The sequence below is a fragment of the Citrobacter sp. wls711 genome (assembly GCF_005281055.1).
Taxonomy (GTDB): domain Bacteria; phylum Pseudomonadota; class Gammaproteobacteria; order Enterobacterales; family Enterobacteriaceae; genus Citrobacter; species Citrobacter gillenii.
This window is the reverse complement of the sequence record NZ_SZXC01000023.1, coordinates 56716-169618: the sequence shown is the minus strand read 5'-3', so window position 1 is coordinate 169618 and position 112903 is coordinate 56716. Positions and strand designations below refer to the sequence as shown.

The 112903-nt window shown below is 53.8% G+C and carries 102 protein-coding genes and 3 pseudogenes (1 of these 105 cut by a window edge); 37 read left to right on the top strand and 68 right to left on the bottom strand.

Annotated elements, in window-relative coordinates:
* From FDW98_RS09335 to fkpA, 9 genes are all read right to left on the bottom strand, one after another.
* The coding region (locus FDW98_RS09335) for a GTP-binding protein (RefSeq protein ID WP_137398836.1) at nucleotides 1-599 on the bottom strand (599 nt) is incomplete at its 3' end.
* Nucleotides 600-669: 70 nt separating this feature from the next.
* On the bottom strand, nucleotides 670-2784 hold the full coding sequence (gene fusA / locus FDW98_RS09330) for an elongation factor G (RefSeq protein WP_096759315.1): 2115 nt from the start codon (nucleotides 2782-2784) through the stop codon (nucleotides 670-672).
* A gap of 96 nt (nucleotides 2785-2880) precedes the next feature.
* Complete coding sequence (rpsG, locus tag FDW98_RS09325) at nucleotides 2881-3351, bottom strand: 30S ribosomal protein S7 (protein WP_016154763.1); 471 nt, start codon at nucleotides 3349-3351, stop codon at nucleotides 2881-2883.
* Nucleotides 3352-3446: 95 nt separating this feature from the next.
* Nucleotides 3447-3821, bottom strand: a complete 375-nt coding sequence (rpsL, locus tag FDW98_RS09320) for a 30S ribosomal protein S12 (protein WP_003023654.1) — start codon at nucleotides 3819-3821, stop codon at nucleotides 3447-3449.
* A gap of 125 nt (nucleotides 3822-3946) precedes the next feature.
* The gene (gene tusB / locus FDW98_RS09315; RefSeq protein ID WP_096759314.1) at nucleotides 3947-4234 is read right to left on the bottom strand and encodes a sulfurtransferase complex subunit TusB; all 288 of its coding nucleotides are present in this window, start codon (nucleotides 4232-4234) and stop codon (nucleotides 3947-3949) included.
* Between the two features lie 6 nt (nucleotides 4235-4240).
* A complete protein-coding gene (gene tusC / locus FDW98_RS09310; RefSeq protein ID WP_096759313.1) occupies nucleotides 4241-4600 on the bottom strand; it encodes a sulfurtransferase complex subunit TusC in 360 nt (119 codons plus the stop codon).
* Entirely contained in the window at nucleotides 4600-4986 is a 387-nt protein-coding gene (gene tusD / locus FDW98_RS09305; protein WP_096759312.1) for a sulfurtransferase complex subunit TusD, read from the bottom strand. Before tusD ends, tusC begins: the two co-directional genes overlap by 1 nt.
* Nucleotides 4986-5708, bottom strand: coding sequence for a transcriptional regulator (locus FDW98_RS09300; protein ID WP_003023643.1), 723 nt, complete (start codon nucleotides 5706-5708; stop codon nucleotides 4986-4988). Before FDW98_RS09300 ends, tusD begins: the two co-directional genes overlap by 1 nt.
* Nucleotides 5709-5837: 129 nt before the next feature.
* Entirely contained in the window at nucleotides 5838-6656 is an 819-nt protein-coding gene (gene fkpA / locus FDW98_RS09295; RefSeq protein ID WP_096759311.1) for an FKBP-type peptidyl-prolyl cis-trans isomerase, read from the bottom strand.
* Between the two features lie 231 nt (nucleotides 6657-6887).
* On the opposite strand from fkpA, the gene FDW98_RS09290 reads away from it, so the two are divergent.
* Nucleotides 6888-7106, top strand: coding sequence for a protein SlyX (locus FDW98_RS09290; RefSeq protein ID WP_003023639.1), 219 nt, complete (start codon nucleotides 6888-6890; stop codon nucleotides 7104-7106).
* 113 nt (nucleotides 7107-7219) lie between these two features.
* Here the strand turns inward: FDW98_RS09290 and slyD are convergent, their stop codons facing one another.
* The 4 genes from slyD to kefG form a co-directional block, all read right to left on the bottom strand.
* Nucleotides 7220-7849 carry a peptidylprolyl isomerase gene (gene slyD / locus FDW98_RS09285; RefSeq protein WP_137398835.1) on the bottom strand — a complete coding sequence of 210 codons (630 nt, stop codon included), beginning with the start codon at nucleotides 7847-7849 and terminating at the stop codon, nucleotides 7220-7222.
* A 94-nt stretch (nucleotides 7850-7943) separates the two neighbouring features.
* Nucleotides 7944-8144 carry a YheV family putative zinc ribbon protein gene (locus FDW98_RS09280; RefSeq protein ID WP_005121675.1) on the bottom strand — a complete coding sequence of 67 codons (201 nt, stop codon included), beginning with the start codon at nucleotides 8142-8144 and terminating at the stop codon, nucleotides 7944-7946.
* A gap of 9 nt (nucleotides 8145-8153) precedes the next feature.
* Complete coding sequence (gene kefB / locus FDW98_RS09275) at nucleotides 8154-9959, bottom strand: glutathione-regulated potassium-efflux system protein KefB (RefSeq protein ID WP_096759309.1); 1806 nt, start codon at nucleotides 9957-9959, stop codon at nucleotides 8154-8156.
* Nucleotides 9959-10510 (bottom strand): glutathione-regulated potassium-efflux system ancillary protein KefG, encoded by a 552-nt coding sequence (gene kefG, locus FDW98_RS09270; RefSeq protein ID WP_137398838.1) that lies wholly within the window; start codon nucleotides 10508-10510, stop codon nucleotides 9959-9961. The genes kefB and kefG overlap by 1 nt, the downstream gene beginning before the upstream one ends.
* Before the next feature lie 131 nt (nucleotides 10511-10641).
* Between kefG and FDW98_RS09265 the strand changes: the two genes are divergently transcribed.
* A complete protein-coding gene (locus tag FDW98_RS09265; RefSeq protein ID WP_096759307.1) occupies nucleotides 10642-12543 on the top strand; it encodes an ABC transporter ATP-binding protein in 1902 nt (633 codons plus the stop codon).
* A 47-nt stretch (nucleotides 12544-12590) separates the two neighbouring features.
* Here FDW98_RS09265 and FDW98_RS09260 read toward each other — a convergent pair whose 3' ends face one another.
* Nucleotides 12591-14081 (bottom strand): nicotinate phosphoribosyltransferase, encoded by a 1491-nt coding sequence (locus tag FDW98_RS09260; RefSeq protein WP_096759306.1) that lies wholly within the window; start codon nucleotides 14079-14081, stop codon nucleotides 12591-12593.
* Nucleotides 14082-14095: 14 nt separating this feature from the next.
* On the bottom strand, nucleotides 14096-14956 hold the full coding sequence (gene prs, locus FDW98_RS09255) for a ribose-phosphate diphosphokinase (RefSeq protein WP_096759305.1): 861 nt from the start codon (nucleotides 14954-14956) through the stop codon (nucleotides 14096-14098).
* Nucleotides 14957-15148: 192 nt separating this feature from the next.
* Between prs and FDW98_RS09250 the strand changes: the two genes are divergently transcribed.
* The 4 genes and pseudogenes from FDW98_RS09250 (at nucleotide 15149) to FDW98_RS09235 (ending at nucleotide 18109) form a co-directional block, all read left to right on the top strand.
* Entirely contained in the window at nucleotides 15149-15868 is a 720-nt protein-coding gene (locus FDW98_RS09250) for an NUDIX domain-containing protein (protein WP_096759304.1), read from the top strand.
* 35 nt (nucleotides 15869-15903) lie between these two features.
* Nucleotides 15904-16966, top strand: a pseudogene (locus tag FDW98_RS09245) (hydrolase).
* A gap of 2 nt (nucleotides 16967-16968) precedes the next feature.
* On the top strand, nucleotides 16969-17187 hold the full coding sequence (locus tag FDW98_RS09240) for a YheU family protein (protein WP_096759303.1): 219 nt from the start codon (nucleotides 16969-16971) through the stop codon (nucleotides 17185-17187).
* 52 nt (nucleotides 17188-17239) lie between these two features.
* On the top strand, nucleotides 17240-18109 hold the full coding sequence (locus FDW98_RS09235; protein WP_096759302.1) for a phosphoribulokinase: 870 nt from the start codon (nucleotides 17240-17242) through the stop codon (nucleotides 18107-18109).
* Nucleotides 18110-18181: 72 nt separating this feature from the next.
* Here FDW98_RS09235 and FDW98_RS09230 read toward each other — a convergent pair whose 3' ends face one another.
* Nucleotides 18182-18586, bottom strand: coding sequence for an OsmC family protein (locus FDW98_RS09230; protein WP_096759301.1), 405 nt, complete (start codon nucleotides 18584-18586; stop codon nucleotides 18182-18184).
* 309 nt (nucleotides 18587-18895) lie between these two features.
* Here FDW98_RS09230 and crp point away from each other — a divergent pair, with 309 nt between their 5' ends.
* Complete coding sequence (crp, locus tag FDW98_RS09225) at nucleotides 18896-19528, top strand: cAMP-activated global transcriptional regulator CRP (protein ID WP_000242758.1); 633 nt, start codon at nucleotides 18896-18898, stop codon at nucleotides 19526-19528.
* 51 nt (nucleotides 19529-19579) lie between these two features.
* The gene (locus tag FDW98_RS09220) at nucleotides 19580-21667 is read left to right on the top strand and encodes a YccS/YhfK family putative transporter (RefSeq protein WP_096759300.1); all 2088 of its coding nucleotides are present in this window, start codon (nucleotides 19580-19582) and stop codon (nucleotides 21665-21667) included.
* Here FDW98_RS09220 and FDW98_RS23810 read toward each other — a convergent pair.
* The 6 genes and pseudogenes from FDW98_RS23810 to ppiA form a co-directional block, all read right to left on the bottom strand.
* A pseudogene (locus FDW98_RS23810) lies at nucleotides 21660-21758 on the bottom strand (hypothetical protein); the annotation flags it as partial. The gene FDW98_RS09220 and the pseudogene FDW98_RS23810 sit on opposite strands and share 8 nt — an antisense overlap.
* 4 nt (nucleotides 21759-21762) lie before the next feature.
* Nucleotides 21763-22980 (bottom strand): aspartate aminotransferase family protein, encoded by a 1218-nt coding sequence (locus tag FDW98_RS09215; RefSeq protein ID WP_096759299.1) that lies wholly within the window; start codon nucleotides 22978-22980, stop codon nucleotides 21763-21765.
* An 85-nt stretch (nucleotides 22981-23065) separates the two neighbouring features.
* Nucleotides 23066-23629, bottom strand: coding sequence for an aminodeoxychorismate synthase component 2 (gene pabA, locus FDW98_RS09210; RefSeq protein ID WP_096759298.1), 564 nt, complete (start codon nucleotides 23627-23629; stop codon nucleotides 23066-23068).
* Between the two features lie 31 nt (nucleotides 23630-23660).
* Nucleotides 23661-24263 (bottom strand): putative adenosine monophosphate-protein transferase Fic, encoded by a 603-nt coding sequence (locus FDW98_RS09205; protein ID WP_096759297.1) that lies wholly within the window; start codon nucleotides 24261-24263, stop codon nucleotides 23661-23663.
* Nucleotides 24253-24420: a YhfG family protein gene (locus FDW98_RS09200; RefSeq protein ID WP_096759296.1), complete on the bottom strand. Its 168-nt coding sequence runs from the start codon at nucleotides 24418-24420 to the stop codon at nucleotides 24253-24255. Before FDW98_RS09200 ends, FDW98_RS09205 begins: the two co-directional genes overlap by 11 nt.
* 107 nt (nucleotides 24421-24527) lie before the next feature.
* On the bottom strand, nucleotides 24528-25100 hold the full coding sequence (gene ppiA, locus FDW98_RS09195; RefSeq protein WP_096759295.1) for a peptidylprolyl isomerase A: 573 nt from the start codon (nucleotides 25098-25100) through the stop codon (nucleotides 24528-24530).
* Between the two features lie 264 nt (nucleotides 25101-25364).
* Between ppiA and tsgA the strand changes: the two genes are divergently transcribed.
* The 6 genes from tsgA (at nucleotide 25365) to FDW98_RS09165 (ending at nucleotide 32460) form a co-directional block, all read left to right on the top strand.
* Nucleotides 25365-26546: an MFS transporter TsgA gene (tsgA, locus tag FDW98_RS09190; protein WP_096759294.1), complete on the top strand. Its 1182-nt coding sequence runs from the start codon at nucleotides 25365-25367 to the stop codon at nucleotides 26544-26546.
* A gap of 271 nt (nucleotides 26547-26817) precedes the next feature.
* The gene (gene nirB, locus FDW98_RS09185; protein WP_096759293.1) at nucleotides 26818-29361 is read left to right on the top strand and encodes an NADPH-nitrite reductase large subunit; all 2544 of its coding nucleotides are present in this window, start codon (nucleotides 26818-26820) and stop codon (nucleotides 29359-29361) included.
* On the top strand, nucleotides 29358-29684 hold the full coding sequence (gene nirD, locus FDW98_RS09180) for a nitrite reductase small subunit NirD (RefSeq protein ID WP_096759292.1): 327 nt from the start codon (nucleotides 29358-29360) through the stop codon (nucleotides 29682-29684). The genes nirB and nirD overlap by 4 nt, the downstream gene beginning before the upstream one ends.
* A gap of 173 nt (nucleotides 29685-29857) precedes the next feature.
* A complete protein-coding gene (nirC, locus tag FDW98_RS09175; RefSeq protein ID WP_096759291.1) occupies nucleotides 29858-30667 on the top strand; it encodes a nitrite transporter NirC in 810 nt (269 codons plus the stop codon).
* A gap of 11 nt (nucleotides 30668-30678) precedes the next feature.
* On the top strand, nucleotides 30679-32052 hold the full coding sequence (gene cysG / locus FDW98_RS09170) for a siroheme synthase CysG (RefSeq protein ID WP_096759290.1): 1374 nt from the start codon (nucleotides 30679-30681) through the stop codon (nucleotides 32050-32052).
* A 240-nt stretch (nucleotides 32053-32292) separates the two neighbouring features.
* A complete protein-coding gene (locus tag FDW98_RS09165) occupies nucleotides 32293-32460 on the top strand; it encodes a DUF4223 family protein (protein ID WP_096759289.1) in 168 nt (55 codons plus the stop codon).
* A 106-nt stretch (nucleotides 32461-32566) separates the two neighbouring features.
* On the opposite strand, the gene trpS is transcribed toward FDW98_RS09165, so the two are convergent.
* The 12 genes from trpS to FDW98_RS09105 all read right to left on the bottom strand — a co-directional run bounded on the left by trpS (nucleotide 32567) and on the right by FDW98_RS09105 (nucleotide 42756).
* The gene (gene trpS, locus FDW98_RS09160) at nucleotides 32567-33571 is read right to left on the bottom strand and encodes a tryptophan--tRNA ligase (protein ID WP_096759288.1); all 1005 of its coding nucleotides are present in this window, start codon (nucleotides 33569-33571) and stop codon (nucleotides 32567-32569) included.
* Nucleotides 33564-34322: a phosphoglycolate phosphatase gene (gene gph / locus FDW98_RS09155; RefSeq protein ID WP_096759287.1), complete on the bottom strand. Its 759-nt coding sequence runs from the start codon at nucleotides 34320-34322 to the stop codon at nucleotides 33564-33566. The genes trpS and gph overlap by 8 nt, the downstream gene beginning before the upstream one ends.
* Nucleotides 34315-34992, bottom strand: a complete 678-nt coding sequence (rpe, locus tag FDW98_RS09150) for a ribulose-phosphate 3-epimerase (RefSeq protein WP_096759286.1) — start codon at nucleotides 34990-34992, stop codon at nucleotides 34315-34317. Before rpe ends, gph begins: the two co-directional genes overlap by 8 nt.
* A gap of 17 nt (nucleotides 34993-35009) precedes the next feature.
* Nucleotides 35010-35846: an adenine-specific DNA-methyltransferase gene (gene dam / locus FDW98_RS09145; RefSeq protein WP_137398834.1), complete on the bottom strand. Its 837-nt coding sequence runs from the start codon at nucleotides 35844-35846 to the stop codon at nucleotides 35010-35012.
* A 117-nt stretch (nucleotides 35847-35963) separates the two neighbouring features.
* On the bottom strand, nucleotides 35964-37274 hold the full coding sequence (damX, locus tag FDW98_RS09140) for a cell division protein DamX (protein WP_096759284.1): 1311 nt from the start codon (nucleotides 37272-37274) through the stop codon (nucleotides 35964-35966).
* Nucleotides 37275-37370: 96 nt separating this feature from the next.
* Nucleotides 37371-38459 (bottom strand): 3-dehydroquinate synthase, encoded by a 1089-nt coding sequence (gene aroB, locus FDW98_RS09135; RefSeq protein WP_096759283.1) that lies wholly within the window; start codon nucleotides 38457-38459, stop codon nucleotides 37371-37373.
* Nucleotides 38460-38514: 55 nt separating this feature from the next.
* A complete protein-coding gene (gene aroK, locus FDW98_RS09130) occupies nucleotides 38515-39036 on the bottom strand; it encodes a shikimate kinase AroK (protein ID WP_003023552.1) in 522 nt (173 codons plus the stop codon).
* 403 nt (nucleotides 39037-39439) lie between these two features.
* Entirely contained in the window at nucleotides 39440-40678 is a 1239-nt protein-coding gene (gene hofQ / locus FDW98_RS09125) for a DNA uptake porin HofQ (RefSeq protein ID WP_096759282.1), read from the bottom strand.
* Nucleotides 40590-40994: a HofP DNA utilization family protein gene (locus FDW98_RS09120; protein ID WP_096759281.1), complete on the bottom strand. Its 405-nt coding sequence runs from the start codon at nucleotides 40992-40994 to the stop codon at nucleotides 40590-40592. Before FDW98_RS09120 ends, hofQ begins: the two co-directional genes overlap by 89 nt.
* The gene (locus FDW98_RS09115) at nucleotides 40984-41454 is read right to left on the bottom strand and encodes a hypothetical protein (protein WP_096759280.1); all 471 of its coding nucleotides are present in this window, start codon (nucleotides 41452-41454) and stop codon (nucleotides 40984-40986) included. The genes FDW98_RS09120 and FDW98_RS09115 overlap by 11 nt, the downstream gene beginning before the upstream one ends.
* Nucleotides 41438-41977: a PilN domain-containing protein gene (locus FDW98_RS09110; protein ID WP_096759279.1), complete on the bottom strand. Its 540-nt coding sequence runs from the start codon at nucleotides 41975-41977 to the stop codon at nucleotides 41438-41440. The genes FDW98_RS09115 and FDW98_RS09110 overlap by 17 nt, the downstream gene beginning before the upstream one ends.
* The gene (locus FDW98_RS09105; RefSeq protein WP_096759278.1) at nucleotides 41977-42756 is read right to left on the bottom strand and encodes a DNA utilization protein HofM; all 780 of its coding nucleotides are present in this window, start codon (nucleotides 42754-42756) and stop codon (nucleotides 41977-41979) included. The genes FDW98_RS09110 and FDW98_RS09105 overlap by 1 nt, the downstream gene beginning before the upstream one ends.
* A 120-nt stretch (nucleotides 42757-42876) precedes the next feature.
* Here FDW98_RS09105 and mrcA point away from each other — a divergent pair, with 120 nt between their 5' ends.
* Nucleotides 42877-45429: a peptidoglycan glycosyltransferase/peptidoglycan DD-transpeptidase MrcA gene (mrcA, locus tag FDW98_RS09100; RefSeq protein ID WP_170975202.1), complete on the top strand. Its 2553-nt coding sequence runs from the start codon at nucleotides 42877-42879 to the stop codon at nucleotides 45427-45429.
* A gap of 95 nt (nucleotides 45430-45524) precedes the next feature.
* Here mrcA and nudE read toward each other — a convergent pair whose 3' ends face one another.
* Complete coding sequence (gene nudE / locus FDW98_RS09095; protein ID WP_161959015.1) at nucleotides 45525-46085, bottom strand: ADP compounds hydrolase NudE; 561 nt, start codon at nucleotides 46083-46085, stop codon at nucleotides 45525-45527.
* Between the two features lie 323 nt (nucleotides 46086-46408).
* Here nudE and igaA point away from each other — a divergent pair, with 323 nt between their 5' ends.
* From igaA to hslO, 4 genes are read left to right on the top strand one after another with little or no spacing between them, the layout of a single operon-like run.
* Complete coding sequence (gene igaA / locus FDW98_RS09090) at nucleotides 46409-48544, top strand: intracellular growth attenuator protein IgaA (RefSeq protein ID WP_096759275.1); 2136 nt, start codon at nucleotides 46409-46411, stop codon at nucleotides 48542-48544.
* A gap of 60 nt (nucleotides 48545-48604) precedes the next feature.
* Entirely contained in the window at nucleotides 48605-49273 is a 669-nt protein-coding gene (gene yrfG / locus FDW98_RS09085) for a GMP/IMP nucleotidase (protein ID WP_096759274.1), read from the top strand.
* Nucleotides 49274-49283: 10 nt separating this feature from the next.
* Nucleotides 49284-49685, top strand: a complete 402-nt coding sequence (hslR, locus tag FDW98_RS09080) for a ribosome-associated heat shock protein Hsp15 (RefSeq protein WP_115257302.1) — start codon at nucleotides 49284-49286, stop codon at nucleotides 49683-49685.
* Nucleotides 49686-49709: 24 nt separating this feature from the next.
* Complete coding sequence (hslO, locus tag FDW98_RS09075; protein ID WP_096759272.1) at nucleotides 49710-50588, top strand: Hsp33 family molecular chaperone HslO; 879 nt, start codon at nucleotides 49710-49712, stop codon at nucleotides 50586-50588.
* Between the two features lie 50 nt (nucleotides 50589-50638).
* On the opposite strand, the gene FDW98_RS09070 is transcribed toward hslO, so the two are convergent.
* Complete coding sequence (locus tag FDW98_RS09070; RefSeq protein WP_096759271.1) at nucleotides 50639-52357, bottom strand: DUF4153 domain-containing protein; 1719 nt, start codon at nucleotides 52355-52357, stop codon at nucleotides 50639-50641.
* Between the two features lie 378 nt (nucleotides 52358-52735).
* Between FDW98_RS09070 and pckA the strand changes: the two genes are divergently transcribed.
* From pckA to nadS, 3 genes are all read left to right on the top strand, one after another.
* Nucleotides 52736-54358 carry a phosphoenolpyruvate carboxykinase (ATP) gene (gene pckA, locus FDW98_RS09065; RefSeq protein WP_096759270.1) on the top strand — a complete coding sequence of 541 codons (1623 nt, stop codon included), beginning with the start codon at nucleotides 52736-52738 and terminating at the stop codon, nucleotides 54356-54358.
* Between the two features lie 123 nt (nucleotides 54359-54481).
* The gene (locus FDW98_RS09060) at nucleotides 54482-54799 is read left to right on the top strand and encodes a toxin HigB-2 (RefSeq protein WP_096759269.1); all 318 of its coding nucleotides are present in this window, start codon (nucleotides 54482-54484) and stop codon (nucleotides 54797-54799) included.
* A 52-nt stretch (nucleotides 54800-54851) separates the two neighbouring features.
* Entirely contained in the window at nucleotides 54852-55148 is a 297-nt protein-coding gene (nadS, locus tag FDW98_RS09055) for a NadS family protein (RefSeq protein WP_003837894.1), read from the top strand.
* 55 nt (nucleotides 55149-55203) lie between these two features.
* On the opposite strand, the gene envZ is transcribed toward nadS, so the two are convergent.
* Together envZ and ompR are read right to left on the bottom strand one after the other, a co-directional pair.
* Entirely contained in the window at nucleotides 55204-56556 is a 1353-nt protein-coding gene (gene envZ, locus FDW98_RS09050; RefSeq protein WP_096759268.1) for a two-component system sensor histidine kinase EnvZ, read from the bottom strand.
* Nucleotides 56553-57272 (bottom strand): two-component system response regulator OmpR, encoded by a 720-nt coding sequence (gene ompR, locus FDW98_RS09045; protein WP_001157751.1) that lies wholly within the window; start codon nucleotides 57270-57272, stop codon nucleotides 56553-56555. The genes envZ and ompR overlap by 4 nt, the downstream gene beginning before the upstream one ends.
* A 226-nt stretch (nucleotides 57273-57498) precedes the next feature.
* Between ompR and greB the strand changes: the two genes are divergently transcribed.
* From greB to feoC, 5 genes are all read left to right on the top strand, one after another.
* Nucleotides 57499-57972: a transcription elongation factor GreB gene (gene greB, locus FDW98_RS09040; RefSeq protein WP_003023524.1), complete on the top strand. Its 474-nt coding sequence runs from the start codon at nucleotides 57499-57501 to the stop codon at nucleotides 57970-57972.
* Between the two features lie 98 nt (nucleotides 57973-58070).
* On the top strand, nucleotides 58071-60404 hold the full coding sequence (locus FDW98_RS09035) for a Tex family protein (protein WP_096759267.1): 2334 nt from the start codon (nucleotides 58071-58073) through the stop codon (nucleotides 60402-60404).
* Nucleotides 60405-60834: 430 nt separating this feature from the next.
* Entirely contained in the window at nucleotides 60835-61062 is a 228-nt protein-coding gene (gene feoA, locus FDW98_RS09030; RefSeq protein WP_096759266.1) for a ferrous iron transporter A, read from the top strand.
* Nucleotides 61063-61080: 18 nt separating this feature from the next.
* The gene (feoB, locus tag FDW98_RS09025; protein ID WP_096759265.1) at nucleotides 61081-63399 is read left to right on the top strand and encodes a Fe(2+) transporter permease subunit FeoB; all 2319 of its coding nucleotides are present in this window, start codon (nucleotides 61081-61083) and stop codon (nucleotides 63397-63399) included.
* A 10-nt stretch (nucleotides 63400-63409) separates the two neighbouring features.
* The gene (gene feoC / locus FDW98_RS09020) at nucleotides 63410-63646 is read left to right on the top strand and encodes a [Fe-S]-dependent transcriptional repressor FeoC (RefSeq protein ID WP_096759504.1); all 237 of its coding nucleotides are present in this window, start codon (nucleotides 63410-63412) and stop codon (nucleotides 63644-63646) included.
* 76 nt (nucleotides 63647-63722) lie between these two features.
* On the opposite strand, the gene bioH is transcribed toward feoC, so the two are convergent.
* Complete coding sequence (gene bioH, locus FDW98_RS09015; RefSeq protein WP_096759264.1) at nucleotides 63723-64493, bottom strand: pimeloyl-ACP methyl ester esterase BioH; 771 nt, start codon at nucleotides 64491-64493, stop codon at nucleotides 63723-63725.
* Nucleotides 64494-64530: 37 nt separating this feature from the next.
* Here bioH and gntX point away from each other — a divergent pair, with 37 nt between their 5' ends.
* The 3 genes from gntX to gntT all read left to right on the top strand — a co-directional run bounded on the left by gntX (nucleotide 64531) and on the right by gntT (nucleotide 67543).
* Nucleotides 64531-65214 (top strand): DNA utilization protein GntX, encoded by a 684-nt coding sequence (gntX, locus tag FDW98_RS09010; protein ID WP_096759263.1) that lies wholly within the window; start codon nucleotides 64531-64533, stop codon nucleotides 65212-65214.
* A gap of 58 nt (nucleotides 65215-65272) precedes the next feature.
* Complete coding sequence (gene nfuA / locus FDW98_RS09005; RefSeq protein WP_096759262.1) at nucleotides 65273-65848, top strand: Fe-S biogenesis protein NfuA; 576 nt, start codon at nucleotides 65273-65275, stop codon at nucleotides 65846-65848.
* Nucleotides 65849-66226: 378 nt separating this feature from the next.
* The gene (gntT, locus tag FDW98_RS09000; protein WP_096759261.1) at nucleotides 66227-67543 is read left to right on the top strand and encodes a gluconate transporter; all 1317 of its coding nucleotides are present in this window, start codon (nucleotides 66227-66229) and stop codon (nucleotides 67541-67543) included.
* A 138-nt stretch (nucleotides 67544-67681) separates the two neighbouring features.
* On the opposite strand, the gene malQ is transcribed toward gntT, so the two are convergent.
* Nucleotides 67682-69769 (bottom strand): 4-alpha-glucanotransferase, encoded by a 2088-nt coding sequence (gene malQ, locus FDW98_RS08995; protein ID WP_096759260.1) that lies wholly within the window; start codon nucleotides 69767-69769, stop codon nucleotides 67682-67684.
* A 12-nt stretch (nucleotides 69770-69781) separates the two neighbouring features.
* Complete coding sequence (malP, locus tag FDW98_RS08990; protein ID WP_096759259.1) at nucleotides 69782-72175, bottom strand: maltodextrin phosphorylase; 2394 nt, start codon at nucleotides 72173-72175, stop codon at nucleotides 69782-69784.
* Nucleotides 72176-72804: 629 nt separating this feature from the next.
* Between malP and malT the strand changes: the two genes are divergently transcribed.
* Entirely contained in the window at nucleotides 72805-75510 is a 2706-nt protein-coding gene (gene malT, locus FDW98_RS08985) for an HTH-type transcriptional regulator MalT (protein ID WP_096759258.1), read from the top strand.
* Nucleotides 75511-75551: 41 nt separating this feature from the next.
* On the opposite strand, the gene FDW98_RS08980 is transcribed toward malT, so the two are convergent.
* The 3 genes from FDW98_RS08980 to glpE form a co-directional block, all read right to left on the bottom strand.
* Complete coding sequence (locus FDW98_RS08980; protein ID WP_096759257.1) at nucleotides 75552-76310, bottom strand: DeoR/GlpR family transcriptional regulator; 759 nt, start codon at nucleotides 76308-76310, stop codon at nucleotides 75552-75554.
* 74 nt (nucleotides 76311-76384) lie between these two features.
* Nucleotides 76385-77215, bottom strand: coding sequence for a rhomboid family intramembrane serine protease GlpG (glpG, locus tag FDW98_RS08975; protein WP_096759256.1), 831 nt, complete (start codon nucleotides 77213-77215; stop codon nucleotides 76385-76387).
* A gap of 103 nt (nucleotides 77216-77318) precedes the next feature.
* Nucleotides 77319-77645 (bottom strand): thiosulfate sulfurtransferase GlpE, encoded by a 327-nt coding sequence (gene glpE / locus FDW98_RS08970; RefSeq protein WP_096759255.1) that lies wholly within the window; start codon nucleotides 77643-77645, stop codon nucleotides 77319-77321.
* Nucleotides 77646-77836: 191 nt separating this feature from the next.
* On the opposite strand from glpE, the gene glpD reads away from it, so the two are divergent.
* Entirely contained in the window at nucleotides 77837-79345 is a 1509-nt protein-coding gene (glpD, locus tag FDW98_RS08965) for a glycerol-3-phosphate dehydrogenase (protein ID WP_096759254.1), read from the top strand.
* A 182-nt stretch (nucleotides 79346-79527) separates the two neighbouring features.
* Here the strand turns inward: glpD and glgP are convergent, their stop codons facing one another.
* From glgP to asd, 6 genes are all read right to left on the bottom strand, one after another.
* Nucleotides 79528-81975 (bottom strand): glycogen phosphorylase, encoded by a 2448-nt coding sequence (glgP, locus tag FDW98_RS08960; RefSeq protein WP_096759253.1) that lies wholly within the window; start codon nucleotides 81973-81975, stop codon nucleotides 79528-79530.
* A 19-nt stretch (nucleotides 81976-81994) separates the two neighbouring features.
* The gene (gene glgA, locus FDW98_RS08955; protein ID WP_096759252.1) at nucleotides 81995-83428 is read right to left on the bottom strand and encodes a glycogen synthase GlgA; all 1434 of its coding nucleotides are present in this window, start codon (nucleotides 83426-83428) and stop codon (nucleotides 81995-81997) included.
* The gene (glgC, locus tag FDW98_RS08950) at nucleotides 83428-84723 is read right to left on the bottom strand and encodes a glucose-1-phosphate adenylyltransferase (protein ID WP_096759251.1); all 1296 of its coding nucleotides are present in this window, start codon (nucleotides 84721-84723) and stop codon (nucleotides 83428-83430) included. The genes glgA and glgC overlap by 1 nt, the downstream gene beginning before the upstream one ends.
* 17 nt (nucleotides 84724-84740) lie before the next feature.
* The gene (glgX, locus tag FDW98_RS08945; protein ID WP_096759250.1) at nucleotides 84741-86714 is read right to left on the bottom strand and encodes a glycogen debranching protein GlgX; all 1974 of its coding nucleotides are present in this window, start codon (nucleotides 86712-86714) and stop codon (nucleotides 84741-84743) included.
* Complete coding sequence (gene glgB, locus FDW98_RS08940) at nucleotides 86714-88897, bottom strand: 1,4-alpha-glucan branching enzyme (RefSeq protein ID WP_096759249.1); 2184 nt, start codon at nucleotides 88895-88897, stop codon at nucleotides 86714-86716. The genes glgX and glgB overlap by 1 nt, the downstream gene beginning before the upstream one ends.
* A 313-nt stretch (nucleotides 88898-89210) precedes the next feature.
* On the bottom strand, nucleotides 89211-90317 hold the full coding sequence (asd, locus tag FDW98_RS08930) for an aspartate-semialdehyde dehydrogenase (RefSeq protein ID WP_096759248.1): 1107 nt from the start codon (nucleotides 90315-90317) through the stop codon (nucleotides 89211-89213).
* A gap of 190 nt (nucleotides 90318-90507) precedes the next feature.
* Between asd and yhgN the strand changes: the two genes are divergently transcribed.
* Complete coding sequence (gene yhgN, locus FDW98_RS08925) at nucleotides 90508-91101, top strand: NAAT family transporter YhgN (protein ID WP_003023480.1); 594 nt, start codon at nucleotides 90508-90510, stop codon at nucleotides 91099-91101.
* Nucleotides 91102-91206: 105 nt separating this feature from the next.
* Here the strand turns inward: yhgN and gntU are convergent, their stop codons facing one another.
* The 5 genes from gntU to FDW98_RS08900 all read right to left on the bottom strand — a co-directional run bounded on the left by gntU (nucleotide 91207) and on the right by FDW98_RS08900 (nucleotide 96374).
* On the bottom strand, nucleotides 91207-92547 hold the full coding sequence (gene gntU / locus FDW98_RS08920) for a gluconate transporter (RefSeq protein WP_096759247.1): 1341 nt from the start codon (nucleotides 92545-92547) through the stop codon (nucleotides 91207-91209).
* Nucleotides 92547-93077 carry a gluconokinase gene (gntK, locus tag FDW98_RS08915; RefSeq protein WP_096759246.1) on the bottom strand — a complete coding sequence of 177 codons (531 nt, stop codon included), beginning with the start codon at nucleotides 93075-93077 and terminating at the stop codon, nucleotides 92547-92549. The genes gntU and gntK overlap by 1 nt, the downstream gene beginning before the upstream one ends.
* 140 nt (nucleotides 93078-93217) lie before the next feature.
* Nucleotides 93218-94213: a gluconate operon transcriptional repressor GntR gene (gene gntR, locus FDW98_RS08910; RefSeq protein ID WP_096759245.1), complete on the bottom strand. Its 996-nt coding sequence runs from the start codon at nucleotides 94211-94213 to the stop codon at nucleotides 93218-93220.
* A gap of 298 nt (nucleotides 94214-94511) precedes the next feature.
* Nucleotides 94512-95213 carry a quercetin 2,3-dioxygenase gene (gene yhhW / locus FDW98_RS08905; protein ID WP_096759244.1) on the bottom strand — a complete coding sequence of 234 codons (702 nt, stop codon included), beginning with the start codon at nucleotides 95211-95213 and terminating at the stop codon, nucleotides 94512-94514.
* Between the two features lie 123 nt (nucleotides 95214-95336).
* Complete coding sequence (locus FDW98_RS08900; RefSeq protein ID WP_096759243.1) at nucleotides 95337-96374, bottom strand: oxidoreductase; 1038 nt, start codon at nucleotides 96372-96374, stop codon at nucleotides 95337-95339.
* Nucleotides 96375-96845: 471 nt separating this feature from the next.
* Between FDW98_RS08900 and yhhY the strand changes: the two genes are divergently transcribed.
* The 3 genes from yhhY (at nucleotide 96846) to tssD (ending at nucleotide 99675) form a co-directional block, all read left to right on the top strand.
* Complete coding sequence (yhhY, locus tag FDW98_RS08895; protein WP_096759242.1) at nucleotides 96846-97334, top strand: N-acetyltransferase; 489 nt, start codon at nucleotides 96846-96848, stop codon at nucleotides 97332-97334.
* Between the two features lie 44 nt (nucleotides 97335-97378).
* The gene (locus FDW98_RS08890; RefSeq protein ID WP_096759503.1) at nucleotides 97379-98263 is read left to right on the top strand and encodes a hypothetical protein; all 885 of its coding nucleotides are present in this window, start codon (nucleotides 97379-97381) and stop codon (nucleotides 98261-98263) included.
* 272 nt (nucleotides 98264-98535) lie between these two features.
* On the top strand, nucleotides 98536-99675 hold the full coding sequence (tssD, locus tag FDW98_RS08885; RefSeq protein WP_096759241.1) for an Hcp family type VI secretion system effector: 1140 nt from the start codon (nucleotides 98536-98538) through the stop codon (nucleotides 99673-99675).
* 289 nt (nucleotides 99676-99964) lie between these two features.
* On the opposite strand, the gene ggt is transcribed toward tssD, so the two are convergent.
* Nucleotides 99965-101707, bottom strand: coding sequence for a gamma-glutamyltransferase (gene ggt / locus FDW98_RS08875; RefSeq protein ID WP_096759239.1), 1743 nt, complete (start codon nucleotides 101705-101707; stop codon nucleotides 99965-99967).
* 118 nt (nucleotides 101708-101825) lie between these two features.
* Between ggt and FDW98_RS08870 the strand changes: the two genes are divergently transcribed.
* Complete coding sequence (locus FDW98_RS08870) at nucleotides 101826-102269, top strand: DUF2756 family protein (RefSeq protein WP_096759238.1); 444 nt, start codon at nucleotides 101826-101828, stop codon at nucleotides 102267-102269.
* On the opposite strand, the gene ugpQ is transcribed toward FDW98_RS08870, so the two are convergent.
* The 12 genes and pseudogenes from ugpQ to livK all read right to left on the bottom strand — a co-directional run.
* Complete coding sequence (gene ugpQ, locus FDW98_RS08865) at nucleotides 102266-103009, bottom strand: glycerophosphodiester phosphodiesterase (RefSeq protein ID WP_096759237.1); 744 nt, start codon at nucleotides 103007-103009, stop codon at nucleotides 102266-102268. The genes FDW98_RS08870 and ugpQ overlap by 4 nt on opposite strands.
* Nucleotides 103006-104076, bottom strand: coding sequence for a sn-glycerol-3-phosphate import ATP-binding protein UgpC (locus tag FDW98_RS08860; RefSeq protein WP_137398832.1), 1071 nt, complete (start codon nucleotides 104074-104076; stop codon nucleotides 103006-103008). Before FDW98_RS08860 ends, ugpQ begins: the two co-directional genes overlap by 4 nt.
* 1 nt (nucleotide 104077) lies before the next feature.
* On the bottom strand, nucleotides 104078-104923 hold the full coding sequence (ugpE, locus tag FDW98_RS08855) for a sn-glycerol-3-phosphate ABC transporter permease UgpE (RefSeq protein WP_096759235.1): 846 nt from the start codon (nucleotides 104921-104923) through the stop codon (nucleotides 104078-104080).
* Nucleotides 104920-105807: a sn-glycerol-3-phosphate ABC transporter permease UgpA gene (ugpA, locus tag FDW98_RS08850; RefSeq protein WP_096759234.1), complete on the bottom strand. Its 888-nt coding sequence runs from the start codon at nucleotides 105805-105807 to the stop codon at nucleotides 104920-104922. The genes ugpE and ugpA overlap by 4 nt, the downstream gene beginning before the upstream one ends.
* 104 nt (nucleotides 105808-105911) lie before the next feature.
* Nucleotides 105912-107228: a sn-glycerol-3-phosphate ABC transporter substrate-binding protein UgpB gene (gene ugpB, locus FDW98_RS08845; protein WP_096759233.1), complete on the bottom strand. Its 1317-nt coding sequence runs from the start codon at nucleotides 107226-107228 to the stop codon at nucleotides 105912-105914.
* A gap of 252 nt (nucleotides 107229-107480) precedes the next feature.
* A pseudogene (locus tag FDW98_RS08840) lies at nucleotides 107481-107850 on the bottom strand (type II toxin-antitoxin system death-on-curing family toxin).
* Nucleotides 107847-108068: a type II toxin-antitoxin system Phd/YefM family antitoxin gene (locus FDW98_RS08835; protein ID WP_096759232.1), complete on the bottom strand. Its 222-nt coding sequence runs from the start codon at nucleotides 108066-108068 to the stop codon at nucleotides 107847-107849. The pseudogene FDW98_RS08840 and the gene FDW98_RS08835 overlap by 4 nt, the downstream one beginning before the upstream one ends.
* Nucleotides 108069-108155: 87 nt before the next feature.
* Complete coding sequence (gene livF, locus FDW98_RS08830; protein WP_096759502.1) at nucleotides 108156-108869, bottom strand: high-affinity branched-chain amino acid ABC transporter ATP-binding protein LivF; 714 nt, start codon at nucleotides 108867-108869, stop codon at nucleotides 108156-108158.
* Nucleotides 108870-108886: 17 nt separating this feature from the next.
* On the bottom strand, nucleotides 108887-109654 hold the full coding sequence (gene livG / locus FDW98_RS08825) for a high-affinity branched-chain amino acid ABC transporter ATP-binding protein LivG (protein ID WP_096759231.1): 768 nt from the start codon (nucleotides 109652-109654) through the stop codon (nucleotides 108887-108889).
* The gene (gene livM, locus FDW98_RS08820) at nucleotides 109651-110931 is read right to left on the bottom strand and encodes a branched chain amino acid ABC transporter permease LivM (RefSeq protein WP_096759230.1); all 1281 of its coding nucleotides are present in this window, start codon (nucleotides 110929-110931) and stop codon (nucleotides 109651-109653) included. The genes livG and livM overlap by 4 nt, the downstream gene beginning before the upstream one ends.
* Nucleotides 110928-111854 carry a high-affinity branched-chain amino acid ABC transporter permease LivH gene (livH, locus tag FDW98_RS08815; RefSeq protein ID WP_096759229.1) on the bottom strand — a complete coding sequence of 309 codons (927 nt, stop codon included), beginning with the start codon at nucleotides 111852-111854 and terminating at the stop codon, nucleotides 110928-110930. Before livH ends, livM begins: the two co-directional genes overlap by 4 nt.
* Before the next feature lie 47 nt (nucleotides 111855-111901).
* A protein-coding gene (livK, locus tag FDW98_RS08810) for a high-affinity branched-chain amino acid ABC transporter substrate-binding protein LivK (RefSeq protein ID WP_096759228.1) crosses the window boundary here: on the bottom strand, nucleotides 111902-112903 show its 3' portion. Its footprint extends 108 nt past the window's final position; only the last 1002 of its 1110 coding nucleotides appear in the window; its start codon lies off the right edge, out of view; it ends in the stop codon at nucleotides 111902-111904.

The window sequence follows — 112903 nt, the reverse complement described above, 5'->3', positions numbered from 1 at the left end:
ATGTAAGAATCCAGGTAGCCAGCCAGTTCAACGATTTTAGCTTCCCACTCTGCTTCGCCTTCCAGCGCTTTCAGAGCAGAACCACGAACGATCGGAGTATCGTCGCCCGGGAAATCGTACTGAGACAGAAGCTCACGAACTTCCATTTCTACCAGTTCCAGCAGCTCTTCGTCATCAACCATGTCGCATTTGTTCAGGAACACGATGATGTACGGAACGCCAACCTGACGACCCAGCAGGATGTGCTCACGAGTCTGCGGCATCGGGCCGTCAGTCGCAGCAACAACCAGGATCGCGCCGTCCATCTGCGCAGCACCGGTGATCATGTTTTTAACATAGTCGGCGTGGCCCGGGCAGTCTACGTGTGCGTAGTGGCGAGACGGGGTGTCATATTCAACGTGAGAAGTGTTGATGGTGATACCACGTGCTTTTTCTTCCGGTGCGTTATCGATCTGATCGAATGCACGAGCAGAACCGCCGTAGGTTTTAGCCAGTACGGTGGTGATTGCAGCGGTCAGAGTAGTTTTACCGTGGTCAACGTGGCCGATGGTGCCGACGTTAACGTGCGGTTTTGTACGTTCAAATTTTTCTTTAGACACGGCTATATTCCTTACTATAGTGCTCTCCCCTTATAGAGAGAGCACGGGATTTTGGTTTTTAACCTGCGGCTTATTTACCGCGGGCTTCGATTACGGCCTGAGCAACGTTGTTCGGCGCATCATCATACTTCAGGAATTCCATAGAGTAAGATGCACGACCTTTGGTCAGAGAACGCAGCTGAGTTGCATATCCGAACATTTCAGACAGCGGAACTTCAGCATGAATCTGAACACCAGTAGCGTTAGATTCCTGACCTTTCAACTGACCACGACGACGGCTAAGGTCACCGATGACGTCACCAGTGTTCTCTTCCGGCGTTTCTACTTCAACCTTCATGATCGGCTCAAGCAGAACAGGTTTCGCTTTCTTAAAGCCATCTTTGAAGGCGATAGAAGCAGCCAGTTTAAACGCCAGCTCAGAGGAGTCAACGTCATGGTAAGAACCGAAGTGCAGACGCACGCCCAGATCAACAACCGGATAGCCAGCCAGCGGGCCAGATTTCAGCTGTTCCTGGATGCCTTTATCAACGGCCGGGATGTATTCGCCAGGAATTACACCACCTTTGATGTCGTTGATGAACTCGTAGCCTTTCGGGTTTGAACCCGGCTCCAGCGGGTACATGTCGATAACAACATGACCGTACTGACCGCGACCACCAGACTGCTTAGCGTGTTTACCTTCGATATCGGTAACTTTCGCGCGAATCGCTTCACGGTAAGCAACCTGAGGTTTACCGACGTTCGCTTCAACGTTGAATTCACGCTTCATGCGGTCAACGATGATGTCGAGGTGCAGCTCACCCATACCAGCGATAATGGTCTGGTTAGATTCTTCGTCAGTCCATACGCGGAAAGACGGGTCTTCTTTAGCCAGACGGCCCAGAGCCAGACCCATTTTTTCTTGGTCAGCTTTGGTTTTCGGTTCTACCGCGATGGAGATTACCGGCTCAGGGAATTCCATACGCTCCAGAATGATCACGTGGTCTGGATCACAAATGGTGTCACCAGTTGTCACATCTTTCAGACCGATCGCAGCCGCGATATCGCCCGCGCGAACTTCTTTGATCTCTTCACGCTTGTTGGCGTGCATCTGTACGATACGACCAAAACGTTCACGAGCCGATTTCACTGGGTTGTAAACAGTATCACCGGAGTTAACCACGCCAGAGTACACGCGGAAGAAGGTCAGGTTACCCACGAACGGGTCGGTAGCGATTTTGAATGCCAGAGCAGCAAACGGCTCTTCATCGCTAGCGTGACGCTCAGCCGGAGTATCTTTACCGTCGTCCAGAATACCGTTGATCGCAGGTACGTCGATTGGGGATGGCAGGTAATCAATTACCGCATCCAGCATCGCCTGAACACCTTTGTTCTTGAACGCAGAACCACAGGTTACCAGGATGATTTCGTTGTTCAGAACGCGCTGACGCAGAGCAGTCTTGATCTCTTCTTCAGTCAGTTCTTCACCACCGAGGTATTTCTCCATCAGCTCTTCTGAAGCTTCTGCAGCGGACTCGATCAGGTTCTGGTGCCATTCTTCAGCCAGTTCCTGCATGTCTGCCGGAATATCTTCATAAGTGAAGGTTACGCCTGCGTCTTCTTCGTTCCAGTTGATGGCTTTCATTTTCACCAGGTCAACAACACCGGTGAAATGTTCTTCAGCACCAATAGCCAACTGCAGCGGAACAGGGTTCGCGCCCAGACGGGTTTTGATCTGACCAACAACTTTCAGGAAGTTCGCACCCATACGGTCCATTTTGTTAACGAACGCAATGCGTGGAACTTTATATTTGTTAGCCTGACGCCATACGGTTTCAGACTGCGGCTGAACACCACCAACTGCGCAGTAAACCATTACTGCACCATCAAGCACACGCATGGAACGTTCTACTTCGATTGTGAAGTCAACGTGCCCCGGGGTGTCGATGATGTTTACGCGATGCGGTTCATACTGCTTGGCCATACCAGACCAGAATGCAGTAGTCGCTGCGGAGGTGATAGTAATACCACGCTCCTGCTCCTGTTCCATCCAGTCCATGGTGGCTGCGCCGTCATGAACTTCACCGATTTTATGGTTTACACCGGTGTAGAACAGAATACGTTCGGTAGTAGTGGTTTTACCGGCGTCGATGTGCGCACTGATACCGATGTTACGGTAGCGCGCGATGGGTGTTGTACGAGCCATTTGATTCCTCGTTTATCTTTTAGGCGTTCAATTTAAGTAGCCCAAAGCGGGCTGCTTACAGGAAGCGCCCGCCTGGTGACTATTACTCCGAAGGGATTACCAACGGTAGTGTGCGAACGCCTTGTTGGCTTCTGCCATACGGTGAACGTCTTCACGTTTCTTAACTGCAGTACCTTTGTTTTCTGCAGCATCAGAAAGTTCGTTCGCCAGGCGCAGAGCCATGGATTTATCACCGCGTTTACGAGCAGCTTCAACGATCCAACGCATTGCCAGAGCATTACGACGAACCGGACGGACTTCAACTGGTACCTGATAAGTAGAACCACCAACGCGGCGAGACTTAACTTCGACAGTCGGGCGCACGTTTTCGAGGGCTACTTCAAAGGCTTCCAGGCCATCTTTACCAGAGCGCTGAGCCAGGGTCTCCAGGGCGCTGTATACGATGGTTTCTGCAGTAGATTTTTTACCATCTACCATCAGGATGTTTACAAATTTAGCCAGCAGCTCTGATCCGAACTTAGGATCCGGCAGAATTTTACGCTGACCAATGACGCGACGACGTGGCATGGGAATACTCCGTTGTTAATTCAGGATTGTCCAAAACTCTAAGAGTTTAGTTTGACATTAATATAAAACGTTTGGCCTTACTTAACGGAGAACCATTAAGCCTTAGGACGTTTCACGCCATACTTGGAACGTGATTGCTTACGGTCTTTAACGCCGGAGCAGTCAAGCGCACCACGAACGGTGTGGTAACGAACACCCGGAAGGTCTTTTACACGACCGCCACGGATCAGGATCACGGAGTGTTCCTGCAGGTTGTGACCTTCACCACCGATGTAGGAAGTCACTTCAAAACCGTTAGTCAAACGCACACGGCATACTTTACGCAGTGCGGAGTTTGGTTTTTTAGGAGTGGTGGTATATACACGGGTACATACACCACGTTTCTGCGGGCAGGCTTCCAGCGCAGGCACGTTGCTCTTTGCAACTTTGCGTGCGCGTGGTTTGCGTACCAGCTGGTTAACTGTTGCCATTAAATAGCTCCTGGTTTTAGCTTTTGCTTCGTAAACACGTAATAAAACGACCTCATACAATATGAGGACGCAGAATTTTAGGTCGGTGTCGAAAAGGTGTCAAGAAATATACAACGATCCCGCAATTACCAGGCAATCTGGTTGGGATGCTTCACCGTAAGTCTGACGAAGTCAATATAGCTAACCCTGACGACACTGTCTGAAATTTGACCACCCAACCCGCGAGCCTTAATGTCTTCTTCCAGTACATAAACCTTAATGGAGGCATTTTGCAGCGTTTCAAGGAAACGGCTGCCTTCTATGGCGGCAGTCACGCCGTCCTGAAGCAATAAAAGCTCATCGTCTGCGCCAACAAGACGCAGCAGGGAGGAGAAGTCAGTCAGCCACGCTGAGCGATGTAGAGTATGCAGCATGCGCGTTTAGAACCTCATAATGACGTCATAGTTGCCCAGTTCACGGCGCAGTTCTTCAGGTTCAAGTACCGTCGCATCGACAACGAATTTCATGTCCGTATCAAGGCCACGTTCGCGCAATGAGGCAGCGCACAGCCAACATTGTTCTATATCGTACAGCCCCAACAATTTGAAGGTCGCAATATAGTCCCGTGCCAGAATGAGATCAGGTTTTTGCTCTGGCAGGATTTGGAAGACGCCGTCCCCGATAAAAAAGACGCCGAGATCTTCTGTTAGTGCTGATGTCGCCAGTAGTGCATCCAGACCTTCACGGCCCGATGCGCTCCCGTGAGGCACGGTGGAAAATACAAAAGCGATTCGATTCATTAGAACTGCACCACGCGATCGCACGTCAGGGATGCCTCAGCGAGCGAACCCAGCCCACTAAGGTTAAAACCCGCTTGTAAATTAGCCCCAGCCAACGCCAACCTCTCTGCTTCAGTTTCATCAACAACGCCGCGGCGTAGCGCCGCTGCCACGCAGATATTTAGCTCTACGCCATACTGTTGATTAAGCTGTTGCCAGGCGCGAACCAGATCAAATTCATCACTGGCGGGCGACGTCAGCAGATTGGCGTTATACACGCCTTCACGATAGAAAAAGACACGGCTTAACTCATGACCTTCTTCAATCAATGCGTGAGCAAATTGCAATGCGCTGCTCGCCTGCTGCGTACCATAAGCAGGTCCAGTCACGACGATAGCAAAGCGCATTACTTGTCTTGCCCCTGGAAATCACCGCTCTTGAACTGGCGAATATAAAGATAAACCGTGTGCTTGGAGATGTTCAGGCGGTCAGCAACCTGGTTAATAGCATCTTTGATATCGAAGATACCTTTCTCATACAAGTTCAGGACAATCTGACGATTCTTCGCATTGTTGGAGACGTTACGATCGGCATTCACTTCTTCAATCGTGAACTCCAGCGTCTGGGTAACCAGATCTTCCACTGATGAGGCGAAGTTCACGGCAGAACCCACTTCTGGGGTTTCCGGTGGAATAAAGGTATTCATTATCTGCGAGAAAGGAACATCAAGGTTCATATTGATACACAGCAGACCAATTACGCGATGCTCACGGTTGCGAATGGCAATCGTCACCGACTTCATCAAGACACCGCTTTTCGCACGTGTGAAGTAACACTTCGACACGCTGCTATCCGCACCCGTCATATCATGCAGCATGCGCAACGCCAGATCGGTAATCGGTGAGCCAATTTTACGACCCGTATGTTCACCGTTAGCAATGCGAATAGCTGAGCATTTCAAATCCTGCAAAGAGTGCAATACGATTTCACAATGGGAACCAATGAGCATCGCCAACCCGTCCACTACCGCTTCGTAGGATTTAAGGATATCGAAGTCGGTTTGATCGAAAGGACGTTGATCCAGCAAATCTAGCTCACTGGTTTCGTTGGTTAAAAGCGACCTGGACATGAAAAAAAGCACTCCTTTTCAGGAGCCTGTCGTTATGTTGTCAGGGCAGGCTCATCACTATTAGGGGCATCTAAAGTAATACAGCGCACGAGGCGCTTTCCAGTATTGTGGGCGGCGGTTTTAGGTAACTTATTTTTTGCTGCTGTCTGCAGCTTTTTCAGCCGGGGCAGCATCTGGTTTAGCGTCGGCTTTCGGGGCCGGTTTGATGTCCAGCAGTTCAACATCAAACACCAACGTGGAGTTTGCCGGGATACCCGGAACGCCGGTTTTGCCATATGCCAGATCCGGTGGAATAACCAGCTGGATTTTACCGCCTTTCTTGATGTTTTTCAGACCTTCGGTCCAGCCTGGGATAACACCGTCAAGACGGAAAGAGAGCGGCTCACCACGCGTATAAGAGTTATCAAACTCTTTACCATCGATCAGTGTGCCTTTGTAGTTCACTACAACGGTATCGCTGTCTTTCGGTGCTTCACCAGTACCTGCTTTCTCTACTTTGTAGACCAGGCCAGTAGAAGAGGTTTTAACGCCTTTCTCTTTAGCAAACTTCTCGCGGTACACTTTACCTTTGGCTTCGTTATCAGCCGCGTCTTTTTCCATTTTCGCCTGAGCGGAAGACTTCACGCGCGCTTCGAACGCCTGCAGGGTTTGCTCGATTTCCTGGTCGGACAGCTTGCTCTTATCAGCAAACGCGTCCTGAACACCAGCGATCAGCTGGTCTTTATCCAGTTTGATGCCCAGTTTTTCCTGTTCTTTCAGGGAATTTTCCATGTAACGACCCAGAGACGCGCCCAGCGCGTAAGCAGATTTTTGGTCGTCATTTTTGAATACGGCTTTGCTGTCAGCAGTAGCGGCTGGTTTCGCAGCATCGGCGGCGAAGGTGATCGGGGCATGTAGAGCTACGGCCATCGTGGTCGCCAGCAGCGTTACTTTAAACAGTGATTTCATCCATCTCTCCAGGGCCGGGGCATCTCACCCCAGGGTTAACTAACACAAAAATGTACTATAAAGCGTTGCAGAACAAATCAACATACGGGCACGCCCTATTATCACCACTTTTCAGACTCTTTTTGTTTAAATTAGTTTCGTTGCGAAGGAATGAGTGCTGTGCAAACAGACAAAGTTGAGTAAAATTCGCCGCAGTCCGCGATCTGCCGGAAATAACAGAAGAGGTGAATCATGCAGGATACAACGATGGAAACCCGCCTGGCTGAGCTGGAAAGTCGCCTGGCATTTCAGGAAATCACCATTGAAGAACTCAACGTGACGGTCACCGCTCACGAACTGGAAATGGCTAAACTGCGCGATCATCTGCGTCTATTGACGGAGAAGCTTAAAGCAACGCAGCCATCCCATATTGCGTCGCAGTCTGAAGAGACGCCACCACCGCATTATTAAGACGTAAAAAAAGCGGGGTTTCCCCGCTTTTTTTGTGCCGGATGACGACGTAAACGTCTTATCCGTCCTACGGTAGGCCTGATAAGCGTAGCGCCATCAGGCAATCATACCGATTAGTGGCAACCGCAGCCGCCGCCGTTACCTTTGCCTTTACCGCCGCCACCGCAGCAGCCTTCGCCGCCGTGTTCATGACCATGACCATGATCGTGGTCGTGGTCGTGGCCGTGACCGCCGCAGCAACCATCGTGACCATGTTCGTGATCGTGGTCATGGCCGTTTGCACCGTGAACGTGGCCGTGAGCCAGTTCTTCTTCGGTTGCTTCACGGATAGCGATAACTTCTACGTTGAATTTCAGATTCTGGCCAGCCAGCATGTGGTTACCGTCAACCACGACGTGGTCATCTTCCACTTCGGTAATTTCTACCGGTACTGGACCCTGGTCGGTTTCCGCCAGGAAACGCATGCCAACCTGCAGTTCGTCAACGCCCATGAAGACGTCTTTCGGCACGCGCTGCACCAGGTTTTCATCATACTGACCGTAAGCGTCGTTTGCGCCAACAGCAACATCGAATTTATCGCCAACTTCGTGACCGTCCAGCGCTGTTTCCAGGCCAGAAATCAGGGAACCGTGACCATGCAGGTAGTCCAGCGGTGCACTCACCGGAGACTCATCAACCAACACACCGTCTTCTGTACGTACCTGATAGGCCAGGCTGACCACCAGGTCCTTTGCTACTTTCATGATATCTCCTGAGCATGGAAAGAATAGTGGCGCAGATTGTAGCGGAATTCTGCACCTGTGTACCCTCTAGCTTAAAAAAAGCTGCGGCATATCGCTAGTCCGGATGAAAAATCCCTATCACTTGCTCTTCTTTGCGAACGTGCTCGCGGGCTTCTTTATCCGCTTCACGCATCTGGTGACCACACTTAACACACTCAACAATATCGATATTATTTTCGCGCCACATCGCCAGTGAATCCTGCGCCTGGCAGGATGGGCATTTTGCACCTGCAATAAAACGTTTACGAATTGCCATGGTTATCCTCTACTCAAATTCATCCCAGCCGTCCGGCTGACGTCGCTCTCGCTGCATTTCACGCTGGAAAATCTCTTCCAGTTCGCGCCTGGCTTCTCGGGCTCGAGAGATTTGTACCGTATCTGTGTGGATAGGGATCAGCTCCCGCAACATGCTCATGTCCAGCCGACGAAAATGTAGCTGGGCACGCTGCGCCTGATGCGGGTGCATCCCCAATGACACCAGCGTTTTTCGCCCCAATTCCAGCGCACTGGAGAAGGTTTCGCGGGAAAACTGTGTCACTCCAGCCTGTATTAACTCATGCGCCTCTACTCGTCCGCGCGCGCGCGCAAGAATATGCAAATGCGGAAAATGCTGTTGGCACAATTCCACTAACTTCATCGTATCTTCGGGTTCGTTACAGGTAATGACGATCGATTGTGCCGCTTCTGCACCGGCAGAACGTAACAGTTCCACCTGCGTGGCATCGCCGTAATACACCTTATAACCGTATTTACGCATCAGGTTCACCGCGCTGATATCCCGCTCCAGCACAGTAATACGCATTTTGTTCGCCATCAGCAAACGCCCAATTACCTGACCAAAGCGGCCAAATCCCACCACAATCACCTGCGGCTTGTCGTCTTCCACCCAGGGTTTTTCATCTTCTTCATCCGGGCCGTTAATCTGGCGGGAGAGCCATTTATCAATCAGCTTCATCAATAGCGGCGTGGTCATCATCGATAGCGTGACAGCCACCAGCAGCAGCGCCATTTGATCGCCCTGAAACAGTCGCTGCGAGGACGCGATTGAAAACAGTACGAACGCGAACTCGCCCCCCTGGCTTAATACTCCGGCAAACTGCATCCGTTCCGAACTTCTCATGCCATTCAGGCGCGCCAGCACATACAGTACCAGCGCTTTAACCACCACCAGCACAATAACGCTTACCGCCACCCACAGGATATGGGTATACAGCACGCCAAGATTGAGCGACATCCCCACAGAAATAAAGAACAGCCCCAACAGCAGCCCCTTGAAGGGATCGATAGCCGTTTCCAGCTCGTGTCGGTATTCGCTTTCCGCCAGCAACACGCCGGCGATAAACGTCCCCAGCGCCATCGACAGCCCCAGCGCGTCCATGAATAAAGCAGAACCGAGCACCAACAACAGCGTGGCGGCAGTAAACACTTCCCGCACGCCGGAATCCGCAATAAAGCGGAAAACGGGGCGCAGCAAATAGCGTCCACCAATCAACATGCCAGCAAAAGCCAGCACCTTCATGCCCACTTTGATCCAGTCAAAATGCTCATCGGCAGAGCCAGCCAATAACGGCACCAGCGCCAATGCCGGGATCACCGCCAGATCCTGAAACAGCAGTACCGAAAAGCCCAGCTGTCCGGATTCGCTGCGGTTCATCCCCTTTTCCCGCATCAACTGGAGCGCCATCGCAGTGGACGACATCGCCAGACCAATCCCCCCCACCACGGCTGCTTGCCAGGAGAAGTGGGTCAGCATCAGCAGCCCGGCCAAAATCACCGCGCTGAGCATCACCTGCGCGGCTCCGACGCCAAAGATAGAGCGCCGTAGTTGCCACAGTTTGGCCGGGTTAAGCTCCAGCCCAATAATGAACATCAGAAAGACCACACCCAGCTCGGAGAAATGGAGAATTTCATCCACATCGCTGATGAATCCTAATCCCCACGGCCCAATCACCATCCCTGCCAGCAAATACCCTAACACCGGGCCGATACCCAGTTTTGACGCCAGCGGCACCGCCGCTACCGCCGCGAAGAGGAACAGCACTCCCGCAGTCAATAAATCAGAACCTTCCATCAGCGGCCTCCCACAGGGATTGGATTTGCCAGCCATTCACCATACGCTTTGGCATGGCTGTCCAGTTCCTGCTTCGTTTGCCGTCTGGCCCAGTAAACGATGATGGGGCTCATCCAATGCATTCGACACATACCGGCCGTCAGCTCAAAGGGGCGTAGCACATCGCTCATTGGATAGCGGTTCAGCGCGTCATAACGGTACGCGCTTTCGGGTTCACCGGTGGTGATGACGCTCCGCCAGTACTTTCCCGCCAGCTGATTTCCTCCCAGCCCACTGGCAAACCCACGGCTCAGCACACGGTCAAACCACTCTTTGAGCAGCGCTGGACAGCTATAGGTATACAGCGGATGCTGAAAAACAATCACATCATGGTCACGCAGAAGCGCCTGCTCATGCGGGATGTCGATAAAAAAATCAGGATAGTGCGCATAAAGATCGTGCACGGTAACATTACTGAGCTGCATGGCCGGTTTAAGCAGCACCCGGTTCGCGACCGAGTCCTGAGATTCCGGATGGGCATACAGCAGCAAAACTTTCGCTGGCTGGAACATCATCCCCCTCCCGGTTATGTCTTTGTCTATTTTCGGCGTTTTGGGCTACCATTGCGCCTCGGTGCGGCAAACCGCCCACACATTACATTATCATAATGATAAATTAACATAGTCTGAACATACGGCGCCTTATGATTGTTTTCTCCTCGTTACAAATTCGTCGCGGCGTGCGCGTCCTGCTGGAAAATGCCACGGCCACCATTAATCCAGGTCAGAAAGTGGGCCTGGTGGGTAAGAATGGCTGCGGTAAATCTACCCTGCTGGCATTGCTGAAAAATGAAATCAGCGCCGACGCTGGCGGGTTTACATACCCAGGTAACTGGCAGCTCGCCTGGGTAAATCAGGAAACGCCCGCACTTGCTCAGCCGGCGCTGGAATACGTCATTGACGGCGACCGCGAGTATCGTCAACTGGAAGCACAGTTGAACGAGGCCAACGAACGTAACGACGGGCATGCGATTGCCACCGTGCACGGCAAACTGGACGCCATCGACGCCTGGACCGTGCGCTCGCGTGCCGCCAGCCTGCTGCACGGCCTCGGTTTTTCTAACGAACAGCTTGAACGCCCGGTCAGCGATTTCTCCGGTGGCTGGCGTATGCGTCTCAACCTGGCTCAGGCGCTGATTTGCCGTTCTGACTTGCTGCTGCTTGATGAACCGACCAACCACCTCGATCTCGACGCCGTAATCTGGCTGGAAAGATGGCTGAAAAGCTATCAGGGTACGCTGATCCTGATCTCCCACGACCGTGACTTCCTCGATCCGGTGGTGGATAAGATTATTCATATCGAACAGCAAACCCTGTTCGAGTACACCGGGAACTACAGCGCGTTTGAAGTACAGCGTTCCACTCGCCTCGCGCAGCAACAGGCGATGTACGAAAGCCAGCAGGAGCGCGTGGCGCATCTGCAAAGCTATATCGACCGCTTCCGGGCGCAGGCCACCAAAGCCAAGCAGGCGCAGAGCCGTATCAAGATGCTGGAACGTATGGAGCTGATTGCCCCGGCCCATGTTGATAACCCGTTCCACTTCAGCTTCCGCATACCCGAAAACCTGCCTAACCCACTGCTGAAAATGGAGAAAGTCAGCGCAGGTTATGGCGAGAACATTATTCTCGACTCCATCAAGCTGAACCTGGTGCCAGGGTCACGCATCGGCCTGTTAGGCCGTAACGGCGCGGGTAAATCCACACTGATTAAACTGCTGGCAGGAGAACTGGCGCCGATTAGCGGTGAAATCGGTCTGGCGAAAGGCATTAAGCTCGGTTACTTCGCCCAGCATCAGCTGGAGTTTTTACGCGCGGATGAATCACCCATTCAGCATCTGGCCCGCATGGCGCCACAGGAGTTAGAACAGAAGCTGCGTGATTACCTCGGCGGCTTCGGCTTCCAGGGCGATAAAGTCACCGAACAGACCGCTCGCTTCTCGGGTGGTGAAAAAGCGCGACTGGTACTGGCGCTGATCGTCTGGCAGCGTCCGAACCTGCTGCTGCTCGATGAACCGACTAACCACCTCGATCTCGACATGCGCCAGGCACTGACCGAAGCGTTGATCGATTTTGAAGGCGCACTGGTGGTGGTGTCGCACGACCGTCACCTGATTCGCTCCACCACCGACGATCTCTATCTGGTGCACGACAAGAAGGTTGAACCGTTCGACGGTGATCTGGAAGATTATCAACAGTGGCTGAGCGACGTACAAAAGCAGGAAAGTCAGAGCGATGAACCTGCAAAAGAGAGCGTCAACAGCGCCCAGGCGCGTAAAGACCAGAAGCGCCGTGAAGCCGAACTGCGCACCCTGACCCAGCCGCTGCGTAAAGAGATTACCCGTCTCGAAAAAGAGATGGAGAAGCTGCAGGCACAGCTGGCACAAGCGGAAGAAAAACTCGGTGACAGCGAGCTGTACGACCAAAGCCGCAAGGCCGAACTGACCGCATGTTTACAACAGCAAGCCAGCGCTAAATCGGGGCTGGAAGAGTGTGAAATGGCCTGGCTGGATGCGCAGGAACAGCTTGAGCAGATGCTGGCCGAGTAGTTGTGTAGGCCGGATGAGGCGAAGCCGCCATCCGGCTTTTTTTTGAATCAACGCTGCGCCGCCAGACGCTGGCGGATGTCTTCAAAGTGCTCGCGATTAAACAGCTTACCGTCGAGGAAGCGGGTTTTCAGCTCGCCTTCCTGCTCCTGTTGCCAACGTTGTTCATCATGCAGTCGTAACTCGCCCTGCTCATCACGTGCAACGCGCAGCAGCCCGCGGGCAGAGCGTTTCAGACCATTGTCGGTTTTCGGCTCCTTAAAGATGGTCCGGCCTTTACCGTTCACTTCTCCCCAGGTCGCTTTCATCGCAAAGCCAAAGGTATCTCGCGTGTTGTACTGATAGGTAAACGATCCCACCCCGAACACTACGTTTGAGCTGGCAAAGCCTTTAGCCTCGAGGCGACGCAAGATTTCATTCGCCCGCTCCAGCGTAATGGAGTCGCCATAAATCAGCCCTACATGCGGGTCGAGCACCTTATACCCTTTGGCGTTTACCGTACCGCCAAAAATCTCCCACAGCATCTCCACGGAACCTTTTTCCTCTGGCGTACGTTCGGCACGGTTATCGTCATCTAACCCAGTGCCACACAGAATATCGACCGGGTTACCGCTGTCCGGGCGGAACACCACCCGCCCCTCACGCGCCAGAATGATGTGCTTCAGTTCCCGGGTATACTCCGTCAGCACCTGCCAGTAGTCCCAGGTATCGGAGACTATCGACACAAATCCCTGCGGGTACAGATCGGCAATCAGACGACGGAAGGTTTCGATCTCGTGTTCACGCTCGCCCATGCACATCACGCTGTGCTCGGTGGCTGGAATGCTGGCGCCGATGAAATACGCCTCGCCGTTGGTGTAGTAATCACGGGCGTACAGCAGTGACGGAATACTGTCAGTGCCTTTAAAACTCAGCAGATGCCCGCCGCCCGCCTGCATGGTGTCCTGCAATCCTGACATACCGCGAAACGAAAAGTCATGGCACTGGAAGTCAAGGTGCGTCATATCGCTACAGGTTTTTTCTGCCCAATGCGCACAGATTTTGCGGTAGTGATGCGCGATGGTGGCATTGGTTGACGCTTTCCACAGCTCAGCCGACAGCACCGTCTCGAGGTAATTCACCAGCCAGAAAAACTCAGGTTGAGTATTGATGATGGTTAATACCGGCACCGCCATCGGGACTTTGCTGCCTTCATCCAGTGCTTTAATGTGCAACGGCAGATAGCCCAGCTGATGCAGCGCACGAATGTGATCAACCGGCACGGCATCTTTTCCCAGATACCCGTCCATCACCTGCTTGTATTCACTGACCACCTCTTCCTGCGGTCGGGCAAAGAACGCCTCGTTAAACAAATCAACCAAAAACCACTGCAAAAAACCCTGCAGACCGAAGAACACCAGCTTGCCATCCGGCAACGGCGACGAGAAAAAGCGATCGCTGCGCGGGGTAAAGTTGGAATAGACCCGGCTGGTGCCCTGCGGATACTGCACGCGGTGAGACACTTTGTAGCCATCAATAGCCAAGATTGGATTCATTTTCATAACAGGTGTCTCCCTCAGGCGCGGTAAATCGCGTCAATGTCGATAAGCTCAAGCTGCGGATGGGCCAGCGTAGAGGACGCTAACGATGTGGTGATGTAAACGGCGTCAATGCCGTTGGCAAACAGGTGCTCAACGCCCTTAGAAAAGATCCCGTGGGTGACGTACAGGCTGACGCTGCGCGCGCCGGCATCGCGTAAAACCTGGGCAGAGCCAATGAAGGTGCCGCCAGCGTCGCACAGGTCGTCGACAATCAGCACATCCCGGTCTTTAACATCCCCGGCAACCAACGCGAAACCCGTCAGGTTGCCGCTGGCGACATCGCGTTTTTTGCTCAAAATGGCGTATTCAGCAACCCCTGCGGCTCTGGCGACAGCATCAATTTTCTTTAATGCTCCGGCATCAGGAGCCACCAGCATCAGCGCATTTTGCTGGAACTGGCGCTGCAAGGTCGCGCTTTGCAGCAGACAGACTTCCTGGGGAAGAGTGATGAAATTATCGATAGCCGCTGCCGCCGCGTCGCTGTGTGGGTCAAGTACCTTCACCTTGTCGAACTGCAACGTATTGAGCTGACGGGCAAAAACCTTCAGCGCAAAGCTGTCGCCCGCAACCATATGTCGGTCCTGGCGCGCCCACGGCAGCCAGGGAAGTTCAAGATGGCTGACCCTTACATCGGTCTGATGGCGCACCGCGTCGACCAACTGCGCCAATAGCATAAAGTCGTTCATATCGCGCATCGCCGTGGCACGAATGCGCATCTGGTGAGCGAAGGATGGCAACGCGTCGGTGACTTTCAACCAGACGGCCCCATCAGGAAAAATACCGCTGACAATAGCGTAAGCCTGGTCATCCAGCGTTAAGGTTAATTTTACGCTCATCTCGCTTCCCCTTTAAATTGTGTCCCTTCGACACAATTAATAATGTCCCTAAGACAGTTATTAAGCAAGCATAAAATAAAGTATTTTTGAACATACGCTAATCAACTGATAATAAATGGAAAAAAAACGCACCTTGCCCACCGATACCGGGCTGGTACACTTGGCAGCGTTGCACATCACCGTGAGTACCTTATGACCACCGAAGCCGACTATCTGAATCAGTACGATGCCCGCCGCTTTCCCTCCCCGCTGGTAACGGTGGATAGCGTGTTGTTTACCGTGCATCAACAGGCGCTGTGCGTGCTGCTGGTCGAACGGGCAAACCAGCCGCAGAAAGGACGTTGGGGATTACCCGGCGGCTTTATTGATATGGCACACGATGATTCCACTCGCGCCACAGCGCTGCGTAAACTCACTGAAAAAACTGGCGTTTCGCCTTCGTGGCTGGAACAGCTGGACACATTTTCCGGGCCAGATCGTGACCCGCGTGGCTGGAGCCTGACGGTCACCTGGTTTGCGCTGATCGCCTGGGTGGACTGCGAACCGCATATTGCCAGCGTCAGCGATGCCCGCTGGGTCCCGGTTGATAAGCTTGCCGACTTTCCGCTGGCCTTCGACCACCAGGCGATCATTGATGCCGCCCTGAACCGGCTGCAGCAAAAAACAAAGTATTCTTTACTGCCCGTTTATTGTTTGCCGGATACCTTTACCCATGGTCAGCTACAGGAAGCCACAGAGGTTATCCTCGGCCAGCCGATTCAGCGCAAAAGCCTGATCCGCCGCTTTGAGGCCTCAGATATGTTTGAAGATACCGGTGAAAGCATGGCCACCGGCACGCGGAAAGCCCGCCTGTGGCGACGTAAACCGGGTGTGGATTTTCATCTTTTCTCACGTAACCTGCTGGCTGAATAAGTACAAAATCACATATTGGCTAACCCGCAGGCTCTGTGCGCGGTATAGTTGCTGTTTTCGATGATTAATTGCTCTGGTGTTATGGTTGAAATCACTCCAACAGAAATGAATCTCCCTGCCGATGATTCGCGAGAATTCCGCCCGATGCGCGGGATCAGTAATCGCCATCTGCAAACCATGTTGCCGCGTTTAATTCGCCGTAAGGTGAAGTTCGACGCCCACTGGCAGCGTCTGGAATTACCCGACGGCGACTTTGTCGATCTGGCATGGAGTGAAGATCCGCATCAGGCGAAGCACAAACCGCGTCTGGTGGTTTTTCACGGTCTGGAAGGTAGCCTGAACAGCCCGTACGCCCACGGTCTGATTGAGGCGGCGCAAAAGCGCGGCTGGTTAGGCGTGGTGATGCATTTTCGCGGCTGCAGCGGCGAGCCGAATCGCCTGAACCGCATTTATCACTCCGGCGAGACCGAGGACGGTACCTGGTTTTTACGCTGGCTGGAGCGCGAGTTCGACCGCGTGCCAACCGCAGCGGTCGGCTACTCGCTCGGTGGCAACATGCTGGCCTGCCTGTTGGCCAAAGAAGGGAACGCTATCCCGATTGATGCCGCGGTTATTGTCTCCGCCCCCTTCGTGCTGGAAGCCTGTAGCTATCATATGGAAAAAGGGTTCTCCCGCGTTTACCAGCGCTATCTGCTTAATCTGTTAAAAGCCAATGCCTCACGTAAGCTCGAAGCTTATCCTGGCTCGCTGCCGGTAAGCCTGGCACAGCTGAAGTCCCTGCGCCGCATTCGTGACTTTGACGATCTGATCACCGCCAAAATCCACGGTTTTGCCGATGCGATAGACTATTATCGTCAGTGTAGCGCCATGCCACTACTCAACCTGATCGCTAAACCGACGCTGATTATTCACGCTAAGGACGATCCTTTTATGGATCACCACGTGATCCCCAAACCGGAAAATCTGCCCTCACAGGTGGAATATCAGTTAACCGAGCACGGTGGACACGTCGGGTTTATTAGCGGCACGCTGCGCCATCCTGAGATGTGGCTGGAATCCCGTATCCCCGACTGGCTGACAACGTATCTGGAGGCATAATCATGCAGATCCCCTGGCAGGACTTATCCCCTGAAGCGCTGGACAATCTGATTGAAAGCTTTGTCTTGCGCGAAGGCACCGATTATGGTGAACATGAACGTTCGCTCGAACAAAAAGTCGCCGACGTCCGACGCCAGTTACAATCTGGCGAAGCTGTACTGGTATGGTCAGAACTGCATGAAACGGTCAACATTATGCCGCGAAAACAGTTTCGCGAATAACCCGCAGCCGGCGGCTGACTATAATAAAAACTAACCTATCCATGGAGTTATTATGTCTGCCAAACATCCGGTGATTGCGGTAACAGGATCCAGCGGCGCGGGGACCACCACCACCAGCCTCGCGTTTCGTAAAATTTTCGCCCAGTTAAATCTGCGCGCCGCCGAGGTGGAAGGCGACAGTTTTCACCGCTATACCCGTCCGGAGATGGACATGGCGATCCGCAAAGCGCGCGACGCCGGGCGACACATCAGTTACTTCGGCCCCGAAGCCAACGACTTCGGCCTGCTGGAACAAACCTTCAGCGAATACGGCCAGACCGGCAAAGGCCAGTCACGAAAATATCTGCACACCTACGATGAAGCCGTACCGTGGAATCAGGTTCCGGGAACGTTTACCCCGTGGCAGCCGCTGCCTGAACCCACAGACGTCTTATTCTATGAAGGCCTGCACGGTGGCGTGGTGACGCCGCAACAAAACGTGGCGCGGCATGTTGATCTGCTGGTCGGCGTGGTACCGATCGTCAATCTGGAGTGGATCCAGAAGCTGACCCGCGACACCAGCGAGCGCGGTCACTCCCGCGAGGCGGTAATGGATTCGGTGGTACGTTCAATGGACGACTACATTAATTACATCACCCCGCAGTTTTCCCGTACGCATATTAACTTCCAGCGTGTACCGACCGTCGACACCTCCAATCCTTTTGCCGCCAAAAGCATTCCGTCACTGGATGAAAGCTTTGTAGTGATTCATTTTCGTAATCTGGAAGGCATCGACTTCCCGTGGCTGCTGGCGATGCTACAGGGCTCATTCATTTCCCATATCAATACATTAGTGGTGCCGGGCGGCAAGATGGGTCTGGCGATGGAATTGATTATGCTGCCGCTGGTCCAGCGACTGATGGAAGGCAAAAAAATCGAGTGAAGCGTGGGAAGTACCCGATGGCGTTACGCTTATCGGGCCTACAAATCAACATCATCCATCCGGCATCAGGGATTACGCTGCAATCACTTCATAGGAATGGGTAATATTCACCGCTTTTTCCAGCATCAGCGCCACGGAGCAGTATTTTTCCGCGGAGAGATCGACGGCGCGAGACACCGAAGCGTCTTTCAGATCGTTGCCAGTAACGATGAAATGCAGATTAATATGGGTAAACAGACGCGGCGCTTCTTCACGACGCTCGGAAGTGAGCTTCACTTCGCAGTTGGTCACATCCTGACGACCCTTTTGCAGGATCGACACCACATCAATGGCGCTACAGCCACCCGCAGCCATGAGTACCATTTCCATCGGGCTCGGCGCTTTATCACCGGAGTTACCGTCCATCAAGATTTGGTGGCCTGAGGCGGACTCACCGAGGAAGGTTAACCCCTCAACCCACTTTACACGCGCTTGCATATTTCGTAACTCCAATGTTTCAATTTTCCTGACAGATTACGCGTACATAACAATTCTCGCAACGGAAGGCGACCTGAGTCATGCTGAAGCGAGACACCAGGAGACACACGGCGAAAGCTATGCTAAAACAGTCAGGATGCTACAGTAATACATTGGCGTACTGCATGTATGCAGAGGACATCACATTACAGGCTGCAGTTCACTTTTTAGCAGCCCCTTTCCCAGGTAGCGGGAAGCATATTTTTGCAACCCCAGAGGCAGCGTCGTGTTCTGACTCTGGAGACAGCTTATAACAGAGGATAACCGCGCATGGTGCTTGGCAAACCGCAAACAGACCCGACTCTCGAATGGTTCTTGTCTCATTGCCATATTCATAAGTACCCATCGAAGAGCACGCTGATTCACCAGGGTGAAAAAGCGGAAACGTTGTATTACATCGTTAAAGGCTCAGTGGCAGTGCTGATCAAAGATGAAGAAGGGAAAGAAATGATCCTCTCTTATCTGAATCAGGGCGATTTCATTGGTGAATTAGGCCTGTTTGAAGAAGGCCAGGAACGTAGCGCCTGGGTACGTGCCAAAACCGCATGTGAAGTTGCTGAAATTTCATACAAAAAATTTCGTCAATTAATCCAGGTTAACCCGGATATTCTGATGCGCCTGTCTTCTCAGATGGCTCGTCGCCTGCAGGTAACGTCCGAAAAAGTGGGCAACCTGGCCTTCCTGGATGTCACCGGTCGTATCGCCCAGACCCTGTTGAACCTGGCGAAACAACCTGATGCGATGACCCACCCGGACGGCATGCAGATCAAAATCACCCGTCAGGAAATTGGCCAGATCGTTGGCTGCTCCCGTGAAACCGTTGGTCGTATCCTGAAAATGCTGGAAGATCAGAACCTGATCTCCGCGCACGGTAAGACCATCGTCGTCTACGGCACGCGTTAACCTCGTCGAAATGGCGCGTTACCTGGTAATGCGCCATTTTTGTTTGCACCGATGTGGCGAAGACTGATTTATCACCCCGAGATCAACTACGCACTACGACAAACGCTGGTGCTGTGTTTACCCGTGGCTGTCGGTCTTATCATCGGTCAGCTTCATCTGGGACTGCTGTTCTCCCTCGTCCCCGCCTGCTGCAACATTGCCGGTCTTGATACCCCGCATAAGCGATTTTTTAAACGCTTAGTTATTGGCGCGTCACTGTTTGCCGGATGTAGCCTGATCATGCAGCTATTGCTGGCAGAAAGCATTGCACTCCCGCTTATCCTTACCGGCCTGACGCTGGTTCTCGGCGTGACCGCCGAGTTAAGCCCCCTGCATGCACGACTGCTGCCCGCCTCGCTGATTGCGGCAATTTTCACGCTAAGCCTGGCTGGCAACATGCCGGTCTGGGAACCGCTGCTGATCTATGCGCTGGGAACATTGTGGTACGGCGCGTTCAACTGGTTCTGGTTCTGGCTGTGGCGTGAGCAGCCGCTGCGCGAATCGCTCAGCCTGTTATATCGCGAACTGGCCGATTACTGTGAAGCGAAATACAGCCTGCTAACCCAGCACGTCGATCCCGAAAAAGCGTTGCCCCCGCTGCTGGTTCGCCAGCAAAAAGCGGTGGATCTGATCACCCAGTGCTATCAGCAAATGCATATGCTGTCGGCGCATCACAACAACGAGTACAAACGCCTGCTGCGGGCCTTTCAGGAGGCGCTGGATTTGCAGGAGCATATTTCCGTCAGCCTGCATCAACCAGAAGAGGTGCAGAAGCTGGTCGAACGCAGTCATGCAGAACAGGTGATTCGCTGGAATGCGCGCACCGTCGCCGACCGGTTACGCGTGCTGGCAGATGACATTCTGTATCACCGCTTGCCGACACGCTTTTCAATGGAAAAACAGATTGGCACGCTGGAGAAAATTGCCAACCAGCACCCGGAAAATCCGGTCGGGCAGTTTTGCTACTGGCACTTTAGCCGCATTGCCCGCGTGCTGCGCACCCAGCGTCCGCTGTATGCCCGAGATTTAATGGCCGACAAACAGCGCCGCCTGCCGTTACTCCCGGCCCTGAAAAACTATCTGTCGCTGAAATCTCCCGCGTTGCGTAATGCCGGGCGTATCAGCGTCATGCTGAGCATCGCCAGCCTGATGGGCAGCGCCTTACACCTGCCCAAACCTTATTGGATCCTGATGACGGTCCTGTTCGTCACGCAAAATGGCTACGGTGCCACGCGGGTACGCATTTTGCATCGTTCGCTGGGTACGCTTGTCGGGCTGGTGATTGCCGGCGTCACGCTGCACTTTCATATTCCGGAAGGGTTTACGCTGGCGGCCATGCTGGTCATCACCCTCGTCAGCTATCTGATCATGCGCAAAAACTACGGCTGGGCCACCGTCGGGTTTACGGTTACGGCGGTGTATACCCTGCAGTTACTGACGCTGAACGGAGAACAGTTTATTGTGCCGCGCTTTGTCGATACGGTGCTGGGCTGTTTGATTGCCTTTGGCGGCACGCTCTGGCTGTGGCCACAGTGGCAAAGCGGCCTGCTGCGCAAAAACGCCCACGATGCGCTGGAAGCTGACCAGGAAGCCATTCGCCTGATCCTCAGCAACGATCCACAGGCCACACCGCTGGCGTATCAGCGTATGCGGGTCAACCAGGCGCATAACACGCTGTTTAACTCACTGAACCAGGCGATGCAGGAGCCAGGATTTAACTCACATTACCTGGCCGATATGAAACTGTGGGTCACGCACAGCCAGTTCATCGTCGAACATATTAATGCGATGACCACGCTGGCCCGGGAACACACCATGTTGACGCCTGATTTGGCGCAGCGGTATCTGCAGTCCTGTGAAATTGCGATTCAGCGTTGTCAGCAGCGGCTGGAATATGACGGGCCGGGGAGCTCCGGTGATGTGAATATTCTCGAGTCGTCGGAGATGCTGTCCCACGGTCCATTAAGTACCCTGGAGCAGCATCTGCAACGTATACTGGGGCATCTGAATACCATGCACACCATTTCGTCGGTGGCATGGCGTCAACGCCCGCACCACGGTATCTGGCTGAGCCGCCGGTTGCGGGATATGAAAGGTTAAGAGATTTGCCGGATGGCGGCGTAAACGCCTTATCCGGCCTACGGAGTAAGGTGTGATTCGTAGGCCGGATAAGCGTAGCGCTATCCGGTAATCCATCAACCAATAACTTTCGCTACCGCCTGTGCAAAGCGCTGCATCCCTTCATCGATATCCGCCTCTTCCACCACCAGCGATGGCGCAAAACGCATCACGTCCGGCCCCGCGTTCAGCACCATAACGCCTTCATGAGCAGCGGCGTAGAGGAAATCACGCGCCCGACCTTTGAACTGCGGCTTCAGCTCCGCGCCAATCAGCAGCCCCATACCGCGAATATCGCTAAAAATGTCATACTGAGCATCTATTTTCTGTAAATGCGCAACAAATGCCTGACGTTTGACCTGAACACCGTCCAGCACGTCCGGCGTGTTGATAATATCGAACGCCGTCTCTGCAACCGCACAGGCCAGCGGGTTACCGCCGTAGGTTGAACCGTGCGAACCGACATGGAACGCAGAAGCGATTTCCTGAGTGGTCAACATCGCGCTCACCGGGAAACCGCCGCCGAGGGCTTTGGCGCTGGTCAGGATATCCGGCGTCACACCGTAGTGCATATAGGAAAACAGGTCGCCGGTACGCCCCATCCCGCACTGCACTTCATCAAACACCAGCAATGCCTGATGCTGATCGCACAGTTCGCGCAGGCCCTGCAGGAATTCCGGCGTAGCGGCCATAACGCCCCCTTCGCCCTGAATCGGCTCGACCACCACCGCGCAGGTGTGATCGTCCATCACCGCTTTTACCGCATGCAGGTCGTTAAACGGGACATGGATAATGTCCGCCGGTTTTGGCCCAAAGCCGTCAGAATATTTTGGCTGCCCACCGACGGAAACGGTAAACAGCGAGCGGCCATGAAACGCATTATGGAAGGCGATAATTTTGGTTTTGAACGGACTATGGCGGACGCAGGCATAATGGCGTGCCAGCTTAAAGGCGGTTTCGTTGGCTTCAGTGCCAGAGTTCATGAACAGCACGCGTTCAGCAAAGGTCGCATCAATGATTTTGCGGCCTAAGCGCAGTGCAGGCTCATTGGTGAAAACGTTACTGGTGTGCCACAGGGTTTCGCCCTGCGTTTTTAACGTTTCGACCAGGGCCGGATGGCAATGCCCTAACGCGGTAACTGCAATACCACCCGCGAAATCAACATACTCTTTACCCTGTTGATCCCAGACTCGACTTCCTTGCCCTTTGACCGGAATAAACTCTGCCGGTGCATAAATCGGCAGAATCACTTCATCGAATGTCGCGCGCGTAATTGCAGTTTGTTCAGTTGCCATGTCATTACCACCCAGTTAAGCAGAAATGCTAGTGAAATTATAATCACAAAATATGAATAAAAAATCACTGAATAGCAACTACAAATCACCGATTGAGGAAATTAGCCAGCAGCTGATGCCCCTGCTCACTGAGGATACTCTCCGGGTGGAACTGCACGCCTTCCAAATCCCACTCGCGGTGGCGAATGCCCATAATCTCCTGCGTTTCACTCCAGGCCGTTACCTCAAAGCAGGCCGGCAGCGTCTCAGGTGCAACCACCAGAGAGTGGTAGCGCGTCACCGTTAGCGGGTTCGCCAGCCCCTGAAAAACGCCCTGCCCGGTATGCGTAATCGGGGAGGTCTTACCGTGCATGACTTTCGCCGCCCGCACGACGCTGGCACCAAACGCCTGCGCCATCGCCTGGTGGCCCAGACAGACGCCCAGTATCGGGGTTTTTCCCGCATAGTGACGGATGACATCCAGCGAAATCCCGGCATCATCCGGCGTGCAGGGACCGGGGGAAATAACGATTTTTTGCGGACTTAACGCATCAATTTGCGCCAGCGTCAGCTCGTCGTTGCGCCTGACAAGGACCTCTGCGCCCAGTTCGCAGAAATATTGATACAGGTTCCAGGTAAAAGAATCGTAGTTATCGATAAGCAGGATCATGGCGGCTCCGGTACAGAAAAACCGCGCTATTCTACCCAGTTTCTCGGGCTTCGCTTACCACTTTACGAAATATCGCCCGCAGCGCCGACAGGCCGCCCATCGCACCACTCTGGTTGGCCTGATTCCACTCTTCGACCGGGATACCCTCCCAACTGAGCATATACCCGGCATGAACCGCTAACTGTTCGAAGAAAATACGTTGGGCCAGACCGCTGCCAATACGAAATGGGTGCAGCACATTAATTTCGCAATAATAATGCGCAAGTCGATCGATGAACTTATCCGCTGACAGCCCCACCAGCCAGGACTCGTCTTCCAGGTCCTGCATCAGCGCGTTGCCCTCTTTCTCGATGTAGGCAAAGTGGCAAAAGCGGGTATCGCCCTGGTAAATATCGACCTCGCGCAGATGGCCCGCCCAGTCAAAAATATCCTGATAGAGTTCACGATGAATAGCACACAGATGCGGCAGACCGCGTTTTAGCGGGCCCAGCCCAATCGTCGCCGCCCGTAGCGCCGTCAATTCATAGGCCGCCTGCGCCAGACGTTGGGCCTGATGAACCCCCAGACGATTACGCATCACATTCAGGCCAGGATACAAATAGGGATCGCGCCCATCACCGAATTTATCGCTCATAGTGCCTCCTCAATTCTTCAAGGCGCGCGAGGGCATCTTCAGCACTCAGCGTAACCCGTGGAATATCCACGCCTTCAAGTCGTCTGCTAGCCTGGAAATTGCCGTTTCGCAGTTGCTCCCAGAGACTGGACTTTTGTTTATCGGTGAGTTTTTTCACGTGACCTCCCTGAATGTGCCGGCACTTGCCACAAGTATAAGCAGCAATTTCGGGTTACGCAGAGAAGGGAGAGAACGCGGGCAGGAACCGCCCGCGCAAAAATACGATTACGGCAGGACTTTCGCAGACAGGATAACAATCGGTTTGGACGGAACGTTCTGGTAAGGGCCGACGTCGTGGGTCGGCACCTGAGCTATCTTATCCGCGACATCCATCCCCTTCACCACTTTACCAAAGACGGCATATCCGAAGTCACGCTGGCCGTGATCGAGGAAAGCGTTGTCCGCAATGTTGATAAAGAACTGGCTGGTTGCGCTGTCTTTGTCTGCGGTCCGCGCCATGGCAATGGTGCCACGGGTATTGCGCAGCCCGTTATCGGCTTCATTTTTGATAGGCGGGTTAGGTTTCTTCTGCTGCATCTGCTCGGTAAAACCGCCGCCCTGTACCATAAACCCAGGGATCACACGGTGAAACGTGGTGTTGTTATAGAAACCACTGTTTACATAATCGACAAAGTTTTGCACTGAAACCGGGGCCTTTTGGCTGTTCAGTTCCAGCTCAATGTTACCGGCAGAGGTCGTCAGCAGAACACGAGGGTCACCTTTCGCTGCCAGTGCTGCGGGAGAGAGGGCAGAAAGAGCGAGAACAGCTGCAACAGCCGCCAGAGTCGATTTGAGCATGAGAATTCCTTTACAAGAGCAGAAATGAAGCAAGTGAATTGATTCTAAAGAGCCTTCCATGACAAGGCCATCCCTTTACTTAATTTTACGCACCTGAAACAAATGTAAATGCTTTGCAACGCGCATCAATGTGATCATGATCACATTGAAATATGTAATAGAAACAGCAGTTGCTAAAAAATATTTAAATACATCAACAAAACGCCTAAAATCCGCCCGCTCACGGCGCCTTCAATGCGCCTTACACTTCTATACAGGCCAGTCATGACTAACAGCAATCGTATCAAGCTCACATGGATCAGCTTTCTCTCCTACGCCCTGACAGGCGCGTTGGTTATTGTCACCGGGATGGTGATGGGAAACATCGCAGACTATTTCCATTTGCCCGTTTCCAGTATGAGTAACACCTTCACCTTTCTGAATGCCGGTATTCTGATCTCTATTTTTCTGAATGCGTGGTTGATGGAAATTGTCCCGTTGAAAACGCAACTACGTTTTGGCTTTATTCTGATGCTGCTGGCTGTCGCCGGACTGATGCTCACGCATAGCCTGGCGCTGTTCTCCGCCGCCATGTTTGTGCTGGGGGTCGTCAGCGGGATCACCATGTCGATTGGTACTTTCCTGGTCACCCAGATGTATGAAGGTCGCCAGCGTGGATCTCGCCTGCTGTTTACAGATTCCTTCTTCAGCATGGCAGGCATGATTTTCCCGATGGTTGCCGCGTACCTGCTGGCGCGTAGCATCGAATGGTACTGGGTCTACGCCTGTATCGGCCTGGTGTACGTCGCCATTTTCCTGCTGACCTTTGGCTGTGAGTTCCCGGCGCTGGGTAAACACGCGCAACAACCGGAAACAACGGTGGCGAAAGAGAAGTGGGGCATTGGTGTGCTGTTTTTGTCCATCGCCGCGCTGTGCTACATCCTCGGTCAGTTGGGTTTTATCTCCTGGGTACCGGAATACGCCAAAAGCCTCGGCATGAGCCTGAACGATGCAGGTAAGCTGGTCAGCGATTTCTGGATGTCCTACATGGTGGGTATGTGGGCGTTTAGCTTTATCCTGCGCTTCTTTGATTTGCAGCGTATCCTGACCGTGCTGGCAGGACTGGCAACCGTATTGATGTATCTCTTCATCACCGGTACGCCAGAGCACATGCCGTGGTTCATCCTGACGCTGGGCTTCTTCTCCAGCGCCATCTATACCACCATTATCACCCTCGGCTCCCAGCAGACTAAAGTGGCCTCACCGAAGCTGGTTAACTTCGTCCTGACCTGCGGCACCATTGGGACCATGTTAACCTTCGTGGTGACGGGTCCGATCGTTGCCCACAGCGGTCCTCTGGCCGCACTACAAACCGCGAATGGCCTGTATGCCGTGGTATTCGTGATGTGCTTTATCCTTGGGTTTGTCACGCGTCATCGCCAGCATAACGCACCGGCTGTGCAGTAAACCTGAATGCCGGATAGCGGCTTTGATTATCCGGTATTTATCACTCTCCTTTCTAACCCTTAGGATCCTGACCTATTCACACTAAAACCCCTTAATTTGTACGCTAATCATACAAACATGAAAAGCCTGTCAATTCCGTGACTTATAAAAACGCTGACAAATCAGTTATATACCTCTTAAGGAGTATATAAGGGCGAAATTGATTTGTATCAATAAGCGGGGTTGCTGAATCGTTAAGGTAGGCAGTAATAGAAAAGAAATCGAGGCAAAAATGAGCAAAGTCAGACTCGCTATTATCGGTAATGGTATGGTCGGCCATCGCTTTATTGAGGATCTTCTTGATAAATCCGATGCGGACAAGTTTGATATTACCGTCTTCTGTGAAGAACCCCGCAAAGCATACGACCGCGTACACCTGTCTTCTTACTTCTCTCACCACACTGCTGAAGAGCTGTCTCTGGTGCGTGAAGGCTTCTACGAGAAGCACGGCGTTAAGGTATTAGTCGGCGAACGCGCGATTACCATCAACCGCCAGGAAAAGGTGATCCACTCCAGCGCCGGTCGTACGGTTTATTACGATAAACTGATCATGGCAACCGGCTCCTACCCGTGGATCCCGCCGATTAAAGGTTCGGAAACGCAGGACTGTTTCGTTTACCGTACCATTGAAGATCTCAACGCCATTGAGTCTTGCGCTCGTCGCAGTAAACGCGGCGCCGTTGTCGGTGGTGGCCTGCTGGGTCTGGAAGCCGCAGGTGCCCTGAAAAGCTTAGGTGTTGAAACCCACGTGATTGAATTCGCCCCGATGCTGATGGCTGAACAGCTGGATCAGATGGGTGGCGAGCAGTTACGTCGCAAAATTGAAAGCATGGGCGTGCGTGTGCACACCAGCAAAAATACCAAAGAGATCGTCCAGCAAGGCACTGAAGCGCGTAAAACCATGCGCTTTGCCGACGGCAGCGAACTGGAAGTCGACTTCATTGTCTTCTCCACCGGTATTCGCCCGCGCGACAAACTGGCAACCCAGTGCGGCCTTGATGTCGCACAGCGTGGCGGTATCGTGATCAACGACGCCTGCCAGACCTCTGACCCGGATATCTACGCTATCGGCGAATGCGCCAGCTGGAACGACCGCGTTTATGGCCTGGTCGCACCGGGGTACAAAATGGCGCAGGTCGCCGTTGACCATATTCTCGGTAGCAAAAACGCGTTCGAAGGCGCAGACCTGAGCGCCAAGCTGAAACTGCTGGGCGTAGATGTCGGCGGTATCGGCGACGCACATGCGCGTACACCGGGCGCCCGTAGCTACGTTTACCTCGACGAAAGCAAAGAAGTCTACAAACGCCTGATCGTCAGCGAAGATAACAAAACGCTGCTGGGCGCGGTTCTGGTGGGTGACACCAGCGATTACGGCAACCTGCTGCAGCTGGTGCTGAACGCCATCGAACTGCCGGAAAACCCGGACTCACTGATCCTGCCAGCACACTCAGGCAGCGGTAAGCCGTCCATCGGCGTGGATAAACTGCCGGACAGCGCGCAGATTTGTTCCTGCTTCGACGTCACCAAAGGCATGCTGGTTGCCGCCATTAACAAAGGCTGCCACACCGTTGCAGCGCTGAAAGCCGAAACCAAAGCCGGTACTGGCTGCGGTGGTTGTATTCCGCTGGTTACCCAGGTGCTGAATGCCGAACTGGCGAAACAGGGCATCGAAGTCAACAACAACCTGTGCGATCACTTCCCGTACTCACGTCAGGAACTGTTCCATCTCATCCGCGTGGAAGGCATTAAAACCTTCGAGGAATTGCTGGCGAAACACGGTAAAGGTTACGGCTGCGAAGTATGTAAACCAACCGTCGGTTCCCTGCTGGCCTCCTGCTGGAATGAATACATCCTCAAGCCGCAGCACACGCCGCTGCAGGATACCAACGACAACTTCCTGGCCAACATCCAGAAAGACGGTACCTACTCCGTTATCCCACGCTCTGCCGGTGGCGAAATTACCCCGGAAGGTCTGGTTGCCGTGGGCCGTATCGCTCGTGAGTTCAATCTGTACACCAAGATCACCGGTTCTCAGCGTATTGGTCTGTTCGGCGCGCAAAAAGATGACCTGCCGGAAATCTGGCGTCAGTTGATTGAAGCGGGCTTCGAAACCGGTCATGCGTATGCTAAAGCGCTGCGTATGGCGAAAACCTGCGTGGGTAGCACCTGGTGCCGTTATGGTGTCGGCGATAGCGTAGGCTTCGGCGTTGAGCTGGAAAACCGCTACAAGGGCATTCGTACCCCGCACAAAATGAAGTTTGGCGTCTCTGGCTGTACCCGTGAGTGCGCAGAAGCCCAGGGTAAAGACGTGGGTATCATCGCCACTGAAAAAGGCTGGAACCTGTACGTCTGTGGTAACGGCGGGATGAAACCACGCCATGCGGATCTACTGGCAGCGGATCTCGACCGTGAAACGCTGATGAAATACCTTGACCGCTTCATGATGTTCTACATCCGTACTGCGGACAAACTGACCCGTACCGCACCGTGGTTAGATAACCTGGAAGGCGGCATCGAGTATCTGAAGTCTGTCATCATCGACGACAAACTGGGCCTGAACGAGCATCTGGAAGAAGAGATGGCGCGTCTGCGTGAAGCCGTCGTATGCGAGTGGACAGAAACCGTCAACACGCCGTCCGCGCAGGTTCGCTTCAAGCACTTTATCAACAGCGATAAACGCGATCCGAATGTCCAGGTTGTGCCTGAACGTGAACAACATCGCCCGGCCACGCCGTATGAGCGTATCCCGGTCACTCTGGTGGAGGAAAACGCATGAGCCAGTGGAAAAACATCTGCAAAATCGATGACATTCTGCCTGCAACAGGCGTCTGCGCCCTGTTAGGTAAAGAGCAAATCGCGATTTTCCGTCCTTATCACAGCGACCAGGTGTTTGCGATCAGCAACATCGACCCGTTCTTCCAGTCCAGCGTACTTTCACGCGGGATTATTGCTGAGCACCAGGGCGAGCTATGGGTTGCCAGCCCGCTGAAAAAACAGCGCTTCCGCCTCAGCGACGGTCTGTGCATGGAGGACGAAAGTCATTCCGTGGCGCACTACGAAGCCCGGGTGAAAGACGGCATGGTGCAGTTGCGCGGTTAGTAAATTATTGGGAGGCGCAATGCCTCCCTTTTTAGACGTATTGGTAGGCCTTTTTAGTAGGCCTGATAAGCGCAGCGCCATCAGGCACATTGCCGGATGGCGGCATAACTGCCTTATCCGGCCTACAGTTACGATTTTATTTTACTTTTTGTTCTTCAAGGATAATCAAACACATGTTTACAGACACTATCAATAAGTGTGCGGCTAACGCTGCGCGCATTGCACGCCTGTCGGCCAACAACCCAATCGGGTTCTGGGTCAGTTCCGCCATGGCGGGCGCTTATGTCGGTCTCGGCATCATTCTTATTTTCACTCTCGGCAATCTGCTTGATCCATCCGTGCGTCCGCTGGTGATGGGTGCAACCTTTGGTATTGCCTTAACGCTGGTGATTATTGCCGGTTCAGAGCTGTTTACCGGGCACACCATGTTCCTGACGCTTGGCGTCAAAGCGGGCACTATCAGCCACGGTCAGATGTGGGCCATTCTGCCGCAAACCTGGCTGGGAAATCTGCTCGGTTCCGTGTTCGTCGCCCTGCTGTACAGCTGGGGTGGTGGTAGCCTGCTGCCGGTCGATACCAGCATCGTACATAGCGTTGCCCTGGCGAAAACTACAGCCCCTGCCAGCGTACTGTTCTTTAAAGGCGCGTTGTGTAACTGGTTGGTTTGCCTGGCAATCTGGATGGCGATCCGTACTGAAGGTGCGGCGAAGTTCCTCGCCATTTGGTGGTGCCTGCTGGCATTTATCGCTTCTGGCTATGAACACTCCGTTGCCAACATGACGCTATTTGCGCTCTCCTGGTTCGGTCATCACAGCGAGGCTTATACCTTATCCGGAATTGGCCATAACCTGCTGTGGGTAACACTCGGTAATACTTTGTCCGGTGTCGTATTCATGGGGTTAGGTTATTGGTATGCTACGCCAAAATCGGAGCGTCCCGTTCCGGCAAAAATCAACCAAACTGAGGCTGCTGCCAATAATTAAGGGGTAATGTCGTGGATCATTTGCCTATATTTTGTCAACTACGTGACCGCGACTGCTTGATCGTCGGCGGTGGTGATGTCGCAGAACGCAAAGCGCGGTTACTGCTGGAAGCAGGCGCCCGTTTAACGGTTAATGCGCTAGCGTTTATTCCACAGTTCACCGTATGGGCAAATGAAGGCATGCTGACGCTGGTTGAGGGGCCGTTTGACGAAGCCCTGCTCGACTCCTGCTGGCTGGCGATCGCCGCCACCGATGACGATGCCGTCAACCTTCGCGTCAGCAACGCCGCTGAATCACGCCGCATCTTCTGTAACGTGGTCGACGCCCCAAAAGCGGCCAGTTTCATCATGCCCTCCATTATTGACCGTTCACCACTGATGGTGGCGGTCTCCTCTGGCGGTACCTCTCCTGTTCTGGCGCGACTGCTGCGTGAAAGGCTCGAATCCGTGTTGCCACAGCATCTGGGCCAGGTCGCGCAATATGCAGGACAGCTGCGTTCCCGGGTGAAAAAGCAGTTCGCCAGTATGGGTGAACGTCGCCGCTTCTGGGAAAAGCTGTTTGTTAACGACAGGCTGGCGCAGTCTCTGGCAAACGACGATCGGCAGGCAATAGAAGAAACGACCGAGCAGATGCTCAGCGAACCGCTGGACCATCGTGGCGAAGTAGTGCTGGTTGGTGCCGGTCCAGGCGATGCCGGGCTGCTGACGCTGAAAGGGCTACAACAGATCCAGCAGGCCGATGTCGTGGTGTATGACCGCCTGGTTTCCGATGACATCATGAACCTTGTTCGTCGCGATGCCGATCGTATTTTCGTCGGCAAGCGTGCGGGTTATCACTGCGTACCGCAGGAAGAGATCAACCAGATCCTGCTGAACCAGGCGAAACAGGGCAAACGCGTAGTGCGCCTGAAAGGCGGCGACCCGTTCATCTTTGGTCGCGGTGGCGAAGAGCTGGAAACCCTGTGCCACGAAGGTATCCCGTTCTCTGTTGTTCCCGGTATTACCGCGGCCTCCGGCTGTTCTGCCTATTCCGGCATTCCGCTGACGCATCGTGATTACGCCCAGAGCGTACGCCTGGTCACCGGACACCTGAAGACCGGCGGCGAGCTGGACTGGGAAAACCTGGCAGCAGAAAAACAGACGCTGGTGTTCTATATGGGGCTGAATCAGGCGGCCACTATCCAGGAAAAATTGATCGCGTTTGGGATGCCAGCAGACATGCCGGTTGCGCTGGTCGAAAACGGGACCTCCGTGAAACAGCGCGTTGTCAATGGTGTACTGACGCAACTCGGTGAACTGGCGCAACAGGTGGAAAGCCCGGCGCTGATCATTGTTGGTCGCGTGGTTGGCCTGCGCGATAAGCTGAACTGGTTCTCAAATCATTAATATTCAGGCGCTATGTTTTCTGCATAGCGCCGTTTTTTGATTACCCTTCCAGTCATTATCCTTCATCTTTAATCATCATCAATTATTATTTTTTAAAAATTCTTAAATCTACTATTAAGTTAATATAACAAGTAATAACTTCCTGGTCACGTTATATATAGCAAGCTTAATTCACTACGTGTTTTTCGAAGCATATGGAATTGGCATACTAATATTTTATTGATTGATAGGGATTATTAAATGAAAAACATGCTTAAAGCTGCTGCAGTACTGCTGGCTCTCTCCACATTGACTGCCTGCACCGGTAGCGTTCAGAACAAAAACAAGACCTGTGATTACGATTATTTCCTGCACCCAGCCATTTCTATTTCTAAAATCATTGGCGGCTGCGGTGACACTGCGCTGTAATTATTTATATTCCGTATAGATATATAAAGCCGGGTTATCTCCCATGCCGTTATAATATTAAACAGTATGGGAGATAACCCGGCTTTTATTTTAGCCGCACGTTATATTACGGCTTGGCAACAAATCCAATTGCTTCATACACCGCTTTCAGTGTTTCTGCTGCGCGCGCACTGGCTTTTTCTGCACCATCTTTCATCACTTGCTGCAAGAAGGCTTCATCGTTACGGAAACGGTGGTAACGTTCCTGAAGCTCAGTCAACATACCGGAGACGGCATCGGCAACTTCACCCTTCAGGTGGCCATACATCTTGCCTTCAAAGTGCTGCTCCAGTTCCGGGATGCTCTTACCCGTTACGGCAGAGAGAATATCCAGCAAGTTGGCAACACCCGCTTTATTCTGCACATCGTAACGAACAACTGGCGGCTCATCGGAATCCGTCATGGCGCGTTTGATTTTCTTCACCACAGATTTCGGATCTTCCAACAGGCCGATCACGTTGTTGCGGTTGTCATCCGACTTAGACATTTTCTTCGTCGGCTCCAGCAGGGACATCACGCGCGCACCGGATTTCGGAATAAACGGCTCAGGCACTTTGAAGATGTCACCATACAGTGCGTTAAAACGCTGGGCGACGTCACGGCTCAGTTCCAGGTGCTGTTTCTGATCTTCCCCTACCGGTACCAGATTGGTCTGGTACAGCAGAATATCGGCTGCCATCAGTACCGGGTAGTCGAACAGACCGGCATTGATGTTTTCAGCGTAACGGGAAGATTTATCTTTGAACTGGGTCATGCGGCTCAGTTCACCAAAATAGGTGTAGCAGTTCAGCGCCCAGCCTAACTGTGCATGTTCCGGCACGTGGGACTGAACGAAAATGGTGCTTTTCTCAGGATCGATACCACACGCCAGATACAGCGCCAGCGTATTCAGCGTAGCATTACGCAGCTTCTGCGCGTCCTGGCGGACGGTGATAGCATGCTGGTCCACGATACAGTAGATGCAGTGGTAATCATCCTGCATATTTACCCATTGACGCAGCGCACCCATATAGTTGCCAATGGTCAATTCACCTGAGGGCTGTGCGCCACTAAAAACGATGGGCTTAGTCATTTTTCAATTCCTGATTTTCGCTATGCGGAAGCCCGAGTGCGGGCAGAAGGTCATTAATGCTGTCATATATAACATCCGGCTGGCTGAGGTCGATCCCTTCACCGTAGTTATACCCATACGTAAGACCAACCGAAGGACAGCCAGCGGCTTTTGCCGCCTGAATATCATTGCGCGAATCACCCACAAAGAGCAATTTTTCAGGCGCAATCCCCATACGTGAGGCCACTAGCAGCAGCGGATCGGGATGCGGTTTTTTATTTTTCACGTCGTCACCGCCGATGACCACACTAAAATACTTGGCGATATCCAGTGCGTTAAGCAGCGGTGCCACAAACGGTGTCGGCTTGTTGGTTACCAGACCTAACGGCAGGCCTTTCGCATGCAGCGCGCCCAGCGTATCGGCAACGTGGGGAAATAAGAACGTCCCTTCTTCGGCAACATCACCGTAATAGCGGTCAAACAGCTTACGTAAAATACGCACCTGCTCAACGGCAGGAATGTCGTCATCGATAGGCGGTTTGCCCGTCGTTTTACGCAGCGTAGCGCGCTCAAGGCGAGCCCAGGTGAGCGCACGCTCCATCAATACATCCGCGCCATTACCAATCCAGGTAATCACACGTTCTTCGCCTGCAGTGGGTAACTCCAGCGCGTACAGCGCCATATCCACCGCGGCGGCTAATCCCGGCGCGCTATCAACCAGTGTACCGTCGAGGTCAAAAGCTACGCCCCGAATATCCTGAAATTTATCCATGACTTACCTTCGCCAGTTCATGGCGCATTTCATCAATGACTTTTTTGTAGTCAGGTTGGTCGAAAATCGCGGAACCTGCGACAAACATATCCGCACCCGCTGCGGCGATTTCGCCGATATTGTTCACCTTAACGCCGCCATCAACTTCCAGGCGAATGTCATAGCCAGACTCATCAATACGACGGCGGACTTCACGCAGTTTTTCCAGCGTTTGCGGAATGAAAGATTGCCCGCCAAAACCGGGGTTAACGGACATCAGCAGGATCACATCCAGCTTATCCATAACGTAGTCCAGGTAGCTCAGCGGCGTGGCCGGGTTGAACACCAGGCCCGCTTTACAGCCATTCTCTTTGATCAGCTGTAAGGTGCGATCGACGTGTTCGGAGGCTTCCGGGTGAAAAGTAATGATGCTGGCGCCAGCGGCAGCAAAGTCCGGGATAATACGGTCAACCGGCTTCACCATCAGATGCACATCAATAGGGGCGGTAATCCCATATTTGCGTAGCGATTTCAGTACCATCGGCCCGATAGTCAGGTTAGGTACATAATGGTTGTCCATGACGTCGAAGTGCACGACATCGGCACCGGCGGCCAGAACGCTCGCGGTGTCCTCACCCAGGCGGGCAAAATCAGCCGACAGAATTGAGGGGGCAATCAAATACTGTTTCATCCGCTTCTCCTTGAGAATTATTTTTTCGCAGGCGTTACGACTCCTGGTTTGTACAGAGCCAGCAGTTCATTCACCTTTTTACGTGTGCCGCCGTTGCTGCTTATACTGCGCCGCACTTTTACCTGAAAATGCTTCGCCGCTCGGTACCACTCGCGCGTATCGGGCGTGTCATGGTTCGAAATTAACACCGGGATCTGCTTACTGACCAGCTTTTCTGCCATTTCGGCCAGATGCGCCTGCTCTTTCGGGCTAAAGCTATTGGTGTGATACGCGGTGAAATTCGCCGTCGCCGACAGCGGTGCATAAGGCGGGTCGCAATAAACCACAGAGTTGATATCAGCACGCTCCATGCACTCTTCATAGGAGAGGCAATGAAACTCTGCATTCTGCGCTTTTTCGGCAAAATGATACAACTCAGCTTCCGGGAAGTAGGGTTTTTTATAACGGCCAAACGGCACGTTAAATTCGCCACGCAGGTTGTACCGACACAGGCCGTTGTAACCAAAACGGTTGAGGTATAAGAACAGTACCGCACGTCGGAACGGATCCTGGCTGGCGTTAAATTCTGTCCGGAACTGATAGTACACCTCAGACTGATTGGTCTCAGAGACAAACAGCTCGCGCGAAGCCTGCACATACTCATCGGTACGCGACTTCACGATGTTATAGAGACTGATGAGGTCGCTGTTGATATCGGCAAGAATATAACGAGAAAAGTCGGTGTTGAGGAACACCGACCCTGCACCCACGAAGGGTTCGACAAGACATTCGCCCTGAGGCAAATGCCGTTTGATATCATCAAGCAGGGGGTATTTTCCCCCTGCCCACTTCAGAAAAGCGCGATTTTTTTTCATGCTGACTAACTAATTACACCTTCTCCGGCTGTGGAGAAAGCTCCGACAGCATCCTGCGCTTTAGTCTTTGTCCCGCAATTGGGCGAAACATCAAACCATTGCAGAACATATCCTATCTTACTTCAGATCGGCCTGAACCTGATGCAGCGGTTTCGCCCACGGGTTTTTCGCCTGAATGTCGGCTGGCAACGTAGACACCGCACGTTTTGCATCGTCTTTAGATGCATATACACCCGTCACCAGAACATACCACGGTTGACCGTTACGCGTCGTCTGATACACCACGTAGTTCTTTAGGTTCTCTTTCTTCGCCCAACCGTTCAGGTTGTCGTAGTTAGAAGAACTGCTGAGCTGCAGAGTGTAATGACTGGACGGCGCTGATTTTAACGCCCCAACATTACCTGCCGTTTTTGCTCCGCCCGCTACAGGCGTTGCCGTAGTTGGCGCAGGAGTAGCAGTCTGCGCAGGTGTGGTGGTACTGACGGTTGCTTTAGGCTCAGCTGTCGCTTTTGGCGCAGTCGTTGCCGCAGGGGCTTTGGTCGTAGTAACCGGTGCAGTCACTGGCGCAGTCGGTTCAGTGCGCTTCGCCTGGGCAACAGGTTTTGGCTCTGTCGGCGTTGCTTTCACGGTCGTCTGCGGTTTGCTCTTCGGCTCAATAACGGCCTGTTTGCGTTCCGGACGCGCAGTCGCGTGACGCTCAGCAGGCTCCGTTGTTGCAGGACGCGCCGTAGTGCCATTACGAACAGGTGCAACGGTAGCAGGTTCGGTTGGCAGCGTGGAGTTCACAGCCACGTTGTTCACCTGTTCCTGACCTTGCGGTTGCGTCAGGGCATTATTCAGATCGCCCTGAACTTCAACACGCTGTTGACCTTCAGCGGCAACAGGTGCTTGCCCCTGAGTTGGCGTAGAAGAAATTGGCGGCAGAGAAACATCCTGCTGCGCATTGCCAGCCGGTTGCTCAGCAGTCGTTGCAGGCTGAGTGGTGCTCGCCTGATCGGTCGCGCTATTGCCAGAAAGATCGATACTCTTCTCGCCAGACGCCGTCTGATCGCTGGAAGAGGGAGATGAGGGGGCTTTCAACGCTGAACCGATGCCGACTATCAACAGCAGCAGCACCAGAACCCCCACACCCATCATCATATATTGACGAGAGGCAGGTTTGCTGGCGGCCTTCTTACGCTTACGCGGACGGCGTTCTACACGCTCTTCATCCACGGTATCGTCATCAGATTCATAGTCTTCTTCAATGTCTTGCTCTTCGTCACGTTCTTTACGCGCGCGCGCTGGACGACGATCGTCAGTATCCAGATCAACATCATCAAAATTGATTTGCGGCTCATTATCGCGTTCAGACGATTGACGAGAACGACCAGTACGACGATCGCTGGGATCGGGTTTCAGCTCGTCTTCTGGTTTGAATTCATCCATTTAACACCCCACTCAAAGGTTAATGCTTACGACGTTGCACATAACCTGAAGCTAAAAGACTTACGCCTTACAACGCAAGCCGGACCTTTCTTGTTGTTACGCCTGCTGGCAATCAGCAATAGCGTTAAGAACCACCTCGTGCGACACTCCGCCGCGCACTTCACTCTTCCCTATTGCCAACGGAAGCACTAAACGCATCTCCCCCGCCAACACTTTTTTATCACGCAGCATGTGCGGTAAATAGGCCTGAGTGGACATCTCACGTGGTCCATTAACCGGTAAGCCTGCCCGCTTCAGCAGCGTAATGATGCGCTGCGTGTCCGCGGAGCAAAACTGACCCAGACGTTCTGACGTACGAGCAGCCATTACCATACCTGCGGCCACCGCTTCACCATGTAACCAATTGCCATAACCCATTTCAGCCTCGATTGCATGGCCAAACGTATGCCCCAGATTCAGTAAAGCACGTAAGCCCATTTCGCGCTCGTCTGCTGCGACAACTTCTGCCTTCAGCTCACAACAACGGCGGATACAGTACGCCATTGCCGGACCGTCCAGATGCAGTAATGCGTCCAGATTGTCTTCCAGCCAGCTGAAAAATTCACCGTCAAGGATGATGCCGTATTTGATCACTTCCGCCAGACCCGACGCCAGTTCACGCGCAGGAAGCGTTTTCAGACAGTCGAGGTCCACCACCACGGAAGCGGGTTGGTAAAAAGCACCAATCATGTTCTTGCCGAGGGGATGGTTTACGGCGGTTTTGCCGCCAACGGAGGAATCAACCTGCGACAACAGCGTTGTCGGAACTTGAATAAAACGTACGCCGCGCTGATAGCTGGCGGCTGCAAAACCGGTAAGATCGCCAATCACGCCGCCGCCAAGAGCAACCAGCGTGGTATCGCGACCGTGCGGTTTTTGCAGTAATGCTGTGAATACCGTATCCAGCACCGTCAGGCTTTTATACTGCTCGCCGTCGGGAAGGATGACGCTATCAACATTAACACCCGCCTGTTCAAGTACGCCGCGAATCTTATCGAGATAAAGGGGAGCCAGGGTTTCGTTGGTCACCAACATAACCTGATCGCCCGATTTCAGCGGTAAGAATGAAGCCGGCTCATTAAACAAACCAGCCGCGATGGTGATAGGGTAACTACGTTCCCCGAGAGTGACTGTAATCCTCTCCATGACGCGACATCCACCTTAGTTACTTGTACCCGCAGACGAGTGTATTAAGCCAGAATCAGTTGCTTTCCAACATATGAATAATCTGGTTTGCCACGACTTTAGCGCTCTGATCATCGGTGCGAATGGTCACGTCAGCAATCTCTTCATACAGAGGATTGCGTTCGTCAGCCAACGCTTCCAGAACTTCGCGAGGCGGTGATTCTACCTGCAGCAGTGGGCGTTTCTTGTCGCGTTGAGTTCGCGCAAGTTGTTTTTCAATTGTCGTTTCAAGATAGACCACGACGCCACGCGCGGAAAGACGGTTACGTGTTTCACGTGATTTAACAGAGCCACCGCCAGTTGCCAGCACAATACCCTGTTTTTCCGTCAACTCGTTGATGACTTTTTCTTCGCGATCGCGGAAGCCGTCTTCACCTTCTACATCGAAGACCCAGCCCACATCAGCTCCGGTTCGTTTCTCAATCTCTTGATCAGAATCGTAAAATTCCATATTGAGTTGTTGAGCTAACTGGCGCCCAATAGTGCTTTTTCCGGCACCCATAGGCCCAACCAGAAAGATATTGCGTTTCTCTGCCATTTTTTCGGTACTACTAAGACTATTCGTTAATGATAAACCCGCTTCGCAGACACTCAGCGCAGCAGGACATGAACTGAAACCTCATAAGATATTGCGAGAGTCAGACTGAAAATTATCTCAATACTCAAGCGGGTTTGGCAACTGAATAAATCACCAAACCTTTCGCATTTCTGGTCGTGGCAGGCGTATTGCCCTGCAAACATCAGGCCTGGCAACGAATCGCACGGCCAAATGACGCCAAATCAACCCATGACACACCACCAGAAAGGCAAAGCGTATTACCGGTGCACAAGTAAAGAAAACGACCGACGCTCAAATCGGTACTCCTTGTATGCTAAATACACCCGCACGTCAAATTTCTGAAACATGTCCAGTGCAAAAACAACGGCTTTTCATGCATAAATTATTCGCTCGAGACCAGTCTGGGCGTGATAAAAACCACTAACTCGCGCCGCTCATCCTCTTTACCGTCATGGCGAAATAAATATCCAAGCCAGGGGATATCGCCTAACAACGGCACGCTGTCCGCCGCAGATTTATTTTTATGCGAAAAAATCCCACCCAGCGCGATTGTCTCTCCGCTTTTTACCTCGACCTGCGTTTCAATTTCCTGCTTATCGATAGCCAGTACTTCGCCATCCGCCTGCTGTAACACCTGCCCGGGGACATTCTGGCTGATATGCAACTTTAGTCTAATTCGCCCTTTTTGCAGCACGGTTGGCGTCACCTCCATTCCCAGTACGGCTTCTTTGAACTCAACGGACGTGGCTCCGCTTTCCCCGCTGGATACCTGATAAGGGATCTCGCTGCCCTGCTTAATACTGGCAGGTTGCAGGTGAGAAGCCAGTAATCGTGGGCTGGCGATGATATCAAGCTGCTGTTTTTGCTCCAGTGCAGACAGCTCCAGTTCCAGTAGACGACCATTGATACGACCAATGTTAAACCCCACACGCGACGTCGCTGCGGACACAGAGAGATCGCTGGTCATTGTAGTGACGTTGCCCACCGTCCCCGCTTGCGTGGCGTCGGCCAGCGACCATTTCACGCCCAACTCGTGTAGGCTTTTTTCGTTAATCGTCACAATGTGTGCCGCCAGTTCGACCTGTTCAACCGGCAAGTCCATCTGCGACACCCACGTTTCCAGCGCCATCAGCGCAGGTTTGTTATCGCGAAGCAGCAGTCGATTCGTGCGTTTATCTACCGTCATACTGCCTTTGGCGCTCAGCAGTTTCTCACCCGCTTTTGCCAGATCGGCGGCGTCAGCGTACTGCAAAACAATGCTGCGATGTTCCAGCGGGAGACTGGCCTGCCGCCGCGCCTGCTCGCTCTCCAGGCGTGCCACATTTTCATTCTGCCAGCCTACCGAATGCACATGCAGGATGTTCCCCTCCTGGCGCAACACCAGTCCGGCGCTTTTCACCACCGTCTGGAATGCCTGCTTCCACGGGACATCCGTCAAATGCAACGACATCACGCCGCTGACATCGGGCGAAATCACCAGATTTTTGCCTTCCTGCTCAGCCATCGCCTGCAATACCTGAACCACGGGAACATCATCCACCACCAGCGTCACGTTTGGCGCTTTTCCCGCCAGCACGCTGGGGATGACGACCATCAGCACCACGGCTATCCATCGCTTCATGCCCTTCTCCTTGTCGTTGCCACTGCCAGCGTGACGGCTCACAGTCTTTACCCATCTCAATAGTTATGCTTTGTGCCGAGATATGAGAAACCGTCCATCCCCCCTTCAGCGCCTCATGCAGTTCGATCCGCCGCCATGTATTTTTACCATCCTGAACCAGGCCAATCAGGCGCGCTCCCCGGCTTACCGCGCCTTGATAACGCCACGTCGACAGCTCAGTGGTATGGCAACGATCCTCCGGCGGCTGGAAAGGATCGCGCATCCCGGTCAGTATCAGCAGGCTAATCCCCACCAACAGTCCACGCTTAACCGTCATTCAGGCGCTCCAACTGCAGTGTTAGCATCAGCTCGGCATCCTCCAGGCGAAGAGAAAAACTGTTGACCTGCATCCCCCGTTCCGCCAGCCGGACAAACAATGCTGGAACAGCATCCCAGGCGGGCTTCAGCGTCATCTCCCCGCCCTGTGCAGAAGGCTGCCAGTGAGTCAGGCGTGAAAGCGGAGTCTGAAAATCCAGAGCGGAAAAAGGCATCGTATTCTCGTCATTAGCCCAAAGTGTGGGGTCAGCCGGTGTAACCAGTTGGTACAGATTCCGCCATTGCGCCTGGTTCGCCGCATGTTGCTGCCGCAGTTCCTCCCGTTGTACGTTCCATTCTTGCCGTAGCGGATAAAGCAGGCACAACATGACCATCAGCGCCATGACGACATTCCAGCCGCCCCAGCAGACGATTCGACAACGCGGCGACAAGGCCAGCCAACGATCACAGAGTACGTTCATGCATCACACTCCGCGTCAGACGATAGTGAAATTGCCAACGTCCCAACGCATCCTTCTGAGTTTCGCCGGGGTCGCCTAAGCGAAAAAAGGACTGTTTGCGTAATTGCGTTTCCAGCGCATTGAGGGCGCTAAAGTTCTGCGCCATTCCGCTCAGTTCCAGCACTTCATGTTGCCAGGTCAGGGTTGTCAGCCACACCTGTTCGGGCAGTAAATTTGCCAGTCCTTCGAGCATCGGTTGCCAGCTTCGCGTCTGATCTCGCTGCGTTTTACGCAGCTGTCGCTGTTGCCATTGTTGCTGGCGCAGGAGTAAATGCGGTTTTTGGGCCACAAGCGCCTCGCCCCGCATTTTCTCAGCAGCTATCTTCACCGTTTTTGCCCGGTTGTCTTCGATGACGACAGCGTAATAGCTCAGTGCACAGCCAACGATCAACAGCAGCGATCCGCTAAATAAAACAGCCCAAAACCGCAGGCAGGCGCGCCGCTGTGACTGACGCCAGGGGAGAAGGTTGATGGTCGCTATCATCAGTCTGTTCCCCCCATTGCCAGCCCAAGCGCAATAGTAAAGATATGACTTTCAGGCGGAATGGGCGGCTGACGAACAGACACCACGCTTAAGGGGTCAAAACGGCCTGGCCCGCACAACGCAATCTCTTCCGGGGAAAGCGATAATGTTGCGGCAAGATCGTCGATAGCGTGACTGTCGCCCACCGGTTTACGCCCCCATGCATAACGAGTCGCCCACAACCACTGCGCGTCATCGCGCCAGGCCAGACACTGCTGAGGCGCCGATAAGTACGGTATAAAGCGCTGTAACGCGCTGGCATCCGGCGTAATGGCGGTTATCTGTACTTTCAGCGTTTGCATCAGCGTCAGGAGGGTCGACACCTCTTTGCTTTGCGCGGCGGTCACGTTAAAGGCCGGACTTAAGGTGTCTTCGCTATAATCGAATTGCAGCGCATCTGGGTCCATATCCAGCTCACGCGCCATCGACCCAGACAACCATGCCGTTTGTTCTGGCTCACGCAGCGTCATGACTGGGCGGGGGATCTTTTTTTGTAACGTCCTGTGGGCGGGAAAGGACAGATGAATGTGGTGTCTGCGAGGAAGTTCACGACTCCACGGCAATAACACCTTGCTGAGCTGTTCAGGTGCGCGAATGTGCCCGTCGGCAATCGTCTGGTTCGCCAGCGGCAACCGCCACCAGCGCTGTAGAAACCAACCGGAGGCGTCGCGAACGACGGCCACAGCCAGCACTTCATGTTGCTGAATATGCAGACCAATTTGCCAGATATTGAAAGCCATTGCTGATGATCTCCTTATCACCCGTTGCTCTAACGGGTATATCAATGCGTCTGGCTTGCCTTTATACTACCGCGCGTTTGTTTATAAACTGCCCAAATGCCACTAAATGGGAAATCTCCAGTGAAGTTCGTAAAGTATTTATTAATCCTTGCAGTATGTTGCATCCTGCTGGGAGCAGGCTCGATTTATGGCCTCTATCGCTATATTGAGCCGCAATTACCTGACGTCGCGACGTTAAAAGATGTGCGTTTGCAGATCCCGATGCAGGTTTACAGCGCTGACGGCGAACTGATCGCGCAATATGGCGAGAAACGTCGTATTCCGGTCACGCTGGATCAGATGCCACCGGAAATGGTCAAAGCCTTTATCGCCACCGAAGACAGCCGCTTTTATGAGCACCACGGCGTTGACCCGGTGGGGATCTTCCGTGCGGCCAGCGTTGCGCTGTTCTCCGGGCACGCGTCGCAAGGGGCGAGTACCATCACCCAACAGTTGGCGAGAAACTTCTTCCTCAGCCCGGAACGCACGCTGATGCGTAAGGTCAAAGAGGTCTTCCTCGCGATCCGCATCGAGCAACTGCTGAGTAAAGATGAGATCCTCGAGCTTTATCTGAATAAGATCTACCTGGGGTATCGCGCCTATGGCGTTGGTGCCGCAGCACAAGTCTATTTCGGTAAGACGGTCGACCAGCTCAGCTTAAGCGAGATGGCAGTCATCGCCGGTCTGCCAAAAGCACCGTCAACCTTCAACCCGCTCTATTCAATGGACCGGGCTACCGCGCGACGTAACGTTGTGCTGTCGCGTATGTTGAGCGAAAACTACATCACGCAGGCCCAGTATGATCAGGCACGCAGCGAAGCTATTGACGCCAACTATCACGCGCCGGAAATTGCCTTCTCTGCGCCGTATCTATCTGAAATGGTGCGCCAGGAAATGTATAGCCGTTATGGTGAAAAAGCCTATGAAGACGGGTATCGCATCACTACCACCATTACGCGTAAAGTCCAACAGGCGGCCCAGCAGGCGGTCCGTAATAACGTCATGGATTACGACATGCGCCACGGCTACCGTGGCCCGTCAAACGTGCTATGGAAAGTGGGCGAAAGCGCCTGGGACACCAAGAAAATCACCGACTCACTAAAAGCGCTGCCGACCTACGGACCGCTGCTGCCGGCGGTGGTCACCAACGCAAATCCACAGGAAGCGACCGCCACGCTGGCGGACGGCACATCGGTGGCGCTGCGTATGGAAGGCATGCGCTGGGCGCGTCCTTACCGCTCCGATACCCAACAGGGCCCGACGCCGCGAAAAGTGACCGATGTTGTCCAGACGGGTCAGCAAATCTGGGTCCGCCAGGTCGGTGACGCCTGGTGGCTGGCGCAGGTTCCTGACGTCAACTCCGCGCTGGTCTCCATCAATCCGCAAAACGGCGCGGTAATGGCGCTGGTTGGTGGCTTTGATTTCAACCAGAGCAAGTTTAACCGTGCTACCCAGGCGTTACGTCAGGTCGGTTCGAACATCAAACCGTTCCTCTACACCGCGGCAATGGATAAAGGCCTGACGCTGGCCAGTATGCTGAATGACGTCCCGATTTCCCGCTGGGATGCGGGCGCAGGTTCTGACTGGCAGCCGAAAAACTCACCGCCGCAATATGCCGGCCCTATCCGCTTACGTCAGGGGCTGGGTCAGTCGAAGAACGTGGTGATGGTCCGCGCCATGCGCGCGATGGGTGTAGATTACGCAGCAGAGTATCTGCAACGTTTTGGCTTCCCGGCGCAAAATATTGTTCATACCGAGTCGCTGGCGCTGGGTTCCGCCTCGTTCACCCCGCTGCAGGTTGCCCGCGGCTACGCGGTGATGGCCAACGGTGGTTTCCTGGTTGATCCGTACTTCATCAGTAAGATTGAAACCGATCAGGGCGGTGTTATCTTCGAAGCGAAGCCCAAAATTGCCTGTCCGGAGTGTGATATTCCGGTGATTTATGGCGACACCCAGAAATCTAACGTGCTGGAAAACAGTAACGTTGAAGACGTTGCCATTTCTCAGGAACAGCAGAATGCCGCGGTGCCAATGCCGCAACTTGAGCAGGCGAATCAGGCGCTGGTCGCGCAAAGCGGGACCCAGGAATACGCCCCGCATGTGATCAACACGCCGCTGGCGTTCCTGATTAAAAGCGCGCTGAACACCAATATCTTTGGTGAGCCCGGCTGGATGGGTACCGGCTGGCGTGCAGGTCGTGATTTACAGCGTCGAGATATCGGCGGTAAAACCGGGACCACCAACAGCTCGAAAGATGCCTGGTTCTCCGGCTACGGCCCAGGGGTCGTGACCTCGGTATGGATTGGTTTTGATGACCATCGCCGTAACCTTGGACACTCTACGGCCTCGGGTGCGATCAAAGATCAGATCTCCGGCTATGAAGGGGGGGCGAAGAGTGCCCAGCCAGCGTGGGATGCCTATATGAAGAGTGTGTTAGAGGGCGTACCAGAGCAGCCGCTGACGCCACCGCCAGGTATCGTAACGGTCAATATCGATCGCAGCACCGGTCAACTGGCGAGCGGCGGCAACAGTCGCGAAGAGTATTTTATTGAAGGGACTCAGCCCACACAGCAGGCGGTACATGAAGTGGGGACCACCATTATTGATAATGGTGAGGCTCACGAACTGTTCTGATCTATTGCCGGATGGCGCTTCGCTTATCCGGCCTACTTAACGCAACATTGTAGGCCGGATAAGACGCCTCTGGCGTCACCTTCCGGCGCTATACGCTACAGTCGTCCCTGCCCTTTCAGCCATTCACGCACCAGAAACAGCGCGCTCACATTACGCGCTTCGTGAAAGTCCGGGTCTTCTAACAAATCCATCAAATGTGCCAGCGGCCAGCGCACCTGCGGCAACGGCTCGGGTTCATCACCTTCCAGCGATTCAGGATACAGGTCCTCGGCCACGACGATGTTCATCTTGCTGGAGAAATAGGACGGTGCCATGCTGAGTTTTTTCAAAAACGTCAGGTCATTTGCCCCAAACCCGACCTCTTCTTTCAGCTCCCGATTCGCCGCTTCAAACACGCTTTCACCGGGATCGATTAACCCTTTGGAAAAACCAAGCTCATAAGATTCGGTCCCGACCGCGTATTCGCGGATGAGAATCAGATGGTCATCAACAATCGGCACAATCATTACCGCTTCGCGCGTGGACGGACGCATACGTTCGTAGACGCGGCGTACGCCGTTGCTGAACTCAAGGTCAACACTTTCGACTTTAAACAGCCGGGATTGTGCGACGGTTTCCACTTTCAGAATCGTGGGTTTTTGTAATGATTTGCTCATCGTGAGAGTCTTTGCCGTGAAATCTGGGGTCATTGTGCGATATACCGCACGGTTTCGGCAATGTGAATTGCCGTTTATTTACATTTATGTAACGTACTAAAAGTTAATTCCCATTTCAAATTAAAAGTCAATAGGTTGAAATAACTCCAGGAATTTGCTGATATGCCGTTTTTGGTGATTTTGCTATGATTCGCATTTACTGGGCTGTACTTTAAAGATGCTCAAGTTCAACTCCACGCTTGCCGATAGCCAACGACAGAATCACGATTATTTTCCAGGGTGCGACTGACCACGCCTGACAGACTAAGTAAGATGGGGAAAGCATGAGCACCATTCTGATTTTTTTAGCTGCTTTGCTGGCCTGCTCGTTACTTGCAGGGTGGCGACTCAGATCAAAATCCAGGCGGCAAAAACTGCCCTGGAGTAACGTTTTCTCAGACGCCAATAAGCGTAAACTGACGCCCGAAGAGCGCAGCGCAGTCGAAAACTACCTGGAAAACCTGAGTCAAAATCAGCAGATACCGGGCCCAACAGGCGCCAGCGCCGCCCCTGTATCGCTCACACTGAATGCCCAAAGTAATAGCGTCATCGTGCTTACCCATTCGATTACGCGCTACGGTATCACCACGGACGATCCCAATAAGTGGCGTTATTATCTGGATTCCGTCGAAGTGCATTTGCCTCCCTTCTGGGAACAATACATCAATGACGAAAATAGCGTTGAGCTGATCCACACCAATACGCTACCGCTGGTGATCTCGTTAAACGGTCATACGCTGCAAGAGTACATGCAGGAAGCGCGTGGCTATGCGCTACAGCATACTGCATCGACGCAGGCCTCTATTCGTGGTGAAGAAAGCGAGCAAATTGAGCTGCTAAATATTCGCCAGGAAACCCATGAAGAGTATGCGCTGAGCCGCCCGGCAGGACTCCGCGAGGCGTTGCTGATTGCCGCATCTTTCCTGTTGTTCTTCTTTTGCCTAATCGTGCCGGATGGCTTTGTACCGTGGCTGGCCGGTGGTGCCGTATTGCTGCTGGCTGCGGGCCTGTGGGGACTGTTCGCCCCGCCGTCTAAAACTGCCCTGCGGGAGATCCATTGCCTGCGCGGAACCCCGCGTCGTTGGGGGCTGTTTGGCGAAAACGACCAGGAACACATTAATAATATCTCACTGGGTATTATCGATCTGATTTATCCGCCTCACTGGCAGCCCTACATTGTGCAAGATCTCGGGCAACAAACGGATATCGATATTTATCTCGATCGCCATGTTGTCCGCCAGGGGCGTTTTTTATCCTTGCATGACGAAGTGAAAAACTTCCCCTTGCAGCACTGGCTACGCAGCGCTGTTATCGCAGGGGGATCGTTGCTGGTCCTGCTGATGCTGCTGTTCTGGATCCCGCTGGATATGCCGATAAAATTCACGCTGTCCTGGATGAAAGGTGCGCAAACTATCGAGGCCACCAGCGTTAAGCAGCTCGAAAACGCCGGGGTTCGCGTCGGCGATACCCTGCATCTGAGCGGTACGGGAATGTGCAACATTCACACATCCGGAAGCTGGAACGCACAGCCCACCACGCCTTTTCTACCTTTCGATTGCTCACAGATTATCTGGAATGATGCACGCGCGCTGCCGCTGCCCGAGTCCGATTTGGTGAATAAAGCGACGGCACTCACGCAGGCCGTCAGCCGCCAACTACACCCCAAACCCGATGATGATTCCCGTGTCAGCGCATCGTTACGATCGGCCATTCAGAAATCCGGCATGGTATTACTGGATGACTTTGGTGAGATTGTGCTGAAGACCGCCGACCTGTGCGCCGCCGAAGATGAATGTGTGCGCCTGAAAAATGCGCTGGTCAATCTGGGTAACAGTAAAGACTGGACCGCGCTGGTGAAGCGGGCCAACGCAGGTAAGCTGGATGGTGTAAACGTGTTGCTGCGCCCGGTCAGCGCCGAGTCGCTGGATAACCTGGTCAATACCTCCACTGCGCCGTTTATTGCTCGTGAGACCGCCCGCGCCGCTCAGGCACTGAACAGCCCTGCACCTGGCGGCTTCCTGATTATCAGTGACGAAGGCAGCGATCTGGTCGATCAGCCCTGGCCTGCCACATCGTTGTATGACTATCCGCCTCAGGAGCAGTGGAACGCCTTCCAGCGTCTGGCGCAGATGCTCATGCAGACACCCTTCCGCGCGGAAGGGATCGTCACCAATGTCACGACCGATGCCAATGGAACCCAGCACATCGGGCTGCACCGTATCCCGGATCGTTCAGGCCTGTGGCGTTATCTCGGCACCACCTTGCTGATGTTTTCCATGCTGGGTTGTGCGCTCTATAACGGCATTCAGGCGTTCAGACGCTACCAGCGCCACCGCTCACGCATCGCAGAAATTCAGGGATACTACGAAAGTTGCCTGAATCCCACGCTGATTGACGATCCGGAAAGCCTCATTCGATAACACGCCCGCGCGACAGGATATGCTACCCTGTCGCGCATCTGTTTTCCTTTGGGAGTTCCTATGCATATTGATATCGCCTGGCAGGACGTCGACACCGTGTTGCTGGATATGGACGGCACACTGCTCGATCTGGCGTTCGATAACTATTTCTGGCAAAAACTGGTGCCGGAAACGTATGGCGCGCAACAGGGGATCTCTCCCGAGGAAGCCCAGAACTATATTCGCCAGCAATATCACGCCGTGCAACATACGCTAAACTGGTACTGCCTGGATTACTGGAGCGAACGCCTGGGTCTGGATATTTGTGCCATGACGACAGCCCAAGGGCCACGCGCCGTGCTGCGCGAAGATACTGTCCCCTTTCTTGATGCCTTAAAGGCCTGCGGCAAGCGCCGTATTTTGCTGACCAACGCGCATCCACACAACCTGGCGGTGAAGCTGGAGCATACCGGTCTGGCCTCACACCTTGATTTATTACTTTCCACCCATACATTTGGTTATCCCAAAGAGGATCAGCGGTTATGGCACGCTGTAGCTGAAGAAACGGGAATGCGTGCTGAGAAAACGCTGTTTATTGACGACAGCGAAGCCATTCTCGACGCCGCTGCTCAATTCGGCATTCGTTACTGCCTCGGCGTGACCAATCCCGATTCAGGTATTGCGGAAAAACAGTATGCACGCCATCCGTCACTGAATGACTACCGCCGACTGATCCCCTCACTGATGTGAAGGAGATGCCATGAAAGAGAAGCCCCCTGTTGACGTCAGGCTGGATAAATGGCTGTGGGCTGCGCGTTTTTATAAAACGCGTGCGATAGCTCGCGAAATGGTTGAAGGCGGTAAGGTGCATTACAACGGGCAGCGCAGTAAGCCGAGCAAGATTGTCGAGCTGAATGCCACCCTCACCTTGCGCCAGGGAAATGACGAGCGGACGGTGATTATTAAGGCCATTACCGAACAGCGTCGCCCGGCAACGGAAGCCGTTACGCTGTACGAAGAAACCGCGCAAAGCGTGGAAAAGCGCGAAAAAATAGCGCTGGCGCGTAAACTTAACGCGTTGACCATGCCGCACCCGGACAGGCGACCGGACAAAAAAGAGCGCCGCGACCTGTTACGATTTAAACACGGCGACAGTGAATGACTGTCACCCGCAAGAGAGATGATTATGCCGCAACATGACCAATTACATCGTTATCTGTTTGAAAACTTTGCCGTGCGCGGCGAGCTGGTAACTGTTTCACAAACCCTGCAACAGATCCTCGAAAACCATACTTACCCGCAGCCGGTTAAAACCGTGCTGGCCGAGCTGCTGGTCGCCACCAGCCTGCTGACCGCTACGCTAAAGTTTGCCGGTGATATCACCGTACAGCTCCAGGGCGATGGCCCGCTGAGCCTGGCAGTGATTAACGGTAACAACAAGCAGCAGATGCGCGGTGTCGCGCGCATTCAGGGCGATATCCCTGAAGATGCAGATCTGAAAACGCTGGTCGGTAACGGCTATCTGGTGATCACCATTACACCGGAAGAAGGTGAACGCTATCAGGGCGTGGTGGGTCTGGAAGGTGACACGCTGGCCGCCTGTCTGGAAGATTACTTCCTGCGTTCAGAACAGCTGCCAACGCGTCTGTTTATCCGCACTGGCGACGTCGATGGCAAGCCTGCAGCAGGCGGTATGCTGTTGCAGGTGATGCCAGCACAAGACGCGCAGGCCGATGATTTTACCCACCTCGCCACGCTGACGGAAACCATTAAAGCCGAAGAGCTGCTGACGCTGCCAGCGAATGATGTGCTGTGGCGTTTGTATCACGAAGAAGAGGTGACCCTGTACGATCCGCAGGACGTGGTGTTCAAATGCACCTGTTCACGTGAACGTTGTGCAGATGCGTTAAGAACCCTGCCGGACGAAGAAGTGGACAGCATTCTGGCGGAAGAAGGCGAGATCGATATGAATTGCGATTACTGCGCGAGCCACTATCTGTTTAACGCGATGGATATTGCTGAGATCCGCAACAACGCATCCCCTGCTGACCCACAAGTACATTAAGTTCATAGCCCGGCAGACAATCCATTCTGCCGGGCTACTTATTCCAGCGTTTACTCAGCGTAGTAGTTAATCTCCAACCGTTTCCCATCGAGAGTGATATCACGCCAGATTCTGGGGGCTGTAGTTAGCCTGTGATTTTCCACCGCCTGCAAAAGCTGCGCTTTCGTGAATCCTTCAGGTAACTGGGCTGCGCCGAGCAAAGACCATTGCTTTTCCTTCATGCCAAAGATCAGACTTTCTCCCTCGCCAAAAGCATAGAGCACCTGCTCCGGCTGACCATCTGCGTTAAGATCCTGATTCACTAGCACGCATGCATCCTGCTCAACACAGGAGGTAATGCGGTAGCTTTGCTGTTTTACAAACCGCCAGAATGCGTCATCGGGTTTTTTGCTACCCGGCGCAATCATCACCATCGGTGCCAGCTGCGTTGTGGTCAGTTCCCGCATGGGATCGAGGTTCCCGCGTAGAATGGCGTTTAAATCACGTCTGCGCTTACTGTCCTTAGTGAAAGCGTCATCCTTTTGTAACGCCTCCAACGCAGCACGCCCCGGTTTTCCGCTATTACGCAACATGTACAGGCTGACCTGATCCGGTGAAATTTGGCCACTATGATAACGGGCCATATGGCTGTTGACGCTAATACGCCAGACGTCAATGACCGGCGACGTCAGCAGAATCAACAGTCCCAGAGACAGTAACGAAACACCGAGGATGACTTTGCTCTGAATTTCCAGTGGATTGTGTCCACGGCGCATAATGCTCGCCATGTAGCCGAGCGACCAAACCAGCAGCACTGCGATGATCAGCGCACCATGCAGACGCTCAGGCGTCCAGCCATACTGATTCACGCGGACCCAGAGCGCCCAACTGGCTATCAACATATAAACCGGGGCGACGAGAAGTGAGGTGTTAATCAGATAACGTAATGCCCCTGGATAGGGTAAGTCGCGTTTTTGCGGCTCGCGCACAACGACCATCAATAGCAGGAGCAGCAACGTCAGCGTCGACATCAGCCCCGCCGCAGACACCCGTTGCGAAATCGCCTCCAGACCGGTAAAGGGTAATGTCAGCATAAACATCAGCGCTAACAACGCGACCAGAGGCAGCAGACCCGTGGCGATCAACGTCAGAAGCTTTTGTACCGCCGTCACCAGGCGTGACTGCGTACGTGCCAGAATCACCGCCAGCGCGGTAATAAGGCCAAACGTTACATAACCAAACCAGTCGGTCTCAAAGAATAGCGTGTTAAAAAAGGGAATACCGACCAGCTTAAACATCTCGCTCCACAGCAGGAGGACCATCCAGAACAGGCCGTTGGCGACAAAGACGATCAGCAATGTCAGAACATTCAACCATATCTGGCTGTAAAACTGCGGATAGCGCGCCTGGTCGGTACGCGTATGGAGTTGGTACTGGATCCAGGGTAACGCCAGCATAGCCATGAGAAAGAGGCGCCAACCGTAAACAAAGAAAATCTCATCCTCATTCCACCGGTTCCCTCCTTCAACGTGCCCCTTCAACCAGATGCTCATCGCCAGTACGACGCAGAAGATCACCGCCATCCAGCACCACAGCGCGCGCTGTTTAAACGAGACCACAGAAAGCAGAATCGCCGACGTCAGCGCTATCGTTACAGGCATTCCATAGAACAGCCAGCTACTGTTATGGGGGATGAGGTAAGTCATCAGCAGGTAACACACTACGCCTTGCAGCAGGCCAATAAACATCATGCCCCAGCGGGTCGTACGTGAAAGCTCAACACTGTCCATGTCGTAATCCAGAATGAAGGGAAAAGATCATTATCGCATCAACATCACAATTATTGGCACTTACCGGTGTCTTTCAGCCCCTCACAACGCGACGTGAATCGATATTTCATATGTTTGAGTTACGTTATTTTCCTACATGAATGCGATTACACTCACAAGATTCCCGCCAAATATACTCTCCATTAACGTTTTAAGAACATTTTCCACAACAAAAAAGGGTTTCCTGCCATAATATCCGCCTCTTTGTGACAGGAGTCGCAGCGTATTCAGTTATCTGTGATTTTGCCGGATGCGTAAATCTATGAGCCTTGTCGCGGTTAGCAATCCCTAAAAAACCTTACTATTCCAGGTAATACATATTGGCTAAGGAGCAGTGAAATGCGTGTGAACAACAGTTTAACCCCGCAAGATCTCAAGGCTTATGGTATCAATGACGTTCAGGATATCGTTTACAATCCCAGCTATGACCTGCTGTACCAGGAAGAACTTGATCCAAATCTGGAAGGCTACGAGCGCGGAGTGCTAACTAATCTGGGTGCCGTTGCTGTTGATACTGGTATCTTTACCGGACGTTCGCCAAAGGATAAGTACATTGTCCGTGACGACACCACGCGAGATACGCTCTGGTGGTCCGACAAGGGTAAAGGTAAGAACGACAACAAACCGCTCTCCCAGGAAACCTGGCAACACCTGAAAGGATTAGTCACCCAGCAACTCTCAGGCAAACGCCTGTTTATCGTTGATGCATTCTGCGGCGCGAACGCCGATACCCGTCTTTCCGTGCGCTTTATTACCGAAGTCGCCTGGCAGGCGCATTTCGTTAAAAACATGTTCATCCGCCCAAGCGATGAGGAACTGGTTAATTTTAAACCAGATTTTATCGTGATGAACGGTGCGAAATGTACCAACCCGCAGTGGAAAGAACAGGGGCTCAACTCTGAGAACTTCGTGGCTTTCAACCTGACTGAACGTATTCAGTTAATTGGCGGGACCTGGTACGGCGGAGAGATGAAAAAAGGCATGTTCTCCGTGATGAATTACCTGCTGCCGCTGAAGGGTATTGCCTCCATGCACTGCTCGGCTAACGTCGGTGAAAAAGGTGATGTAGCGGTGTTCTTTGGCCTGTCCGGTACCGGTAAAACCACGCTGTCTACCGACCCGAAACGTCGCCTGATTGGCGATGATGAGCACGGCTGGGACGACGACGGCGTGTTCAACTTCGAAGGCGGCTGCTACGCGAAGACCATCAAGCTGTCTAAAGATGCAGAACCAGAAATCTACAATGCGATTCGCCGCGATGCGCTGCTGGAAAACGTCACCGTACATGAAGATGGTTCTATCGACTTCGATGACGGTTCTAAAACTGAGAATACCCGAGTTTCCTACCCGATTTATCACATCGATAATATCGTTAAGCCAGTGTCAAAAGCGGGCCATGCCACCAAGGTTATCTTCCTGACCGCCGATGCGTTTGGCGTTCTGCCACCGGTATCCCGTCTGACCGCAGATCAAACCCAGTACCACTTCCTGTCTGGCTTCACCGCCAAACTGGCCGGAACCGAGCGCGGCGTGACTGAACCGACCCCAACGTTCTCTGCCTGTTTCGGGGCGGCCTTCCTGTCACTGCACCCGACGCAGTACGCAGAAGTGCTGGTGAAACGCATGCAGGCTGCTGGCGCACAGGCCTATCTGGTTAACACCGGCTGGAACGGTACCGGCAAACGTATCTCGATTAAAGATACCCGCGCCATTATCGATGCCATCCTGAACGGTTCTCTGGATGACGCAGAAACGTTCCGTCTGCCGATGTTTGACCTGGCGATCCCAACCGAACTGCCGGGCGTAGACACTCGTATTCTCGATCCGCGTAATACCTACGCGTCACCAGAACAGTGGCAGGAAAAAGCCAATGCGCTGGCGAAACTGTTTATCGAAAACTTCGAGAAGTATACCGATACCCCAGCGGGCGCCGCGTTAGTCAGCGCCGGTCCGAAGCTGTAATTTTTGATTCGTTATATAGCCCCTTATCTGAGAGGATAAGGGGCTTTTTATTGTATTTACTCTTTTAAAATGTACTCCGTACACCTATAATTTGTACTATTAGCCCCATGCGCAGGAAGCGCCATGTTCACATTTATTGAGCTACAGGGATTTAGTAAACGCCGTCCGTTACTTTTACCTGACGATGAGTTTCGTGCCTTTCAAGAGGCGCTTATTGAAACCCCTGAGGCAGGGGATACTATCGCTGGTACGGGGGGATTCAGAAAAATTCGCTGGAGTCGCTCTGGTATGGGTAAGCGCAGCGGTATTCGGGTTATCTATTACAACGTGACGCGTAAAGGTCGAATCTATCTGGCTTTGCTCTATCCTAAGAATGAACAGGATGATTTAACCGAAGAGCAAAAAAGAGTTTTAATGCACTTATCCGATATGCTGATTTAATTATGAGAATTTTAATCATCAGGACACCGCGATCCGGTGTGGTGAGGCCAAAATGAAAGACGAATTATTTGCCGATTTGCTGGCCAGTGCAGAAGAAATGGTACGTATAGAGAAAGGTGAAGAAACACCTAAACCTGAACATGTACATACTTTTAGCGAAATTGATGTTAAAGCCATCCGCGAAGCAACAGGGTTACGCCAACAGGATTTTGCCATAGCGGTTGGTGTGAGTTATGACCTGGTTAAAAGCTGGGAAACGAAACGACGCCAACCCACTGGAGCACCAAGAAAACTGCTTTTATTAATTCAAAAAAACCCATTTATAATTAATCAATTAAAAGCAATTTAAGCCAGAGGTTTTACTGTTTACCCCATAAACAGAGGGAGGCTTTCGCCTCCCTTTTTTATGCGTCTTTGGTTGTTCCCGGCACACGGGAAACAGGAACCGGAAGCCAGGCGCGAATCGACAGCCCACCGCGTTCGCTGGTGCCGATTTCCAGCATGCCGTTATGGTTATCGATGATGCGCTGCACGATCGCCAGGCCCAGACCGGTACCGCTGGTACTACGGGCACTGTCGCCGCGTACAAACGGCTGGAACAGATGCTTACGCTGCTCCGGTTTGATGCCCGGACCATCATCCTCGACCTGGAACCAGGCGCGATGTGGCTCTGTGCCACTGCTAACCTTAATCCAGCCATTACCATAGCGGGCAGCATTGACCACCATATTGGCAACCGCGCGCTTGATCGACAGCGGATGCATCTTCACCTGAATGAGGCCAGGCTGCAGCGCGGTATCAATCTCACGTTCATAACCGCTTTCTGCCGCAACGACTTCTCCTAACACCGCGTTCAGATCCGCCATCTCCATCGGCATCTCCTGCCCGGTGCGCAGATAGTCGATAAACTGTTCGATAATGGCGTTACACTCTTCGATGTCCTTATTGATGGACTCCGCAAGGTAGCCGTCTTCTTCCCCCATCATCTCGGTCGCCAGGCGGATACGCGTCAGCGGCGTACGTAAATCGTGGCTCACCCCGGCCATCAGCAACGTTCGGTCATCAGCCAACTGCTTCACGCCCGCCGCCATATGGTTGAAGGCTCGGGTCACCGAGCGCACCTCAGAGGCACCATATTCGCGCAGTGGCGGCGGAATAATGCCTTTACCCACCTGCAACGCCGCATGTTCCAGATCCACCAACGGCCGGTTCTGGATACGAATAAACAGCCACGCACCACCGATTGCCAGCAGCATGATCGCCAGCGTATAGCGGAACAGCGGCGAGAAATCGCCCTGATGAATTTCAGTGAGAGGAACGCGAACCCAGATATTCGGAGACAGCCAGGTTTTCAGCCACACGACCGGCGAGCTTTTGTTGACCTCAACGCGAACTTCCGTCGGGCCACCCAGCTGCTGCGCCATCTGATGACTTAAGAATTCATAGTGCTGCGCCCAACGCAACCCCGCCTCTTCAGCGGCTTCGTTGGAATAGAGGGAAATCCCCAGCTCACGGTAAATTTCCCGGCGGAATGCGGGAGGCACGACCAGTTGCGTGCCGTCCTCCAGCTGCAGTTTATCGGTCATCAGCATACGGACTTCGTAAGCCAGGACCTTATTAAACTGCTGGAGGCTCGGCAGGATCGCGAAGTTCAGCACCACCAGATAAGTCGTCACCAGGCTGGCGAACAGCAAGGTGACGATGAGCAATAACGTGCGAGCAAACGAACTTCGTGGCGAGAAGCGCATTCGCCTCATGCTTTAGAACCGTCCGGGACAAAGACGTAGCCCAGACCCCATACGGTCTGAATATAACGTGGATGTGCCGGATCTTCTTCCACCATACGACGCAGACGGGAAATCTGCACGTCAATAGAACGTTCCATCGCGGAGTACTCGCGACCACGGGCCAGGTTCATCAGCTTATCGCGGGACAACGGCTCACGCGGGTGACTGACCAACGCTTTCAGCACGGCAAATTCACCGCTGGTCAGCGGCATAGGTTCATCTTCACGGAACATCTCACGGGTGCCGAGGTTCAGTTTGAACTTACCAAAAGCGATAACCGCTTCTTCCTGAGACGGCGCGCCCGGCAGTTCATTCGCCTGACGACGCAGTACGGCACGAATACGCGCCAACAGTTCACGCGGGTTAAACGGTTTCGGGATATAGTCGTCAGCGCCGATTTCCAGCCCAACGATACGGTCAACCTCTTCCCCCTTCGCCGTCACCATAATGATCGGCATTGGGTTGCTCTGGCTACGCAGGCGGCGGCAAATCGACAGACCATCTTCACCTGGCAGCATCAAATCCAGTACCATAAGGTGGAAGGATTCACGGGTCAGCAGACGATCCATCTGCTCAGCGTTTGCGACGCTTCGAACCTGGAAGCCCTGCTCGGTCAGATAACGTTCCAGTAGCGCGCGCAGGCGCATGTCGTCATCGACCACCAGAATCTTATAGTTCTCTTGCATTGTTATTACTCCCAAAGGTTCGCAACAATTGTAAGTGTGTATTCTTAAGAAAGCTCACCTGAGTAACCAGCAAATTCTGGTATGAATTCCAGGCTAAATTGTTACAAAGCATATTAAACAGCAGCTTAAGTATACAATGTTTCTCGTAATACATTATTTATTCTGTTGATATGCTCACGTAATACCAATTGTGCGCATCATCACAGAATCAAGGTAAAACAATAAGATGAAAACGCCCCTGATAACCCGTGAAGGGTATGAAAAACTCAAACAAGAGCTGAATTACCTCTGGCGTGAAGAGCGCCCGGAAGTCACCAAGAAAGTGACCTGGGCCGCCAGTCTGGGTGACCGCAGCGAAAACGCTGACTACCAGTATAATAAAAAGCGCCTGCGCGAGATCGACAGACGCGTCCGTTATTTGACCAAGTGCATGGAGAATCTAAAAATTGTCGATTACTCCCCTCAGCAGGAAGGAAAAGTGTTCTTTGGCGCATGGGTTGAGATTGAAAATGATGACGGCGACATCCGCAAATTTCGCATTGTCGGCTACGATGAAATCTTTGGCCGTAAGGATTACATCTCTATCGACTCACCGATGGCGCGCGCTCTTCTCAAAAAAGAGGTCGGCGATCTCGCGGTAGTGAACACCCCTGGCGGAGAAGCAAGCTGGTACGTGAATGAGATTGAGTACGTTAAATAAGACGGAACAATCCGAAGCCCCTGCTGATGGCTGGCATTTTTGCCAGCCAATCCGTATAACTATCCCCTGATTTTTTTATCCTAAAGACGAAGCTATCCATGATGAATGATTCTTTCTGCCGCATTATCGCAGGTGAAATTCAGGCTCGTGCTGAACAGGTAGAAGCTGCCGTTCGCCTGCTTGATGAAGGGAACACCGTGCCGTTTATCGCACGTTATCGTAAGGAAATCACCGGCGGTCTGGATGACACGCAGCTGCGTAATCTGGAGACCCGTCTGGGATATCTGCGGGAACTGGAAGACCGCCGTCAGGCGATCCTCAAATCTATCGGCGAGCAAGGCAAACTGACCGACGATCTGGCGAAAGCGATCAACGGCACGTTAAGTAAGACCGAACTCGAAGACCTCTACCTGCCGTACAAACCTAAACGCCGCACCCGTGGGCAAATCGCCATTGAAGCGGGTCTTGAGCCGCTGGCCGACCTGCTGTGGAACGATCCCTCTCACGACCCAGAAACCGAAGCAGCCAAATACCTCAATGCCGAAAACGGCGTGGCGGATACCAAAGCCGCGCTCGACGGCGCGCGCTACATTCTGATGGAGCGTTTTGCCGAAGACGCCGCGCTGCTGGCAAAAGTCCGTGATTACCTGTGGAAGAACGCCCATCTGGTTTCCATCGTAGTGAGCGGGAAAGAAGAGGAAGGTGCCAAATTCCGCGACTACTTCGATCACCACGAACCTATTTCCACCGTTCCTTCTCACCGAGCACTGGCGATGTTCCGCGGGCGTAACGAAGGCGTGCTGCAGCTTTCTCTGAATGCTGACCCGCAGTTCGATGAGCCGCCAAAAGAGAGCCACGGCGAGCAGATTATCCGCGATCATCTGGGTCTGCGCCTGAACAACGCGCCGGCGGACAGCTGGCGTAAAGGCGTTGTCAGCTGGACATGGCGCATCAAAGTGCTGATGCACCTCGAAACCGAACTGATGGGTACCGTGCGCGAACGTGCGGAAGATGAGGCCATTAACGTCTTTGCCCGCAACCTGCACGACCTGCTGATGGCCGCTCCGGCCGGGTTGCGTGCCACTATGGGTCTCGATCCTGGTCTGCGTACCGGCGTGAAGGTCGCGGTTGTTGACGGGACCGGCAAGCTGGTGGCGACCGACACCATTTATCCCCATACCGGACAGGCAGCCAAAGCCGCCGTTGCGGTGGCCGCGCTGTGCGAAAAATACAACGTTGAGCTGGTGGCGATTGGCAACGGTACCGCATCGCGTGAGACCGAACGCTTCTTCCTCGACGTGCAGAAACAGTTCCCGAAAGTGACCGCGCAAAAAGTGATCGTCAGCGAAGCCGGGGCCTCGGTGTACTCTGCTTCTGAACTGGCGGCGCTGGAGTTCCCGGATCTCGACGTGTCCCTGCGCGGTGCGGTGTCTATTGCCCGCCGTCTGCAGGATCCGCTGGCCGAGCTGGTGAAAATCGACCCGAAATCGATCGGTGTCGGCCAGTACCAGCACGACGTTAGCCAGACCCAGCTTGCCCGTAAACTGGATGCGGTAGTCGAGGACTGCGTAAACGCCGTCGGCGTTGATCTGAATACCGCCTCCGTGCCGCTGTTGACTCGCGTAGCCGGTTTAACCCGCATGATGGCGCAGAATATTGTTGCCTGGCGTGATGAGAACGGTCAGTTCCAGAACCGTCAACAGTTGCTAAAAGTCAGCCGTCTGGGGCCTAAAGCCTTTGAGCAGTGCGCGGGCTTCCTGCGCATTAACCACGGCGATAACCCGCTGGATGCCTCAACCGTTCACCCGGAAGCCTATCCGATAGTGGAACGCATTCTGGCCGCCACCGAGCAGTCGCTGCGCGACCTGATGGGCAACAGCACCGAATTGCGTAACCTGAAAGCAGCCGACTTTACCGACGAGCGCTTCGGGGTGCCAACCGTAACCGACATCATCAAAGAGCTGGAAAAACCGGGTCGTGACCCGCGTCCTAAGTTCAAAACCGCGCAGTTTGCTGACGGCGTAGAAACCATGAACGATCTACTGCCGGGCATGATTCTGGAAGGCGCAGTCACCAACGTCACCAACTTTGGTGCGTTTGTCGATATCGGCGTTCATCAGGACGGTCTGGTGCATATCTCCTCGTTATCGAACAAATTCGTTGAAGACCCGCACACCGTGGTGAAAGCCGGCGACATTGTGAAGGTGAAAGTGCTGGAGGTTGATCTACCGCGTAAGCGTATCGCCCTGACCATGCGTCTGGACGAACAGCCGGGTGAAACCAATGCCCGTCGCGGCGGCGGTAACAACGAACGCGCACAGGGTAACCGCCCGGCGCCTAAAGCCGCAAAACCCCGTGGTCGTGAGGCGCAGTCAGCCGGTAACAGTGCGATGATGGATGCGCTGGCGGCGGCAATGGGTAAAAAGCGCTAGTGTGACGCGTGTGCCGGATGGCGGTGTAAACACCTTAGCCGGCCAACTTGTCGCAATTAATTTGTAGGCCGGATAAGACGCGCGAGCATTGCCATCCGGCCTATTTAATATATTTATCGCTTCCCTTCACAATATATTTATCACTTTATTAACAGCTGAAACCTTAATTAAACATTAATAAATTCCAATAGTTTCTCCCTCGAATCATTCGTGTCAGACCTGAATAAATGTTGAGCCATATCAAAATTGACTCAAATTATTCGCCAATCCAACATTCCGTCACATTTATTCTATTGATGATAGAAACCATTCTCATTATCATTGTTTTGTTGATTATTTACTCTTTCCTTCGTTGGCTAATCATCTGGTCTCATGCCGCCTTTCGCCCCATGAGGTAATCATCCAGTTAGCGAGATATAAGTAGGTCCCTATGCAATTCACTCCAGACACTGCTTGGAAAATTACCGGTTTTTCTCGTGATATCAGCCCGGCGTACCGGCAGAAGCTCTTGTCGCTCGGCATGCTGCCAGGCTCATCGTTCAATGTGGTTCGCATCGCCCCGTTAGGCGATCCTATCCATATTGAAACACGCCGAGTCAGCCTGGTGTTGCGGAAAAAAGATCTGGCGTTATTAGAAGTGGAAGCGGTTTCCTGTTAATACAGTGAGTCTATAAAAATGAAAAAACTAACCATTGGTTTAATTGGTAATCCTAATTCCGGCAAGACAACATTATTCAATCAGCTTACCGGCGCGCGTCAGCGTGTGGGTAACTGGGCTGGCGTTACCGTTGAGCGCAAAGAAGGCCATTTCTCGACAACTGACCATCAGGTTACGCTGGTGGATTTACCCGGCACCTATTCTTTGACGACCATCTCATCGCAGACCTCCCTCGATGAGCAAATTGCCTGTCACTATATCTTAAGCGGCGACGCTGACCTGCTGATCAACGTGGTCGATGCCTCCAACCTCGAGCGTAACCTCTACCTGACGCTGCAACTGCTTGAACTGGGTATCCCCTGCATCGTCGCGCTGAACATGCTGGACATTGCTGAGAAGCAGCAAATCCGGATTGATATCGATGCCCTTTCCGCCCGTCTGGGCTGCCCGGTGGTGCCGCTGGTTTCAACCCGTGGTCGCGGGATTGAAGCACTGAAGCTGGCTATCGATCGCTACAAAGCAAACGACGCCGTCGAGCTGGTACATTATGCCCAACCGCTGCTGCGTGAAGCCGAGTCTCTGGCTGACGCGATGGCCAAAGAGATGCCGCAGCAACAACGTCGCTGGCTCGGTCTGCAGATGCTGGAAGGCGATATCTACAGCCGCGCCTACGCGGGTGATGCGGCACAAAATCTGGATGCCGCGCTGACTCGCCTGAGTGAAACAATGGACGATCCGGCGCTGCATATTGCTGATGCACGTTACCAGTGCATTGCCGCCATCTGCGATACCGTCAGCAACACCCTGACCGCAGAGCCAAGCCGCTTCACCACCGCGGTCGATAAGGTCGTACTTAACCGCTTCCTCGGCCTGCCAGTATTTCTGTTCGTCATGTACCTGATGTTCCTGCTCGCCATTAACATCGGTGGCGCGCTGCAGCCGCTGTTTGACGTCGGTTCCGTGGCACTCTTTATCCATGGTATTCAGTGGATTGGCTACACCCTGCATTTCCCGGACTGGTTAACCATCTTCCTGGCGCAGGGTCTTGGCGGCGGGATTAACACCGTGCTGCCGCTGGTGCCGCAAATCGGCATGATGTACCTGTTCCTCTCGTTCCTCGAAGACTCCGGCTATATGGCGCGTGCTGCGTTTGTGATGGACCGTTTGATGCAGGCACTGGGATTACCGGGTAAATCGTTTGTCCCGCTAATTGTCGGCTTCGGCTGTAACGTCCCTTCCGTGATGGGCGCACGCACGCTGGATGCACCGCGTGAACGTCTGATGACCATCATGATGGCGCCGTTTATGTCCTGCGGTGCGCGTCTGGCGATTTTCGCCGTGTTTGCTGCGGCGTTCTTTGGCCAGAACGGCGCGCTGGCCGTCTTCTCACTGTACGTACTGGGTATCGTCATGGCGGTACTGACCGGCCTGATGCTCAAGCACACCATTATGCGTGGCGAAGCCACACCGTTCGTGATGGAGCTGCCGGTTTACCATGTACCGCACGTGAAAAGCCTGGTCATTCAGACCTGGCAGCGCCTGAAAGGCTTTGTCCTGCGCGCCGGTAAAGTCATCATCATCGTCAGTATTTTCCTCAGTGCGTTTAACAGTTTCTCCCTGAGCGGAAAAATCGTCGATAACATCAACGACTCGGCGCTGGCATCCGTCAGTCGCGTAATCACCCCTATCTTTAAACCGATTGGCGTACACGAAGATAACTGGCAGGCCACCGTGGGTCTGTTCACCGGGGCCATGGCAAAAGAAGTGGTTGTCGGTACGCTGAATACGCTCTATACCGCAGAAAATATTCAGGAAGAAGAGTTCAACCCAGCCGAGTTCAACCTCGGTGACGAGTTGGCAGGTGCGCTGGGTGAAACCTGGCAAAGTCTGAAAGACACCTTCAGCCTGAGCGTGCTGGCTAATCCTATCGAAGCCAGCAAAGGCGACGGTGAGATGGCAACCGGCGCAATGGGCGTGATGGGTGCGAAGTTCGGCAGCGCCGCCGCCGCGTACAGTTACCTGATTTTCGTGCTGCTGTATGTCCCGTGCATTTCGGTAATGGGCGCTATTGCTCGTGAATCCAGCCGTGGCTGGATGGGCTTCTCCATTCTGTGGGGACTGAACATCGCCTACTCTCTGTCGACGCTGTTTTACCAGACAGTCAGCTACAAAGAGCATCCGACCTACAGTCTGGTGTGCATTTTAACCGTCATTCTGTTTAACATCGTGCTGCTGGGAATGCTGCGCCGCGCACGCAGTCGGGTAGATATCGAACTGCTGGCGACCAATAAGACGCCAGGTTCCTGCTGTGCCAGCACCACCGGCGATTGCCACTAGGCGGTGAATGATGGCATCGCTTATTCAGGTACGTGATTTACTGGCTCTACGGGGGCGTATGGAGGCAACACAAATCAGCCATACGCTGCACACCCCGCAGCCGATGATTGACGCCATGCTGAATCAGTTAGAACAGATGGGTAAAGCCGTGCGTATTCAGGAAGATGCCGACGGGTGTCTTTCTGGAAGCTGCAAGAGTTGCCCTGAAGGGAAAGCCTGTCTGCGCGAGTGGTGGGCATTGCGCTAACCTGTTGCAATAGGCCGGATGGCGCTACGCTTATCCGGCCTACGAATAGCCCCCAATCCCCGAGCGGGATACGGCGCTAGATCTGCTGCTTCAACGCCACCAGCGCGGCACAGAACTCAGCAGGATGCGAAATAAACGGCGCATGTGCCGCTTTGGCAAATATCAACGACTCACTCTGCGGCCACAGTGCATCCAGCATCGGCACGACTTTACGCGGCACCAGACCATCGAGATAGCCGTACAAACGCAGGAACGGCATGTCCAGGGCGCAGAGCGGCTCACGCAGGTCGACCGTTTTCAGGATCTCCAGCCCACCATTCAGCACCGCCACATCCGGCATCGGTAACGCCAGCACCGTTTTCTTCAGCACTCGCGCATCCTGACGCGCCGTCTCCGTCCCCATCGTTTGCAGTGCCAGGAAACGCTCCACCGTCCGCTGGAAGTCTTCGCTAAGCTGCTGCTGGAAGCCCGCCAGCACTTCGGGCTTAATGCCAGGCCACTCATCGCGTGCGCTAAAGCATGGCGAAGAGGCGACGGTAACCAGCGCCTGCACGCGCTCAGGATGGGTCAACGCCACCTGACTCGCCACCAATCCGCCCAGACTCCAGCCCAGCCAGATGGCTTTCTCCGGAGCCTGTTGCAAAACGCACTCCGCCATTTCTTCCAGCGGCATCGCACCAAAACCCTGACTGCGCCCAAATCCCGGTAAATCAACCAGGTGCAGCGTAAAATGCGAGCTTAATTCCTCACTTATGCAATGCCAGACTTCCGCATTCAGTCCCCATCCGTGCAGCAGCACAAGATGGCAATTTCCCGAACCCCGGGTCTGCCACCAGATGTCATTCATCAGTTACTGTTCTCTTTTGACCAACAAGGATGAACCTATGCTAACAGTACCAGGATTGTGCTGGCTATGCCGAATGCCGTTAATGCTCGGGCACTGGGGAATGTGTTCCGTTTGCACGCGTGCGACGTGTCAACATGTCTGCCTGTGCCCACAGTGCGGGCTGCCCGCCTCCCACCCCGATATTCCCTGCGGACGCTGCCTGCAAAAGCCGCCGCCGTGGCAGCGACTGATCGCGGTCAGTGACTACGTGCCACCGCTGAGCGGGCTTATCCACCAGCTGAAGTTTTCCCGGCGTAGTGACATCGCCCCCGCACTGTCGCGCTTGATGTTGCTGGAGGTATTGCAGGCTCGCCGTACCCGTGGCCTTCCCCTGCCGGATCGGCTGATTAGCGTTCCACTCTGGCAACGCCGCCATTGGCGCAGGGGATTTAATCAAAGTGACTTACTGTGTCGCTCACTGGCACGCTGGCTGGGCTGCGACTGGGACGGTCAGGCCATCACACGAACTCGCCCCACCGCCACACAGCACCATCTCAGCGCCCGATTACGCAAACGCAACCTGAAAAATGCGTTTCGCCTTGAATTGCCGGTGCAGGGACTCCATATGGTTGTTGTGGATGATGTCGTCACTACCGGAAGTACCGTCGCGGAGATCGCGCAGCTGCTTTTACGCAACGGCGCGGCGACTGTCCAGGTATGGTGCCTGTGTCGAACCTTGTAGAGCCTCGATGATGGGCGTATTATAACCAAGTAAAATAGTCAACTATTAGGCCATTACTATGATCCATATTTCCGATGCTGCACAAGCGCACTTTGCCAAACTGTTGGCAAATCAGGAAGAAGGGACACAAATTCGCGTATTTGTGATTAATCCCGGCACGCCTAACGCTGAATGCGGCGTTTCTTATTGCCCGCCGGACGCCGTGGAAGCAACCGACACCGCCATTAAATTTGACCTGCTGACCGCTTACGTTGATGAACTGAGCGCACCGTACCTGGAAGAGGCAGAAATTGATTTTGTTACCGACCAGTTAGGCTCCCAGCTGACCCTGAAAGCACCTAATGCGAAAATGCGTAAAGTGTCTGATGACGCACCGCTGATGGAACGCGTGGAGTACATGCTGCAGTCGCAGATTAACCCACAGCTGGCTGGCCACGGTGGCCGTGTCTCCTTGATGGAAATCACCGACGAAGGCTACGCAATTCTGCAATTCGGTGGTGGCTGTAACGGCTGTTCAATGGTCGATGTCACACTGAAAGAAGGCATCGAGAAGCAGCTGCTGGCTGAATTCCCGGAGCTGAAAGGCGTTCGCGATTTGACCGAACACCAGCGCGGCGAGCACTCTTACTACTAGCTCCCGAACCTGTAGAGTATCCGTAGGCCCGATAAGACGCATCATCGTCGTCATCGGGCATTGATGCCGGATGGCAGCGTAAACGCTTTATCCGGCCTACACCCCTGCATTTCTCCGCATATGTCCTGCAACAATCCCCCTATAATTTGACCTGCCTCTCATAATTTAAATTTTGCCTGCCCAGGTGATTTTCAATCACCACATGTTACCCGTATCATTATCGCACGCACCTGGAACACTCATAACAGCCAGCTAAACTACGTAGTTTTGAAGGCAATCAGCATTGGTGCCGTAATAACTCTGTTCCCGGTCGGGACAATCAGAATTTGTCATCTAAACACTGACGTTACCCATAACAAAGTAAAGGCCAGGTAAATCATGCCATTAGTCATCGTTGCTATCGGTGTAATCTTGTTACTCCTCCTGATGATCCGTTTCAAAATGAACGGCTTCATCGCTCTCGTCCTGGTGGCGCTTGCTGTCGGATTGATGCAAGGGATGCCACTGGATAAAGTCATCGGTTCAATTAAAGCCGGCGTCGGCGGAACCCTTGGTAGCCTCGCCCTGATTATGGGTTTTGGCGCCATGTTGGGCAAAATGCTGGCAGACTGCGGCGGTGCGCAACGTATTGCCACCACGCTGATTGCTAAATTCGGCAAAAAGCACATCCAGTGGGCCGTGGTATTAACCGGCTTCACCGTGGGCTTTGCGCTGTTCTACGAAGTGGGCTTCGTGCTGATGCTGCCGCTGGTGTTCACCATCGCTGCCGCCGCGAACATCCCGCTGCTGTATGTCGGTGTGCCAATGGCCGCTGCGCTGTCTGTGACCCACGGCTTCTTGCCACCGCACCCGGGTCCGACCGCGATTGCCACCATTTTCCACGCCGATATGGGTAAAACCCTGCTGTTTGGTACGATTCTGGCGATCCCGACCGTTATTCTGGCGGGTCCGGTGTATGCGCGTTTCCTGAAGGGCATTGATAAGCCAATCCCGGAAGGTCTGTACAGCGCAAAAACCTTCACTGAAGAAGAAATGCCAGGCTTTGGCGTCAGCGTCTGGACCTCTCTGGTTCCGGTCGTGCTGATGGCGATGCGTGCTATCGCGGAGATGATCCTGCCGAAAGGCCATGCCTTCCTGCCGGTTGCAGAGTTCCTCGGTGACCCGGTCATGGCAACGCTGATTGCCGTTCTGATTGCGATGTTCACCTTTGGTCTGAACCGTGGACGTTCGATGGATCAGATTAACGACACGCTGGTGTCTTCCATCAAGATAATCGCGATGATGCTGCTGATTATCGGTGGTGGCGGTGCGTTCAAACAGGTACTGGTGGATAGTGGCGTCGACAAATACATCGCCTCTATGATGCATGAAACCAACGTTTCTCCGCTGCTGATGGCATGGTCAATTGCCGCTGTACTGCGTATCGCACTGGGTTCTGCTACCGTGGCAGCCATCACCGCAGGTGGGATTGTGGCACCGCTGATTGCAACGACCGGCGTGAGCCCTGAGCTGATGGTTATTGCAGTAGGCTCCGGTTCCGTCATCTTCTCCCACGTGAACGATCCGGGCTTCTGGCTGTTCAAGGAATACTTCAACCTGACCATCGGTGAGACCATCAAGTCTTGGTCAATGCTGGAAACCATTATTTCAGTATGCGGTCTGGTAGGATGCCTGCTGCTGGGAATGGTCGTTTAATCGAGACGGCTGGTAGGCCGGATAAGGCAAAGCCGCCATCCGGCAATATGCGCCAGAATTGCCTGATGGCGCTGCGCTTATCAGGCTTACGTGCTACGAGCTACCACCATAAAAAATCCGGGGAAATCCCCGGATTTTTTACTTCTTCTTCGCGGCAGCTTTTCGCCGTTTGTCCAAATCCTTAATCAGCTTGTTCACCCCGCCATCGGCAAACATCGCCTCAAGCGTCGTCGTCAGCTTACGCCGCCAGTTTTTGTACTGGTCGCTGGTCCCCGGAATATTGACCGGCTCCGCCATATCCAGCCAGTCCTCCGGCTGCAGGCCCAGCAGCGCGCTGTTGCTGTCGGCGATATAGCGCTGCATACCCCGGTTGAGGATCGGCGTCATCGACATCAACGACGCCTTGTGTCCGGCGCGTTTTGGCAGACAGCCGTATTTGTGCAGCGCATCCAACAGGCCCTGCTTCGCCAGTTCACGGTCCTGATACAACCCGCGTAGCACAACTTCATCCGGGTACAGCCCCAGCGTTTTACCGAGCGTCAGATCACCGCTGTCCCAATAGCCTTTAAGCGTAGGAAGGTCATGCGTCGCCGCGACTGCCATTGATTGTTCCGGGTACGCCTGCGGCGCGCGGAAGTTCTTCTCATGGTCATTCTCAAAATAGAGCACTTTGTAGGAATACACGCCGCTGTCACGCAGCTTGCTGACAATTTCTACCGGTACGGTACCCAGGTCTTCACCAATCACCATACAGTGATGACGTTGACTTTCCAGCGCCAGGATAGAAAGCAGGTCGTCGACCGGATAATGCACGTAGGCGCCATGATCGGCGGTTTCGCCGTAGGGGATCCACCACAAACGCAGCATCGACATTACATGGTCAATACGCAGCGCCCCGCAGTTCTGCATATTGGCACGCAGCAGCTCGATAAACGGCTCGTAGGCGCGCGCGGTGATGATATGCGGATCCATCGGCGGCAGGCCCCAGTTCTGACCGAGCGGACCAAGAATATCCGGAGGTGCACCAACGGACGCTTTCAGGCAGTACAGCTCACGGTCACACCAGGTTTCCGCCCCACCTTCTGCTACGCCGACCGCCAAGTCGCGGTACAACCCGATAGGCATTGCAAAGCCCTGACTGGTTTCCCAGCAGGCAGCAAACTGGGTATACGCCAGCCACTGTAGCCAGAGGTAGAAATCCACTTCATCGCGATGCTCTGCGCAGAACTGTTTCACCGCCGGTGAGTCCACCGTCCGGAAGTCTTCCGGCCACGCAGGCCAACCCCAGCGCGATTCATCTTCTTTCGCCTGATATGCATGCAGCGCGTCGAACGCCGCCTGCCAGTAAAGACTTTCACCTTCCTGAGCCACAAAACGACGGAATGCCGCCATCTGCTCATCATCACGCACAGAGAACCCTTTCCATGCCAGACGTAGCGCGGTCATCTTCAGCGTGGTCACGGTGGTGTAATCCACCCACTCGGCATCGCGGGCCTGTTGCAGAGCTTGCTGCGTGGCAGGCTTCTGCCACCAGCTCTGCGCCGCTTTGCTCAGACGGAAGTCCTCTACCGCATTCACATCAATGTAGATCACGTTCAACCAACGGCGCGAAGACGGGCTATACGGGCTGGCGCTCTCCGGGTTCGCCGGATACAGCGCGTGGATCGGGTTGAGGCCAATAAACGCCCCGCCGCGTTTAGCCACTTCCGGCAGCATCGCCTTCAGATCGCCAAAATCACCAATCCCCCAATTGTTCTCTGAACGCAGGGTATAAAGCTGGACGCAGGCACCCCACAGCTTTTGCCCGGCCAGTAGCGCCTGCGGCTCATAGCAACGTTTTGGCGCGACGATGATGCGGCAATGGCTGCGCGCTTCGTCCTGAGTCAGGGTGAGCGTGTGATACCCCTCCGGCAACTTCGCCGGAAGGTGAAAAGATTTACCGCCAGTGACATGCCCTTTGTGCTGCACACCGTCTTCGGTGGTCAGCAGCCAGCTAAATTCACCACTCCCTTCAACCGCCAGCGGCATTTTTTTGCCGACGGTATACACCATCACGTTTGGCACCGGAGTCACCGCCACTTTCGTGGCGGCGGTAGTACGATGCATGGCGTCAAGCAAACGCCGTTTGGTATCGGCGCCAATAGACTGCGGTTTACCGTGGGCATTAATGTAATTGGGGCTGATCCCCGCCGCCAGCGCGGCATTATCCAGACGTTTGCCTTCCATCGCGGTTCCTTATTAGCGTTTTGCCTGCCAGATACGAGCCTGATAATCGCGGATGGAGCGATCCGAGCTGAACATGCCACAGCGTGCGGTATTCAGGATCGCCGCCCGGGTCCAGGCCTCCTGGTCACGGTACAACACATCAACCTGCTTCTGGGCTTCAACGTAGGCGGCGAAGTCGGCCATCACCAGATACGGGTCACCGCCCTGCTTACCGATGCTGTGCAACATCTGATCAAAGGCGTGTTTATCACCGTTGCTGTATTTGCCGCTTTCCAGCTCTTTCAGTACCGCATCCAGCACTTTGTCTTTCTTGCGCCATTTCACCGGGTCATAGCCTTTCGCCTTCAGCGCCTTCACCTCTTCCACGGTGTGGCCAAAGATAAAGATGTTTTCATCACCCACTTTCTCGGCGATTTCGACGTTAGCCCCGTCCAGCGTGCCCACCGTTAATGCTCCGTTCAGCGCCAGCTTCATGTTGCCGGTGCCGGACGCTTCTTTGCCCGCCGTCGAGATCTGCTCAGAGATATCCGCCGCCGGGATCAGCATTTCCGCCGCTGAGACACAGTAATCCTGCAGGAATACCACCTTCAACTTGTCGCCGACGTGCGGATCGTTATTAATGGTTTCCGCCACTTTGTTGATAGCAAAGATGATGTTCTTCGCCAGGTAGTAACCCGGTGCCGCTTTCGCGCCAAACAGGAATACGCGCGGGACGCGATCTGCCTGCGGGTTCTCTCGAATTTCTTTGTACAACGCCAGAATATGCAGCAGATTCAGGTGCTGGCGTTTGTACTCATGCAGACGTTTGATCTGAATATCAAAGATGGCGTCGGTGGTTATCTCAATACCGGTACGCGCTTTAATAAACGCCACCAGACGCTGTTTGTTCGCCAGCTTGATGTCGCGATACTGCTGACGGAACTTAGCGTCGTCGGCGTATTTTTCCAGGTTGATCAACTGGTCAAGATCGTTGGCCCACTCTTTCTTCAGCGATTTATCCAACAACGCAGCAAGTGCCGGGTTGCACTGTTTAATCCAGCGGCGCGGCGTAATACCGTTAGTCACGTTATGGAATTTGTTCGGCCACAGCTGGTGATATTCCGGGAACAAGTCTTTCACGACCAGATCAGAGTGCAGCGCCGCTACGCCGTTAACAGCAAAGCCGCTAACCACGCACAGGTTCGCCATGCGTACCTGCTTGTTGTGCACGACTGCCAGCTTCGCCCAAACCGCATCGTCGCCAGGCCAGGTTTTATCCACCAACGTCTTAAAGCGGTCGTTAATCTCTTTGATGATTTGCATATGGCGCGGCAGCAGCGCTTTTATCAGTTTCTCATCCCAGCACTCCAGCGCTTCCGGCATCAGCGTATGGTTGGTATACGCGAACGTTTTGCTGGTAATCGCCCACGCGTCTTCCCAGCTCATCTGATGCTCGTCAATCAGAACGCGCAGCAGCTCAGGAATGGCGATGGTCGGGTGGGTGTCGTTCAGCTGAATGACTTCGAAATCAGCCAGTTGATGCAGCTTACGCCCTGCCAGGTGATGACGGCGCAGAATATCGGCTACCGAACAAGCACACTGGAAGTACTGCTGCATCAGGCGCAGCTTCTTGCCCGCCGTGTGGTTATCGTTCGGGTACAGCACTTTAGTCAGTTTTTCAGCGTCGATACCTTGCTGCTCTGCACGCAGGAAATCGCCGTCGTTGAATTTGGTCAGGTTAAACGGATGCGCGTGGCTGGCCTGCCACAGACGCAGCGGTTGCGCCACGCCGTTACGATAACCGAGCACCGGCAGATCCCAGGCCTGGCCGGTGATGATAAACCCGGGCGTCCAGTGACCTTCTTTGCTGACTTTGCCGCCAATACCGACCTGCACATCCAGCGCCTCGTTATGACGGAACCACGGATAGCTTCCGCGATGCCAGTCGTCCGGCGCTTCCATCTGTTGGCCATCAGCAAACGACTGACGGAACAGGCCGTACTGGTAATTCAGGCCGTAGCCCGTCGCGGATTGCCCCACCGTTGCCATTGAGTCGAGGAAGCAGGCCGCCAGGCGTCCCAGCCCACCGTTACCCAGCGCCGGGTCGGTTTCTTCTTCCAGCAGGTCGGTCAGATTGATGTCGTGCGCTTTCAGCTCATCGCTCACTCCCTGATACCAGCCCAGGTTTAGCAGGTTGTTGCCCGTCAGGCGACCGATCAAAAATTCCATCGAAATGTAGTTAACATGGCGCTGGTTTTTAGCGGGTTTCACCGCAGGCTGGGCGCTGAGCAATTCAGCCAACGCCCCACTCACGGCCTGCCACCACTGACGTGACGTCATTTCGTGAGCCGACAGTAAACCAAAGCGCTGCCACTGACGAGTCAGGGCCGCCTGAAAGAGATCTTTGTTGAAGGTTGGCTGTGACATAGAGGTTCCAGATCCTTTAGGTAATAAACAACGTTATCGCTAGTTTGCCAGGCTCAATGTTGACCTTCCTCATCCTGGTGAGGATTAGGGAGGGAGGAGGTGCGGGGATGAGCATAAAAATGTGATCGCCGCCACTTAAAGGAGAGGGTATTGCCCGTCGTTACGCAGAATACCCACATAAAATACCTGCCAATGCGACAGGTTTTTCGCATTAACCAAACGGATTCAGCAGACAATATCAAATAGCGGGATACGGTTGAGAAAAAATATGTAAACAGAGAACAGTTTCTAACCTGAAATACATATAGTGATTAAGATATTTCACACGAAAGTTTTAAGTCGATCGCAAATACCCATGACAACATTCTGGACAATACACGAGTCATAAAAAACGAGTGGGTATTTTCGCGACCATCAGAATAACGCCAAACCCAGTCGCCACGGCCTTTGTGGCCCCTAAGAGCAATTATTGCAATAGATGTATAGAATTGTGACATAGTGCAAATTCAGACACACAAAAAACCCGCTTAGCTTGCATAAAATGACTTTCTGGCCGACTTTATAGCTATTAATTACGAAGCGCAAAAAAAATCATTTTCCCCATTTTCACACAGTGAAGTGACTAACATATGTTGATTCCGTCTAAATTAAGTCGTCCGGTTCGTCTCGACCATACGGTGGTTCGTGAGCGCCTGTTGGCTAAACTTTCCGGCGCGAACAATTTCAGGCTCGCCCTGGTAACAAGTCCTGCTGGTTATGGAAAAACGACGCTGGTTTCACAGTGGGCGGCGGGGAAAAATGAACTGGGCTGGTTCTCACTGGATGAAGGTGATAACCAGCAGGAACGCTTTGCCAGCTATTTGATTGCCGCTATCCAACAGGCGACCGGTGGACACTGTACGACCAGTGAAGCCATGGTACAAAAACGCCAGTACGCCAGCCTGACCTCACTGTTTGCTCAGCTCTTCATTGAACTGGCGGAATGGCATCGTCCGCTGTACCTGGTGGTGGATGATTATCACTTAATCTCTAATCCGGCCATCCACGAAGCCATGCGTTTTTTCCTGCGCCACCAACCTGAGAATCTCACGCTGGTGGTGCTGTCACGTAACTTACCACAGCTGGGTATTGCCAATCTGCGGGTGCGCGATCAGCTATTGGAAATCGGCAGCCAACAGCTGGCCTTCAACCATCAGGAAGCGAAACAGTTCTTCGATCGACGTTTATCCTCCCCCATTGAAGCGGCGGAAAGCAGCCGCATGTGCGATGACGTCGCCGGGTGGGCTACCGCATTACAGCTGATCGCCCTTTCCGCACGCCAGAACAATCATTCCGCGCACCAGTCGGCACGACGCCTGGCCGGGATCAACGCCAGCCATTTATCAGATTATCTGGTCGATGAAGTGCTGGACAGCGTGGATCTCAGTACCCGCCACTTCCTGTTGAAAAGCGCCATATTGCGCTCCATGAACGATGCGCTGATTGTCCGGGTGACCGGGGAAGAAAACGGCCAAATGCGGCTGGAAGAGATTGAGCGTCAGGGACTATTCCTGCAGCGGATGGACGACATCGGCGAATGGTTTAGCTATCACCCGCTGTTTGGTAACTTCTTACGCCAGCGCTGTCAGTGGGAACTGGCGGCCGAACTCCCCGAGCTCCATCGCGCCGCTGCAGAAAGCTGGATGGAGCAAGGTTTCCCCAGCGAAGCCATTCACCATGCGCTGGCGGCAGGCGACGCCCATATGCTGCGCGATATCCTGCTCAATCATGCGTGGGGGTTGTTTAACCACAGCGAGCTGGCGCTACTGGAAGAGTCATTAAAAGCGCTGCCGTGGGAAAGCCTGCTGGAAAATCCACGCCTGGTGCTGCTACAGGCCTGGCTGATGCAGAGCCAGCACCGCTACAGTGAAGTGAACACCCTGCTGGCGCGCGCTGAGCAGGAAATGAAAGGTGATATGGAACCAACGCTGCATGCCGAATTTAATGCACTGCGTGCTCAGGTAGCGATTAACGACGGCAATCCTGACGAAGCTGAGCGTCTGGCAAAACTGGCGCTGGATGAGTTACCGATCGCCTGGTTCTACAGCCGTATCGTCGCCACCTCGGTGCACGGCGAAGTCCTGCACTGTAAGGGCGACCTGACGCGCTCGCTGTCATTAATGCAGCAAACGGAGCAAATGGCGCGTCATCATGACGTCTGGCATTACGCGTTGTGGAGTTTGATCCAACAAAGCGAAATTTTATTCGCCCAGGGCTTTTTGCAAGCCGCCTGGGAAACCCAGGAAAAAGCCTTCCAGCTGGTGAAAGAGCAACATCTGGAACAGCTGCCTATGCATGAATTCCTGGTACGCATCCGCGCGCAGCTCCTGTGGGCCTGGGCGCGGCTGGACGAATCCGAAGCCTCTGCCCGCAGCGGCATTGAACTGCTTTCCACCTTTCAGCCGCAGCAGCAGCTACAGTGTCTGGCACTGCTGGTACAGTGTTCGCTGGCGCGAGGCGATCTGGACAATGCCCGCAGCTTGCTCAACCGTCTGGAAAACCTGCTGGGCAACGGACATTATCACCGCGACTGGATCTCCAATGCCGATAAGGTCCGCGTGATTTACTGGCAAATGGTCGGTGACAAAAATTCGGCCGCCAACTGGCTGCGTCATACGCCGAAACCGGAGTTTGCCAACAACCACTTCCTGCAAAGTCAGTGGCGTAACATTGCCCGCGCGCAGATCCTGCTCGGTGAATTTGAACCGGCAGAAATTGTGCTGGAAGAACTCAATGAAAATGCGCGCAACCTGCGCCTGATGAGCGATCTCAACCGCAACCTGTTGTTGCTGAATCAGCTGTACTGGCAGGCTGGACGCAAAAATGATGCACAGCGGGTGTTACTTGATGCACTGCAGCTGGCGAATCGTACCGGGTTTATCAGCCATTTTGTGATTGAAGGCGAAGCGATGGCGCAGCAGTTACGCCAGCTAATCCAGCTTAATACGCTGCCGGAACTCGATCAGCATCGCGCCCAGCGCATTCTGCGTGAAATTAACCAGCATCACCGCCACAAATTCGCCCACTTTGATGAAGGGTTCGTGGAGCGTCTGCTGACCCATCCCGAAGTCCCGGAGCTTATCCGCACCAGTCCGCTGACCCAGCGCGAATGGCAGGTGTTAGGACTGATTTATTCCGGCTACAGCAACGAGCAAATCGCCGGTGAGCTGGCCGTTGCCGCGACGACCATCAAAACGCACATCCGCAATTTGTACCAAAAACTCGGCGTGGCTCACCGCCAGGACGCGGTACAGCATGCGCAAAAACTGTTGAAGATGATGGGGTACGGGGTGTAATTAGCCCGGAGGCGTTAACGCTTACCGGGCCTGTTGCTGGATTAGCACAACTCCAGTTGAATATGGTGGTCGGCAATCACCTGCATCACGCCCGCGGGCGGCAGGGTGTCGGTATACACGGCGTCCACCATGCTGATGCTGCCCATATTCACCATTGCATTTCGACCAAACTTCGAATGATCCACCACCAGCATTACATGCCGTGAATTCTCAATAATGGCGCGTTTGGTGCGGACTTCGTGGTAATCAAATTCCAGCAATGAACCATCGCTGTCGATACCGCTGATCCCCAAAATACCGAAATCCAGACGAAACTGTGAAATAAAGTCGAGGGTGGCTTCGCCCATAATGCCGCCATCCCGGCTACGCAGTTCGCCCCCGGCCAGAATAATGCGGAAATCCTCTTTCACCATCAGCGTATTGGCCACGTTGAGGTTGTTGGTCACAATACGCAAGTTGCTATGGTTCAGCAGCGCGTGAGCGACGGCTTCCGGCGTGGTACCAATGTCAATAAATAGCGTGGAGCCGTTCGGGATCTGCGTGGCGACCTTACGGGCAATGCGCTCTTTTTCTGCCGTCTGCGTGGCCTTACGATCATGCCAGGGGGTATTCACCGAGCTGGAGGGCAACGCCGCGCCGCCGTGGTGGCGCAAAATCATGTTCTGATCGGCCAGGTCGTTAAGGTCCCGGCGAATCGTTTGTGGGCTGACGGAGAAATGCTCCACCAACTCCTCAGTGCTGACGTATCCCTGTTTTTTTACCAGTTCAATGATCGCGTCATGTCGTTGTGTTTGTTTCATTATTGTTCCCTGGAATTTCGCCGGATGGCGCTAACGCTTATCCGGCCTACAGTTTGCTATCACAACACTCTCATTCAATTTCGTTTTCGCACATTGAGCGTGTCTGCCAATGCCATAGCCAGACCAACAGCCAGGCCAGCCATATGTGCGCCGTTCGCCATCGACATGCCAAACAGATCGAACCAACCGGCAACAATCCAAATCAAGGCGAAGAGAATCAAACCACGCTGCAGGAAAATACCGCTTTGCGGATCGCGTTCGCCGCGTAGCCACACATAGCCCATCAACGCATACACCACGCCAGACAACCCACCAAACCACGGGCCGCTGAATTTCTGCTGCACATAGCCGCTCAGCAGGGCGCTGATAACGGTAATAACGATCAGTTTTCCGCTGCCCAACCGCTTTTCTACCGCCCCGCCGAGATACCACCACCACAGCAGGTTGAAGAGGATATGCATCAGCGAGAAGTGCATAAAAGCGTGGGTGAAATAACGCCAGAATTCAAATTTCAGCGAGGGATCGAACGGCCACGCTAACCACAGCATCACCGTTTGATCGCCCACCACATTCATGGCGATAAACACCAGCACACACGCGGCCATCACCACCCAGGTGACCGGGCCGGCGCGTTCGCGCAGCGTGGCAAGAAACGGAAAACGTTGATAGTGCAGGCCACTGTCGGTTTGGCCAGACTGCCAGCTGGCCGCCAGGTAACGCGGGTCGCCTGGGTTTTCCAGAAAACGCGCCAGCTCAGCGCGCACGCGTTCAGCCTGGGACTCATCCGCCAGCCAGACATCCGTTTGACTATGTTGTTGAATCGTCAGGATAACGCCCTGTGTCGCCATATAATCAACAAAGGCCTGCGCCACGCGGGGGTTAGCAAAAGAGGTAATCATCAACATCGTTGCTGTCGCTTATTCCACACAAAAGAGGACAGTATATCGACACTACCCGTTTCAGGCTGCATCTTTGTTATATCCGTCATACTTCACTGTAGCGTCGGGCTTACGCACCAAACGTCACTTCCGCAGGAAAATGTCGATGCCAGGCATCGAATCCACCGTCGATGCTGTACACCGCATCGTACCCCTGCTGAAGCAGATATTGTGCCGCACCTTTACTGCTGTTGCCGTGGTAACACATCACCAGCACAACGGTATCAAAATCATGGTCACGCATAAAGGAACCCAGCGTGTCGTTAGTCAGGTGAAACGCCTGTGGCGCATGGCCCATGGCATAGCTTTGCGGATCGCGGATATCCACCAGCACCGCCGTTCCGTGCAGCAGCTTCTGATGGGCTTCTTCGACATTGATACATTCAAACTGATCCATGATGTTCTCTTATTATTTCTGTGCAGGTAACCAATATTACCTGGCAGTGTACGTCGCCTGCACAGGTAAACGCCATAATGTTATATGTATCACTGTAAATTGTTTATCCGATGTTACCAATGGCGCGATTCTTTGCTATTATGCTCGATAACGAACATTAATGAGCTATAACGAAAGTGCGAGAGGCCAGCATGGAAACCAAAGATCTGATTGTGATAGGTGGAGGCATCAACGGTGCCGGTATCGCGGCAGATGCCGCTGGACGCGGTTTATCCGTGCTGATGCTGGAAGCGCAGGATTTAGCCTGTGCAACCTCCTCCGCCAGCTCCAAACTCATCCACGGTGGCCTGCGCTACCTGGAACACTACGAATTCCGTCTGGTCAGCGAAGCGCTGGCTGAACGTGAAGTCCTGTTGAAGATGGCACCGCATATCGCCTTCCCGATGCGCTTTCGTCTGCCCCATCGCCCGCACCTGCGTCCGGCCTGGATGATCCGTATTGGTCTGTTTATGTACGATCATCTGGGCAAACGCACCAGTTTACCAAGTTCCACCGGTTTGCGTTTTGGCGCAGATTCTGTGATGAAACCCGAGATTGTGCGCGGTTTCGAATATTCTGACTGTTGGGTAGACGATGCACGACTGGTTTTGGCAAATGCCCAAATGGTTGTGCGTAAAGGCGGGGAAGTATTAACCCGTACTCGCGCCACCTCCGCTCGTCGTGAAAACGGTCTGTGGATTGTCGAAGCGGAAGATATCGATACCGGCAAGAAACACACCTGGCAGGCTCGCGGCCTGGTTAACGCCACCGGTCCGTGGGTGAAAGAGTTCTTCGACGACGGTATGCACCTGCCTTCACCTTACGGTATCCGCCTGATTAAAGGCAGCCACATTGTGGTGCCGCGCGTACACACCCAGAAACAGGCTTACATCCTGCAAAACGAAGATAAACGTATTGTGTTTGTCATTCCGTGGATGGATGAGTTCTCAATTATCGGCACCACCGACGTCGAATACAAAGGCGATCCTAAAGCAGTGAAAATTGACGACAGCGAAATCAATTATCTGCTGCAGGTCTACAACGCACACTTTAAGAAACAGCTGGGCCGCGAGGATATCGTCTGGACCTACTCGGGCGTACGCCCGCTGTGCGATGACGAGTCCGACTCGCCGCAGGCTATTACCCGCGATTATACGCTGGATATCCACGACGAAAACGGCAAAGCGCCGCTGCTGTCAGTCTTCGGCGGCAAGTTAACCACCTACCGTAAGCTGGCCGAGCACGCGATGGAAAAACTGTCGTCGTACTATCAGGGCATCGGTCCGGCATGGACCAAAGAGTGCATCCTGCCTGGCGGTGACATCGGCGGCGATCGCGAAGATTACGCGGCAAAACTGCGCCGTCGCTATCCGTTCCTGACCGAATCACTGGCGCGCCACTATTCGCGCACCTACGGCAGCAACACCGAGTGGATCATCGGCGAAGCGACCTCGCTTGCTGAGTTAGGCGAAGACTTCGGGCACGAGTTCTATGAGGCAGAGCTGAAGTATCTGGTCGATCACGAATGGGTACGCCGCGCCGACGATGCGCTGTGGCGCCGCACGAAAGAAGGCATGTGGCTGAACGCTGAGCAGCAGGCACGCATGACCCAGTGGCTGGCGGAGTATGTTGAAAAACACCAGCTGTCGCTGGCGTCCTGATAAAAATGCCGGATGGCGGCTGACGCCTTATCCGGCCTACAAGAGTGCATTAACGTAGGCCGGGCAAGCGGAGCGCCCCCGGCAACGAGCGCCCTGTAGGCCCGGTAAGCGTCAACGCCACCGGGCATTTTGCCGGATGGCGGCTAACGCCTTATCCGGCCTACAGGTAGCCCTATCCCTTGTTACAACCGTACTGAATCAATATGCCAGATGTTCTCGGCGTACTCTTTGATGGTTCTGTCCGATGAGAAGTAGCCCATGTTGGCGATGTTAATCATTGCCTTGGTGGTCCACTGCTCCGGCTCGCGGTACAGTTCATCAACCTTGTCCTGACAATCGACATAGCTACGATAATCCGCCAGCACCTGATAGTGGTCACCGAAGTTGATCAGCGAATCCACCAGGTCGCGATAGCGTCCCGGCTCTTCAGGACTGAAGACCCCGCTGCCAATTTGCGTCAGCACCTGATGCAGCTCCTCATCTTTCTCGTAATACTCGCGCGGCTTGTAACCTTTGCTACGCAAGGCCTCCACCTCTTCTGCGGTATTCCCGAAGATAAAGATATTCTCCGCACCCACATGCTCCAGCATCTCGACGTTGGCTCCGTCCAGCGTACCGATGGTCAACGCACCGTTCAGCGCAAATTTCATGTTACTGGTCCCGGAGGCTTCGGTCCCGGCCAGTGAAATCTGCTCAGACAGGTCGGCGGCAGGAATGATCACCTGCGCCAGACTGACGCTGTAGTTTGGGATGAACACCACCTTCAGCTTGTCGCCAATCTGCGGATCGTTGTTGATCACTTTTGCCACATCGTTGATCAGATGGATGATGTGCTTCGCCATGTAATAGGCCGACGCGGCCTTACCGGCGAAGATATTCACGCGCGGCACCCACTCGGCGTCAGGATCGGCCTTGATGCGGTTGTAGCGGGTGATCACATGCAGCACGTTCATCAGCTGGCGTTTGTACTCATGAATACGCTTGATCTGCACATCAAACAGCGATTTCGGGTTCACCACCACGTTCAGCTGCTGGGCGATAAGCGTCGCCAGACGCTTTTTATTCTCCAGCTTCGCACGGCGTATGGCCTGGTTCACCAGAGGGTAATCACAATGCTGTTCCAGCTCGCTGAGTTGGCTGAGATCGGTTCGCCAGGTACGGCCAATGTTCTCGTCCAGCACCTCAGAAAGCGGCGGGTTGGCCAGCGCCAGCCAGCGGCGCGGCGTCACGCCGTTGGTGACGTTGCAAAAACGCGTTGGGAAGATTTTCGCAAAATCAGCAAACAGCGACTGCACCATCAGGTTGGAGTGCAGCTCAGACACGCCGTTTACTTTATGGCTGACCACCACCGCCAGCCACGCCATACGCACGCGGCGGCCGTTGGACTCATCAATGATCGAGGTACGTCCCAGCAGGCCGGTATCGTTCGGATACTGCTCCTGCAACGTCCTCAGGAAGTAGTCGTTAATCTCAAAGATAATTTGCAGATGGCGCGGCAGGATCTTGCCCAGCATATCCACCGGCCAGGTTTCCAGTGCTTCGCTCATCAGCGTGTGGTTGGTGTACGAGAACACCTGGCAGCAGACCTCAAACGCATCGTCCCAGCTAAACTTGTGCTCATCAATCAGCAGGCGCATCAGCTCAGGGATCGACAACACCGGGTGGGTATCGTTGAGGTGAATGGCGATTTTATCCGCCAGGTTGTCGTAGGTTTTGTGCAGCTGATAATGGCGGCTCAAAATATCCTGGATCGTCGAGGAGACCAGGAAGTACTCCTGGCGCAGACGCAGCTCGCGCCCGGAATAGGTGGAGTCATCCGGATACAGTACACGGGAGACGTTCTCAGAGTGGTTTTTATCTTCCACCGCCGCAAAGTAGTCGCCCTGGTTAAATTTACCGAGGTTGATTGCGCTACTGGCCTGAGCATTCCACAGGCGCAGCGTATTGGTCGCGTCAGTGTCGTAACCCGGGATAATCTGGTCGTATGCCACCGCGAGGATCTCTTCGGTCTCGACCCAGCGCATCTTCTTGCCTTCCATCTGAACACGGCCACCAAAGCGCACTTTGTAGCGCGTATTGTGGCGTTTGAACTCCCACGGGTTACCGTATTCCAGCCAGTAGTCCGGCGACTCTTTCTGTCGGCCATCAACAATATTCTGCTTGAACATGCCGTAGTCGTAGCGAATACCGTAGCCGCGGCCCGGCAGACCTAACGTCGCCAGCGAGTCGAGGAAGCAGGCTGCCAGACGCCCGAGGCCGCCGTTACCGAGGCCGGGGTCATTTTCTTCGTCGATTAGATCTTCGAGATCCAACCCCATGCCTTCCAGCGCATTTTTGACATCGTCATAAATTCCCAACGATAACAGTGCATTGGAAAGCGTGCGGCCAATCAGAAACTCCATTGACAGGTAATAGACCTGGCGGGTTTCCTGAGATAATTGCGCACGATTAGAACGCAGCCAGCGCTCCACGAGGCGATCGCGCACCGCGAACAACGTGGCGTTCAGCCACTCATGTTTGTTGGCAATAACCGGATCTTTGCCAATCGTGAACATCAGCTTGTAGGCGATAGAATGCTTAAGAGCCTCTACGCTGAGTGTGGGCGATGCATAACTAAATGGAGCATTCATATAGGTGATTCCTGGATATCTATTTCAAGCGATAGTAAAGCTCACGGTAGGATTTCGCCGCGACTTGCCAGCTAAAATCCATGGCCATTGCCTGACGTTGTACAAACCGCCAGAGCGAAGGGCGCGACCACAACACGAAAGCACGCCGGATTGCCCGCAACAGCGACCAGGCATTACTATCTTCAAATACAAACCCACTGGCGATACCGTCCGCCAGGTTTTCCAGCGAACTGTCGGACACCGTATCAGCCAGCCCACCGGTACGCCGCACCAGCGGTAGCGTACCGTACTTCAGTCCATACAATTGTGTTAAGCCACACGGCTCAAAGCGACTGGGCACCAGAATAACGTCAGCCCCGCCCATAATGCGGTGCGAGAAGGCCTCATGATAGCCAATCTGTACACCCACCTGGCCCGGATGCTCTGCCGCTGCCGCAAGGAAACCTTCCTGCAACACCGGATCGCCCGCACCCAGTAACGCTAACTGTCCGCCCTGCTCCAGTAAACCGGGCAGTGCTTCCAGCACCAGATCCAGCCCTTTCTGGCTGGTCAGGCGGCTCACGACTGCAAAAAGCGGCACTTTGTCGTTAACCTTAAGCCCCATCGCAATCTGTAGCTGACGCTTGTTCTCGGCTTTGTCTTCCAGCGAGTCACGCGTGTAGCGCGATGCCAGCAGCAGGTCCGTTTCCGGACTCCAGATATTTTCATCAACGCCGTTCAGCACGCCGGAAAGACGTCCTTCACGATGACGCTGCTGCAACAATCCCTCCATCCCATAGGCAAATTGCGCCTCGGTGATTTCCCGCGCGTAGGTCGGGCTAACCGCCGTAATATGGTCGGCGTAGTACAACCCCGCCTTCAGGAAAGAAATCTGCCCGTTGAACTCCAGTCCATGCACATTAAAGAATGACCATGGCAATTGGATGTCATCCATATGCTTTGCATAAAACATGCCTTGATAGGCCAGGTTGTGCACGGTGAACACCGATTTCGCCGGGTGGCCGCGTGCCGCCAGATACGCCGGGGCCAGACCTGCATGCCAGTCGTGCGCATGCACCACATCCGGGCGCCAGAATGGATCAAGCCCGCAGGCCATTTCGCATCCCACCCAGCCGAGCAGCGCAAAGCGCAGGACGTTATCAGAGTAAGCAAACAGGTTAGTATCGTGATACGGGCTGCCGGGACGGTCGTATAGGTGCGGCGCGTCAATCAGGTAAATACCGACGCCGTTGTAATGGCCGAACAGCAGCGTGATACGTCCGGCAAAGGTATCGCGCCGCGTCACGACCTGCGCATCAGGAATGCCGCGACGGATATCCGGAAACGCCGGGAGCACGACGCGGGCATCCACGCCATCGGCAATTTGCGCGGCCGGCAACGCGCCAAGAACATCTGCCAGTCCCCCGGTTTTTAACAGGGGGAACATCTCTGAACATACGTGTAAAACCTGCATTATCGCTCCTGTTTGATCTGCAGTTTGCGCAGCATTTCACGCGTGACCAGCACAATACCTTCCTCTGAACGGTAGAAACGACGTGCATCTTCTTCCGCGTTTTCACCAATCACCATACCTTCAGGAATGACGCAGGCGCGATCGATGATGCAGCGACGTAAGCGGCACGAACGTCCGACCCACACTTCAGGTAACAACACTGCCGAATCAATGTTACAGAAAGAATTCACCCGCACCCGCGGGAACAGAACGGACTGCACCACCACCGAACCGGAAATAATACAGCCGCCAGAGACCAGCGAGTTCAGCGTCATGCCGTGGCTACCGGAGCGGTCCTGCACAAACTTCGCCGGTGGCAGTGATTCCATGTGTGTGCGAATCGGCCAGTCCTGATCGTACATATCCAGTTCCGGGGTAACCGACGCCAGATCGAGGTTAGCCTTCCAGTAGGCTTCCAGTGTCCCAACGTCGCGCCAGTACGGCTCGGATTCCGGGTCAGACTGTACGCAGGATTTAGGGAATGGATGTGCATAAGCCATGCCAGCTGCGGTAATTTTCGGGATGATATCTTTGCCAAAGTCGTGGCTGGAGTTGTCATCGAGATCATCTTCTTCAAGTAATTCATACAGATAATCGGCGTTGAAAACATAGATCCCCATACTGGCAAGAGATCGGGTCGGATCGTTTGGCATGGCCGGTGGATTCGCCGGTTTTTCCACGAATTCGATGATTTTGTCGCTGTCGTCGACGTCCATGACGCCAAAGGCGCTGGCTTCCTCAATCGGCACCGGCATACAGGCCACGGTGCAGCGTGCGCCTTTTTCGACATGGTCGATCAGCATGCGCGAATAGTCCTGTTTGTAGATATGATCGCCCGCGAGGATCACCACATATTCCGCTTTATAGCGTCGAATGATGTCCAGGTTTTGGGTGACCGCATCTGCCGTACCGCGATACCAATTTTCACCCTGCATTCTTTGCTGGGCAGGCAGCAGATCGACAAACTCGTTCATCTCTTCACTGAAGAACGACCAGCCGCGCTGAATATGCTGCACCAGCGTGTGGGACTGGTACTGGGTGATCACGCCAATACGGCGGATCCCGGAGTTAATACAGTTGGATAAAGCAAAATCGATAATGCGGAACTTACCGCCAAAATGCACGGCAGGCTTAGCACGTTTGTTGGTTAAATCTTTCAGGCGGGTACCACGACCACCGGCCAGGATTAGGGCAACAGATTTTAATGGCAGCTGGCGCGCCAACATTACACGATCGTTCTTCTCTAAACTCACCATGACTAACTCCTTTTTTATCATCTTTGGAACACACACAGTCCGTGCGCAGGTCCCTGCCAGACAGCCGTAATAACCGGATTATCCTCTCCGGCAAATGGAGGAACGGCATGCCATTCCCCTTCAGGTAAAACGATATCTGTCACCTCAAGCGTGGCGTTTATCACGATCAGAAAACGGTCTGAAAGCAGGATCTGCATCTGCCTCGGGCCGTTTTGCCACTCATCCGCACTTAAGGGTTGTGCGTATCGGTTCAGCCAACGCACATTGCCGTCGCCCTCTTCCCACCAGCGATCGTCTGTTAAGGCAGGGATCTGCTGGCGAAGATGAATCAACGCGGCGGTGAATGTGGTTAGCCCGCTGTTTGCCTGCTGCCAGTCCAGCCAGGTTAAGGCGTTATCCTGGCAGTAAGCGTTATTGTTACCGTGCTGGCTATGACCATGTTCATCTCCCGCCAGCAACATCGGTGTACCCTGAGAAAGCAGCAACGTCGTCAACAGGGCATGCATGCTGTCGCGTCGCCGTTCAATCAGGTCCAGCGTGCCGCCTAATCCTTCTTTACCATGATTGTCGCTGTAGTTATTGCTAGTGCCGTCGCGATTTTCCTCACCATTCGCTTCATTGTGCTTATTTGTGAAGCACACACAGTCACGCAGCGTAAAACCATCGTGCGCCGTCACCAGATTGACCGATGCGCTGGGTTTGCGACCAGGGTGTTTAAACATGTCGCTGGAAGCCGCAAAACGTCCGGCAAACTCCCCAAGGGGCAGATTACGCTGGAGCCAGAAGCGTCGACTTGCATCGCGGAAATGGTCATTCCACTCAGCAAACGGCGGGGGAAAATTCCCAACCTGATACCCGCCTTCACCGATATCCCACGGCTCCGCAATCAGCTTAACGCCTGAAAGCAGCGGGCAGTTTTGGATTGCGGTAAACAGCGGCGCATCCTGACGAAACGCAGGCGTACGCCCCATGACGGATGCTAAATCAAAACGAAAACCGTCCACATGGCAGGTTTCCACCCAATAGCGCAGGCATTCGCACGCATACTCCACAACACCGGGATGGCTCAGGTTGAGGGTGTTCCCACAGCCGGTCCAGTTGTAGTAATCACCATCGTCCCTGATCCAATAATAGCTACGGTTATCAATTCCGCGCAGGGAGAAGACCGGCCCTTCAAGATCCAGCTCAGCGCTGTGGTTCAAAACGATATCGAGAATGACCTCAATCCCCGCTTTGTGTAGCGCTTTGACGGCATCGCGAAACTCATCCAGCGCGTGTTCAGGTGAGCAGGCATAGGCCGGATGCAGTGCAAACATGGCTACCGGGTTGTAGCCCCAGTAGTTCGACAGCCCCAGCCGCTGCAGTCGCGGCTCGCTGGCGAAATGCACCACGGGCAGCAGTTCCAGCGCAGTAATGCCGAGACGCTTGAAATAGTCGATCATCACCGGATGACCGAGCGCTTTGTAAGTGCCGCGAATCTGTTGCGGAATGTCCGGGTGCAGATACGTCAGCCCTTTAACATGCGCTTCGTAGATAACGGTATTGCCCCACGGCGTACGCGGCAGGGCATCGTCTTCCCAGTCATAATGGTCTGACACCACCACGCTTTTCAGGGCAATCGCCGCGTTATCGTGATGATCCGGTTCGTTCATTCCACCGTGCAGCAGCGGGTTATCTTTTAACTCGCCATCGACCCGGCGCGCGCAGGGGTCAATCAGCAGTTTCGCTGGGTTAAAACGGTGTCCTTGCTGCGGCTGCCACGGGCCATGTACGCGATAACCGTAGCGCAAACCGGGCCGGGCATCGGCCAGATAGCCGTGCCAGACATCGCCGCTACGCCCCGGCAAATCATAGCGATGCTCGCAGCCTTGCTCATCGAATATGCACAGTTCGACGCGCTCGGCATGCGCCGAAAAAAGGGTGAAATTAACGCCATGGCCGTCATACGTTGCACCATGGGGGGTGGCATTGCCGGTTGCCAGTTGTGTCATCACCCCTCCCGCATCAGCCAAATCGTGGCCAGCGGCGGCAACGTCAGGCTCAGTGAATGCTGGCGACCGTGGCTGACAATTTCATCGCTTTGTACTGCGCCGCCGTTGCCGGTATTGCTACCGTGGTAATGCATCGAGTCTGTGTTGAGGATTTCTCGCCATTTGCCCGGTTGATTGATGCCAAAGCGGTAGCCGTGGCGAGGTACCGGCGTAAAGTTGCTGGCAACGATAATTTCATTACCGGCTTTATCACGGCGCACAAAAATCAGCACCGACCGTTCGTTGTCATCGACCACCAGCCATTCAAAACCATAGCCGTCAAAGTCGAGTTCATGTAGCGCTTTGTGATGACGATAAGTGTGGTTCAGGTCGCGCACCAGACGCTGTACGCCGTGATGCCAGTTATCGCCCCCCTCCAGCAGATGCCAGTCGAGGCTGGCGTCGTGGTTCCATTCACGGCCCTGGGCAAACTCGTTACCCATAAACAGCAGCTTCTTACCCGGGAAGGCCCACATCCAGCCATAGTAGGCGCGCAGGTTGGCAAACTTCTGCCACGCATCGCCCGGCATGCGGTCGAGGATCGATTTCTTACCGTGTACCACTTCATCGTGTGACAGCGGCAGCACAAAGTTCTCGGTGTAGTTGTACAGCATGCCGAAAGTCAGCTTATCGTGATGGTGCTGGCGATAAACCGGGTCCAGCTTCATGTAGTCCAGCGTGTCGTGCATCCAGCCGAGGTTCCACTTGTACCAGAAACCTAAGCCACCCATGTCCTGCGGTCTTGATACACCGGCAAAATCGGTCGACTCTTCCGCCATACTCACCGCGCCGGGTACCTGTTCGCCAAGAATACGGTTGGTATTACGCAAAAACTCGATGGCTTCGAGGTTCTCACGCCCGCCGAATTCGTTCGGGATCCACTCGCCGTCTTTGCGGCTGTAATCGCGGTAAATCATCGACGCCACGGCATCCACGCGCAGCGCGTCAATGCCAAAGCGCTCAATCCAGTACAGGGCGTTACCTACCAGATAATTACTGACTTCACGGCGACCGTAGTTGTAGATCAGCGTGTTCCAGTCCTGGTGATAGCCTTCGCGCGGATCGCTGTGCTCATACAAGCTGGTACCGTCAAACTGAGCCAGGCCGAAGTCATCCGACGGGAAGTGACCGGGTACCCAGTCGAGGATCACGTTCAGCCCCGCCTGATGCGCGGCATTCACAAAATAGCGGAAGTCATCGCGCGTGCCGAAGCGTCGGGTCGGCGCATACATGCCGGTCGGTTGGTAGCCCCAACTGCCGTCAAATGGGTGCTCGCTAATCGGCAACAGCTCAATATGGGTAAAGCCCATCCACTTCACATAGGGGATCAGTTGATCCGCCAGTTCGCGATAGCTCAGCCAGAAGTTGTTGTCCGTATGGCGACGCCACGAGCCCAGATGCACTTCGTAGATAGAGATCGGCGCATCAAACTGGTTGGCTTTTATGCGTTCTTCCGTTTGCACCACTTTTTCGGGCAAACCGCAGATAAGCGACGCCGTTTCCGGACGCATTTGCGCTTCAAAGGCATACGGGTCGGCTTTGACACGCAAATGACCGTTGGCATCGATCATCTCGTATTTGTACAGCTGCCCCTGCTGTGCACCGGGGATAAACAGCTCCCAGATGCCGCTCTCTTTGCGCAGGCGCATCGGGTGGCGGCGACCGTCCCAGTAGTTGAACTGCCCTACTACCGAAACGCGTCGTGCGTTCGGTGCCCAGACGGAAAAACGCGTGCCGGTCACGCCGTCCATGGTATCCGCATGTGCGCCCAGCGTTTCGTACGGGCGCAGATGCGTCCCTTCGGACAACAGCCATGCGTCCATATCCTGAATAAGCGGGCCAAAACGGTAAGGGTCATCGATCAGATTCTGCTGTCCATGCCAGACAACAGCCAGCTGATAGCGAAAGAAATTTTTACGGCGGGGAATTACAGCACAGAAAAAACCGCGAGGGTCGAGGCAATCCAGCTTGCCGACTTTGCGTCCGGTTTTTGGTTCGATCACCCACACTTCGGTGGCGTCAGGTAATAGAGCACGGACTTCAAGTCCGGCGTCAGTTTGGTGCATACCGAGTACGGAAAAAGGATCCGCAAAATGGCCTGCAATTAGCGCATTAATCACGTCTCTATCGATACGAACGGACATGGTTGTCATCCTGTTTTATGGTGTCACCCCTTCCAACTGATTTTCGACATCAGGTAGTGACACTTTTTTTGACCTGAACGGCGCAGCACAATTGTGCATCCTCTCTGCGTCGTCCCACCTTCAGGCAACAACTTAATACCTCCGGTATTAAGTCACTCTTAAAGAATAGCCAATGCTTTATCTTACTCCCGGTAAAAAATGAAACATCTGCGCTTACTCCTGTATTACGCAAAAAAAAGGGCAACTCAGCACCCAATGTTTAAACACGGTCTGTGTCTGCCGGATGGCGATATGCTTATCCGGCAGTCCCGCATTACGCCAGCTGACGCAGCATTCGGCGCAATGGTTCCGCAGCACCCCAGAGCAGCTGATCGCCCACGGTAAAGGCTGACAGGAACTCCGGTCCCATATTCAGCTTACGCAGACGACCGACTGGCGTGGTCAACGTACCGGTAACGGCCGCTGGGGTTAACTCACGCATGGTGATATCCCGATCGTTTGGCACCACTTTCGCCCACGGATTGTGCGCGGCCAGCAGTTCTTCCACGGTCGGAATCGACACATCTTTTTTCAGTTTAATCGTGAACGCCTGGCTGTGGCAGCGCAATGCGCCGACGCGCACGCACAGACCATCCACCGGGATCACGGAAGACGTGTTAAGAATTTTGTTGGTTTCCGCCTGCCCTTTCCACTCTTCGCGGCTCTGGCCGTTATCGAGCTGTTTGTCGATCCACGGAATCAGGCTCCCGGCCAGCGGGACGCCAAAGTTATCAACCGGCAGGGAGCCGCTACGGGACAGGGTTGTCACTTTACGTTCGATATCGAGGATAGCAGAAGAAGGGGTCGCCAGTTCATCGGCCACATGGCTATACAGATGGCCCATCTGCGACAGCAGTTCACGCATATGACGCGCGCCGCCGCCGGAAGCCGCCTGGTAGGTCGCCACGGACACCCAGTCCACCAGATCGTTGGCGAACAGACCGCCGAGTGACATCAGCATCAGGCTAACGGTGCAGTTACCGCCGACAAACGTCTTGATGCCGTTGTTCAGACCATCGGTGATCACATTCTGGTTAACCGGATCGAGAATAATGATGGCATCGTCTTTCATGCGCAGTGAAGAGGCCGCGTCAATCCAGTAACCCTGCCAACCGCTTTCACGAAGCTTTGGATAGATTTCGTTGGTATAATCGCCGCCCTGACAGGTCACAATAATGTCGAGCGCCTTCAGCGCATCGAGATCAAATGCATCCTGAAGCATGCCGGTGGAGGTCGCACCAAACGTCGGTGCTGCCTGCCCAAGCTGGGAAGTAGAAAAGAAAACAGGGCGAATGGCGTCGAAGTCGCGTTCTTCTACCATGCGTTGCATGAGTACAGAGCCGACCATACCGCGCCAGCCGATAAAACCAACATTTTTCATAGCGTTTTTTTCCTGCAGAGATGTGTGCTGTGTATGTACGCCATTATCCTGTGACGTATCCTTCACCATACAAAAAGCAGCCAAAGTCGCAAGTGAAATTAATCAATGATAGCGAAGCCATCAGTAATGCGACTTATCCCGCTGCGCTCGCAAGCAGAAAGTCCGCGGCAATTATCAGGGAATTTGAGTTATGAATGAAATCATTTCAGCGGCAGTTTTATTGATCCTGATTATGGATCCGCTCGGAAACCTGCCCATTTTCATGTCCGTATTGAAACATACTGAACCGAAACGCCGTCGCGCAATTATGATTCGCGAGCTGTTTATTGCGCTGCTGGTGATGCTGATATTCCTGTTTGCGGGCGAGAAAATTCTGGCATTTCTTAACCTGCGCGCGGAGACCGTCTCCATCTCCGGGGGCATCATTTTGTTCCTGATCGCCATCAAGATGATTTTCCCCAGCGCCACCGGCAACAGCACCGGGCTGCCCGCAGGCGAAGAGCCGTTTATCGTTCCACTGGCCATTCCGCTGGTGGCGGGCCCCACCATCCTGGCGTCGTTGATGCTGTTGTCGCATCAGTACCCGAATCAGATGGGACATCTGGTGATTGCCCTGCTGATCGCCTGGGGTGGAACGTTTGTGATTTTATTGCAGTCGTCGCTGTTTCTGCGCTTGCTGGGTGAGAAAGGGGTTAACGCGCTCGAGCGCCTGATGGGGCTGATTCTGGTGATGATGGCAACCCAGATGTTCCTCGATGGCGTACGGATGTGGATGAAGGGGTGACGCACTCATATTACGCCGGGTGGCGGCTTCGCCTGACCCGGCCTACGGTGTGGAAATGTGCTCGTTTGTAGGCCCGGTAAGCGCAAGCGCCACCGGGCAATGCCCTCAGCTCAATAGCTGGAAAGCAATCATACCGACAATTGCACCGACCGTGCCGAGGATGGTTTCCATCATCGTCCAGGTCTTCAGCGTTTGCGCTTCAGTTGCACCGGTAAACTTACCGAACAGCCAGAAACCGGCGTCATTCACGTGACTGACCACGATAGAGCCACCCGCGATACAGATAGACAGGGCCGCCATCTGCACGCCGGAGAAGTTCAGTTGTTCAATCACCGGCATCACCAGACCGACCGCCGTTAAGCAGGCCACGGTTGCAGAACCCTGAATGATACGCACCGCCGCTGCCAGCACGAAGCAGGTGATGGCAATCGGCAGGCCCATTCCGGTTAATGCTTCACCCAGTGCCGGACCGACACCAGAATCCACCAGCACCTGCTTGAATACGCCACCAGCACCGATCACCAGCAGAATAATCCCCGCCGGTTGCAGCGCATGACCGCAGATCTCCATCACTTTGTCTTTTGGCATCCCCTGGCGAATGGCCAGGCCGTAAATCGCCACCAGGCACGCCACCAGAATCGCGGTGAACGGGTGACCGATAAACTCGAACCATTCGTAGGTTGAAGAACCGACCGGCACAAAGCGTGCGGCGATGGTTTTCAGACCCACCAGTACCAGCGGCAGCAGGATCAGCGACAGGCTGAAGCCGAAGGACGGCATTTTCCCCTCGCCCAGATGCGGCTCGGTAATGTCTTCCGGCACGTGCAGCTCAACGTAACGGCTGATAAAGTTGCCCCACAGCGGCCCGGCGATAATCATGCCAGGGATCGCCGCACACAGGCCAATCAGGATCATCCAGCCAAAGTCGGCGTGCATCTGAGAAGCCAGCAGCATCGGCGCGGGCCCCGGCAGCAGAAACGCCGCCGCTGCCGCCACGCCCGCAAACAGCGGAATGACCAGCTTAACCAGGTTGGTACCGGTGTGGCGCGCCATCGAGAACGCCACGCTTATCAGCAGCACAATCGCCACTTCAAAGAACAACGGTAATGCGCAAATCAGACCGGCCAGGCCAATCGCATAGTGCGCGCGGCTGTGACCAAAGGATTTCAGCATTTTGACGGCAATCTGATCGACTGCGCCCGTTTCATGCAAAATCTTACCGAACATGGCACCGAGAGCGACCACAATCGCCAGGAAGCCCAGCGTGCCCCCCATCCCTTTTTCCATAGTGGCCGCGATTTTATCGAGCGGCATACCGGAAAAGAGACCTGCACCAATAGACACCACCATCAAAGCAACGAAGGCGTGCATACGCGCCTTCATTACTAAAAACAGCAGTAATAAAACGGACCCTACTGCTGTTAAAACAAGCGTTAATGTAGTCACTACTTACTGCCTTGGTTTATAACCTCAATGGTGCTCGCTACCACACCGTCCAGTGGTTGATCGATATCCACCACCAGTACATCGCTTTCGTCCGCACCCGGTTCTTCCAGCGCATCAAACTGGGTAACCAGCATCTGCGTTTTGAAGAAGTGACCTTTGCGCGCTTTCAGGCGGCTTTCAATCACGTCGAAATCCCCTTTCAGGTAGATGAAAGAGAGATTCGGATTGCCTTCGCGAAGCAGGTCGCGATAGTGTTTTTTCAGCGCAGAACACACGATCAGCGAGACCTTGTTGGTACGCTGCATCGCAAAGGCGGCGTCATTGAGCGCCTGTAACCACGGCTTACGGTCGTCGTCGTTCAACGGCTCACCGGCGGCCATTTTCGTGATGTTGCTGCGCGGATGGAGAAAATCGCCATCAAGAAACGCGGCCTGCAGTTGATGCGCCACTTCGCTGGCGACAGCAGATTTACCGCTGCCCGATACGCCCATCAGAACGTAAACGTGGTGATCATGATTAGTCGTGCTCAAAGCGTTGCCCCCACTGGTACAAGAATCAGGAATTGTTACGGGTAACTGTTATCGGTAACATTGTCCAGCCGGACAAATGGAGAAGCAATATCCATTCGTGCTCGAAGTGTATAAGTGTGAGCTACGTCAAACTTGTCGGCTTAAATAGATCCGCCCGGTGACAAGGTGAAACCTAAATCTAACATTTTAGGTGTGACTGCTTCACCGCGGATACGCGCCAGCAGACGCTCAGCGCCAATGCTGCCCATCCGTTCACGCGGCGTGAGCACGCTCGCCAGACGCGGTTCCATCACCTGCCCGATGTCATGACCGTGGAAACCAGCAATCGCCATATCATCCGGAATTTTCAGCCCTAAGCGCTGGCATTCAAATGCCGCCCCGACCGCCAGGTCATCGTTAGTACAGAACACACCGTCCAGCTGCGGGTATTCACGCCGCGCCTGACGGATAAGCTCAATACCCGACGAATAGGAAGAAGATTGTTCCACCATCACGCTATACGGCACCAGGCCGGCGTCGCGCATGGCCTGCTCGTAGCCCCTCTGTTTGATAATAGTACGCTCATCCAGACGCGCTCCCAGATAGGCAATGTGGCGATGCCCACGCGCGATAATGGCGGCGGTCATCTGGCGGGCGGCTTCGAAGTTGTCAAAACCGACGGCGATATCAAGACACGGAGACTGGCTGTCCATCAGCTCAACCACCGGGATCCCCGCCACTTCGATCATTTTCAACGTACGCGGGGTGTGGCTGCGTTCGGTGAGGATCAGGCCATCGATATTCCACGATAGCATTGATTCCAGACGTTCCTGTTCCATCTCTGGCTTATAGCCGTAGTGCGCCAGCATGGTCTGATAACCGTGGCGGTCAGTCACGGCCTCAATGCCGCGTAGCACTTCAGCAAAAACCTGGTTGGTGAGAGAGGGTAACAACACGCCGATAGCACGACTGGTAGCATTTGAAAGGATATCAGGAGCACGATTGGGAATATAACCCAGCTCATCAAGTGCAGCGGCAATTTTGCCCCGCAGCGCCACGGAGACCTGCTCCGGGTTGCGCAAAAAGCGACTGACCGTCATTTTGGTCACGCCCACGCGGTCGGCTACATCCTGAAGTACGGGTCTTTTCTTTTTCATCGTCCTGAAGCGTTAAAAAGGGATAGATTCCCCGAGTTTACCACGGACATGCGTGAACCTTCGCAGAGAAAAAAAGGAGTTTTTTATTGTGAGAAATACACAAAATCATTCGAGTTGCATCAAGGCGGCGACGCAGTAAATCCCCGGGAGCGTACATTAAGTACGCTCCCGGGGTGAGCGACAAATCTGCCGGGAGCAGATTTGAACGCTGCTTACAGCGGCCCCGAAGGGGCGAGACCTATGGATGGGCCGAGTAATAAAGCCAACACAGATGCAGCTTGAAGGATGCCGTGTATTTTTATACAGGCGGCAGGTCAAACAGTAATACTTCGCTGTCGCTGTCGCTGTCGGCATGAATCGAAATGGCCTGTTCATCCCAGATTGCCAGACCATCACTGGTGGACGCTTTGGTTCCGTTGATGGTGACATTGCCTTTCACGACCTGGATCCACACGCGGCGTTCCGCGGCTATCTGATGTACCGATTGCTCATCTTTGAGCAGCGCCCAGCGGTACAGCTCCATATCCTGGTAAACCTTCAGCGAACCGTCACGCGCATCCGGCGACAGCACTAGCTGTTTGCCCTGCGCGGCATCAAAACGGCGCTGCTCGTAGCGTGGCGTAATGCCGTTTTCCTGCGGGATGATCCAAATCTGATACAGGTGCAGCTTCTCGGTGTCGCTTGGGTTGTACTCCGAGTGACGGATCCCCGTCCCGGCGCTCATAATCTGGAATTCACCTGCAGGTACCTGCTCTTTGTTACCCATGCTGTCCTGATGCTCCACCGCACCTTCCAGTACGTAGGTCAGGATTTCCATGTCTTTATGGGGGTGCGTACCAAAACCCTGGCCTGCGTCGATCACGTCATCGTTAATCACGCGCAGTGCCGAGAACCCCATAAAATTCGGGTCATAGTAGTTGGCAAACGAAAAGGTATGCCAGGAATCGAGCCAGCCATGATTTGCATGACCACGGTCGTTTGCTTTGCGTAAGAAGATCATTGTGTTCACCCCCAGATGTTTTCGATGGAGTCAGTGTGGACTCTATCACTCAGGGATCATAGAGGGTGTAAATTGACGCCTCTGTTCAAAAAAAATGAACAAGCCCAGAGGCGTCACTTAGCGCTATTTGGCGAGGGTTATCGTGGCAGGCGTTGCCTGTTCAAAGGCGCGCTCGAGGATCTCGAGATTAGTAAGAACGTCAGATTCCTTGACGTAATTAGGCGTACCGGTGGTCAGCGACTGATACAGCGCATCATAGACGCGGCCGTAGTCGCCCACTTCCGGTTTCATCTCTTCTTTCACCGTGATGCCATCATCGTTGACATATTCCAGCACACCCACTGAATCATCGGCGGCAAAACCGGGTTCCCCCGGCATAATATTGGCCTTCAGGCTGGTCTCCTGCTGGTCGATACCGTACTTCACAAACGAGCCTTTAGTGCCGTGAACGATAAACTTCGGATAGTCGATTTTCACCAGGTGGCTGGTTTTGACGATAGCCTTCAGGTCACCGTAGAACAGCTGCGCTTCAAAGGTATCATCAGGATTCGCTTTGTTGCGCAGGCTACGGATGTCATAGGCAACGTGGTCGGGACGACCAAACAACGAGATAATTTGGTCCATGGTGTGTACGCCCAGCCCATAGAATGCGCCGCCCTGTGGCAGACCCGGCTGAGTTTCCACCACCGGGCGGTAGTAGTCAAAATGACTCTCCACTTCAACAATCTCGCCCAACTTGCCGCTCTCAATCGCCTTTTTGGCGGTGAGGAAGCAGGAATCGAAGCGGCGATTCTGGTACGGCGTAACGATCAGCCCCTTGCTTTGCGCCAGTTCGAACAGCGCTTTTGCCTCTGCCAGCGTTGGTGTGAACGGTTTCTCCACCAGCACGTTTTTACCCGCTTCCAGCGCACGCTTTGCGTATTCAAAGTGGCTGTCTGCATGTGTGCAGACGATCACCAGCTTCACCTGCGGATCGTTTAATACCTCGTCGAGGTCGCTGGTAAAGTGGATGTGTGAATATTGCGGTGCCTGCTCTTCCGGCTTGGCGTGACGACGGAAGATATGCGCCACGTGCCAGCTGTCTTTACGGTTGAGAACGTACGGTAAATGGTAGCGGGTGGTGCTTTTACCAAACCCAATGAATGCGCAGTGTAAGGTCATAAGGCAATCCTTTTGAAGGTGATTGCCTACACCATAGCGCAAAGTGGGGGGAGACTGAATCCATCCTATCATCGTGCCGGATGCGGCGGAGCCTTATCCGGCCTACAAAAGCAGTAGCCTCAAGATCGGCCGGCGGCGTCGCGGTCAGTTTGTTCACGGCAAGCGCGCAGGGCCCGGAGCGTACTAAATGTACGTGAGGAGCACGAGCACTTCCCGGGGACAAAATGGCAAGTAAGCCAGGCTGAAACAAAACCCCAAAAAAAAAGCCAGCAAAAGCTGGCTAAAGTAATACTGGAAGCAATGTGAGCAATGTCGTGCTTTCAGGTTCTCCGTAGGGTTCCCCTGAACGCAGAGCAATAATAATCATTCTCATTCGCACTTGTCTACTTCTTTTTGCAAAAAAAATGCAGTTGACGGATTTTTCTTTCTCAGCGAGTGTAAATACACAATTAACCCTGCAGGAGATAAGGAATGAGTGAGATAGTGATACGCCACGCTGAAAAGAAAGATTACGACGCCATTCGTCAAATCCATGCCCAGCCGGAGGTGTATCACAATACGCTACAGGTTCCTCATCCTTCCATGGAGATGTGGCAAGAACGGCTCGCCGAGCGCACCGGTGTCAAACAACTGGTTGCCTGCATTGATGATATTGTCGTGGGGCACCTATGCATTGAAGTCACCCAGCGCCCGCGCCGCAGTCACGTCGCTGATTTTGGGATCTGCGTAGATGCCCGCTGGCAAAATCGCGGCGTCGCCAGCGCGCTCATCCGCACCATGATCGACATGTGCGACAACTGGCTGCGCGTCGAGCGCATTGAGCTGACGGTGTTTGTCGATAATGAACCTGCTGTGGCGGTGTACAAAAAGTATGGCTTTGAAATCGAAGGGACCGGTAAGAAATATGGCCTGCGCAACGGTGAGTACGTTGATGCGTACTTTATGGCGCGCGTGAAGTAATGGTTGGGCGAGTCATCTCGCCCTTTTTATTGAAAGGACGCATCGTGAAAAAGGTTATATCGCTGGTTCTGCTGGCAACGATTTCCCCCGGCTACGCCATGACCGTACAAAATGTGGATTCCATCCCCAACGCCATTCACCATCCGGAAGGCAAGCAGATTTTCGCCGAGCAAATGATGGGGGCAACGCCCGCCAAAGGGTTTGGTGAACTGCCGCAAGGGTTAGAGGTAGCGCAATGGATTAGCTGGGTTGCGCCGAATGAAGACCCCAAAAACCTGATTATGACCGGTGCCAAAGCCTGGGGCAAAAACGGGAAATACATTGGCGTCGCCTGTTTTGCCGATAATCAGGCAGAGGCAGAACAAACCAGGAAACGCGCAGATAACGGCTGTCCGGAAAATTACAGCACCAGCCGCGTCAATAAATTATATCTCGGCGTTTTTTCCTGGCAGAATCAACAGTTGCAGCCGATCGCACGTTCAGAAAAACCGCTGGACCAGCTCTCAACGTGGAATGAAAACGCCGAAGCGCAGAGTGATGATGAGTCCGTCAAACCGCTGGCTTATTACACCAAACTGGATCTGGCCCCTTATCGGATCGCACCCGATACCCTGGCATTCGGGGTACGCGGCGGGTACGCAAATGCGTATTCCGGCGGCGGTGCATTTTATGAAGTGCTGGAGCTCTACGCGATCAAAGACAACAAGATAATCAATGTGTTTTCCAACCTTGTTTACCAATATCAGGATATCGCCGGGGACTGGAATCAGGACGGAACGCGACAGCACGACATCAGCGAAAGTAAGTACATCCTGAAAATACGCGCGGCAAAGACCGCCGGTTTTTATGACGTAGAGCGTGTTAACCTTGAGGATAAAAGCAGTCGCATATATCGCTGGTCTGAATCACAGCAACGGTACGTTCCCTAGCTGACAGATAAGGCCTACAGCGTATAGCACGATGTAGGCCACTGATGTGAATAAAAAAAACATCAACAATTATTCTTTCAATATCCCCCCATTATTAAATATATAAAAACTTCTCTCCTTGGTTATTTATATTCAGAATCCCCTCAAGAATATTCACTTAAAATGAAACGTTTTGTTTCTGCTATATACTAACACCATCAGAAAGCGTAAATAAAAACAAAGAGAAAAATTACCATTTTTACGATAACACGTAATAAAAGGATAAGGATTTCATGAGTGATATCGTCTATCTGATGGTTTCAGGACAACAGCAAGGGGCTATTTCTGATGGATGTGGAACCATTGCATCCGTGGGTAACCGCTGGCAAATAGGGCACGAAGACGAAATTTTTACCTTTTCGTTCACTAATAGTATAACCAGTACTGGCGCAGGTTCTCATTTGCACGGACTGCGATTTTGTAAACTGATAGATAAAAGCACCCCATTATTTGTTAATGCTATTAACAACAACGAGCAGTTATATATGGAGTTTTATTTCTACCGCATCAATAGATTCGGTAGATGGGAGAAGTATTATTATATTCAACTGCGGGGAGCATTTCTATCAGCCATTCAAAACCAATTCAGCGAGAATAATTTAGATACAGAAACAATAACCATCAACTATGAATATATCCTCTGCAAACATCTTATTGCCAACACTGAGTGCAGCTACCTGGCGTTGCCCGAAAACTATAACCGCCTGTTTATCCCCCGTCCCAAAACCCCCGCAGACAACGGCCTCAAAACGTTAAACAGCAAAGGGGTTGGCAGACTGCTTGCGGCCGGAGGGATCTACAACGGGAATATCGACGGTTTCAGGGAAACGGCGGAAAAGTTGGGGGGCGATGCTCCTGCGGGTTACGAGCAGGTTATGGATAACAAAGGATTGCTTATCCTTGGTGCTTCAGTAGCTGCTGGATTAACAATGGGCAGAATGAGGTTCCCTGAACTACAAGAACTGGAGCATTTTGGGGCAAAAGGAACCTATACATCAAGACCATTTGATCCAAATAAAGCAGGAGGTCCAGTTGAACATCTTACAACTGAAGGCGTAAATATTACCCATGAAGGAATTGCAATTGTGGAAAAACATATATCTCGCTTCGATCCAGACCCAGGTAATGAGTTCATGGTTAGCCGTTTGAAAAAAATAGCTAACGGTAACTTACTACCAGAACAAGTGGATTTAAACTACTACACTCATGAATGCCGAGAGTATCAACGCTACTGTAATTTAGGTTGGGAAACCGGCAGACCAAGCGATAACCAAGAGGCTTATGATCTTTGGAATAATACGCATACATCCACTCTCGAAGATTATAGAATAACTGGTAATGACCTTTATCACCCGGACGCACCATCATGGTAAACAATACTGAACTGAACATTTTGAAATTACTGGCATCCAGAGATGATGTAAATTGGACCTGGTATAATCTTGATCGTGCAATGACCCTCAGGAATATGGATGGGGTGGGTAACGTTGCCAAGCTCGTGGATAACCTATCCAAAGCCGGTTTAGTCGACATAGTAACAAGGACACCGTCAGGTATGGATTATTATCGCGTATCCATCCAAGGCCAAAAGTTGCTAAACGAAATGAGTTAACAGCCAGAACGACCCGATAAGCCCTCTTCCACCGAAGAGGGCCGTCATTCTTAGTACCCCGCCGTTAAATCATCCACGGAGCGTGGGTCAGACGCGCCATACAGTGCGCCATCCGGCCCGACCATAATGCTCTGGGTGCTGCCCATCGCCTCTTTGAGCGCGACTTTTTGCCCTTTCTGTTCCAACAGTTTGATGGTGTCCGGGCTGAAGCCTTTCTCGATGCGCAGCTCATCCGGCAACCACTGATGATGGAAACGCGGTGCATTGGTGGCTTCGGCGACGTTCATTCCAAAATCAATGCTGTTGACCACCATTTGCAGCACAGTGGTGATAATACGACTGCCGCCAGGGCTGCCGGTAACCAGCCAGGTTTTGCCGTCTTTCACTACGATGGTCGGCGACATGGACGACAGCGGGCGCTTATTCGGCCCGACCGCGTTGGCATCACCGCCCACCAGCCCGTAAACGTTCGGGACACCCGGTTTGGCAGAGAAGTCATCCATTTCATTATTGAGCAGAATACCGGTGTTACCCGCCACAATACCGGTGCCGAAGGTGGTGTTCAGGGTATAGGTCACCGCCACGGCGTTGCCGTCTTTATCCACCACCGAGAAGTGGGTGGTTTGGTTACTTTCGTACGGGGCAAGCTTGCCCGGTTTGATCTGACTGGAGGGTTTGGCTTTATTGATATCGATCTGCTCGGCAAGCGATTTGGCATACGCTTTGTTGGTCAGCGCCTGCCACGGTACCTTCACAAAATCCGGATCGCCAAGGTATTCAGAGCGGTCGGCGTAAGCATACTTCTCCGCCTCCGCCATCACCTGCATGGCATCGGCGCTGCCAAATCCGTATTTCTTCATATCGAAGTTTTCGAGAATATTAAGGATCTGCACAATATGAATACCGCCAGAGGACGGGGGCGGCATCGAGAAGACCTGGTATCCGCGATAGTCGCCGCTAATCGGTTTACGCTCCACGGCTTTATAAGCGGCTAAATCGTCTTTGCTCATCAGCCCGCCGTTCTTCTTCATCTCCTCGGCTATCTGATCGGCAATCGCCCCTTTATAAAACGCATCCGGGCCATTCTCGGCAATCATCTCGAGGCTTTTCGCCAGGTTTTTCTGTACCAGCTTGTCGCCCTTTTTCAGCGGTTCGCCGTCTTTCCAGAAAATAGCTTTGCTGTTCTCGTGGTTGGGGATCACTTCGCTGCCGTAGGTTTTGAGATCGTCAGCCAGCGCATCGTTTACCACAAACCCCTCTGCCGCCAACTTCATCGCCGGGCGTACCACTTTGTTGAGTGGCAGGGTGCCATATTTTTCCAGTGCCAGCGAGAATCCGGCCACGGTCCCCGGCGTGCCGGAAGCCAGATGCGAGGTTAGCGATTTTTTACTGTCCGGATTGCCCTGATCGTCGAGGAACATATCACGCGTGGCGTTAGCCGGCGCCATTTCACGGAAATCGATAGCGGTCGTATTCCCGTCTTTGGTGCGCAGCAGCATAAATCCACCGCCGCCCAGGTTCCCCGCCTGGGGATGCGTCACCGCCAGTGCATACCCCACGGCCACGGCAGCATCTACCGCGTTACCCCCCTGCTTTAAGATATCTACCCCAACCTGCGTGGCCATCGCATCCACGGAGGCAACCATCCCCTGCTGCGCGCGCACGGGATGGAACACATCTTCTTCCACGCCATATGATACTGGCGGCGCAGCCGGTGCGGCAGCCGCGCTGAAACAGCTTCCTGAGAGCAGAGCAGCAATGGCTACCCGGCGTATAAACGTCGGTTTTATCATCGTTATTCTCCAGATGTACGGGGGTCTGCCCCCACTAAGCCTGGTGCATAACTCTGAAATAACCATCGTAACGGCGAGAAAGGAGTAAACTAAAGAGATCCCCGAGAGGAGAAAAGCGATGAAACGACTCTTGATTTTAGCCATGCTATTGCCGTTTGCAGGCTTTGCACAGCCCATCAACACCATGAACAACCCGAATCAACCGGGTTATCAGATCCCGAGTCAGCAGCGGATGCAGACACAAATGCAATCACAGCAAATTCAGCAGAAAGGGATGCTGAACCAACAGTTGCAGACGCAGACGCGCATGCAACAGCAGCATATGGAAAATCAGATCAACACCAACTCCCAGCGCGTGCGCCAGTCTCAGCCGGGGGAGTTGAATACCAGCCAACAGCAAATGCTACCCAACAACAACGGTGGGATGCTAAACACCAACCGCAATCCGGACAGCACGCTGAATAAACAGCAGCAAATGCTGTCGGAGAAAAAGAACGGCGACATGCTTAAGCCTTCCAGCACGCCGCAGCCTAACGTGCCGTTAAAAACGATTGGGCCTTAATAGGGCTGAAAATCCGGCCCAATGACATCAATGGCATCGGTACAGATGCAATCCACCCCCCAGCGCAATAGCTCTGCCGCGCGCTGGGGACGGTTGACGGTGTACACCAGAATGCGTAACCCGGCATCACGTATCGCATCGACACGCGCTTCATCCAGCAGCGTATAGTTTAGATGAAGAGAAACGCAGCCCAGCCGCGACGTGAGTTCGCGCCAGTCGTCACGCCATTCATCAAGCAGCAGCCCGCGCGGCAGTTCCGGTGCGGCCTGCTGTGCAGCTTCAAGAGCCTCAATGTCAAAGGATGACAGCAGCGGCGGCGTCATGTCAGCCCAGAGTTCACGCGCTGCCAGCGCAACGGCTCTGCCGGTGAGTGCCTCGCGACCCGTAGTGGGTTTAATCTCAATATTGGCCATCATGCGATGCTGACGGCAGCGGTCCGCTACCTGAGAAAGCAACGGTAACGGCTCGCCTTTGAACTCGCCGCTAAACCAGCCCCCGGCATCAACGCGCAGCAGATCCTGCCAGTTCAGCTCCCCAGCGACGCCCCAGCCGTTGCTGGTGCGTTCAAGGTTGTCGTCGTGCAGTAAGAAGATCTCGCCATCTTTTGACAATTTCGCGTCAAATTCGATCATGGTATGCCCGAATCGCGCCCCCACATCGATTGCCGCCAGCGTGTTTTCCGGGGCCAGTTTACCGCCACCACGATGGGCGACAATATGGGGATAAGGCCAGTTACTCATACTCGTTGTCCTGTTTCGCCATCAAAGAGATGCATATGGTTTTCGGGCAAATGCAGCCACAGCGTGCTGCCTGCCGTCGGGCGATGCTGATGCGCCAGCCGCACCACCAGCTTCTGCTCGCCCCAGCGCCCGTGGGCCAGGTTATCCGCGCCCAGCATTTCCAGGGTGTCTAGCACCTGCGGCACGCCGCCTTCGGCCTGCGAGCTTAGCGCAATATGCTCCGGGCGGATACCCAGCGTCATGTTACGCCCAATATGGCGCGAATAATCCTTGCCGAGGGGCAACATCATGCCGCTCTCCAGCTCAAAATGATGGCCCGTGGCGCTGATACGCCCGTCCAGAAGGTTCATGGCCGGACTGCCGATAAAGCTCGCCACAAAGCAGCTGGCCGGTTTTTCGTACACCTCAACCGGCGTACCGATTTGTTCGGCGACGCCTTTGTTCATCACCAGTACCCGCTGGGCAAGGGTCATAGCTTCGACCTGATCGTGGGTTACGTAAAGTGAGGTGGTTTTCAGTCGCCGGTGCAGATGTTGTAACTCCAGACGCATCTGCACGCGCAGCTTGGCATCAAGGTTGGAAAGCGGCTCATCAAACAGAAATACTGCCGGTTCGCGCACAATCGCCCGTCCCATAGCCACACGCTGACGCTGGCCACCGGAAAGCTCGCGTGGGCGACGTTTGAGCAGTTCGCTCAGCTCGAGGATGCGCGCGGCATCGTTCACGCGCTCGGCAATGTGCACTTTGCTCATGCCGCGAATTTTCAGCCCCCAGGCCATGTTTTCTTCCACACTCATATGCGGGTAGAGCGCGTAATTCTGGAACACCATCGCAATACCGCGATCTTTCGGCTCCATCTCGGTGACGCGCTTATTTTCAATCCAGATATCGCCGCTGCTCACCCGCTCCAGTCCGGCGACCATCCGCAGCAGCGTAGACTTACCGCAGCCGGACGGCCCGACCATTACAATAAATTCCCCGTCCGCAACGTCCAGCGTCAGCGGTTTAATTACCTGGGTTTTACTGTCCCAGCTTTTGGTTACTGCCTGTAGTTTTAGTCCTGCCATTTTATTTCTCACTGTCCACTAAACCACGCACAAACGCGCGCTGCATGGCTAACACGATGATTACCGGAGGGATAAGCGTCAGCAGCATAGCTGCCATCACGTGGTTCCACTGCGTCGTACCTTCACCGGTGGCGATCATGCCTTTGATACCCGCCACCGCCGTGCCCAGGTTCACGTCGGTAATAATCAACAACGGCCACAAATACTGGTTCCAGCCGTAAATAAAGGTGATGACGAACAGCGCCGCCAGATTGGTTTTTGACAGCGGCAGCACGATGTCGCGGAAAAAACGCATCGGTGATGCGCCGTCAATACGCGCCGCTTCCACCAGTTCATCTGGCAGGGTCATAAAGAACTGGCGGAACAGGAATGTCGCGGTGGCGGATGCCATCAGCGGCAGCGTCAGACCTGCGTAGCTGTCGAGCATTTTCAGGTTGGCGATCACCTCTACCGTCGGGAAAATTCGCACCTCCACCGGCAGCATCAACGTAATAAAAATCATCCAGAAGAGCAGGTTACGCAGCGGAAAGCGAAACCAGACGATGGCGAATGCGGAGAGCATCGACACCGTAATTTTCCCCAGCGTAATGCTGAACGCCATGATGAAACTGTTGAGCATCATCAACCAGAATGGTGCGCTGTTCACGCCCACCCCGTTGACCCAGATGGTGTGCATGTTATCCAGCAGATGGGTTCCGGGGATCAGCGTCATCGGCGTGTCATATACCGCCTGGTTGTCCAGCGTCGCCGCCACAAACGCAACGTACAGCGGGAACAGGATCACCATGATCCCCAGAATCAGCAGGGTATGGCTGAATATTGTCAGCCAGCGACGGTTCTCAATCATTGGTAACGCACCTTACTTTCCACATAGCGGAACTGCACCACGGTCAAAATAATAACGAGGAACATCAGCACCACCGATTGTGCAGCGGAAGACGCCAGATCCAGCCCGACAAATCCTTCACGGTAGATCTTATAAATCAGCGTGGTCGTCGCCTGCACCGGCCCGCCCGCCGTGGCGGCATCAATCACCGGGAAGGTGTCAAAGAAGGCGTACACCAGATTCACCACCAGCAGGAAAAAACTCACCGGGGCAATCAGCGGCAACGCCAGCTTGAAGAAGCGCCGGATTGGACCCGCACCGTCAATCGCGGCGGCTTCTATCAGCGAGCGAGGAATAGACTGTAATGCGGCAAAGAAGAACAGGAAGTTGTAACTAATCTGCTTCCAGACCGAGGCAAATACCACGAGGAACATGGCCTGGCCGCTGTTTTGCGCATGATTCCAGTCATAGCCAAACTCACCGAGAAAATGCGTAATCAGCCCGCGCCCTGGATTAAACAGAAAGATCCACAGCACCGCAGCGACGGCAGGGGCCACCGCGTAAGGCAGCAGCATCAGCGTCTGGTAGAAACGGCTGCCGCGCACCACGTAATTCACCAGCGCGGCAAAAAACAGCGACACCAACAGACCGCTTACCGTGACTAACGTACTGAACTTGATGGTGGTCCAGAACGAATCAAGGTAGTACGGGTCATGAAACAGCGCGACAAAATTATCCAGCCCCACGAACTGGCTGGAAAAACCAAATGGATCGACGCTTTGTAGCGAATACCACAGCGCTTCACCCGCAGGCCAGATAAAGAAAATAAGGGTGATAGCCAGCTGTGGGGCCACCAATAAATAGGGTAGCCAGCGCGAGCGGAACACCGGTCGGGATGAGGACATGACAGTTCTTTTCCTGGAAGGTGCCGGATGGCGGTGCAAGCACCTTATCCGGCCTACAAACGCTGTAGGCCTGATAAGCGCAGCGCCATCAGGCACTTATACACTTAAGATTTGGTCGACTGCTCGAAGCGACGCAGTAACTGGTTGCCGCGCTCAACGGCGGTATCCAACGCTTGCTGTGGGGTTTTCTTACCGGTCCAGACGCTTTCCAGTTCCTCATCCACGATGGTGCGGATCTGCGGCATATTGCCCAAGCGCAGTCCTTTGGTGAACGGCAACGGTGGCTTGTTCAGCATCTGACGCGTGGCGGTATCCGCCCCCGGGTTCTTGTCATAAAAACCCTGTTCGCGGGTCAGATCGTAGGCGGCGGTAGTGATCGGCAGATAGCCCGTTTTCTGGTGCCATTCAGCCGCAATTTCAGGCTTCGCCAGGAAGTTAAGGAACTGCGCCACGCCAGCGTAGGTTTCTTTGTCTTTACCCTGCATCACCCACAGGCTCGCACCGCCGATAATCGCGTTCTGCGGGGCACCTTTCACGTCGGCATCGTACGGCATCATACCGACGCCATAGTTGAATTTCGCATAGTGACGGATGTCGGCCAGAGAGCCGGAAGAAGCAGTGGTAATCGCACAGTCACCGCTGTAAAACTTCTCGGTGGATTCATCTTTGCGCCCGAAGTAGCTGAAATCACCCTTCTTGTTTAGCTCTTGCAGCAGTGCAATATGTTTCACCTGCTCCGGCTTATTAAACTCCAGCACCGCATCGGTACCGTCAAAACCATTGTTTTTAGTGGCGACCGGCAAACCGTTCCAGGCACTAAAGTTTTCAATCTGGATCCACCCCTGCCAGCCGCTGGCATAGCCGCACTTCATGCCTGCAGCCTTCAACTTCGCGGTGTACTCCGCCAGGTCCTGCCAGGTTTTTGGCGGCTGTTCAGGGTCTAAACCGGCTTTTTTGAAGGCATCTTTGTTGTAGTACAGCACCGGGGTGGAGCTGTTAAACGGCTGGGAGAGCAAATGTCCGGTTTTAGAGTCGGTGTAATAACCGGAAACCGTCGGCACAAACTGAGACTCATCAAAGTTAATTCCGGCCTCTTTGAACACTTCATAGACCGGCTTAATTGCCTTTGAGGCCATCATGGTTGCCGTCCCGACTTCGTAAACCTGCAGCAGAGCAGGCGCGTTACCGGTACGGAATGCGGCGATCCCCGCGCTCAGGCTCTGCTCATAGTTGCCTTTGTACTGCGGAACGATTTTGTAGTCGGGATTGGATTCATTAAAACGTTGCGCCAGTGAATCAACTTCTTTACCCAGTTCGCCTTCCATTGAATGCCAGAACGGGATAGTGGTGACGGCCAGTGCCTGACCTGCAAATGCCAGGCTGATTGCCAGTCCTAAAGCTGTATGTCGTAACGATTTCATCGGTTATCTCTCTTGTTGTGCCGGATGCGCGATATCACGCGTTTTATGCTCGCGGGGGTAACATGACATGCTCGAATGACAGAAAAATAACTTTTTTATTACAAAAAAAAGATAGTAAGGCGACAGAGAGATGGCAAGGCAGTGAAGGTTATGAGAAGGGAAAATGGGAGCTGAGACACGGATGGAGGCGTTACGATTCCCTGGGTAATGGTCCAGGTACTACAACGCCGGAAGGTGAGTACGGGCTGGACGTTACTGTCGCAGACGATGTGCAATCTGTTCTAACGAGAGTCGTCCCGCTGCGGCTTCAACCGTCATGGCAACAAAATCGGGGTTTGCAGACTAGCGCGATCCCATTACGCTTTAAAAACAGCAAAGTAATAAACAACGCGGTCTGTTTGTTACCATCATTAAAAATGTGCCCGCGAGAAAAGGCCAGCAAATGCATGGCTGCCAGCAACCACACATCGGTCACACCTTCATATTCAATTTGATTTAATACCCGGTACATCAGCGCTTCCGCACGACCGGGATCAGGCATGCCTGTAACACCAGGCGTCACGCGGAGTAGCCTGTCGTGAAACTGTATTATCTCTTCCGCTGAGATAATTTGTAGTGTCATTTATCCGCCAGCTCCCTGATTTCATTACCATGAATCATCATAATGTCTGCAAATTCATCATCCAGCCTGGCGGCCTGATAACGTTCAAACTCTTCTGCGCTAATGATGACCGCAGGTTTATGACCGCGTCGCGTAATGGTGACGGGGACTCCGGTAACCGCACTATCCAGCACTTCAGCCAGATTCTGTCTCGCTTCACTATAGTTAACTGTACGCATGGAAACCTCCTGAACTGTACAGATTAATTGTGCAACTAATATGTACAAATAAGGAGCCATTTCGGCTCCTTATCTCAGTAGAGAGTATTACCCGCCCAGATAGGCGCTGCGCACCGCTTCGTTGGCCAGCAGCGCATCGCCGGTGTCCTCCAGTACCACATGACCGTTTTCCAGCACGTAGCCGCGATCGGCGAGCTTCAGCGCCTGATTGGCGTTCTGCTCGACGAGGAAGATGGTCATCCCCTGCTCACGCAGCTGTTCGATGGTGTTAAAGATCTGCTGGATGATAATCGGCGCCAGCCCCAGAGATGGTTCATCAAGCAGCAGCAGACGTGGCTGGCTCATCAGCGCGCGGCCAATCGCCAGCATCTGCTGTTCACCGCCGGACATGGTGCCCGCCCGCTGAATACGACGCTCATGCAGGCGTGGGAACAGGTCATACACCCACTTGATGCGTTCCTGAAACTGGTTGCGTTCAACAAAGAAGCCGCCCATTGCCAGGTTCTCTTCCACCGTCATGCGCGAAAACACGCGACGCCCTTCCGGGACAATCGCCACCGCTTCACGCATGATTTTCGCCGTCTGCCAGTCGGTGATGTCTTTACCATCAAAAACAATGCGCCCGCTGGTCGCTCGCGGATCGCCGCACAATGTACCGAGCAGCGTGGTTTTACCCGCACCGTTGGCACCGATTAACGTCACGATCTCACCCTGATTGATATACAGACTGACGTCGTGCAGCGCCTGGATCTTTCCGTAGTGGGCGTTCACCTTGTCAAACGTTAACATCGCTTTTTCCATCTTTTGGCTCGCCCCCATTATGCTTCACCTAAATAGGCGCGGATGACATCCGGGTTATTACGAATCTGTTCCGGCGTCCCGTTTGCCAGCGGCGTGCCCTGGTTCACCACGTAGATACGGTCTGAAATCCCCATCACCAGCTTCATGTCATGTTCAATCAACAAGATTGAAGTGTTGTGATGATTACGCAGCTCAGCAATCAGCTCATCCAGCTCTTTAGTCTCTTTCGGGTTGAGTCCCGCGGCAGGTTCGTCGAGCATCAGGATTTCCGGCTGGGTCACCATGCAACGAGCAATCTCCAGACGACGCTGGTCACCATAGGCCAGGTTACTGGCCTGACGGTTGGCGTGTTCCAGCAGACCGATACGCTCAAGCCAGGTGGCAGCACGGTCCAGCGCTTCGCTCTGGGCACGACGGAAAGACGGGGTTTTCAGCAATCCGGAGAAGACACCGGTTTTCAGCTGTTGGTGTTGCGCCACCAGCAGGTTTTCAATCACCGTCATCTCGCGGAACAGACGCACGTGCTGGAAGGTGCGCACCACGCCCATGCGGGCAATTTGCTGGCCCGGCAGCCCTTCCAGATGCTGATCGCGCAGTTTGATCGTCCCCCCCGTCGGCTTGTAAAAACCGGTCAGGCAGTTGAAAACCGTGGTTTTACCCGCACCGTTTGGCCCGATTAACGAGACAATTTCCTGCGGCCTCAGTTCCAGTTCAACGTTGTTGACCGCCAGCAGACCGCCGAAGCGCATCATCAGGCCGTTCACGGATAATAATGGCTGACTCATGCCTGCTCTCCTTCTTTCGCTTGCCCGTTTTTCAACTTCAACTGTGGACGGGTCATCGGCAGAAGCCCCTGTGGGCGCCAGATCATCATCAGTACCATCAAACCACCGAGCATCAACATGCTGTATTCATTGAAATCACGCATCAGTTCGCGTGACACCACCAGCAGAATGGCCGCCAGGATCACCGCAAACTGCGACCCCATGCCACCGAGGACTACAATCGCCAGTACGAAGGCCGATTCAGCAAAAGTGAAAGACTCCGGACTAACAAAGCCCTGACGCGCAGCAAACAGCGTGCCGGCAAAGCCGGCAAACGCGGCACTGATGGTAAAGGCGGTCAGCTTGATACGTGTTGGGTTTAAGCCCAGCGAGCGGCAGGCGATTTCATCTTCACGCAAGGCTTCCCACGCGCGGCCCAGCGGCATACGCAGCAGGCGGTTTATGACAAACAGTGAGAAAACCACCAGCAGCAACGCCACCAGATAGAGGAAAATCACACGGTCAGACGGGTCATACTTCACGCCGAAGAAGTTGCTGAAGGTATCCCAGCCGCCTTCGCGGGCGCTACGGCTGAACTCGAGACCGAAGAGAGTCGGTTTCGGGATCTGGCTGATGCCGTTCGGGCCACCGGTCACTTCAGTATTGTTCAGCAACAGAATACGGACGATCTCACCAAAACCTAAGGTCACAATCGCCAGATAGTCACCGCGCAGACGCAGTACCGGGAAGCCGAGCAGGAAACCCGCTGCCGCAGAGACCAGGCCTGCCAGCGGTAGGCAGGTCCAGAAACCGAGACCGTAATAGTGGTTCAACAGCGCGAAGGTGTAAGCACCGATAGCATAAAAACCTCCGTAGCCCAGCACCAGCAGACCAGACAGCCCCACCACCACGTTCAAGCCCAGACCGAGGATAATATAAATCATCGTCAGGGTGGCGATATCGACCGTGCCGCGTGAGACCATAAACGGCCACGCTACGGCAATCACCAGCAGCGCCACCAGGAACAGTTTTTGTTTGACGGTGGAGCCGTCAATCGCCGGCAGAATAAACTTCGGGCCGGAAACTCGCTTCATGCTGTGCTGGAAAGCCGGGCGCAGCAGCTGGAACAGAAAAACGACTCCGGTGCCGATAAACACCCACTGCCAGCGAATATCACTGGCGACATCAACGACCAGCTTGGTGCCATCCAGCTCTAACTGAACGCCCATAAAGACGCCCGCGAGGATGAAAAACATGGCGGCAGAGAGCAGCGCCATCGCAACGTGCATTGGTTTCATACTTTCTCTACCTCCGGGCGACCCAGAATACCGGTCGGCATCACCAGCAGCACGATAATCAGCAGTGCAAACGACACCACGTCTTTGTATTCCGTACTCAGATACGCAGAGGAAAGCGCTTCCGCTACACCCAGAATCAGACCGCCAATCATCGCCCCAGGGATGCTACCGATGCCCCCCAGTACGGCGGCGGTAAAGGCTTTCATCCCGGCCATAAAGCCGATGTACGGGTTGATAACGCCGTAGAACTGGCCGAGTAGCACACCCGCCACTGCCGCCATCGCCGCACCGATCACAAAAGTCAGCGCAATCACGCGGTCAGTGTTAATACCGAGCAGGCTGGCCATTTTCAGATCTTCTGCACAGGCGCGACACGCACGGCCCATACGCGAGTAGCGGATGAAAATCGTCAGCGCCAGCATGGCTACAAAGGTCACAACCCAGATAACTGCCTGCATGGTCGTAATGGAGGCAGAGAAGTTTTCGCTACTGCCGATGGTCCACTGGCCGTTAAACAGGCTGGGCAGCGCCACGTCGCGCGAGCCTTCGGTCAGGCTGACGTAGTTTTGCAGGAAGATGGACATCCCGATGGCGGAAATCAGCGCAATCAGGCGCTTGGAGCTGCGCACGGGTCGGTATGCCACGCGTTCAATACTCCAGCCGTAGGCGCTGGCAATCACGATAGCGCCGACGAATCCGGCCGCTACCAGCAGCCAGCTGGTATCAATACCCATCATCATTAGCGCAGCGATGATCATAAAGGAGACATAGCTGCCGATCATATACACCTCGCCGTGGGCGAAGTTGATCATGCCGATAATGCCGTACACCATCGTGTAACCGATGGCGATCAGCGCGTAGGTGCTTCCCAGCGTGACGCCGTTAAACATCTGCTGTAAGAAATAGAGGAACTGCTCGGACATATGCAAACCTTTTCATACCCGCCCGGCATCACCGGGCGGTGGGATAATTATTTGGCTACCGAGGACGACCCGTCGGCGTGCCACTGGAAGACACCAAACTCAAATCCCTTTAGATCGCCTTTTTCATCCCAATTCAGCGGCCCAATCACGGTATCAGCCCCGTGTGCTTTTAAATCTTTCACCAGATCCAGCGGTTCTTTGCTGCCGCTGCGATCCAAAGCGGTTGCCAGCGACTGCACAGCAGCGTAGGTGATCCACACATATGGTCCGGTCGGATCTTTCTTGTCCGCTTTGAGCGCATCGACGATAGCCTTATTCGCCGGATCCTGGTCATAGCGTTTTGGCATGGTCACCAGCATGCCTTCGCCTGCCTCGCCCGCGATGTTGGACAGTGACGCATTACCCACGCCTTCTGGACCCATAAACTGCGTTTTCAGGCCCACAGAACGTGCCTGACGCAGCATTTGTCCCATTTCCGGGTAGTAGCCGCCGTAATAAACGAAGTCGATGTTTTCTTTCTTCAGACGGGCAATCAGCGCAGAAAAATCTTTTTCTCCGGCAGTGATCCCATCAAAGAAGACGATATTGGCTTTGCCCGCTTTCAGGCTGTCTTGTACCGAGCGCGCCAGTCCTTCACCGTACTGCTGCTTATCATGGATGATGGCAATACGCTGAGGCTTAACCGTCTCAAGAATATATTTCGCCGCGGTGGGTCCCTGAGAGGAGTCCAGACCGGCCGTACGCATGATGTGCGCATAACCGCGCTGCGTCAGTTCCGGGTTGGTGGCACCCGGGGAAATCATCAGGATGCCTTCATCTTCGTAGATGTCGGATGCAGGTTGAGTCGACGATGAGCACAGGTGACCAATCACATACTGAATGCCGTCGTTAACGATTTTATTCGCCACGGCCACCGCCTGTTTTGGATCGCAGGCGTCGTCATATTCCACGCCCACCAGCTTGTCGCCTTTGATGCCACCTTTGGCATTAATATCTTTAATCGCCTGACGCGCGCCATTGAATTCCATATCGCCCCACTGCGCGACCGG

Bases quoted from the DNA above. Each gene is read 5' to 3' on its own strand.
- FDW98_RS09235 (WP_096759302.1), top strand. From the start codon at position 17,240: ATGTCTGCCAAACATCCGGTGATTGCGGTAACAGGATCCAGCGGCGCG.
- yrfG (WP_096759274.1), top strand. From the start codon at position 48,605: ATGCATATTGATATCGCCTGGCAGGACGTCGACACCGTGTTGCTGGAT.
- feoC (WP_096759504.1), top strand. From the start codon at position 63,410: ATGGCATCGCTTATTCAGGTACGTGATTTACTGGCTCTACGGGGGCGT.
- ugpQ (WP_096759237.1), bottom strand. From the start codon at position 103,009: ATGAGTAACTGGCCTTATCCCCATATTGTCGCCCATCGTGGTGGCGGT.
- fkpA (WP_096759311.1), bottom strand. From the start codon at position 6,656: ATGAAATCACTGTTTAAAGTAACGCTGCTGGCGACCACGATGGCCGTA.
- hofQ (WP_096759282.1), bottom strand. From the start codon at position 40,678: ATGAAGCGATGGATAGCCGTGGTGCTGATGGTCGTCATCCCCAGCGTG.
- FDW98_RS09250 (WP_096759304.1), top strand. From the start codon at position 15,149: ATGACCACCGAAGCCGACTATCTGAATCAGTACGATGCCCGCCGCTTT.
- FDW98_RS09060 (WP_096759269.1), top strand. From the start codon at position 54,482: ATGTTCACATTTATTGAGCTACAGGGATTTAGTAAACGCCGTCCGTTA.
- FDW98_RS09280 (WP_005121675.1), bottom strand. From the start codon at position 8,144: ATGGCAATTCGTAAACGTTTTATTGCAGGTGCAAAATGCCCATCCTGC.
- dam (WP_137398834.1), bottom strand. From the start codon at position 35,846: ATGAAAAAAAATCGCGCTTTTCTGAAGTGGGCAGGGGGAAAATACCCC.
- damX (WP_096759284.1), bottom strand. From the start codon at position 37,274: ATGGATGAATTCAAACCAGAAGACGAGCTGAAACCCGATCCCAGCGAT.
- FDW98_RS09120 (WP_096759281.1), bottom strand. From the start codon at position 40,994: ATGACGGTTAAGCGTGGACTGTTGGTGGGGATTAGCCTGCTGATACTG.
- FDW98_RS09260 (WP_096759306.1), bottom strand. From the start codon at position 14,081: ATGAAAATGAATCCAATCTTGGCTATTGATGGCTACAAAGTGTCTCAC.
- gntT (WP_096759261.1), top strand. From the start codon at position 66,227: ATGCCATTAGTCATCGTTGCTATCGGTGTAATCTTGTTACTCCTCCTG.
- bioH (WP_096759264.1), bottom strand. From the start codon at position 64,493: ATGAATGACATCTGGTGGCAGACCCGGGGTTCGGGAAATTGCCATCTT.
- FDW98_RS09230 (WP_096759301.1), bottom strand. From the start codon at position 18,586: ATGCAAGCGCGTGTAAAGTGGGTTGAGGGGTTAACCTTCCTCGGTGAG.
- gph (WP_096759287.1), bottom strand. From the start codon at position 34,322: ATGGATAAATTTCAGGATATTCGGGGCGTAGCTTTTGACCTCGACGGT.
- malT (WP_096759258.1), top strand. From the start codon at position 72,805: ATGTTGATTCCGTCTAAATTAAGTCGTCCGGTTCGTCTCGACCATACG.
- feoA (WP_096759266.1), top strand. From the start codon at position 60,835: ATGCAATTCACTCCAGACACTGCTTGGAAAATTACCGGTTTTTCTCGT.
- tsgA (WP_096759294.1), top strand. From the start codon at position 25,365: ATGACTAACAGCAATCGTATCAAGCTCACATGGATCAGCTTTCTCTCC.
- pckA (WP_096759270.1), top strand. From the start codon at position 52,736: ATGCGTGTGAACAACAGTTTAACCCCGCAAGATCTCAAGGCTTATGGT.
- FDW98_RS09115 (WP_096759280.1), bottom strand. From the start codon at position 41,454: ATGAACGTACTCTGTGATCGTTGGCTGGCCTTGTCGCCGCGTTGTCGA.
- nfuA (WP_096759262.1), top strand. From the start codon at position 65,273: ATGATCCATATTTCCGATGCTGCACAAGCGCACTTTGCCAAACTGTTG.
- livG (WP_096759231.1), bottom strand. From the start codon at position 109,654: ATGAGTCAGCCATTATTATCCGTGAACGGCCTGATGATGCGCTTCGGC.
- rpe (WP_096759286.1), bottom strand. From the start codon at position 34,992: ATGAAACAGTATTTGATTGCCCCCTCAATTCTGTCGGCTGATTTTGCC.
- ggt (WP_096759239.1), bottom strand. From the start codon at position 101,707: ATGATAAAACCGACGTTTATACGCCGGGTAGCCATTGCTGCTCTGCTC.
- glgX (WP_096759250.1), bottom strand. From the start codon at position 86,714: ATGACACAACTGGCAACCGGCAATGCCACCCCCCATGGTGCAACGTAT.
- malP (WP_096759259.1), bottom strand. From the start codon at position 72,175: ATGTCACAGCCAACCTTCAACAAAGATCTCTTTCAGGCGGCCCTGACT.
- ppiA (WP_096759295.1), bottom strand. From the start codon at position 25,100: ATGCTCAAATCGACTCTGGCGGCTGTTGCAGCTGTTCTCGCTCTTTCT.
- FDW98_RS09300 (WP_003023643.1), bottom strand. From the start codon at position 5,708: ATGTCCAGGTCGCTTTTAACCAACGAAACCAGTGAGCTAGATTTGCTG.
- livH (WP_096759229.1), bottom strand. From the start codon at position 111,854: ATGTCCGAGCAGTTCCTCTATTTCTTACAGCAGATGTTTAACGGCGTC.
- aroK (WP_003023552.1), bottom strand. From the start codon at position 39,036: ATGGCAGAGAAACGCAATATCTTTCTGGTTGGGCCTATGGGTGCCGGA.
- aroB (WP_096759283.1), bottom strand. From the start codon at position 38,459: ATGGAGAGGATTACAGTCACTCTCGGGGAACGTAGTTACCCTATCACC.
- yhhY (WP_096759242.1), top strand. From the start codon at position 96,846: ATGAGTGAGATAGTGATACGCCACGCTGAAAAGAAAGATTACGACGCC.
- glgP (WP_096759253.1), bottom strand. From the start codon at position 81,975: ATGAATGCTCCATTTAGTTATGCATCGCCCACACTCAGCGTAGAGGCT.
- feoB (WP_096759265.1), top strand. From the start codon at position 61,081: ATGAAAAAACTAACCATTGGTTTAATTGGTAATCCTAATTCCGGCAAG.
- fusA (WP_096759315.1), bottom strand. From the start codon at position 2,784: ATGGCTCGTACAACACCCATCGCGCGCTACCGTAACATCGGTATCAGT.
- glgB (WP_096759249.1), bottom strand. From the start codon at position 88,897: ATGTCCGTTCGTATCGATAGAGACGTGATTAATGCGCTAATTGCAGGC.
- nirB (WP_096759293.1), top strand. From the start codon at position 26,818: ATGAGCAAAGTCAGACTCGCTATTATCGGTAATGGTATGGTCGGCCAT.
- nirD (WP_096759292.1), top strand. From the start codon at position 29,358: ATGAGCCAGTGGAAAAACATCTGCAAAATCGATGACATTCTGCCTGCA.
- tusD (WP_096759312.1), bottom strand. From the start codon at position 4,986: ATGCGCTTTGCTATCGTCGTGACTGGACCTGCTTATGGTACGCAGCAG.
- FDW98_RS09265 (WP_096759307.1), top strand. From the start codon at position 10,642: ATGATTGTTTTCTCCTCGTTACAAATTCGTCGCGGCGTGCGCGTCCTG.
- FDW98_RS08900 (WP_096759243.1), bottom strand. From the start codon at position 96,374: ATGACCTTACACTGCGCATTCATTGGGTTTGGTAAAAGCACCACCCGC.
- glgC (WP_096759251.1), bottom strand. From the start codon at position 84,723: ATGGTGAGTTTAGAGAAGAACGATCGTGTAATGTTGGCGCGCCAGCTG.
- tusB (WP_096759314.1), bottom strand. From the start codon at position 4,234: ATGCTGCATACTCTACATCGCTCAGCGTGGCTGACTGACTTCTCCTCC.
- FDW98_RS09290 (WP_003023639.1), top strand. From the start codon at position 6,888: ATGCAGGATACAACGATGGAAACCCGCCTGGCTGAGCTGGAAAGTCGC.
- FDW98_RS09110 (WP_096759279.1), bottom strand. From the start codon at position 41,977: ATGATAGCGACCATCAACCTTCTCCCCTGGCGTCAGTCACAGCGGCGC.
- tusC (WP_096759313.1), bottom strand. From the start codon at position 4,600: ATGAATCGAATCGCTTTTGTATTTTCCACCGTGCCTCACGGGAGCGCA.
- FDW98_RS09035 (WP_096759267.1), top strand. From the start codon at position 58,071: ATGATGAATGATTCTTTCTGCCGCATTATCGCAGGTGAAATTCAGGCT.
- ugpA (WP_096759234.1), bottom strand. From the start codon at position 105,807: ATGTCCTCATCCCGACCGGTGTTCCGCTCGCGCTGGCTACCCTATTTA.
- prs (WP_096759305.1), bottom strand. From the start codon at position 14,956: ATGAGCGTAAAATTAACCTTAACGCTGGATGACCAGGCTTACGCTATT.
- kefB (WP_096759309.1), bottom strand. From the start codon at position 9,959: ATGGAAGGTTCTGATTTATTGACTGCGGGAGTGCTGTTCCTCTTCGCG.
- tssD (WP_096759241.1), top strand. From the start codon at position 98,536: ATGAGTGATATCGTCTATCTGATGGTTTCAGGACAACAGCAAGGGGCT.
- ugpB (WP_096759233.1), bottom strand. From the start codon at position 107,228: ATGAAATCGTTACGACATACAGCTTTAGGACTGGCAATCAGCCTGGCA.
- envZ (WP_096759268.1), bottom strand. From the start codon at position 56,556: ATGAGGCGAATGCGCTTCTCGCCACGAAGTTCGTTTGCTCGCACGTTA.
- hslR (WP_115257302.1), top strand. From the start codon at position 49,284: ATGAAAGAGAAGCCCCCTGTTGACGTCAGGCTGGATAAATGGCTGTGG.
- ugpE (WP_096759235.1), bottom strand. From the start codon at position 104,923: ATGATTGAGAACCGTCGCTGGCTGACAATATTCAGCCATACCCTGCTG.
- slyD (WP_137398835.1), bottom strand. From the start codon at position 7,849: ATGAAAGTAGCAAAGGACCTGGTGGTCAGCCTGGCCTATCAGGTACGT.
- trpS (WP_096759288.1), bottom strand. From the start codon at position 33,571: ATGACTAAGCCCATCGTTTTTAGTGGCGCACAGCCCTCAGGTGAATTG.
- FDW98_RS09205 (WP_096759297.1), bottom strand. From the start codon at position 24,263: ATGAGCGATAAATTCGGTGATGGGCGCGATCCCTATTTGTATCCTGGC.
- FDW98_RS08980 (WP_096759257.1), bottom strand. From the start codon at position 76,310: ATGAAACAAACACAACGACATGACGCGATCATTGAACTGGTAAAAAAA.
- yhhW (WP_096759244.1), bottom strand. From the start codon at position 95,213: ATGATCTTCTTACGCAAAGCAAACGACCGTGGTCATGCAAATCATGGC.
- hslO (WP_096759272.1), top strand. From the start codon at position 49,710: ATGCCGCAACATGACCAATTACATCGTTATCTGTTTGAAAACTTTGCC.
- nadS (WP_003837894.1), top strand. From the start codon at position 54,852: ATGAAAGACGAATTATTTGCCGATTTGCTGGCCAGTGCAGAAGAAATG.
- FDW98_RS09215 (WP_096759299.1), bottom strand. From the start codon at position 22,980: ATGGCAACTGAACAAACTGCAATTACGCGCGCGACATTCGATGAAGTG.
- nudE (WP_161959015.1), bottom strand. From the start codon at position 46,085: ATGAGCAAATCATTACAAAAACCCACGATTCTGAAAGTGGAAACCGTC.
- FDW98_RS09165 (WP_096759289.1), top strand. From the start codon at position 32,293: ATGAAAAACATGCTTAAAGCTGCTGCAGTACTGCTGGCTCTCTCCACA.
- FDW98_RS09105 (WP_096759278.1), bottom strand. From the start codon at position 42,756: ATGGCTTTCAATATCTGGCAAATTGGTCTGCATATTCAGCAACATGAA.
- gntR (WP_096759245.1), bottom strand. From the start codon at position 94,213: ATGAAAAAGAAAAGACCCGTACTTCAGGATGTAGCCGACCGCGTGGGC.
- glpE (WP_096759255.1), bottom strand. From the start codon at position 77,645: ATGGATCAGTTTGAATGTATCAATGTCGAAGAAGCCCATCAGAAGCTG.
- gntX (WP_096759263.1), top strand. From the start codon at position 64,531: ATGCTAACAGTACCAGGATTGTGCTGGCTATGCCGAATGCCGTTAATG.
- malQ (WP_096759260.1), bottom strand. From the start codon at position 69,769: ATGGAAGGCAAACGTCTGGATAATGCCGCGCTGGCGGCGGGGATCAGC.
- igaA (WP_096759275.1), top strand. From the start codon at position 46,409: ATGAGCACCATTCTGATTTTTTTAGCTGCTTTGCTGGCCTGCTCGTTA.
- nirC (WP_096759291.1), top strand. From the start codon at position 29,858: ATGTTTACAGACACTATCAATAAGTGTGCGGCTAACGCTGCGCGCATT.
- crp (WP_000242758.1), top strand. From the start codon at position 18,896: ATGGTGCTTGGCAAACCGCAAACAGACCCGACTCTCGAATGGTTCTTG.
- rpsG (WP_016154763.1), bottom strand. From the start codon at position 3,351: ATGCCACGTCGTCGCGTCATTGGTCAGCGTAAAATTCTGCCGGATCCT.
- FDW98_RS08870 (WP_096759238.1), top strand. From the start codon at position 101,826: ATGAAACGACTCTTGATTTTAGCCATGCTATTGCCGTTTGCAGGCTTT.
- FDW98_RS09220 (WP_096759300.1), top strand. From the start codon at position 19,580: ATGTGGCGAAGACTGATTTATCACCCCGAGATCAACTACGCACTACGA.
- greB (WP_003023524.1), top strand. From the start codon at position 57,499: ATGAAAACGCCCCTGATAACCCGTGAAGGGTATGAAAAACTCAAACAA.
- FDW98_RS08835 (WP_096759232.1), bottom strand. From the start codon at position 108,068: ATGCGTACAGTTAACTATAGTGAAGCGAGACAGAATCTGGCTGAAGTG.
- glgA (WP_096759252.1), bottom strand. From the start codon at position 83,428: ATGCAGGTTTTACACGTATGTTCAGAGATGTTCCCCCTGTTAAAAACC.
- ompR (WP_001157751.1), bottom strand. From the start codon at position 57,272: ATGCAAGAGAACTATAAGATTCTGGTGGTCGATGACGACATGCGCCTG.
- asd (WP_096759248.1), bottom strand. From the start codon at position 90,317: ATGAAAAATGTTGGTTTTATCGGCTGGCGCGGTATGGTCGGCTCTGTA.
- yhgN (WP_003023480.1), top strand. From the start codon at position 90,508: ATGAATGAAATCATTTCAGCGGCAGTTTTATTGATCCTGATTATGGAT.
- kefG (WP_137398838.1), bottom strand. From the start codon at position 10,510: ATGTTCCAGCCAGCGAAAGTTTTGCTGCTGTATGCCCATCCGGAATCT.
- livF (WP_096759502.1), bottom strand. From the start codon at position 108,869: ATGGAAAAAGCGATGTTAACGTTTGACAAGGTGAACGCCCACTACGGA.
- FDW98_RS09070 (WP_096759271.1), bottom strand. From the start codon at position 52,357: ATGGACAGTGTTGAGCTTTCACGTACGACCCGCTGGGGCATGATGTTT.
- glpD (WP_096759254.1), top strand. From the start codon at position 77,837: ATGGAAACCAAAGATCTGATTGTGATAGGTGGAGGCATCAACGGTGCC.
- FDW98_RS08860 (WP_137398832.1), bottom strand. From the start codon at position 104,076: ATGGCAGGACTAAAACTACAGGCAGTAACCAAAAGCTGGGACAGTAAA.
- pabA (WP_096759298.1), bottom strand. From the start codon at position 23,629: ATGATCCTGCTTATCGATAACTACGATTCTTTTACCTGGAACCTGTAT.
- glpG (WP_096759256.1), bottom strand. From the start codon at position 77,215: ATGTTGATGATTACCTCTTTTGCTAACCCCCGCGTGGCGCAGGCCTTT.
- rpsL (WP_003023654.1), bottom strand. From the start codon at position 3,821: ATGGCAACAGTTAACCAGCTGGTACGCAAACCACGCGCACGCAAAGTT.
- FDW98_RS09240 (WP_096759303.1), top strand. From the start codon at position 16,969: ATGCAGATCCCCTGGCAGGACTTATCCCCTGAAGCGCTGGACAATCTG.
- livM (WP_096759230.1), bottom strand. From the start codon at position 110,931: ATGAAACCAATGCACGTTGCGATGGCGCTGCTCTCTGCCGCCATGTTT.